This window comes from Gordonia ajococcus, assembly GCF_012974285.1.
Classification (GTDB): Bacteria; Actinomycetota; Actinomycetes; order Mycobacteriales; family Mycobacteriaceae; genus Gordonia; species Gordonia amicalis.
On the sequence record NZ_CP052884.1, the window covers coordinates 1,033,478 to 1,148,820 of the forward strand.

At 67.7% G+C, this 115,343-nt stretch carries 87 protein-coding genes, 4 tRNA genes, 4 pseudogenes and 1 riboswitch (2 of these 96 running past the window's edge); of the genes and pseudogenes, 58 read left to right on the plus strand and 37 right to left on the minus strand.

The features are described 5' to 3' along the window. Window positions 1–699: the 3' portion of a sialate O-acetylesterase gene (locus GAA2_RS04785; protein WP_006435257.1), read on the plus strand. The gene continues 198 nt to the left of window position 1, outside the view; the window shows 699 of its 897 coding nt (coding positions 199–897); the start codon falls outside the window, past its left edge; the stop codon is at window positions 697–699. Between the two features lie 86 nt (window positions 700–785). Here the strand turns inward: GAA2_RS04785 and GAA2_RS04790 are convergent, their stop codons facing one another. Genes GAA2_RS04790 through GAA2_RS04800 form a run of 3 tightly spaced genes read right to left on the minus strand, consistent with a single transcriptional unit; the run spans window position 786 to window position 4,290 of the window. Beyond that, window positions 786–2,312 (minus strand): sugar transferase, encoded by a 1,527-nt coding sequence (locus GAA2_RS04790; RefSeq protein ID WP_006435258.1) that lies wholly within the window; start codon window positions 2,310–2,312, stop codon window positions 786–788. After that, window positions 2,309–3,298: a GDP-mannose 4,6-dehydratase gene (locus GAA2_RS04795; protein WP_159405531.1), complete on the minus strand. Its 990-nt coding sequence runs from the start codon at window positions 3,296–3,298 to the stop codon at window positions 2,309–2,311. The genes GAA2_RS04790 and GAA2_RS04795 overlap by 4 nt, the downstream gene beginning before the upstream one ends. After that, window positions 3,295–4,290, minus strand: a complete 996-nt coding sequence (locus GAA2_RS04800) for a GDP-mannose 4,6-dehydratase (RefSeq protein WP_006435260.1) — start codon at window positions 4,288–4,290, stop codon at window positions 3,295–3,297. The genes GAA2_RS04795 and GAA2_RS04800 overlap by 4 nt, the downstream gene beginning before the upstream one ends. 221 nt (window positions 4,291–4,511) lie before the next feature. On the opposite strand from GAA2_RS04800, the gene GAA2_RS04805 reads away from it, so the two are divergent. The 6 genes from GAA2_RS04805 to GAA2_RS04830 all read left to right on the plus strand — a co-directional run bounded on the left by GAA2_RS04805 (window position 4,512) and on the right by GAA2_RS04830 (window position 11,080). Beyond that, window positions 4,512–5,579: a cellulase family glycosylhydrolase gene (locus GAA2_RS04805; protein WP_024498663.1), complete on the plus strand. Its 1,068-nt coding sequence runs from the start codon at window positions 4,512–4,514 to the stop codon at window positions 5,577–5,579. A 178-nt stretch (window positions 5,580–5,757) separates the two neighbouring features. Further along, complete coding sequence (locus GAA2_RS04810) at window positions 5,758–6,903, plus strand: glycosyltransferase (protein ID WP_210737933.1); 1,146 nt, start codon at window positions 5,758–5,760, stop codon at window positions 6,901–6,903. An 8-nt stretch (window positions 6,904–6,911) separates the two neighbouring features. Then, a complete protein-coding gene (locus GAA2_RS04815; RefSeq protein WP_024498662.1) occupies window positions 6,912–7,538 on the plus strand; it encodes an acyltransferase in 627 nt (208 codons plus the stop codon). Further along, window positions 7,538–8,713: a glycosyltransferase gene (locus tag GAA2_RS04820; protein WP_006435264.1), complete on the plus strand. Its 1,176-nt coding sequence runs from the start codon at window positions 7,538–7,540 to the stop codon at window positions 8,711–8,713. Before GAA2_RS04815 ends, GAA2_RS04820 begins: the two co-directional genes overlap by 1 nt. Next, the gene (locus tag GAA2_RS04825) at window positions 8,701–9,921 is read left to right on the plus strand and encodes a lipopolysaccharide biosynthesis protein (protein ID WP_006435265.1); all 1,221 of its coding nucleotides are present in this window, start codon (window positions 8,701–8,703) and stop codon (window positions 9,919–9,921) included. Before GAA2_RS04820 ends, GAA2_RS04825 begins: the two co-directional genes overlap by 13 nt. A gap of 13 nt (window positions 9,922–9,934) precedes the next feature. Next, complete coding sequence (locus GAA2_RS04830; RefSeq protein WP_006435266.1) at window positions 9,935–11,080, plus strand: glycosyltransferase; 1,146 nt, start codon at window positions 9,935–9,937, stop codon at window positions 11,078–11,080. Window positions 11,081–11,233: 153 nt separating this feature from the next. Here GAA2_RS04830 and GAA2_RS04835 read toward each other — a convergent pair whose 3' ends face one another. Then, window positions 11,234–11,620 (minus strand): hypothetical protein, encoded by a 387-nt coding sequence (locus GAA2_RS04835; RefSeq protein ID WP_159405530.1) that lies wholly within the window; start codon window positions 11,618–11,620, stop codon window positions 11,234–11,236. A 188-nt stretch (window positions 11,621–11,808) separates the two neighbouring features. Here GAA2_RS04835 and GAA2_RS04840 point away from each other — a divergent pair, with 188 nt between their 5' ends. From GAA2_RS04840 to GAA2_RS04850, 3 genes are read left to right on the plus strand one after another with little or no spacing between them, the layout of a single operon-like run. Continuing rightward, window positions 11,809–26,751, plus strand: a complete 14,943-nt coding sequence (locus tag GAA2_RS04840) for a non-ribosomal peptide synthetase (protein WP_159405529.1) — start codon at window positions 11,809–11,811, stop codon at window positions 26,749–26,751. Next, the gene (locus GAA2_RS04845; protein WP_006435268.1) at window positions 26,745–27,356 is read left to right on the plus strand and encodes a low molecular weight protein-tyrosine-phosphatase; all 612 of its coding nucleotides are present in this window, start codon (window positions 26,745–26,747) and stop codon (window positions 27,354–27,356) included. Before GAA2_RS04840 ends, GAA2_RS04845 begins: the two co-directional genes overlap by 7 nt. Then, window positions 27,353–29,116 (plus strand): DUF4012 domain-containing protein, encoded by a 1,764-nt coding sequence (locus tag GAA2_RS04850; protein WP_159405528.1) that lies wholly within the window; start codon window positions 27,353–27,355, stop codon window positions 29,114–29,116. The genes GAA2_RS04845 and GAA2_RS04850 overlap by 4 nt, the downstream gene beginning before the upstream one ends. Before the next feature lie 22 nt (window positions 29,117–29,138). Here the strand turns inward: GAA2_RS04850 and GAA2_RS04855 are convergent, their stop codons facing one another. Next, on the minus strand, window positions 29,139–30,107 hold the full coding sequence (locus GAA2_RS04855) for a 1,4-dihydroxy-2-naphthoyl-CoA synthase (RefSeq protein WP_006435270.1): 969 nt from the start codon (window positions 30,105–30,107) through the stop codon (window positions 29,139–29,141). Between the two features lie 161 nt (window positions 30,108–30,268). On the opposite strand from GAA2_RS04855, the gene GAA2_RS04860 reads away from it, so the two are divergent. Beyond that, window positions 30,269–30,520, plus strand: coding sequence for a hypothetical protein (locus GAA2_RS04860; protein WP_191834762.1), 252 nt, complete (start codon window positions 30,269–30,271; stop codon window positions 30,518–30,520). A 25-nt stretch (window positions 30,521–30,545) separates the two neighbouring features. Further along, entirely contained in the window at window positions 30,546–31,220 is a 675-nt protein-coding gene (locus tag GAA2_RS04865) for a PaaI family thioesterase (protein WP_159405527.1), read from the plus strand. A 35-nt stretch (window positions 31,221–31,255) separates the two neighbouring features. Here the strand turns inward: GAA2_RS04865 and GAA2_RS04870 are convergent, their stop codons facing one another. Then, a complete protein-coding gene (locus GAA2_RS04870; protein ID WP_159405526.1) occupies window positions 31,256–33,361 on the minus strand; it encodes an Rv1355c family protein in 2,106 nt (701 codons plus the stop codon). Window positions 33,362–33,533: 172 nt separating this feature from the next. On the opposite strand from GAA2_RS04870, the gene GAA2_RS04875 reads away from it, so the two are divergent. Further along, window positions 33,534–34,295, plus strand: coding sequence for a hypothetical protein (locus tag GAA2_RS04875; RefSeq protein WP_159405525.1), 762 nt, complete (start codon window positions 33,534–33,536; stop codon window positions 34,293–34,295). Here the strand turns inward: GAA2_RS04875 and GAA2_RS04880 are convergent. Beyond that, on the minus strand, window positions 34,241–35,377 hold the full coding sequence (locus tag GAA2_RS04880) for a sensor domain-containing diguanylate cyclase (protein WP_232513064.1): 1,137 nt from the start codon (window positions 35,375–35,377) through the stop codon (window positions 34,241–34,243). The genes GAA2_RS04875 and GAA2_RS04880 overlap by 55 nt on opposite strands. A gap of 515 nt (window positions 35,378–35,892) precedes the next feature. Here GAA2_RS04880 and GAA2_RS04885 point away from each other — a divergent pair. Further along, on the plus strand, window positions 35,893–37,077 hold the full coding sequence (locus GAA2_RS04885; RefSeq protein ID WP_024499796.1) for an EAL domain-containing protein: 1,185 nt from the start codon (window positions 35,893–35,895) through the stop codon (window positions 37,075–37,077). 110 nt (window positions 37,078–37,187) lie between these two features. Here the strand turns inward: GAA2_RS04885 and GAA2_RS04890 are convergent, their stop codons facing one another. The 4 genes from GAA2_RS04890 to GAA2_RS04905 form a co-directional block, all read right to left on the minus strand. Beyond that, a complete protein-coding gene (locus GAA2_RS04890) occupies window positions 37,188–37,634 on the minus strand; it encodes an Hsp20/alpha crystallin family protein (RefSeq protein WP_006435278.1) in 447 nt (148 codons plus the stop codon). Between the two features lie 158 nt (window positions 37,635–37,792). Beyond that, window positions 37,793–39,100: a saccharopine dehydrogenase family protein gene (locus GAA2_RS04895; protein ID WP_024499797.1), complete on the minus strand. Its 1,308-nt coding sequence runs from the start codon at window positions 39,098–39,100 to the stop codon at window positions 37,793–37,795. A gap of 44 nt (window positions 39,101–39,144) precedes the next feature. Then, a complete protein-coding gene (locus GAA2_RS04900; RefSeq protein ID WP_159405524.1) occupies window positions 39,145–40,224 on the minus strand; it encodes an AbrB family transcriptional regulator in 1,080 nt (359 codons plus the stop codon). 54 nt (window positions 40,225–40,278) lie between these two features. Further along, window positions 40,279–40,896 carry a class I SAM-dependent methyltransferase gene (locus GAA2_RS04905; protein WP_159405523.1) on the minus strand — a complete coding sequence of 206 codons (618 nt, stop codon included), beginning with the start codon at window positions 40,894–40,896 and terminating at the stop codon, window positions 40,279–40,281. 61 nt (window positions 40,897–40,957) lie between these two features. On the opposite strand from GAA2_RS04905, the gene menD reads away from it, so the two are divergent. Both menD and GAA2_RS04915 read left to right on the plus strand, forming a co-directional pair. Further along, the gene (gene menD, locus GAA2_RS04910) at window positions 40,958–42,634 is read left to right on the plus strand and encodes a 2-succinyl-5-enolpyruvyl-6-hydroxy-3-cyclohexene-1-carboxylic-acid synthase (RefSeq protein ID WP_006435282.1); all 1,677 of its coding nucleotides are present in this window, start codon (window positions 40,958–40,960) and stop codon (window positions 42,632–42,634) included. A 52-nt stretch (window positions 42,635–42,686) separates the two neighbouring features. Beyond that, a complete protein-coding gene (locus tag GAA2_RS04915) occupies window positions 42,687–43,292 on the plus strand; it encodes a hypothetical protein (protein WP_006435283.1) in 606 nt (201 codons plus the stop codon). On the opposite strand, the gene GAA2_RS04920 is transcribed toward GAA2_RS04915, so the two are convergent. After that, window positions 43,279–43,896 carry a Type 1 glutamine amidotransferase-like domain-containing protein gene (locus GAA2_RS04920; protein WP_006435284.1) on the minus strand — a complete coding sequence of 206 codons (618 nt, stop codon included), beginning with the start codon at window positions 43,894–43,896 and terminating at the stop codon, window positions 43,279–43,281. The two genes, GAA2_RS04915 and GAA2_RS04920, sit on opposite strands and share 14 nt — an antisense overlap. A gap of 113 nt (window positions 43,897–44,009) precedes the next feature. Here GAA2_RS04920 and GAA2_RS04925 point away from each other — a divergent pair, with 113 nt between their 5' ends. The 3 genes from GAA2_RS04925 (at window position 44,010) to GAA2_RS04935 (ending at window position 48,052) form a co-directional block, all read left to right on the plus strand. Further along, complete coding sequence (locus GAA2_RS04925; protein WP_024499799.1) at window positions 44,010–45,164, plus strand: glycosyltransferase family 4 protein; 1,155 nt, start codon at window positions 44,010–44,012, stop codon at window positions 45,162–45,164. 81 nt (window positions 45,165–45,245) lie between these two features. Further along, the gene (locus tag GAA2_RS04930) at window positions 45,246–45,953 is read left to right on the plus strand and encodes a demethylmenaquinone methyltransferase (protein WP_006435288.1); all 708 of its coding nucleotides are present in this window, start codon (window positions 45,246–45,248) and stop codon (window positions 45,951–45,953) included. A gap of 479 nt (window positions 45,954–46,432) precedes the next feature. After that, window positions 46,433–48,052, plus strand: a complete 1,620-nt coding sequence (locus tag GAA2_RS04935; RefSeq protein ID WP_006435289.1) for an HNH endonuclease signature motif containing protein — start codon at window positions 46,433–46,435, stop codon at window positions 48,050–48,052. A 44-nt stretch (window positions 48,053–48,096) separates the two neighbouring features. Here GAA2_RS04935 and GAA2_RS04940 read toward each other — a convergent pair. Together GAA2_RS04940 and GAA2_RS04945 are read right to left on the minus strand one after the other, a co-directional pair. After that, window positions 48,097–49,130, minus strand: a pseudogene (locus tag GAA2_RS04940) (oxygenase MpaB family protein). Between the two features lie 239 nt (window positions 49,131–49,369). Then, a complete protein-coding gene (locus GAA2_RS04945) occupies window positions 49,370–50,644 on the minus strand; it encodes a geranylgeranyl reductase family protein (RefSeq protein ID WP_006435291.1) in 1,275 nt (424 codons plus the stop codon). 119 nt (window positions 50,645–50,763) lie between these two features. Between GAA2_RS04945 and GAA2_RS04950 the strand changes: the two genes are divergently transcribed. Further along, entirely contained in the window at window positions 50,764–51,780 is a 1,017-nt protein-coding gene (locus GAA2_RS04950; RefSeq protein WP_191834763.1) for a polyprenyl synthetase family protein, read from the plus strand. Window positions 51,781–51,917: 137 nt separating this feature from the next. On the opposite strand, the gene htpX is transcribed toward GAA2_RS04950, so the two are convergent. Then, window positions 51,918–52,775 carry a zinc metalloprotease HtpX gene (htpX, locus tag GAA2_RS04955; protein WP_006435293.1) on the minus strand — a complete coding sequence of 286 codons (858 nt, stop codon included), beginning with the start codon at window positions 52,773–52,775 and terminating at the stop codon, window positions 51,918–51,920. Between the two features lie 200 nt (window positions 52,776–52,975). Next, window positions 52,976–53,467: a YajQ family cyclic di-GMP-binding protein gene (locus GAA2_RS04960; protein WP_006435294.1), complete on the minus strand. Its 492-nt coding sequence runs from the start codon at window positions 53,465–53,467 to the stop codon at window positions 52,976–52,978. A gap of 150 nt (window positions 53,468–53,617) precedes the next feature. Here GAA2_RS04960 and GAA2_RS04965 point away from each other — a divergent pair. The 14 genes from GAA2_RS04965 to GAA2_RS05030 all read left to right on the plus strand — a co-directional run bounded on the left by GAA2_RS04965 (window position 53,618) and on the right by GAA2_RS05030 (window position 63,132). Continuing rightward, window positions 53,618–53,698 (plus strand) — tRNA-Tyr (locus tag GAA2_RS04965). 118 nt (window positions 53,699–53,816) lie between these two features. Next, window positions 53,817–53,889 (plus strand) — tRNA-Thr (locus tag GAA2_RS04970). 21 nt (window positions 53,890–53,910) lie between these two features. Next, window positions 53,911–53,984: transfer RNA gene (locus GAA2_RS04975), tRNA-Met, on the plus strand. A 93-nt stretch (window positions 53,985–54,077) separates the two neighbouring features. Further along, window positions 54,078–54,245 (plus strand): 50S ribosomal protein L33, encoded by a 168-nt coding sequence (gene rpmG / locus GAA2_RS04980; protein ID WP_003929651.1) that lies wholly within the window; start codon window positions 54,078–54,080, stop codon window positions 54,243–54,245. Between the two features lie 237 nt (window positions 54,246–54,482). Then, window positions 54,483–55,580, plus strand: a complete 1,098-nt coding sequence (locus GAA2_RS04985; protein ID WP_006435295.1) for a fused (3R)-hydroxyacyl-ACP dehydratase subunits HadA/HadB — start codon at window positions 54,483–54,485, stop codon at window positions 55,578–55,580. A gap of 467 nt (window positions 55,581–56,047) precedes the next feature. After that, window positions 56,048–56,120 (plus strand) — tRNA-Trp (locus GAA2_RS04990). Window positions 56,121–56,159: 39 nt separating this feature from the next. Further along, window positions 56,160–56,642 carry a preprotein translocase subunit SecE gene (secE, locus tag GAA2_RS04995; RefSeq protein WP_006435296.1) on the plus strand — a complete coding sequence of 161 codons (483 nt, stop codon included), beginning with the start codon at window positions 56,160–56,162 and terminating at the stop codon, window positions 56,640–56,642. Between the two features lie 67 nt (window positions 56,643–56,709). Continuing rightward, window positions 56,710–57,543 carry a transcription termination/antitermination protein NusG gene (gene nusG / locus GAA2_RS05000; RefSeq protein ID WP_006435297.1) on the plus strand — a complete coding sequence of 278 codons (834 nt, stop codon included), beginning with the start codon at window positions 56,710–56,712 and terminating at the stop codon, window positions 57,541–57,543. Between the two features lie 145 nt (window positions 57,544–57,688). Next, window positions 57,689–58,123, plus strand: a complete 435-nt coding sequence (rplK, locus tag GAA2_RS05005) for a 50S ribosomal protein L11 (protein WP_006435298.1) — start codon at window positions 57,689–57,691, stop codon at window positions 58,121–58,123. 145 nt (window positions 58,124–58,268) lie between these two features. Beyond that, entirely contained in the window at window positions 58,269–58,985 is a 717-nt protein-coding gene (gene rplA, locus GAA2_RS05010) for a 50S ribosomal protein L1 (protein ID WP_006358216.1), read from the plus strand. 110 nt (window positions 58,986–59,095) lie between these two features. Next, a complete protein-coding gene (locus GAA2_RS05015; RefSeq protein ID WP_024499801.1) occupies window positions 59,096–59,995 on the plus strand; it encodes an ABC transporter substrate-binding protein in 900 nt (299 codons plus the stop codon). A 1-nt stretch (window position 59,996) separates the two neighbouring features. After that, window positions 59,997–61,019: a FecCD family ABC transporter permease gene (locus tag GAA2_RS05020; RefSeq protein WP_024499802.1), complete on the plus strand. Its 1,023-nt coding sequence runs from the start codon at window positions 59,997–59,999 to the stop codon at window positions 61,017–61,019. Then, a complete protein-coding gene (locus GAA2_RS05025; RefSeq protein ID WP_006435301.1) occupies window positions 61,016–61,804 on the plus strand; it encodes an ABC transporter ATP-binding protein in 789 nt (262 codons plus the stop codon). Before GAA2_RS05020 ends, GAA2_RS05025 begins: the two co-directional genes overlap by 4 nt. Further along, window positions 61,801–63,132, plus strand: coding sequence for a bifunctional adenosylcobinamide kinase/adenosylcobinamide-phosphate guanylyltransferase (locus tag GAA2_RS05030; protein ID WP_006435302.1), 1,332 nt, complete (start codon window positions 61,801–61,803; stop codon window positions 63,130–63,132). The genes GAA2_RS05025 and GAA2_RS05030 overlap by 4 nt, the downstream gene beginning before the upstream one ends. Window positions 63,133–63,172: 40 nt before the next feature. On the opposite strand, the pseudogene GAA2_RS05035 reads toward GAA2_RS05030, so the two are convergent. The 3 genes and pseudogenes from GAA2_RS05035 to GAA2_RS05045 all read right to left on the minus strand — a co-directional run bounded on the left by GAA2_RS05035 (window position 63,173) and on the right by GAA2_RS05045 (window position 66,120). Continuing rightward, window positions 63,173–64,247 (minus strand): annotated as a pseudogene (locus tag GAA2_RS05035) (ABC transporter substrate-binding protein). Further along, complete coding sequence (locus GAA2_RS05040; protein ID WP_024499803.1) at window positions 64,244–65,068, minus strand: ABC transporter ATP-binding protein; 825 nt, start codon at window positions 65,066–65,068, stop codon at window positions 64,244–64,246. Before GAA2_RS05040 ends, GAA2_RS05035 begins: the two are co-directional and overlap by 4 nt. Beyond that, entirely contained in the window at window positions 65,068–66,120 is a 1,053-nt protein-coding gene (locus tag GAA2_RS05045; RefSeq protein ID WP_024499804.1) for a FecCD family ABC transporter permease, read from the minus strand. The genes GAA2_RS05040 and GAA2_RS05045 overlap by 1 nt, the downstream gene beginning before the upstream one ends. 71 nt (window positions 66,121–66,191) lie before the next feature. After that, window positions 66,192–66,374, minus strand: a riboswitch (cobalamin riboswitch). A gap of 121 nt (window positions 66,375–66,495) precedes the next feature. Between GAA2_RS05045 and GAA2_RS05050 the strand changes: the two genes are divergently transcribed. From GAA2_RS05050 to GAA2_RS05065, 4 genes are all read left to right on the plus strand, one after another. Further along, a complete protein-coding gene (locus GAA2_RS05050) occupies window positions 66,496–67,449 on the plus strand; it encodes an L-lactate dehydrogenase (RefSeq protein ID WP_006435308.1) in 954 nt (317 codons plus the stop codon). A 137-nt stretch (window positions 67,450–67,586) separates the two neighbouring features. Continuing rightward, window positions 67,587–67,859 (plus strand): excalibur calcium-binding domain-containing protein, encoded by a 273-nt coding sequence (locus tag GAA2_RS05055; protein ID WP_006435309.1) that lies wholly within the window; start codon window positions 67,587–67,589, stop codon window positions 67,857–67,859. Between the two features lie 161 nt (window positions 67,860–68,020). Beyond that, the gene (locus GAA2_RS05060) at window positions 68,021–68,851 is read left to right on the plus strand and encodes a DUF2786 domain-containing protein (RefSeq protein WP_006435310.1); all 831 of its coding nucleotides are present in this window, start codon (window positions 68,021–68,023) and stop codon (window positions 68,849–68,851) included. 237 nt (window positions 68,852–69,088) lie between these two features. After that, window positions 69,089–69,913, plus strand: coding sequence for a LysR family transcriptional regulator (locus GAA2_RS05065; RefSeq protein WP_374978477.1), 825 nt, complete (start codon window positions 69,089–69,091; stop codon window positions 69,911–69,913). Window positions 69,914–69,977: 64 nt separating this feature from the next. On the opposite strand, the gene GAA2_RS05070 is transcribed toward GAA2_RS05065, so the two are convergent. From GAA2_RS05070 to GAA2_RS05095, 6 genes are all read right to left on the minus strand, one after another. Then, the gene (locus GAA2_RS05070; protein WP_006435312.1) at window positions 69,978–70,892 is read right to left on the minus strand and encodes a carbohydrate ABC transporter permease; all 915 of its coding nucleotides are present in this window, start codon (window positions 70,890–70,892) and stop codon (window positions 69,978–69,980) included. Then, on the minus strand, window positions 70,879–71,847 hold the full coding sequence (locus tag GAA2_RS05075) for a carbohydrate ABC transporter permease (RefSeq protein WP_006435313.1): 969 nt from the start codon (window positions 71,845–71,847) through the stop codon (window positions 70,879–70,881). The genes GAA2_RS05070 and GAA2_RS05075 overlap by 14 nt, the downstream gene beginning before the upstream one ends. 3 nt (window positions 71,848–71,850) lie before the next feature. Then, entirely contained in the window at window positions 71,851–72,705 is an 855-nt protein-coding gene (locus GAA2_RS05080; protein WP_006435314.1) for a metallophosphoesterase, read from the minus strand. After that, a complete protein-coding gene (locus GAA2_RS05085; RefSeq protein WP_191834764.1) occupies window positions 72,702–74,084 on the minus strand; it encodes an ABC transporter substrate-binding protein in 1,383 nt (460 codons plus the stop codon). Before GAA2_RS05085 ends, GAA2_RS05080 begins: the two co-directional genes overlap by 4 nt. Then, window positions 74,081–75,211 carry an ABC transporter ATP-binding protein gene (locus GAA2_RS05090; RefSeq protein ID WP_006435316.1) on the minus strand — a complete coding sequence of 377 codons (1,131 nt, stop codon included), beginning with the start codon at window positions 75,209–75,211 and terminating at the stop codon, window positions 74,081–74,083. Before GAA2_RS05090 ends, GAA2_RS05085 begins: the two co-directional genes overlap by 4 nt. A 179-nt stretch (window positions 75,212–75,390) precedes the next feature. Further along, window positions 75,391–76,290 (minus strand): YhjD/YihY/BrkB family envelope integrity protein, encoded by a 900-nt coding sequence (locus GAA2_RS05095; protein WP_006435317.1) that lies wholly within the window; start codon window positions 76,288–76,290, stop codon window positions 75,391–75,393. Window positions 76,291–76,338: 48 nt separating this feature from the next. Between GAA2_RS05095 and GAA2_RS05100 the strand changes: the two genes are divergently transcribed. Further along, a complete protein-coding gene (locus tag GAA2_RS05100; protein ID WP_006435318.1) occupies window positions 76,339–76,857 on the plus strand; it encodes a TIGR04338 family metallohydrolase in 519 nt (172 codons plus the stop codon). Between the two features lie 6 nt (window positions 76,858–76,863). Here GAA2_RS05100 and GAA2_RS05105 read toward each other — a convergent pair whose 3' ends face one another. The 3 genes from GAA2_RS05105 to GAA2_RS05115 form a co-directional block, all read right to left on the minus strand. Beyond that, window positions 76,864–78,153, minus strand: a complete 1,290-nt coding sequence (locus GAA2_RS05105; protein WP_006435319.1) for an oxygenase MpaB family protein — start codon at window positions 78,151–78,153, stop codon at window positions 76,864–76,866. A 127-nt stretch (window positions 78,154–78,280) separates the two neighbouring features. Beyond that, window positions 78,281–80,338 carry a CocE/NonD family hydrolase gene (locus GAA2_RS05110; RefSeq protein WP_006435320.1) on the minus strand — a complete coding sequence of 686 codons (2,058 nt, stop codon included), beginning with the start codon at window positions 80,336–80,338 and terminating at the stop codon, window positions 78,281–78,283. A gap of 221 nt (window positions 80,339–80,559) precedes the next feature. After that, the gene (locus GAA2_RS05115; protein WP_024499807.1) at window positions 80,560–81,735 is read right to left on the minus strand and encodes a glycoside hydrolase family 76 protein; all 1,176 of its coding nucleotides are present in this window, start codon (window positions 81,733–81,735) and stop codon (window positions 80,560–80,562) included. A 265-nt stretch (window positions 81,736–82,000) separates the two neighbouring features. On the opposite strand from GAA2_RS05115, the gene rplJ reads away from it, so the two are divergent. After that, the gene (rplJ, locus tag GAA2_RS05120; RefSeq protein WP_006435322.1) at window positions 82,001–82,525 is read left to right on the plus strand and encodes a 50S ribosomal protein L10; all 525 of its coding nucleotides are present in this window, start codon (window positions 82,001–82,003) and stop codon (window positions 82,523–82,525) included. A gap of 80 nt (window positions 82,526–82,605) precedes the next feature. Beyond that, the gene (rplL, locus tag GAA2_RS05125) at window positions 82,606–82,995 is read left to right on the plus strand and encodes a 50S ribosomal protein L7/L12 (protein WP_005199657.1); all 390 of its coding nucleotides are present in this window, start codon (window positions 82,606–82,608) and stop codon (window positions 82,993–82,995) included. Window positions 82,996–83,174: 179 nt separating this feature from the next. On the opposite strand, the gene GAA2_RS05130 is transcribed toward rplL, so the two are convergent. Beyond that, a complete protein-coding gene (locus GAA2_RS05130) occupies window positions 83,175–84,116 on the minus strand; it encodes a type IV toxin-antitoxin system AbiEi family antitoxin domain-containing protein (RefSeq protein ID WP_006435323.1) in 942 nt (313 codons plus the stop codon). 299 nt (window positions 84,117–84,415) lie between these two features. On the opposite strand from GAA2_RS05130, the gene GAA2_RS05135 reads away from it, so the two are divergent. The 13 genes from GAA2_RS05135 (at window position 84,416) to GAA2_RS05195 (ending at window position 104,195) form a co-directional block, all read left to right on the plus strand. Beyond that, a complete protein-coding gene (locus tag GAA2_RS05135) occupies window positions 84,416–85,645 on the plus strand; it encodes an ABC transporter ATP-binding protein (RefSeq protein WP_005199659.1) in 1,230 nt (409 codons plus the stop codon). Beyond that, window positions 85,642–86,448 carry an MlaE family ABC transporter permease gene (locus GAA2_RS05140; RefSeq protein ID WP_005199661.1) on the plus strand — a complete coding sequence of 269 codons (807 nt, stop codon included), beginning with the start codon at window positions 85,642–85,644 and terminating at the stop codon, window positions 86,446–86,448. The genes GAA2_RS05135 and GAA2_RS05140 overlap by 4 nt, the downstream gene beginning before the upstream one ends. A 56-nt stretch (window positions 86,449–86,504) precedes the next feature. After that, window positions 86,505–87,332, plus strand: coding sequence for an MlaE family ABC transporter permease (locus tag GAA2_RS05145; RefSeq protein ID WP_081598192.1), 828 nt, complete (start codon window positions 86,505–86,507; stop codon window positions 87,330–87,332). Window positions 87,333–87,334: 2 nt separating this feature from the next. Further along, window positions 87,335–88,672, plus strand: coding sequence for an MCE family protein (locus GAA2_RS05150; RefSeq protein ID WP_005199664.1), 1,338 nt, complete (start codon window positions 87,335–87,337; stop codon window positions 88,670–88,672). Next, window positions 88,669–89,751, plus strand: a complete 1,083-nt coding sequence (locus GAA2_RS05155; protein WP_005199666.1) for an MCE family protein — start codon at window positions 88,669–88,671, stop codon at window positions 89,749–89,751. Before GAA2_RS05150 ends, GAA2_RS05155 begins: the two co-directional genes overlap by 4 nt. Window positions 89,752–89,756: 5 nt before the next feature. Next, the gene (locus GAA2_RS05160) at window positions 89,757–90,848 is read left to right on the plus strand and encodes an MCE family protein (protein ID WP_039880842.1); all 1,092 of its coding nucleotides are present in this window, start codon (window positions 89,757–89,759) and stop codon (window positions 90,846–90,848) included. Then, a complete protein-coding gene (locus tag GAA2_RS05165; protein WP_005199668.1) occupies window positions 90,848–92,197 on the plus strand; it encodes an MCE family protein in 1,350 nt (449 codons plus the stop codon). Before GAA2_RS05160 ends, GAA2_RS05165 begins: the two co-directional genes overlap by 1 nt. Next, entirely contained in the window at window positions 92,197–93,501 is a 1,305-nt protein-coding gene (locus tag GAA2_RS05170; RefSeq protein WP_024499809.1) for an MCE family protein, read from the plus strand. Before GAA2_RS05165 ends, GAA2_RS05170 begins: the two co-directional genes overlap by 1 nt. After that, window positions 93,498–94,739, plus strand: a complete 1,242-nt coding sequence (locus GAA2_RS05175; protein ID WP_005199670.1) for an MCE family protein — start codon at window positions 93,498–93,500, stop codon at window positions 94,737–94,739. The genes GAA2_RS05170 and GAA2_RS05175 overlap by 4 nt, the downstream gene beginning before the upstream one ends. A gap of 94 nt (window positions 94,740–94,833) precedes the next feature. Continuing rightward, window positions 94,834–95,478 carry a hypothetical protein gene (locus GAA2_RS05180; RefSeq protein ID WP_210735179.1) on the plus strand — a complete coding sequence of 215 codons (645 nt, stop codon included), beginning with the start codon at window positions 94,834–94,836 and terminating at the stop codon, window positions 95,476–95,478. Further along, a complete protein-coding gene (locus GAA2_RS05185; protein WP_005199672.1) occupies window positions 95,478–96,317 on the plus strand; it encodes a hypothetical protein in 840 nt (279 codons plus the stop codon). The genes GAA2_RS05180 and GAA2_RS05185 overlap by 1 nt, the downstream gene beginning before the upstream one ends. 346 nt (window positions 96,318–96,663) lie before the next feature. Continuing rightward, window positions 96,664–100,152 (plus strand): DNA-directed RNA polymerase subunit beta, encoded by a 3,489-nt coding sequence (locus tag GAA2_RS05190; RefSeq protein ID WP_024499811.1) that lies wholly within the window; start codon window positions 96,664–96,666, stop codon window positions 100,150–100,152. A gap of 86 nt (window positions 100,153–100,238) precedes the next feature. After that, the gene (locus tag GAA2_RS05195; RefSeq protein WP_024499812.1) at window positions 100,239–104,195 is read left to right on the plus strand and encodes a DNA-directed RNA polymerase subunit beta'; all 3,957 of its coding nucleotides are present in this window, start codon (window positions 100,239–100,241) and stop codon (window positions 104,193–104,195) included. Between the two features lie 65 nt (window positions 104,196–104,260). On the opposite strand, the gene GAA2_RS05200 is transcribed toward GAA2_RS05195, so the two are convergent. The 6 genes and pseudogenes from GAA2_RS05200 to GAA2_RS05225 all read right to left on the minus strand — a co-directional run bounded on the left by GAA2_RS05200 (window position 104,261) and on the right by GAA2_RS05225 (window position 109,500). Continuing rightward, entirely contained in the window at window positions 104,261–105,259 is a 999-nt protein-coding gene (locus GAA2_RS05200) for an alpha/beta hydrolase (protein WP_024499813.1), read from the minus strand. A 51-nt stretch (window positions 105,260–105,310) separates the two neighbouring features. Continuing rightward, entirely contained in the window at window positions 105,311–106,552 is a 1,242-nt protein-coding gene (gene glsA, locus GAA2_RS05205) for a glutaminase A (protein WP_024499814.1), read from the minus strand. 36 nt (window positions 106,553–106,588) lie between these two features. Further along, a pseudogene (locus GAA2_RS05210) lies at window positions 106,589–106,958 on the minus strand (VOC family protein). A gap of 150 nt (window positions 106,959–107,108) precedes the next feature. Then, a pseudogene (locus tag GAA2_RS05215) lies at window positions 107,109–107,989 on the minus strand (endonuclease domain-containing protein). A 141-nt stretch (window positions 107,990–108,130) separates the two neighbouring features. Further along, a complete protein-coding gene (locus GAA2_RS05220) occupies window positions 108,131–109,069 on the minus strand; it encodes a helix-turn-helix domain-containing protein (RefSeq protein ID WP_159405515.1) in 939 nt (312 codons plus the stop codon). A 104-nt stretch (window positions 109,070–109,173) separates the two neighbouring features. After that, window positions 109,174–109,500: a hypothetical protein gene (locus GAA2_RS05225; RefSeq protein ID WP_024499816.1), complete on the minus strand. Its 327-nt coding sequence runs from the start codon at window positions 109,498–109,500 to the stop codon at window positions 109,174–109,176. A gap of 470 nt (window positions 109,501–109,970) precedes the next feature. Here GAA2_RS05225 and GAA2_RS05230 point away from each other — a divergent pair, with 470 nt between their 5' ends. Continuing rightward, complete coding sequence (locus tag GAA2_RS05230) at window positions 109,971–110,267, plus strand: hypothetical protein (protein ID WP_024499817.1); 297 nt, start codon at window positions 109,971–109,973, stop codon at window positions 110,265–110,267. Window positions 110,268–110,283: 16 nt separating this feature from the next. Here the strand turns inward: GAA2_RS05230 and GAA2_RS05235 are convergent, their stop codons facing one another. Together GAA2_RS05235 and GAA2_RS05240 are read right to left on the minus strand one after the other, a co-directional pair. Further along, window positions 110,284–110,823, minus strand: coding sequence for an RNA polymerase sigma factor (locus GAA2_RS05235; RefSeq protein WP_024499818.1), 540 nt, complete (start codon window positions 110,821–110,823; stop codon window positions 110,284–110,286). Between the two features lie 73 nt (window positions 110,824–110,896). Beyond that, entirely contained in the window at window positions 110,897–111,280 is a 384-nt protein-coding gene (locus GAA2_RS05240; RefSeq protein WP_024499819.1) for a hypothetical protein, read from the minus strand. Between the two features lie 211 nt (window positions 111,281–111,491). Between GAA2_RS05240 and GAA2_RS05245 the strand changes: the two genes are divergently transcribed. The 3 genes in view from GAA2_RS05245 to GAA2_RS05255 are tightly spaced (at most 55 nt apart) and all read left to right on the plus strand, a layout consistent with a single transcriptional unit that may run on beyond the window. Continuing rightward, entirely contained in the window at window positions 111,492–112,874 is a 1,383-nt protein-coding gene (locus GAA2_RS05245; protein ID WP_248664703.1) for a GTPase, read from the plus strand. Window positions 112,875–112,905: 31 nt separating this feature from the next. Beyond that, window positions 112,906–114,741, plus strand: a complete 1,836-nt coding sequence (locus GAA2_RS05250; RefSeq protein ID WP_191834766.1) for a dynamin family protein — start codon at window positions 112,906–112,908, stop codon at window positions 114,739–114,741. 55 nt (window positions 114,742–114,796) lie between these two features. Then, window positions 114,797–115,343, plus strand: partial view of an Hsp70 family protein gene (locus GAA2_RS05255; RefSeq protein WP_182155247.1) — the 5' end (the start) only. It continues 1,256 nt past the right edge of the window; only the first 547 of its 1,803 coding nucleotides appear in the window; it begins with the start codon at window positions 114,797–114,799; the stop codon falls past the right edge of the window.

Below are 115,343 nucleotides of genomic sequence, written 5' to 3' on the forward strand. Positions count from 1 at the left end.
ATGGCCGGGGTCGATGCGCTTCCCACCCAGCCGGATCGTCGGGTCCACCAGTGGCCGGGATGCGGCCGGCGGCGCGGGCGGATACTGCAGGCCGAGGACCCGCTGCTCCACGAGATCCCCGGTGCCGGGGCCGGATTCGCGACGACGTTCGGTTCCCTGCTGGCCGACCACACCGGTGAGGCAGTGCTGCTGGTCCCGTCGGCTCGCGGCGACACGTCGTTCCATCAGAAGAACGGGTACAGCTGGGACCCGGCGAACCGGTCCGTGCGCGTCAATCTGTACGACCTCGCCGTCCGGCAGATCGGCAACGCTCTCACCGCCGCGGGCGCCGGTTCACGACTCGCGGCGATCCTCTGGCATCAGGGCGAGAGCGATGTCCCGCTGACGCCACCCGACGTCTATCAGGACCGGCTCGACACGTTGATCCGCGGTCTCCGTGACCATTTCGGGGTGGTGCCGTTCATCCTCGGCCAGATGGTGCCCGAGGAGATCGCCACGGGACATCCGCGGTACCCGGGTATCGCGGATGTCCACGCGACCACACCCGACCGGCACGCGGCATGTGCCCACGTACCGGGGCCGGAGGGCATGCACAACCCGGGGGAGACCATCCATTACAGCGCTGCCGGACAGCGCGAGCTGGGACGCGCGATGTTCGAGGCCTATCGGGATCTTGCCGGCCCTTCCCGCAACGAGTGATCGCCACTTCGGTCTCCGAATCGCGGGGTGGAGAACGCAATTCCGGGCCGAAGTGGCGACCGTTCCGGGCGGCGGGTGCCCGGGGCTCAGTACGCTCCGTCCTTCGCGACGACTGCTCGTGCGGTGCGCCACAAGATGGTCAGGTCCTGCATGATGGTCCAGTTCTCCACATAGGAGAGGTCCAGCCGGACCGACTCCTCCCACGACAGGTCCGAGCGCCCGGACACCTGCCACAGTCCCGTCATCCCGGGTTTGACGAGCATCCGCCGTGCGACGCGACCGTCGTACTTCGCGACCTCGTCGGGCAACGGCGGACGCGGACCCACGAGGCTCATCTGGCCCGTGAGAACGTTGAACAACTGGGGGAGTTCGTCGAGGCTGAAGGCGCGGATCACCCTGCCGACCCGGGTGACCCGCGGATCGTCGCGGACCTTGAACAGCAGGCCCGCGCCGTCGTCACGGTCGCCGAGCCGGTCCCTCATGCGGTCGGCGCCGGCGATCATGGACCGGAACTTCCACATGCGGAAGTTCCTGTTGCCCAGCCCGACCCGGTCGGCCCGATAGAAGACCGGGAAGCCGGAGTCGACGACCACCGCGACCGCAACCGCCAGGAACACGGGTGCCAGTGCCAGCAGGAGAACCGCTGCGCCACAGCGATCGAGAGCGGCCTTGCGGAACCGAGTGGCCGATTCGTAACGCGGGTGATCGATGTGCAGCAGTGGCAGCCCGGCGACCGGACGCACCATCATCCGGGGACCGGTCACATCCGTGACACCTGGTGCGACCACCATGTCGACGTCGAGTCCGTGCAGATTCCACGACAGGTCCTGCATCGCCTGATGCCCCAGGGCGTCAGCCGAGGTGACCGCAACGGTGGTCGCCCCCGACGCCCCGACGGCGGCGAGGACGTCGTCGAAATCTCCGAGGACCGGGATCGCCACCCCGTCGACGTCGATGTCGGTGTCCGTACCACGATGCCCGGGCGGTAGGCACGCGCCGACGACCTGGTATCCCAGTGGGGCGGCGGCCGCCAGTCGCCGGACGGTCGGCCGCACCGACTCCACACCGCCGACCATCAGTACCGACTCACGGTGCCGCCCGGAGACCCGTGCCCGTGCGAGGAGACGGCGGAAGATGTTCCGGCTCAGCAACAGTCCGATGGTTCCCATCGGCAGGGCCAGCGCCAGGTAACCGCGGGCGATGTTCAGTCCGCCCAGGAGATCGACGATCGCCAGTCCGCCGAACACCGCGAAGCATGCGGTGACGACGCGGCTGTACTCCTGCGGACCGGATCCCAGGATCCGGCGGTCGTAGGTCTGGAAGGCGGCGATCGCGACCATCCAGACGGCGACCAGGACCGCGGACACCAGGATCGACGGGAGGTGGACCGCCGCGGCCGAGTGGAGGGCACCGCTGGGACCGAACCGGAGTCGTTGCGCCAGTGCCACCGACGCGACCACCACGACCAGATCGGTGTACCGGAGGGCTCTCGTGTACCTCGGGACCCAGGACCGTGAGCGGAACTGCCGGCGACGCACCGACATCAGGCGTCGGGCTCCGCCGGGGAATCCGGAACCGGGATCTCCCGGGACCGTGTCGCGGGCCGAGGTCATGCGATTGCCGCTCGCCGGGGTTGGTCCGCGCCGAGGAGGGCGAGGTCGTGCCGGACCATGGCCTCGACCACCTCGGTGAATCCGGTCCTGGGCCGCCAGCCGAACTCATCGCGGATCCTGCGTGGATCGCCCACCAGATCGACGCCGTCCGCCGGCCGGACGAACGACGGATCGGTCGTCACGAGGTGTTCCCACTCCGGAATCCCGGCCACCTCGAAGGCGGTGGCGACGAACTCACCGACACTGTGGGATTCGCCGGTCGCCACCACGTAGTCGTCGTTGGCCCGGTTCACGGCGAGGGTGATCATCGCGGACACATGATCGCCCGCCCACCCCCAGTCCCGGCGTGCATCGAGGTTGCCCAGGACGAGTGGTTCGGTGCTGCCGACCGCGATCGCCGCGACTCCGGCGGTGATCTTCCGGGTCACGAAACGAGTGGAACGCAGCGGGGACTCGTGTGGATAGAGGATGGCGTTGGCGACCTGCAATCCCTTCGACCTCGCCACCCCGGCCATGGTGTGGCCGTACGCTTTCGCCGCCCCGTAGGGAGACGCCGGCGCGATCGGCGTGGTCTCGTCCTGGGGCGTGATCGTGGATCCCGCGAAGATCTCGGCGCTGGAGGCGTTGACGACATGGACACGGTGTCCGAGGTCGGTGAGTGCGGACGCCGCCTCGAGGATCGCGACGGTCGACATCGCGGTCACCCGGGCGGTCGTCAGCGGATCGTGCCAGCTCTCCGACACCGAGGACACGGCGCCGAGGTGGAAGATGTGGTCGGGTGCGTGGTCGGTGATCACGCGGCGCGTCGATTCCGGGTCGGCGAGGTCGACCGGACTCATTACCACATTGCCACCGGACGAGCGACCCACCGCTCGGCCCGGTCGTACGACGGCGACGACATCCCAACCCAGCGTGACCAATTCCTCGATCAGCAGGTGCCCGTCCTGCCCGTTCGCGCCGGTGACAAGGGCACGTGGCGGGGTCATGCGACCTTGCCGGCCAGCTTCTTCGACTCGGTGTCGAGATCGGCCTCGACCATCATCGTGATCAGCTCGGCGAAACCGACCTCGGGCTTCCAGCCGAGGAGCTCACGTGCCTTGGTGCTGTCGCCGATGAGGAGATCGACCTCGGCGGGACGGAAGAAGCGGGGATCGATGCGGACCAGATGATCCCACCGGTCGATGCCCACGACCCCGAACGCGACGTCGAGCAACTCCCGGATGGAATGGGTCTCGCCGGTCGAGATGACGTAGTCGTCGGCGATGTCCTGCTGGAGCATCAACCACATCGCGCGGACGTAGTCACCGGCGAATCCCCAGTCGCGCTGCGCATCGAGGTTCCCGAGGGCGATGGAGTCGTCGATGCCGAGGGCGATGCGGGCGACCGCCTGGGTGACCTTGCGGGTGACGAACTCGGGGCCGCGACGCGGCGACTCGTGGTTGAACAGGATTCCGGAACTTGCGTGCATCCCGTAGGACTCGCGGTAGTTGATCGTCATGTAGTGGCCGAAGACCTTGCTCACGCCGTAGGGCGAGCGCGGCCACAGCAGCGTGGACTCGCGCTGGGGGACCTCCTGCACCTTCCCGAACATCTCGGAGCTGGACGCCTGGTAGTAGCGGATGTCCTTGCCCGTCGTATCCTGATGGAGCCGAACCGCTTCCAGCATGTTCAGTACGCCCGTACCGGTCACATCGCTCGTGAGTCGGGCGTTCTGCCACGAGTAGGCGACGAAGGAGACCGCGCCGAGGTTGTACACCTCATCCGGATTCGCGTAGGTCATGGCCCGCATCAGGCTGGACAGATCGAGCAGATTGCCGCTCACGATGTCGACGTACGGATGTGATTCGGCGAGGCGGGCTGCCTTCGGATTGTTCTGTCCCCGAACGAGTCCCACGACCCGATAACCCTTCGCATGCAGGAGTTCGGCGAGGTAGAGGCCGTCCTGCCCGGTGATACCGGTGATCAACGCAGATTTCATCGACAATTTCTCCCAGCGCGAGGTGAACGACATCGATGTCGTGTCACCGACTTTCGAACACGCACTGATTCCCCGACCAGAGCATGTAAAACCTGCGAACACAGCCGGTTCGGAATCCGCCACCCATATGGGTCCCCGAACTTGGCGGTACTCTCTGCGCCATGACAATACGATCATCCGGGCAATTCCGCCTTTCGAGAACCCACTTCCTCTCCGCCTTTGTGGTGAGCATCTCTCTGGTGCTCGGACTCGTCATCGGCGGGAGCGTGTCGGGTTCGGCGAAAGCGGCTCCCGACACCTCGAGCTGGTTCGGTTCCGGGAGTGCGGCCGGCCCCACCGATGCGGCGGTGCCCGTCACCACGGCCGGATTCGGCTTCGCCGGCGGCGCGGGTCTGCTGTGGCTTAACGATTCCGACCTCGGTCGTGAGCTGGACGCGGTCAAGCGGACCAAGGCGACCTGGCTGCGTGTGACGATCGACTGGAATGCGATCGAGACGACCAGGAACTCCTACAACTGGTCCACCCCCGACCGGATCATCAACGCCGCACGGGCCCGCGGTCTCAAGGTCCTGGCCAATGTGGTGTCGTCGCCGCCGTGGTCGCGTCCGGTGGGGTCCTTCTTCACCGCCCCGCCCACCGAGAACGCCGATCTGGCCGCCTTCCTGAAGAAGTTCATCGCCCGCTACGGCAGCAAGGTCACCAACTACCAGATTTGGAACGAGCCGAACCTGCCCATCTTCTTCGGGTGGACCGTCGACGCCGCGCGATACACCTCCCTGTTGAAGGCCGCCTACAGCGCCATCAAGTCGACGCAGTGGGGCTCCACCGTCATCGCCGCAGGTCTGGCCCGTTCCGGCGGCTGGAACTCGCCGCCGAACTTCGTCACGGCCATGTACAACGCCGGTGCCAAGGGCAGCTTCGACGCCCTTGCGATGCACCCGTACGTGTTCCCCGGCGGCCTGTACGCCAATCCGGAGAACGCCGTCACCGACGTCCCGGCGGTACGCAACCTGATGATCGCGCGCGGCGACGGTGCGAAGAAGATCTGGTTCACCGAGCTCGGCGCTCCGACCGGCACCGCAGCCGACGCCGTCTCGGAATGGGAACAGGCGAAGCAGATCACGGACGTCATGAGCTTCGCCGTCTCCGCCGGATTCGTGGGCCCCACATTCATCTACAGCATCCGTGACAACGGGCCCGACCCGGCTGATCGTGAACAGAACTTCGGTGCCGTCTACAAACACGACTGGACCCCGAAATACGCTGCAGGCGTGCTGGGAGCGGCCTGACCCGCCGCCTGAAGGAGGCACGATCTCGCGCCCGCTCCGCGTTGGCAAGCTCACATACACCGAGCACGCCGCCCGGAGTGGGCGTTTCCACATTACGATTCTTCTCGAGCGGGCATCGGGGTCCGCACGAGTGCGTGCACTCGTAATCAGTCGGGGGAGAAGTGGTTCTGTGGTGCACATGATGGATGCTGGGATCGTCGTGGACAAAGTGCCGAGAGTGGCCATCGCTCACGACTATCTGACTCAGCGGGGCGGGGCGGAACGGGTCGTGTTGTCCCTCAGCAGGGCATTTCCGGATGCCCCGATCTACACGCTGTTGTACGAGCCGGATCAGACCTACGACGAGTTCCGCGGCAAGACGATCATCACCTCACCCGTGAATCGTGTTGCGGCACTGCGGACCGATCACCGCTCCGCGCTGCCCGTGTTGCCGTTCGCCGCGTCGCGGATGCGGATCGACGCCGACGTCGTGGTGGTGAGTTCGAGCGGCTGGGCGCACGGCTTCGACACCACCGGCTACCGGCTCGTCTACTGCTATTCGCCTGCTCGCTGGCTTTACCAGACCGATGTCTACCTCGGCGAATCATCCAGTGCGATCAAGAGACTCGCGATCAGGATGCTCGGCCCCGCACTCCGTCGCTGGGACCGCGCCGCCGCACTGGGCTGTGACCGCTATCTGGCGATATCGAGTGCGGTCCGCGACCGCATCGCGGCGACGTACGGTCTCGATTCCACGGTGGTCTCGGCTCCGGTGATCCCGCCCCCGGCACCGTCCGGGACGGCAGATGCGCCCGCGGGTGTACCGGTACGCCCGTACCACCTGTGTATCTCACGCCTGTTGGCGTACAAGAACGTCGACGCGGTGATCGATGCCTTCCGGGGTACCGACGAGCACCTGGTGGTCGTGGGCCGCGGACCCGAGGCGGACCGCCTGCGCGCGACCGCGCCCGACAACGTGACGATGCTGTGCGACCTGACCGACGCCGAGATGGGGTGGCTGTACGAGCACTGCACCGCCGTGATCGCCGCCAGCTACGAGGACTACGGTCTCACGCCACTCGAGGGCGGTATGCGGGGCAAACCCTGCGCCGTACTGCGCTGGGGCGGCTTCCTCGACACCATCGCGGAGGGCGTGAACGGCGTGTTCTTCGACGCACCCGACCCGATGAGCATCCGGGCCGCCGTCGCCGAGATCGCCACGCGCGACTGGGATGCCGAACAGATCAAGGCACACGTCGCCCATTTCGGCGAGGAGACATTCATCAAGGAGATCAGGAACCTCGTGTCCGAGGCCGTGGTCACGAGGGGAGCGGAGCGCACGTGAGTACCGAGATGACGACACCGCCGGCGGCCGGACCCGCCGGTCCGACCGTCCCGCAGCGCGCGGATTTCCATCCGCGGTACACCTTCACCGAGATCTCGACGATCGCGAAGGCCAGGAACCGGGTCGGAATCCTGCTGTACAACACCATCGTCACCCACCTCCCGTCGCACACCATCCGGCAGGCGTTCCTTCGTGCGTTCGGCGCGAAGATCGGCAAGGACACGTCGATCCTGCGCGGGTGCCAGGTCTTCGACATCGACCAGATCCGCATCGGGGAGGCCTGCTCCATCGGTTTCCGCGTGCTGTTCGACGCGCGGTCGGGCATCTGCATCGGCGACAACGTGGTGATCGCCAGCGACACCCAGATCATCGCCGGTAAACACGACCCGGCGAGTCCGGAGTTCGCGGCCGTCCTCGAACCGGTCCACATCGGCGACTACGCCTGGATCGCCAGCCGCGCCACCATCGTCAGCGGGGTCAGCATCGGCCGAGGCGCCGTGGTCGCCGCCTGCGCGCTCGTCAGCAAGGACGTCGCCGACCTCGACATCGTCGGCGGTGTTCCGGCCACGACGATCTCCCGGCGGCCCGAGTCGGCGTTGCGGTACCGGCCCAAGTACCGGCCGCTCTTCTACTGATGACGGGGCAGTCGACGCCGGGGACGATCGGGCAACCCGGGACGTCCGGGCTGGACGGGCTGGACGGGGCCCGCGTCATCTATGTCGCCGCCGAGCGGAGCGCGGGCGGGGTCGGGGCGTACTCCGAGGTGTTCGCGGACATGCTGCGGCGGCGGCTCACCGACTTCCACGAGGTCCGGCACCCGCGGCCGGGTACCGACACGGTCACCGACCTGCGCGCGCGACGCCGCGAGATCATCGAACTCATCGACGCCGCAGATGGTCGTCCGGTCGTCGTGCACGGTGAGTTCTCCGGCGGATCGGTCGAATCCTTCTGGCCGACTGCCGGACTCGAACGGATTCGACGCGGCGTCCTGGTCAGTGCGACCGTGCACGATCCGCCTGGTCTCGTGTGGTGGCCGGGACGTGTCGCGTTCCTCGAGCGGCGCAGATTCCTCAACCACGCAGTACATTTCCCGCTCCGGCCGCTATCGCGTGCGATCGAGCGGAGAGTGGTCGGAGCCCGGACACTGTTCGCGATGAGCCACGCCGGGGCGCGGTCGTTGCTGCGCGCCTACCCGGACACCACGGTGCGGCATGCACACATGCCCGTCTGGAGCCGCGGTGAGGTCGTTGCCGCACCGGATCGCCCGAAAGCGGTCGGACTGTTCGGGTTGGTCTATCGCGGAAAGGGTTTCGAGCATGTCGAACGGCTTCGGGGTGTCCTTCCCGACGACATCGCGATCCGGATCGCCGGCCGCGGCACCGAAGCCCTACCCGGCCTCGACGGGGTCGAGATCCTCGGCGGGGTCGACGACGCGGATCTTCCCGCGTACTTCTCCTCCGTCCGAGCGCTCGTCGTGCCCTACGGCACGCGGAGCCTCTACGGTGAGGCGTTCCCCGGATCGAGCGTCGTCTCCGACGCGATCGCACACCTCACTCCGGTCGTGTGTACCGGCCACGGTGCGCTCGGCGAGCTCCGGACCGAGGGAGGTGTCCTCGTCGTCGAGGAGGGCGGACGGACGCACGAGGAAACAGTGGACGCGTTGGCCTCGGCCGCGGCGGAACTCGTCACGTCGCGAGATCGGCTGTCCGCGATGGGGGAGGCGCTGAAGGAGATGCGCGAGGTGCGTGAACCCGACGAGGTCGTCAGAACCTACCTCGACACCTGGGCGAGGGCGTTGTGCCGGGCCTGAGCGGCGCCGCCGAGACCGGTGTGGCCGGCACCGATGAGGCGGCGTCGGCGGTCGACAGCCGACGCCACGTCGTCAAGGCGCTCGCGGCCGCCGGCTGGACCTACGGCGGACGAGCGGCCGGTCTCGGCTGGACCGTCGCTCTCACCTTCCACCTCGGCATCGGCGCCTACGGGCAGTACGCGATGGCCTTCGCACTCGGTGCGATCATCGCGGCCCCACTGGACAATCCGTTCGCGGTGCGTGCCATCCGCGAGGCGGAGGATGCCTTCGCAGCCGAGCGCGTGACCCGGGTCCTGTTGGGGCTCGGTCTGATGGTGGTGGGCGCGCTGTGTCTCGGCGCACCGTATCTGGTGTGGTTCGCACTGTCCGTCGCCGGCGGCGAGATCGTGTTCAATGCGGTCAAGAGCCGCGCACTCCGCGACGGCCACCCCGATCGGGTGATGCGATTCGACACCACACGGCAGTTCGTCAGCATCGCACTCGCGATCGGCTATCTGCAGTTCGCGCCGTCGGCCGACCTCGAGACGGCGAGTTTCTGTTATCTCGCACCGTATGTCGTCATCGCCCTCCATGCCGCGACGTTTGCGCCGCGTACCAGACCGGGGGTCCCCGGCTCGGCGCGCCTCATCGCGATCCTGTTCGGTGAGCATCTCGCGAATGCGCTCTACATGCAGGGCGACATCCTGTTGCTGGGGGCGGTGACGGATTCCGATGTCGCTGGATACTTCGCTATCGCCGCCACGGTCGGATGGGCGGCGGGCCAGGTCGGGATGTCGCTTGCCGGGACCTATCACGAGCAGCTGCGTGCGGCCGATGGCGCGGTGGCGGCGGGGCCGCCGGTGAAGCACGTCGTGATCATGGCGGCGGCGACATCGGCGCTCGTGATGGTGTCCGGGTTCGTGATGCTGGCAACCCCGTACTCACATGAGCTCGCCTGGGCGCTGGTGGTGATCTCGCTGTTCGTCGGGTTGCGCGTGATGAACAACGTGCTGACGACGGTGCTCTACGTGCAGCGTCGTGACGTCGTGCGCAGCGCCGCGGCCGCCGTCCTGGTCCCGGTGAAGCTCGGATCGGTCTGCGCGCTGGCGGTTTTCGGTGCGGTCGGGGCGGCGATCGCATCGGTGGTGACCGACGCGATCCTGTTCGCGATCTATGTTCGGTCGGTGCGGCCCGCGAGGCTCGTCACCCGAGAAGAGGAAACCGCATGACAGGGGTGATCGCATGACGACTGTGACCTTCATGATGGCCAAGGACATCGAACACGACCACGGCGGCGACGTCGCGCTGGCCAGGGTGATCTTCGACATCGCGGCAGAGTCGTTCGACCTGCGTGCGGTGTGTCTGTCCAACCATCTCACCACCGGTGACGCTCCGCGGATCTCGGCCGACGGCAGGGTGATCCGGGTGCCGAAGCCGCCCGTACTGCTCCCGGCGCTCATCGGCAGCAGTCTGCGGACCCGGCGCAGTGTCTGCCACGTCCGTTTCGACACCGACGACCTTGTCCGGACCGTCGACGATCTCGACAGCGACGTCTTCCTCGCCGAGCATTCGTACATGGCCGAGTCCTATCTGCGCTCGACACAGGTCGGTCGCAGCGAGCTGGTGATCAACACGGTCAACTCCGAATCACTGGTGTGGCGACTCACGCGCGGACTCCCGGGAACGGTGGAGGCGAGGCGCATCCTGTCCGATGAGCTCCGGGTGGCCCGCGCTGCGTCGGCGATCGGCACCTACGACCTCGAGGAAGCACAGTTCTACCGGAAGCGCGGGTGCCCGAGTGCTCGCTGGATCGATCTCACCCTGCCGCCCGCGACCCGCGCGGGTGGCGGCCTCGAGATCCCGCGGCTCGTGTACATGGGTACCCGGGACTGGCCACCGAATCAGGAAGGCTTCTTGGAGATCCTGCGACTGTGGCCGCGCATCTCGGACGGTATCCCGGATGCCGAGCTGTGCATCGTCGGCGCTCCCAAGCCGGGCGCGACACCACCGCCGTTGCCCGAGGGCGTCCGGGACGTCGGATTCGTGGAGGACCTCGACGCTTTCCTGGGTACCTGTCGCGCCCTCGTCGCACCCATCAGGACCGGCGGCGGTGTCCGGGTGAAACTGCTCGACGCCGCCAGCCGTGGATTGCCCGTCGTGGGCACCACCGCCGCGATCGGGTCACTCGAACCGGTTTTCGGGCTGACCGCCTACGACGATCCCGACGAATTCGTCGAACGTGCGCGTGCATTCCTCCTGGACGTCGATCTGGCGAGAAAAGAGGGCACACGGATTTTCGAGGCGAATGCCGAACGCTGGGAGCAGCGCATTCCGCACCAGGCTGTGGAAGCGCTGCTGAGTCGAGGACCGGTTCCGGTCGACCATTGACGAGCCGGGCCATGCGATGTCGTCTGCGCGGACCACGGGCATCTGCCCGATATTCGCAACACTTCGCGGTTCATACGAGAACGTGAATTGCGCAAAATGACGAAATCCATTTCGATCTTTTCGGTGATTGTCGACCGGGGAATTCGGCGGTATTCATGCGGTGGCCGATTCGATGTGGGTGCCCCCGAGTTGTGAGGCGTCAAGCCGTCCCATAGGCTCTTGGGTATCCGCGCGGCGCAGAACGGCATTCGTCCAGGACACACCGGTGTGACCGTTGTCATTCTGGTGGTCGTGAGCTCGGACGATGCCACCGGAGAACGAAATCGGCGAAGACGTCTCGGGGTCGGGCGGTTGCTGGAGAAGACGGTGCCGACGGAACCCGGAGAGCCGGTGTGGTTGACAGCAGTCGGACGTGACGAGGACGGCGCATGGTGAGTGGTGAGGCAGGGCGTTGAACTTCACCGTGTTGAATTTCGGCATGTTGAATCCGTTGGCGATGAATTGTGTCGCGACGCCGCTGTTTCCCGGAATCACGCCCATTCGCTCCACGTCTTTCTCGCGATTCGGTTACCCCTTCGAGGGGTCCGGATTTGCTGATTTGTTTTCGCGCATTCGTCGAGACGGGATCTCGGTGATGGCGCCGCTTCGCAGGCCGGGGGGATCAGACGGTCGGCACGCCCCATGAGGTCCGGGTCCCACGGACCTGGTGAGCGCCGGACGGGCCGACCATGAACGCCCCGACCCCGCCGCCGGTGACTCCGACTGTCGGAATCGCGCGACGATTCCGGCTCAGTGCTGCACAACGAGCGCTGTGGTTCGCCCAACAGACGGCCATGGACGTGCCGATCAACGTCGCGCAGTACGTGGAGATCGACGGACCCATCGACATCGACCTCTTCCTGCGCGTCACCGGGGACGTGGTGCGTCGCGCCCAGTTCCTCCAGGTGAGGTTCGAGGACACCGACGACGGGCTGGTGGGTGTGTACGACCCGTCGTTGCACTACTGGGCCGACGTGATCGATCTCCGGGACCGTCCCGACCCGCGTGCCGCCGCCGAGGCGATCATGCGCGAGGACTGTGCGCGACCACTGGACCCTCGGGTGGATCGCACGGCCCGCGGCTGCCTGTTCCGGCTCGCCGAGCAGAAGTTCATCGTGTACAACCGCGGTCACCACCTGCTCACGGACGGCATGGGCGGCAAGGACCGCATGGTCGAGGCCATCGCCGCCTACCATGCCGCGGTCACCGGCGGCACACCTCCGCCCGCCAAACCGGTGGACCTCGATCTGCCCGCGCGTGCCGACGACGAGTACCGCGCATCGCGTCGCTTCGACACCGACCGCGCGTACTGGCGTCAGTCCATGGCCGGAGTGGGGATCCCCGCGACGCTCGCGCATCGACGCGGCCGGCCCGAGGCACTCTCGCGACGAGTCGCGGCGCCGCTGGACACGGAGACGATGGATCTTCTCCGCCGCGCTGCCGAGGCGAACTCGACGATCCTGCCGAATGTCATCGTCGGCGCGTTCTCGGCCTACCTGTGCCGGGCCGCCGCCGAGGGCGACGAGGTGATCTTCCAGTTCCCGGTCGCCGCCCGCACCATCGCGGCGCTCCGGTCGACACCGCTGCCGGTGGCCAACATCGTTCCCCTGCGGACCGGGGTCGCGGGGCATGGATCGGTCGCCGAAGCGTTGTCCGGCAGCCAGGCGGCGCTCCTCGGTGCACTGCGGCATCAGCGTTATCGTGGCGAGGACATCTGGGCCGACGTCGCCGCCGACGAGACCAGCGGCAGGGTCCGGCGGGCCGCGGCGCAGGAGCGGTCGGGCCCGATGCTCAACCTGATGCTCTTCCAGCGCGAATTCCCCTGTGGGGAGGCGCACGGCACCTTTCACATCCTCACCGTCGGCCCCGCCGAGGACCTGGCCGTCAACATCGTCCCGGTCGCCGGTGAGGACCGGGACTCGGTGCTCATGATCGGCGTCGAGGCCAACCCCAACCGCTACGACGAGGCCGAGGTGGCCGAGCATCATCGGCAGTTCGTCGCCATGCTGCGCACCTTCGCCGACGCCCTGCTGCAGGCACCGGACACCCGCATCGACGATCTCCCGCTGGCGAATCCGGTGACGGTGGTCCGCGGCGCGATCCCCGAACCCGGGCCGGCGACCGTCCCGGAGGCGCTCGCGAGCGCGGCCGCGCGTCACGCGCATTCGCCGGTGTTCGACGAGCCGCGTACCCGTCCACTCACCTTCGGGCAATTGCACGTGCGCGCAACGGATCTCGCTGACCGCCTCCGAACCGTCGGCGTGGTTCCGGGATCCACGGTGGCCCTTGCGCTGCCGCCGGGCGTCGACCGGCTGACCGCGTGGTGGGCGATCGGGGTGAGCGGTGCCGCGGTCCTCCTGCTCGATCCGCTCGCCCCGCGGGCGGCCGTCGCGTCGTTGCCGGAGGCCACTCGTCCCGAGGTCGTCATCGCCGCGCGGTCCGAGGATGCCCCGGCATCCGAGTCCGCTCCGCGCGTGCTGACCCTCGCCGAACTCGGTGGGCTCGAGGCTTCCGGGGCGGCGGCCCGCAGGCCCGCACCGAATGACATCGCCGCATATCTCGCGATCACCGGAGCGACTTCTGAGCTCACCACCCTCGCCGTGCCCCAACGTGCGCTGGCCGCCCTGATCGCGACCGGCGTGTTCGACGCCGCCGCAACCGATCTCGAACACGGCCGGCTGTTCTTCGGCGCCCCCTCGGCGTCGTCGGCGGCCCATCTCGAGATCATCGCGGCAGCCGCGCACGGTCTGCGGCTCGTCGTGCCCGGCGCGGACGCCGTGCCCGCCACGCACGTGATCGCGACACCGGGAGATGTTCCGCGCCTGAGCGTGCAGGGACCGGTGACCTCGCTCGTGGTGGTGGGGGAGGACATCGCACCGGCCGCCCTGGTGCGCCTGGCCTTCGGCCGCGAGGTATCGGCACCGTACTGTCCGCGCGGTGCATTCGGCCCGGTGACGGTCAACCGCCGGATCGCCCGGGACGCCGCCGTCGACCACCGTTTGCCCAGCGGGACACCGCGTCCCGGTGCCGGACTCGCCGTCTTGGACCCGTCGCTGCGTCCGGTTCCGGCCGGGGTGACGGGTGATGTCTACGTGACCGGCCCGCAGGTGGCCACGGTCATCGCCGGAGATCCGGTGCACACCGCATGCACCTTCGTGGCGTGCCCGTGGGAGCGGGGAGCACGAATGCTCCACACCGGCGACCGCGGCCACTTCGATCCGGGCACAGGCTCGTTGGTGATCGACCATCACGAATATGACGTGGTGACCCTCGACGGGGTGCGCATCGACCTCGCCGCGCTCGACCGGGCGGCCGGGCAGGTCGCCGGCGTCGGGTACGCGGTCTCGGTGGTGGCGGCGGGCGGCCTCGATGTGGGCGTCGTGTGCGATTCCGACGAGGTCGACCGGCAACGCGTTCGGGCCGCGGTCCGGCGACGCGTCGACGACGAGGTGCCGGCCTCGACCCGGCCCCGTCGTGTGGTCGTCCTCGACGAGTTGCCGACCGACGTGACCGGAAACCTCGACCGGCGTGCGGCAGCCGAATCGATCGCGGCCGCACCCGAGGCGCAGACGGCGTATCGTCCGCCGTCGACGGCCACCGAGGTGGCGGTGGCCGAAGCGGTGACCGAGGTACTCGGCGTACCGCGTCCGTCGATGGACGACGAGCTCGTCCGATTGGGCGCCACCTCACTGGGATTCATGCAGCTCGCCACCCACCTCGGCAGCACCCTGCGCGTGGTGGTCAACATGCGCGACCTCGCCTCGGTGACGACACTTGCCGAGCTCGCCGCGGTCATCGAGGCCGCTGTCCCGAGGCGGACGACGTCCACCGACGGCGTCGTCGCCTATCGGCCGACCCGAGCCCAGCAGGAGATCTGGCTGCTCAACCGCGCCGACCCTCATGCGACCGTGTACCACCTGCCTGTGCGGCTCACGCTCGCCGAACAGATCTCCGCCGACGCCGTACGGATGGCGCTGATCGACGTGGCCACCCGGCACGAAGCCCTACGGACCGTGTACCCGGAGGTCGACGGGGAGCCCGTCGCGCAGGTTCGCGACCAGGACGAATCGGCTGCTGCCGCACCGGTCACCAGCGCGACCCTGGACGCCTCCGGCGTCGACCACGCGGTCTCGGCGCCGTTCGACCTGCGGACCGAGGTTCCCTGGCGAGCGGTGCTCGACGAGACCGGCGACGCCGTCGAACTGGTTCTCGTCGCCCACCACATCGCCGTCGACGAGTGGTCGCTGCACATCGTGCTGGAGGATTTCGCCCACGCGGTGCGTGCGCGTGCCGCCGGCGCAGGACCCGTCTGGGAGACCGAGGCCGTCTCGTTCAGTGCGGTCCTGGATGCGCGAGCCGCCGGCTCGACGACCGCGTCAACGCCTGCGGCGGAGGTCTTCTGGACCCGATTCCGGCGGGATGCACCGGATCGGCTCGCCTTGCCCGAACCCGCGGCGAGCACTGCGGCGGGGTCCGGACTCACCGCCGGACCGGCGGTCCACACGTGTCGGCGGATCGGGCGCGCGGTCACCGATGCCGCCGCCGCGCAAGCGCGAGAGTGCGGCACCACCGTCAACACGCTTCTGTGCGTGGCCCTCTCGGCAACCCTCGGTGAGTTCACCGACTCCGACGACGTCGTGATGTCGATGCCGGTGTCCGGGCGGTTCACCAGCGAGGAACTCCGCCCGGTCGGCATGTTCGTCGAGACGGTGCCGGTACGGGTGACCGGTGCCCGCGAGACCTCGGTCGCCGATGCGCTCGCGGTCGTCGGGGGAGACCTCGGCACCGCCGTCGCGCTGGCCGACGCCGCGCCGACCGGACTGTCCGACGTCATCTTCGCGTATCACGCGACCGCACCCGATCTCGTCGCATCGGCGGTGTTCACCGACGGTGCGACGCTGCGTACCCGCGACGCCCGAACCGCGTTGGAGTTCACCCTGATCGACGACGGGGACGGGCTGTCCGTCACCCTGACGATCGCCGAGAACCGCGTGGACGTACCGGTGGCCGCGCGACTGCTCGACAGGTTCGTGGAGGCCGTCGCGGCCCTGGCCGCCGCGGCGCCGGATCAGACCGTCGCCGAGTGTCTGTCGCCGGGCCCGGTCACCGAGCCGGGCAGCAGCCGGACCGCCGGCGTCGCTCCCGTCGGTGTCGATCCCATTCGGGCGCTCCTGCGCCACGCCGTCACACACCCCGAGGCGACCGCGGTCATCGTCGGCGACGAGACGCTCGACTACCGCGGTCTCGTCGACCGGGCTCGTGCCCTCGCGACGCGCCTCGTGTCGTTCGGGGTGCGGCCCGGCGATCGCGTGGCCCTGCTCATGGATCGTCGCGCCGACACCGTGGTGGCGATCGTCGCGACCCTGCTGGCCGACGCGGTCTACGTCCCGATCGACCCCGATCACCCGCAGGCGCGGATCGACCTGATCCTGGCCGGGACCGCCCCGGCCGCGGTCATCGACAGCCGCCTCGAGGTGACGGAAGGTCTGGGTCGTCAACGCGCGCAGCCGATGCCGGGTGCCGCCTATGTCATCCACACCTCCGGCTCCACCGGCCTGCCGAAAGCCGTGGTGGTGACCCGGCAGAACGTGGCCGCACTCCTGGGGGCAGGACTCGATCTCGTCGAGGCCTCCTCACGGGACGTCTGGGCCTGGGTGCACTCCTACGCGTTCGACTTCTCGGTCTGGGAGATCCTCGGTGCGCTTGCCTCCGGCGGCAGCGTCGTCGTGGTGGACCGTGCGACCGTGCGGGATCCCCGAGCTCTCGCCGAGACGATCGTACGGCACGGGATCACCATCCTCTCGCAGACCCCGACCGCGTTCAGCGGAATCGTCGACCTGGCAACAACTCCCGCCCCGCCGGAACTGCCGTCACTGCGGGCCGTGGTCTTCGGTGGCGAGACCCTCGCACCGAAGACGTTGCGCGCGTGGGCCGCCGAACATCCCGGTACCCGACTGGTCAACATGTACGGCATCACCGAGACGACCGTCGTCCTCACCGCCACCGACGTCGACCTCGACGACGAGCGCAGCATCATCGGCACGCCGTTCGACGGCGTCGGATGGATGGTTCTCGATCGGCGCCTGCGACCGGTGCCGACCGGCGCGGCCGGCGAGCTGTATCTCGTCGGCGAGCAGGTCGCGCTCGGCTACCTCAACGCTCTCGGCCTGACCGCGACACGGTTCGTCGCGGATCCGTCGGGGACCGGCCGGCGGATGTACCGGACCGGCGACCGGGTCCGTGAGGTGGCGCCGGGCCGACTCGCCTACCTCGGCCGCAACGACGACCAGGTCCAGATCCGTGGCCACCGTGTGGAACTCGGCGAGATCGTCTCCACCCTCCGTGGGATCCCCGGCATCGGCGATGCGCGCGTCCTGGTACGACCGGGCCGTCGCGCAGGCGACGAACAGTTGCTGGCGTTCGTGACCGAGGACGGCCTCGCCGACTTCGACGTCCTCGACGACCTCGACGAGGCGTCGATCCTGGCCGGCTGCGCCACCCGATTGCCGGGGCACGCCGTGCCGTCCCGGGTCGCGATCGTCGACGGTTGGCCGATGACCAGCACCGGGAAGATCGACCGAGACAAGCTCTTCGCGGTGATCAGCGACACCGCTCCGCCGGTCGGACGGGCACTCGGCCCGATCGAGGAGACGGTGGCGTCGGCGATCCGCGCGGTCGTCGGGGAGGACGTGGGTCACCTCGGCGCCGACACGAACTTCTTCGCCGCGGGCGGTACGTCGCTCTCGGCGGCACGCCTGGCCGCCACGCTCGCCGGGATGGGGTACCGCGTCGAGGTGGCCGACATCTTCGAGTACCCCACCGTCGCGGAACTCGCTGCCCGGCTCGCCACACCGGGGACGTCGACCGCCCCGCCGCGGTTGTCCCTGTTGTCGGACGACCGCGAGATTCCTGGAGACCTCCCGCTCACGCCCGAGCAGATGGACGTGTGGTTGCGGTGGCGGACCGAACCGGAGTTCACCGGCTACCTCCTGCCACTGGCGTTGCCGATCGACGCGACACCCGGGGACCTACGTCGTGCACTGGCCGCGATCGTGACCCGGCACGACGCACTGTGCACCGGATTCCCGATGCGCGGCGGGGTCCCGGTGCAACATCGGTGGGACGACGCCGATGTCCTCGATCACCTCGAACGGCAACTCGGTCCCGATGCCCCGGAAGTGTCGGCGTGGGACGCCTCGGTGTCGGAGCCGTCGGTGTCGGACATCTCCGGGCCGGACATCTCCGGTCCGGATGCGACCACCGTCCTCGCGTCGATGGCCACGCCCATCGACCTCGCCTCCGCGCTTCCCTGGCGGGTCCGGATCGTCCGGATCGACGGGGCCACCTGGCTTCTCGGCGTGATCCACCACATCGCCGCCGATGGTGAGTCCTTCGCGATCCTCGCCGGCGAACTCGACACCGCACTCGCCGGTGCGACGCTGCCGACGAGCGGAACGGACTATCGGCGGTACTCGGTCTGGCGGGACGAGACGCTCGAGTCGAGGCGGGCAGAGCTCACCGCGTTCTGGCGGGACGCGTTCGCCCGGCCGGTGGAACAGCTCCGGCTCCCCGAGGTGAACCTGCAGGCGGAAACCGTTGCGCCGGCGGCGGAGACGATCGTGCACCGCGCGCACGCGCATCTCGACGCGACCGTCACCGCGTCGCTCGAGGCGCTGACCGTCGCCCGGGCGTCGACCCCGTTCATCGCGGCCCACACGGCACTCGCCGCGGTACTGGCCAGGCAGTCGGGCGCACGGATGGTGACCATCGGCACCGCCCTGTCGGGTCGTCTGGACCCGGGTCTTGTCGGTGTGCCGGGGCTGTTCGCCCGCGCGGTGCCGCTGCACACGCCGATCGACCCGGAACTCACCTTCGTCGAACTCCTGTCGCGGGTGACGACGGTGGATCTCGGTGCCTTCGCCCATGCCGATCTGCCGCTCACCGAGATCTCCGAGATCGCCGACCCCGGTCGTGCCGGCGCCGGAACCCCGTTGTTCGAGGTGTCGTTCGGCGCGGTGCCGGACGCGATCGTGGAGTGGGTGGAGGCCGAGTTCCCGACCGGGTCGGCCGACAGTGCCGCCGCCGGGGTTCTGGGGATCCCGCTCTTCGGCATCGACGTCTCGATGTACCGGCACGGCGGTGCCCTGCACCTGACGATGTCCTGCACCGATTCGGTCGCGACCGCGGGCCGACTGGAGGCCCTGTGCGAGCTGGTCGTCGAGACGTTGCGACGCGGCGTGCTCGCGCCCGACGAGCCGGTCGTGTCGCTGATGAGCGCGGACGGTGAGGACGCGACGCGCCCGGAGTTCGAGCCGGAGGCCTTCGACGCGCTGCTCACGTCGTACGGTTCCGCGTCCCCGTCCGACATCGCGATCGTCGACTCGCGACATCGCATACCGGGATTCGGGGCCGAGATCACCGAGGCCGACTTCGACCGGCTGTCCACACATCTGGCGCGGCTACTGGTCGAACAGGGGGTCGGCGCGGGCGACGTGGTCGTCGAACTGCTCCCGAGATCGGCGTTCGGCATGGTCGCGACTGCCGCGATCGCCCGCGCGGGAGCGGCTTTCGTCAACATCGACCCCGCCGACCCGGTCGAGCGTCGGAACCTGATCCTCGGTCGGTGCCGTCCGTCGGTGGTGCTCACCCTCTCCGGGATCGACACGGCCGGGATCGGCACCGCGGTCGTCGCGCTCGACGACCTGTTCGCCGAGCTGCCCGCGGTGGTGCCACCCTTCGCCGACACGGAACGTATGCGGGCGGTGACACCGGACGACGTCGCCTACGTGACCTTCACCTCCGGAACGACGGGTGTGCCGAAAGGCGTCGCCGTCACCCATCGCGGTCTGGCCGGGTGGGCTCGTGACACCGTCTCACGGCTGCGTCTGAGCGCTGCTGACCGTGTGATGCACACGTACGCAACGGGTTTCGATGCACACCTGATGGGCGTCCTGCCGCCGCGGATCGCCGGTGCGACGGTGGTCATGTGCCCGCCCGATGTCATCGCGGCGGACGAACTCGCCGACCTGGTCCAGGACGCCGGTGTGACCGTCCTGCTCACCACCCCGTCGGTGCTGGCGACCCTGCGCCCCGGCGACCTACCGCACGTCCGGCACGTCGCGGTCGGCGGTGAACCGCTCGGGGCCGGTCTGATCCGTGAGTGGACCCGCGGCCGCACCCTCAGCAACGAATACGGGCCGACCGAGGCGACGGTCGCGGTGAGCAGTGCGCGGTACACCGACCCCGTCCTCGGCGCCGTGCACATCGGACGGCCACTCGACGGCGTGACCATGCACGTCCTCGACCCCATGCTGCGTCCGGTTCCGGACCACACCGTCGGAGAGCTCTACCTCTCCGGGAACTGCCTGGCACGTGGGTATCTCGACGATCCGCGGACGACCGCGGCCGCTTTCGTCGCCGGTCGGTCCGGCACGCGCATGTACCGGACCGGAGATCTGGTCCATCGCCGCGGCGACGGGACCTTCGTGATCCACGGCCGCACCGACGACCAGGTCAAGATCCGTGGAGTCCGTCTCGAACCCGCAGAGATCGATGCGGCCCTGTCCCGGCTGCCCGGTGTCGCGACCTCGGTGACCGCGGCCCGCGCCACCGCGGCCGGCGAGAAAGTCCTGGTCTCCTGGGTCGTCGGCGAGCCCGATGCCGTCCTGCGCACCGACGACCTCGCATCTCGGCTCGCGCATGTGTTGCCGCGCACCATGATTCCCGGTTCTTTCATCGAGGTCGAGGAATTGCCGATCGGCCGCAACGGTAAGATCGACGTCGCATCGCTGCCCGCACCGGACTTCGGTGCCGCCGGTGCGGTCACCGCTCGCCGCGCATTGTCGGGGGAGACCGAACTGCTCATCGCATCGGTCTGGGCGGAGGTCCTCGACCGTCCCGCCGACAGCTTCGACGCGGACTCGGATTTCTTCGCCGACGGCGGCACCTCGCTGTCGGCGACACAGGTCACCTCGAGGCTGTCCACCTCCGCCGGCGTCGATGTCGCCGCACGCCTGCTGTTCGAGACGCGGACCATCGGCGAGTTGGCCCGCAGCGTCGACGCCCTGGCCTCACAGTCGTCCGACACCGTCGCCGCACTGTTGCCGACGCCGGCGCGGCTTCCCGTACCCGATCCCTTGCCGCTGGCTTATCCGCAGCGCCGCATGTGGATTCACCACCACTTCGATCCGACCTCGACCGCCTACCACGTACCGGTGGTGATGCGGATCCGTGGTCGTGTCGACGTCGCCCGGCTGCGCAAGGCCGTCGACGAGGTCGTGGGCGCTCACGCGGTGCTCCGCACCGTCTACCCGGACTCGCCGACCGGACCGGTGCAGCGCCAGATCGAACACCGCAGCCCGGTGCTGGCGCACCGCCTCGTCGAGGTCGGTGACGATGACATCGGCACCGTGCTTCGCCAGCAGGTGACGGAATACCTGCGTGCGCCATTCGATCTCGAGAACGAACCCGGATTCCGTGCGACGGTCTTCGAGGCGGACACGTCCGAGGACACCACGGCCGACGCCCCCGAGCTGTACCTCGCGGCCGTCCTCCACCACATCGCCATCGACGGCTGGTCGATCCGCGTGCTGCTCGCCGATCTGATGCGGGCATACGAGGGTGAGCGACTGGCGGTGGCCGCCTACGAGGCCTTCACCTACGCCGACTTCGCCCAGTGGCAGATGGCGCGACTCGGTGACCCGTCCGATCGGGAGAGCCTCTACGCGCGTCAGATCAGCTACTGGACAGCGACTCTCGCCGACGTTCCGGAACCGCTACGGTTACCCGGCCACCGCGAGCACGATGCCACAGCCGGCACCGGTCGGATCACCGCGTCGGTGCCGGCACTCGCGATCCATCAGACCGCGAGGACGTTGTCGGCCACGGTCTTCCAGGTCGCGCACGCAGCTCTCTCGGCGACCCTCGGTCAGCTGACCGGCCACTGGGACATGGTGATCGGTGTCCCGGTCCACGGACGATCGGCCCCCGAATGGGAGCCGGTGGTCGGCATGTTCGTCAACACCGTCGCGCTCCGCACCCGACTCCGGCCGGACACACCGGTCCGAGACGCCGTCGAGCAGGTCCGCGACGTCGCGCTGGCCGCGCTGGCGCACAGCGACGTCCCCTATGAGGACGTCGTGCGGGCGGTCCGGCCCGCGGCCCGGAACGGCGACGATCCGCTGATCTCCGTGCTGCTCGTCAGCCAGGACGTCGTCCCCGAGGCGTCCGGTGAGATCGCCCTGGGCGGCGCGGTGGCCTCCCTCATCACCGAGGCCACCGCCACGGTCGATGCGAAGTACGACATCGAGGTGGTCCTCGCGGAGAGCGACGGCGAACTACAGGTCACGCTGGTGCATTCCGGGCAGATCCCGGACGGTGTGGCACACGCGTTGCTCGACGAGTACACGGCGGTGTTGCGCGGTGTGGGCGAGGTCGGGAAACCGTTCCCGCTCGTCGCGGTGACTGCCGGGCCCGACGGGGTCGCGGTGGCCGCACCCGACCACGGAATCGCCGAATCCGGCGACCGCACAGTCGAACTCGATGACCCCGCGCCCGGTACCGCCGATCTCGTCTCGCGAGTCGGAACGATCATGGCCGAGCTGCTCGAGGTCCCGGAGGGCTCGGTCGCGGAGTCTGCCGACTTCTTCGCTCTCGGCGGTACCTCGCTGTCGGCCACCAGGGTGACCTCCGCGCTGGGGCGCCACCTCGGCATCCGCGTGCCCACCCGTCTGCTGTTCGAGCATCCGACACCCGCCGCGCTCGCCGCCGCGGTGTCCGCGCTGGCCGACGCCGATCCGAACCACCCCGTCGATGCGGCCGAGGAGACCTTCGACCCCGCGGACGCGCTGTCGGAGGAGATCCCGTTGGCGCCGACGCAGCGCCGTATGTGGGTCGGGGCCCAGATGCTCGGGCAGGTCCCGATCTACTCGGTACCGGTCGTGGTCGGGATCCCGGCCGGGGTGACGAGCGCGGCCGTCACCGCTGCACTGGACGCACTCGTCGACCGGCACACGGCACTGCGGACCCGCTACCTGGCCACGCCCGACGGGCCGCGGCAGCGGGTCGTCGACGGATGGCGGCCGCTGGTACGGCATCTGAATGCCTCCGCGCTCACCGGCACCGCCATCGCCGACGAGTTCTCCGAACCCTTCGATCTCGCCGGGGATCCGCCGGTGCGGGTGTGGCTGCTGTCGGAGCGCAGCGTCGGAGACGCCGAAACCCCCAGCGTCGGGGACGCACCGCTCGCGGTGGTGCTCGTCGCCCACCACATCGCGATGGACGGCGAATCCGCGGCCATCGTCGAACGCGAACTCACCGCGCTTCTGACCGGGGAGGCCCTCGACCGGCAGCCGGCGGGCTTCGACGTTCTCGCGCGCCGGATGGTCGCCGAGGAACGGAACTCACGCGCCGAACTGATGCATTACTGGCGGGAGGCCCTCGACGGATACAGCGGGGAACTCGACCTCGCCGAGCATCGTCCGTCCACCCGCGACCTGCGCACCTCGGTGATCGAGTTCGCGGTCGACGACGCGCTCGCCCAATCCATCTCGTCGACGGCCCGCCGCGCACAGGCGAGTGACTTCCATCTCCTGCACGCCGCGACCGCGCTCGCGCTCGCGGCCCAGACCGGTGTCGACGACATCGCGGTGGCGACACCGGCCTCCATGCGCCGTGACGGGGACAGCGCCGGAACGGTGGGCATGCTGATCTCGACGGTTGTCCTCCGGACGCGGCTGACCGCCGGGATGACGGTCGGCGGGTTCATCGAAACCGTTCGCGACGCCGACCTCGCCGCGCTGGACCATGCGGCCATCGCCTTCGACGACGTCGTCGCACTCGTCGATCCACCGCGCGTTCCCGGGCGCCACCCCCTCGTGCAGGTGGCCTTCTCGGTGGTCGAGGCCACCGGCGTCGGCCCGGGCCCCGCCGGTTTGCCGTCGGCGCCCGGTGCGGATGCGCCGCCGGATCCCCGTGCGGATGCGCCACGCACCGCGATGGATTCGCACAGCGAGTTCGACGTGCACATCGTCGCCGTCCGTTCCGGCAACAGCTGGCGACTGCAACTTCATCACGCACGGGATCTCTTCGACGACAGCGTGATCCGCGGGCTCGGCGAGCGACTGATGGCCGCCGTCGCGGCGGTGACCGGCGACCCGGCGCGTCGTCTCGCCGCGATCGAACCCCTCACCGCGGCGGAACGCGAATTCGTCAGCCGCCGTGCACGTGTCCCCGCGCCCACCGGGACCGAACCACTGCTCGCCGACCTGTTCGCCGAAGCGGTTGCGTCGCACGGTGATCGTCCGGCGATCGCCGACGGCACGCGCACCCTCACCCATCTCGAGTTCGACGCGTGGGTGTCGGAGACGGCGCGTGCCCTCCGCGCACGCGGCCTCGGGGCGGGCGACGCGGTCGCGGTGGTCGTCCCGCGCTCCATCGAATCGGTGGTCGCCATCTGGGCGGTGAGCCGCATCGGCGGGGTCTGCGTCCCCGTCGACGTCACCTATCCCGCGGCCCGGATCGACCACGTGGTCGCCGGGGCACACGCGACGGCCATCGGTCGCGGTGACATCCCCGAACAACCGACGGGACCGGTTGCCTCGGAACCGATCACACGCGTCTCGCCGGACTCGCTGGCCTACGTCATCACGACGTCGGGCACCACCGGCACGCCGAATGTCGTCGGCGTCACCCATCGGGGCGTGCATCGCGTGGCCGCGCTCGGAGACGTGCAGTCCGGCGACCGGGTGGGGATGGCGATCAGCCCGGGCTTCGACGCGACGTTCCACGACATGCTGCTGCCGCTGGCCTCGGGCGCGACGCTCGTGGTCGTTCCCCCCGAGGTCGTCGGTGGACGCGAACTCGCCGAGTTCCTCGACCGCACCCGGGTCAGCGTGTTCACCGCGACGCCGTCGGTGATGCGGACGATGCGACCGGAATCGATCACGGCGCTGCGGCTGGTCTACATCGGCGGCGAGGCGCTGCCGGCCGACCTCGCGGCGGCCTGGTCGGAGCGGGCGCAGGTTCTGAACATCTACGGCCCGACCGAGACGACGGTGACGGTGTCCACCAGTGCCTACCGTCCGGGCGAGCCGGTGCGGCTGGGGCACCCGCGCCCCGGGATCGGCGCCGAGGTCCTCGACACCCGGCTTCGACACGTGCCGCCCGGCGTGGTCGGCGAGCTCTACGTGAGCGGAACCGGGGTCGCCCGTGGTTATCTCGGGGATCGAGCGCTGACCGCCGCGACCTTCGTCGCCGGGAACGACGGGCGTCGCCGCTACCGGACCGGCGACCTCGTGCGGTGGGATCGCGAGACCGGCGAACTGATCTACGTCGGTCGCGCCGACCGCCAGATGAAGATCCGCGGCCAGCGCGTCGAGCCCGCCGAGATCGACGCCGTCCTGGTGGGAGCCGGGGCCCGGCGCTCCGTCACAGTGCTGCGGCCCGGTCCGGCCGGTCCCGCCCTGGTGTCCTATGTGGTCTCGTCGGTGCCCGCCGACCGGCTCGCCGACACCTGCCGCGCGCTCCTGCCGCGGCACATGGTGCCCAGCCGGATCGTCGAGATGGCCGAGCTGCCCCTGAGTGGTGCGGGCAAGCTCGATCAGCGGCGTCTGCCCGAGCCGGTGTGGTCGGAATCGACCCGGGAGCCCGAGACGCCCACGGAGTCGACGGTCCGCGACGCGTTCCGGGCGGTGCTGGACGAGCACGGCGTCGGCATGGACGACGACTTCTTCGGGATGGGTGGCAATTCCCTCGCCCTTGTGCAGCTGCGCGACGAACTGACCCGCCGCACCGGGATCACCGTCGACGTCGCGGACCTGTTCACGCACCGCACGCCGGCCGAGGTCGCCCGCGTCGTCGGCGCCGTCTCCTCGGGCGGGGGCACCGGGGTCGACCAGCGCGTGGTGCCGCTCTCGCGGGTGGGAGCCCCCGCGCCCGACGCCCCCGACCCCGCTGCCCCGGGGTCCCACGGCCCGCTCGTGTGGTGTGTGCACACCGCCACGGGGATCGTCGAACCGTTCCGCGCCTTCGGCGCATCGCTGGACTCGGCCGTGGCGTACGGCCTGCAACTGCCCGAACTGGTCGTCGCCGCCCGTGCCATGCCCGCGACCCTGCCGGAGATCGCGGCCCTGCACGTCGCCGCCGTCCGGAGCCGTCAGCCGGCCGGCCCGTACCACCTGGTCGGCTGGTCACTGGGAGGGGTCATCGCACACGAGATGGCCCGTCAGCTGGTGGCGGCCGGGGAGCAGGTCGCCGTCCTGATGGTCCTCGACTCCCGGACCCCCGACGACCTGCAGGGCGTCACCGACGACGAGCTGCTCGGCGCGGACCACCCACTCCGCGCCGTGGCCGAACGACACGACCCGCAGGCAGTTCGGCGGTTCGAGGACCGGTCACGCACGCTGGCGGCCGCGCTGCGGTCCTACGAATTGGGTCCGGTGCCCGTCGGTAAGGTCATCTACGTTGCCGCCGAGGACAATCCGGACATCCAGAGCTGGGGACGGGCGGTCCGGCACGATGCCGGGACCGCGGTGCCGGAGGTGGACGTGATGCCCGCCGGTGTGACACATGCGCAACTGGGCGATCCCGACGTGATGCGTCGGCTGGCCAGGAGAATCGAGGAGGAATGGTGACCGGATCCGACCGGGACGCGACGTCGACGGGGCTGTCGATCCTGTTCGTCTGCACGGGCAACATCTGCCGCTCGCCGATCGGCGAACGCGTGCTGACCGGTCTGGCCGACCGCATGCGGGCCGCCGGCACGGAACTCGCCGTGACCGCGAGCAGTGCCGGCACCGGCGCACTCAACGGTCAGCCGATCCACCCGCATTCGGCCGCGGTTCTCACCGAACACGGTTACGACGCCTCGGGTTTCGAGTCCCGATACCTGCGTCCGCCGATGCTGGTGCAGGCCGACCTCGTGTTGTGCATGAGCCGCGACCACCGCGCCGCGGCCCAGCAGATGGCGCCCGCGCGCTGGAAGCGGGTGTTCACCCTCACCGAGTTCGCCGCGCTGTCGGAGACCGGCACCCCGGACGAGAACGGCACACTCGCAGCAATCATGGCGGGACGGGGGCGCGTCGATCCCAACTCCTCGCTCCTCGACATCGTCGACCCGATGGGCCGTCCGCGTGAGGACTTCGATCGTGTCTTCGCCGAGATCGAGCCGAAGGTCGAGACCGTCGCCGGATGGCTGGCGGCACAACAGGTCACCGAGACGACAGGGGAGAGCCGATGATCCGCCGCATCGCCGGAAACCGGGCGGTCCAGATCGTCGCCGTGATCGTGGTGCTCGCCGGCGCGCTCGTCGCCTGGCTCGCGTACTCGGCGCTGAAGGTCAAGGGCGATCTGGAGTCGGTCCGGACCGACGCCTCGAAGGCCCGGACCCTGATGCTCGACGGCGATCAGGCCGGAGCCGCGCAGGCCGCCGCGGCTGCTGCCGACAGTGCGCAGGCCGCGTCCGATCGGTCCCACGGCATCATCTGGTCCGCGGTGGCCGCGATCCCGGGGATCGGGTCTCCCCTCGAGTCGGTGCAACAGATGAGCGACGCCGTCGAGGCGCTCTCCGCCGACGTCCTCCTCCCGGCCGCGGACCTCGCCGGCGTGCTGAACCCGGATCGGCTCCGGACGGGGAACACCGTCAACCTGAAGCTGCTGCGGGAGGCACAGCCGGAACTCAGCAAGGTCGCCGCCCGCTCGACCGAGGTGGCCGGCGAGGTGGCGGCGATCGACCCGAGCTGGCTCGGCGTGGTCGCCGACGCGAGAACCCAACTCGCCGAACAGGTCGACGCAGCCGAGTCCACCCTGGTCGCCACCGACATCGCCGCGAAGCTCATCCCGCCGATGCTGGGTTCGTCGGGGCCGCGCAACTACTTCCTGGCCTTCCAGACGCCGTCGGAAGCCCGCGGAACCGGCGGCCTGGTCGGCGGTTTCGGCCTGCTCAACGCGACCGGGGGGCGCGTGACGGTTCCGGAGCTGGGGGCCAACTCGGAGTTCCGCGACCCGGCGACGCCGAAGATCAACCTGGGGCCGGAGTACGACTCGGTCTATTCGTATTACAAGCCCTACACCGACTTCCGCAACGGAAACCTCAGCGCGCACTTCCCCGACGCCGCGAAGATCTGGCTGGCCAACTGGCGCGCCCAGACCGGCCAGCAGCTCGACGGCGCCATCGCACTCGACCCGATCGCGCTGAAATACGTGCTCGAGGTCGTCGGAGCGGTGACACTGCCCGGTGGGGAGAAGATCACCGCCGACAACGTCGTGCCCATCACGCTGTCGACCTCGTATCAGCGGTTCGCCGATGACAACGAGGCGCGAAAGGCGTACCTACAGTCCATCTCCGAGGCCGTCGTCAAGAAGCTGATCACCTCGGGCGGCAGCACGCGCGGCCTGCTCGAGGCGCTCGGACGCGGCGTCCACGAACGCCGGATCATGGTCTACAGCACCACGCCCGCCGAACAGGAGATCCTCGAGACGACCAAACTCGGTCACCAGATCTCCGACACCGACGCGCCGTACCTGCAGGTGGCCATCGGCAATGCGTCGGGCAGCAAGCTCGACTACTACCTGCGTCGCGAGATCGACTACACCTCAGGCGATTGCAGCGGGGACACCCGAGAGAGCACGATCACCGTCACCCTGACCAACACCCTCGACCAGACCGGGCTCACCGACTACGTCGCCGGTGGCCTCGGCACGGAACTGGCGGTGCAGAAGGGCACCAACCTCGCCAACGTGGAGTTCCTCGCCACCAAGGGCGCGGTCCTCAAGGAGATGACTCTCGGCGACGCCGGTGCCTTCTACGTCGAACAGACCCTGCACGGCCGGCCGTACTACTCGACCCGGGTCGGCGTGGCACCGGGACAGAGCACCACGATCACGTTGAAGATCGACGAGCCGACCTCCGCGGCGGGCGAGGCCGTCGTCCCGGTTCAGCCGCTGGTCGACGACCCGACCGTCACGGTCGACGTGCCCGCGTGCGGGTCGCGGAAGTGACCGTGCCCGCGTGCGGGTCGCCTCAGTAGTAGTACGGGAAGTCGTCCCAGCGGGGATCGCGCTTCTCCAGGAACGCGTCCCGGCCTTCCACGGCCTCGTCGGTCATGTAGGCCAGGCGCGTCGCCTCACCGGCGAACACCTGCTGTCCCATGAGCCCGTCATCGGTGAGGTTGAACGCGAACTTCAGCATGCGCTGAGCGGTGGGTGACTTGCCGTTGATTTTGCGGGCCCACTCGATGGCGGTGTTCTCCAGCTCGGTGTGCGGCGCGACGCGGTTGACCGCGCCCATCCGGTGCATGGTCTCCGCATCGTAGGCCTCGCCGAGGAAGAAGATCTCCCGGGCGAACTTCTGGCCGACCTGCTTGGCGAGGTAGGCGCTGCCGTATCCGGCGTCGAAGGAGCCCACGTCGGCGTCGGTCTGCTTGAACCGGGCGTGTTCGGCGGAGGCGAGGGTCAGGTCGCACACCACGTGCAGCGAGTGGCCGCCGCCCGCCGCCCACCCGTTGACCACTGCGATGACCACCTTCGGCATGGTCCGGATGAGCCGCTGGACCTCGAGGATGTGGAGCCGTCCGCCCTCGGCCTTCACCCGCGCCTCGTCGACCGAGCCGGCGCCGGCGCCCACGACGTCGGTGTCGTGGCTGGTGGCGTACTGGTAGCCCGAACGGCCGCGGATGCGCTGGTCGCCGCCGCTGCAGAAAGCCCAGCCGCCGTCCTTGGGGCTCGGGCCGTTGCCGGTCAGCAGGATCGTGCCGATGTCGGGCGAGCGGCGCGCGTGGTCGAGTACCCGGTAGAGCTCGTCGACGGTGTGCGGGCGGAAGGCATTGCGGACCTCCGGCCGGTCGAAAGCCACTCGCACGATGCCGTTCTCGCGGCCCTCACCGACATGCCGGTGGTAGGTGATGTCGGTGAGGTCGGTGAATCCGGGCACCTCGGCCCACTGGGCCGGATCGAACGGCTGGTCGGTGGTCTGGGTGTCGTCGGCGCTCATGCGCTCAGACTAGTGACCGCGGACGGCCGTGGTCGCGGCGGTCCGGAGGAGCCGGAACCCGGTGGAGTGGAACAAATGTCCTGTTGAGTACCGCTTGGTCGCGGACCATATATGATGCGAATTTTCAGTAAATTACCAGTTCGGGGTGCTTTGCTTTACCTATGAACACGTGGGGGTGGATTCTCGTCGTCGTGGCCGTGTGGTGCGCAGTGGCCGCGGTCGTCGCCGTCATCGTGGGGCGGGCGGTGAAGATGCGGGACGAAAAAGAGCGTGGGCCACGCGGCGTCCCCGACTTCGTTCCCGGCCAGGCACGGGACCTGGCCCGACACGGGACGTGCGTCGATCTGGATGCGCACCGTCGTTTCGATCGGCACCGTCCGGACCCCGGCGGGGAGCACCGGTCCGGCCACTGAACCGGTCTTCGTATACGGTTGACCGGTGAGTGAAGTCAACGACCATGCCGTAGAGACCGTTAACGACCATGCCGTAGAGACCGTCGAGGAAGACCCGCACGAGGGCGGGTTCCGCGCCCACATCGACGTCAGCACCGATCGTGGCGGTTCACGGTACGGCGAGTTCAGCGAACAGGTACGCCTGCTGATGGACAATGCGCGCTACGCCTGCCCCGACGACGAACTGGTCGACGACCTCATCGAGCACCTCACCGCCGTCAACGAGCGCCTCGCGAAGGTCCGCATCGACGAATGGCATTCGCCGGCCGGCACCCGGATCGACCTGCCGTCCCGCGGCAACATCACCCTCCCGCCCTACGAGGTCGTCGAGGTCACCGAGACCGGCGTGATCGCCGACCTCGTCTTCCGCGACTTCCACCTCGGCGGCAACAACGCCGCGCACGGCGGGCACATCGCCGTCGCCTTCGACGACATCGGCGGCTTCGCCTCGGCCGTCGCCGTGCAGCACATCAGCCGCACCGCCTACCTGAACGTGCAGTACCGCTCGATCACCCCGCTGAACACGACCCTGCGCGTACACGCCTGGGCGGAGCGGGTCGAGGGCCGCAAGGTCTTCCTCAAGGGCACCATGCACGACGGTGACCGCCTGTGCGCCGAGATGGACGCGCTGTTCATCAAGCTCAATCCCGGCCAGGCCTAGACGGTCGGCCGGCCTGGCCGGTCAGGCGCGGCTGATCAGACCTCGAGGCGCCGGCTGCGTACCGCCGGCGAATCCGATCGGGACACCCGCAAGGCGATGGTGACGGCCTCGTCGTCGGCGACCGGACACAACTCGTCCATCTCGCGACGCAGGCCCGCGAGAAGGTCGCCGTGGTTGTCCGACAGCGTGTGCGCCGTCGCGTCGTCGAGGGCGTACAGGAAGGCCGGCGTCATGGGGTGCACGGTATAGCCGAGTTGCTCGGCGGCCACCCACAGCTGTTCGACGACGAGCCCGGCTCGCATGTAGTCCGCCCGGGTACGCCCGCTCTGGACCAGGAGCAGGATTCCCGACGCCGAGGCGACCCGCGCCGCGGCGTCCGCCCCCAGCGCCGCGCCGCCGCCCCACTCGTCGAGCAGGGACATCACGTCGCCCCGCCGGAGCACGTCGAGCATCCCGGCCATCGCCGGCGGCAGATCGAGAGACGCGATGTCGATCCCGGCACCGGCCGCGGGGTCGGCGGTGAGTTCGGCGAACATCTCGCGGTGCAGCGCGGGGGTCAGGAAGCGCGCCCGGTCGGAGCGATCCGAGATCGTCGCGAAGGTCGCGATCCGCGTGCGGTCGGACAGGGGCACGAGTCGGGTGGTCTCGGTGTCGGCCACAGCGGTGAGTCGGAGCAGGTCCTCGTCGCCGAGCGGTGAGCCGTCGCCGGGTCCACGCCGGGTGCTCCGCGCGAGCAGCGCCTGAAGGTCGCTTTCGTACTCGGGCGCGTGCACTCCCGCACCGAGGCCTTTGAGCCGGACACGTCCGAGAACCGTCTGGTCGTCCTCGACGATCTCGATGTCGTCGAGCACACCGCGACTGGCCGCGGCGACACGGGCGTTGTGCAGGGCGGCACCGACCGCGACCGCGGAGGCGCGGTGCTCGACGTCGAGCGTCGAGGTGCGGTCCCGGTCGAGGGCGATGGTCACGGTGTCGTCGTCGACGCTGATCCGCCACGGCTGCTGGTTGCCCGCCGACGGGGCTCGCGCCGCGGCGTGCGTGATGAGATCGAGGTCGGACATCTCGTCGACCGGGATCTCGTTGTGCGCGAGCGATTCGGCGGTACCTGCGTCCGTGCCGCCGGCACCGTCGAGGGGATCGCTGAGGCCGTCGAGCCAGGTGTCGCGGTCGAAGCGCACGCGCCCGGACGGCAGCGGACGGCCCTGGACGAGGCGGCGGACCGCGGCGGCGACGGTCGCACCGCCGAGCAGCACGTCGCCGGCCAGTTGCGGCCAGGCCGTGACCGTGTGCCCGAGTTCGATCGCCGACGCCGCCATCGGCGCGGTGACCCTCGCCGGTTCGAGGACCTTGACGGCCAGGGGGGTGAGATGTGCCCGGTCCAGACCCACCAGGTCCTCGATGCGGAGATCCCCGGCCAGACCATGGAACAGCGGGCGCTCCGGTTCGAGATCGAATCGCTCCACGTCGAGGGTTCCGCCGTCACTCGTCTCCATCAGCACCGGAATACCCAGTTCGCGGCAACGATGCCGTACCAGCACCTTTACGTCGAATGAATCACATTCTTCGACGACGAGGTCGAGGCCGTCGAGGAATTCGTCGATGTTCTCGTTGGTTATGCCCTCTGTGAACACCGAAGTCGTCAGGTACGGGTCGATTTCGGAAATACGTCGGGAAGCCACGATGGCCTTATTTGTATCGATATCCAGCAATGTTGCCGGAATTCGATTCATATTCGTCAATTCGAGGTCGTCGAAATCCGCCAGACGTAATTCGCCGGCCAGTCCCTCGAGGGCCAGGGTGAGGGCGATGGCGTGGCCGACGCTCAATCCGACGATCCCGATGCGCAGCTTGGCGGCGGCGTCGAGATCGGCCGCGGTCAGCTTATGCCTGTTACGGTCCAGCCGCAGCCGACGATAAGAGATCGGACCGGGGATCTTCACCAGCGATTTGCGCCACGGAAAGTACGCGAATCGACATTCTTCATCCCGGACCGAGGGGTCGACCGGAGGCAGGATCTCGTCGAGTGCACGTCGGGTCTGGGTGGTCATGTCTGTCACGTCGATCGCGTCGTCGTCCAGGAGAGAAACGGGGACTTCGGACTCCGAGTAGACGTTGGCCGCAGTGGCCGGCGTGTAGTGCATACCTCATGGTGGCTTACCCGACTCGGCGTCGCCAACCGGGGCTATATGTGCGGATTTTGGACGAGAAGAACGGTTCTGCACCAGCATAAAATTGCCGCTGTGGCAACATAACACGCGGGGTCGGGGGAGATCTCGCAACGAATTCCTTATTTATGGAAGGCGCAATACTGCGATGAAAACGATGAAAACCGCCAGTGAAGTGGTACAGACCGGCATGCTTCGGGCCACCGCCCCGGAGGCCGGTACGGAGTACACGGTGATCGCGGCCAGTCCGCGACGGGAGCGGCTCCTGTGGGACAAGTACCTCGCCGGGGCCGCCGCGTCGTACGACCGGCACGGCTGTGCGGCCGCACTCGATTACGACGAGGTCTCCTCAGGTGCGGGAACGGCCCTGTTCTTCGCCGTGCTCGACGAGTCCGATCAGGTCCGCGGCGGCCTGCGCGTCCAGCCGCGGTTCAGCGCGGCGGCGCAGTCGCACGCGCTCGTCGAGTGGGCCGGACAGCCCGGTCAGGTGCAGTTGGTGAACGCCATCGAAGAGCGGCTTGCGGGCGGGATCGTCGAGGTCAAGACGGCCTGGGTGGATGAGCGATCACCCATCGCCAGGTCTGTGGCCGGGCAGCTGTCACGGTTGGGGCTGGTCATCATGGAGATGTCGGGCACCGATCACATGATGGCCACTGCGGCCGATCACGTGCTGCGGCGCTGGCAGTCGGGCGGCGGCCGCGTCGACGAGTCGGTGCCGCCGACGCCGTTCCCCGACGAGCGCTACCGGACCCGACTCATGTGGTGGGATCGGGCCCGCCTCCAGGAACACACCACCGAGGAGACCTGGCGCCGGATGCGGATGGAAGCCGATATCCTGCAGTCGCCGCGACATGCTCAGCGTCTCCCGGGCCGGGTGTCCATCTCCAGCAAGTCGGCCGGACGCTGGTAGAAGACCTCGTACAGGCTTGCCGCCGGCGGCGATGCCGGTGGGTCCTCGGCGGCGTGGGCGCTCAGCGTGCCGTCGTTCCACACGACCGGATCGATCGTGTCGATGACGGTGGTGTCCCGGCCGCTCTCCTTGGCCCGGTACACGCATTCGTCGGCGCGGCCCAGCAGGTTCCCGATCACGTCGTCGGTGGAGCCGGCATCGCCGTTGCGCGAGGACACCAGCGGTGCACAGACGCCCCCGACACTGACCGTCACCGGAGCCGTGGCGGCCACCGCGGCCCGGAGACGTTCGGCGCAGAGCCACAGCTCGTTCTCGTCGTGGACCACGTGGAACAGCAGGAACTCCTCGCCGCCGTAGCGGCACACCTCGGAACCGACAGGGGCGTGTTCGCGGATGGCGGCGGACGCGGACAGTAGGACGCCGTCGCCGGCGAGGTGCCCGTACTCGTCGTTGATCCGTTTGAAGTGGTCGACGTCGAGAAGCAGGATGCCGATCCGTCCGGTGGACGAGCGTGCGGCGGACAACAGTTGCGACGCGCGGATGAGGAATCCGCGGCGGTTGAGCAGTCCGGTCAGGGGATCGATCCCGCAGAGACGGGTCTGTTGGTCGAGTACGGCCTCCATCGACTTGCGGAGGGCCACCACGAGGAACACGGGCACCACGATGATCCCGAACATGGACCCGAAGCTGATCAGGAACGCCGGCCCCGACGTCGTGGTGACGCCGAGGACGACCACCGCGCAGAGGGTCGCGATCGCCAGATGCGACAGGATGAGCCGGGTCGACGCGGTGATCGCGCCGATGGCGGGAATGGCCGCGACGATCGCGAGCACGAGGGCCGAGGAGCGGGGGTCGGCGAGGATCAAGGATGTGCCACCGATGCCGACGATGCCGAGGCCGCCCAGGACCGCGAACTCCGGATCGGTCAGCCGGCGACGGAGCATCGTGACGGTGAACACCAGCGCGATGAACGACCAGATGACCATCAGGATGATCATCTTTCCGGGCTTCAGGGTGTCGGGTGCGAGGACGCTGATGATGGGCAGCGGGAGCACGCCACCGGTACTGATCAGCGTTGCCATGGACCGCGCATCGTAGCGGCGCATCATGTTTCTGATCAAGGCCATACGCCGGGACCGCTTTCCGTCGTTTCGGCCGAGCGAGCGACCACGGGTTCTCCGAACTCGGTGATTTACGGGATCAAAATCATAACCCGAACTAACGAATCCTGAGTGGCGTTGCACACAGGACTGGCTCCCACCTTAGCAGCCGTTTTCTAGCCTTTCTAATTGTTTGCGGGGTGTGATCAAAAGAGAATGCGGCCCGCGGCACCCCCGAATCCGATGGAGGTCAATCGACAACGAGAGTCGCCGGATACAGAAGGCGCAGATTTCCACCGTCACGACACGGATCATGCGCTGCATCGACGATTGCCGTGGCGCCACTTCCTCTGAGTCCGCGGATCATATCCGATGTATTGCACCGGTTTCGGGTCGGGGTTGTCCTGTACAGGACGAGCCGGTCTGCGGTTAAAATCCTGCCGAGGAACGTGGCGTTCGGGCCGCGGCGGGGGGATCGGACGACAGTAGATGATGCAGTGTTGAGTCGCGGCGCAACGGTGATCGCCGTCGAGGTCGACCCTTACCACCGTGCCGTCGTCGCCTACGGGCACGGCGCCGTCGTGTCCATCGCCGAATCGTTCGTCGCCCAGGTCCTGATGCCGATCAGTCCACGTGCGCGGTTCGAACGCAGGTCGGATCTGCAGTGGCTGATAACTCTCTCGGCCACCGATGGCGGCCATGACGCGCTCATCGACGCGGCACGGCGCAAACTCGGTGCGCACACCGTCAGCGACGGAGATCGCAGCGGATTCCTCGACGTCTGCATGGGCGTCGCCGTCGGCGCCGACCTCGACGGGGTCTCGGACGAGGCCGATCTGGTGCGTCACGCCGACGCCGCCCTGTGCGTCGCCCTCACCCGCCGGGTGCATGTCGAGTTCGCGCACCCGAGTATGGTGCGGCAGATCAGCGCGGAGGTCGACCTCACGGCATGGCTCACCCGGTCCGTCGAGCGGGACTTCTCGGTCTTCTACCAACCGATCGTCGCAATGCCCGACCGTCGGGTGGTCGGCTATGAGTCGCTACTGCGTTGGCACACCGAATCCGGAGTGCTTGCCCCAGATGCGTTTCTCGCGGTGGCCGAAGGCATCTCGCTGCTCGCGCCGATCGGCCGGCATGCCATCGGGGAAGCCATCCGGGATCTCGCCGCGGACATCTCCCGGATGACCGGTGACGAGGGTTTCGTCTCGCTCAACCTGTCCTGCCAGCAGCTGTCCGACGACGGCCTCGTCGCCTACATCGACGGTCTGATCCGCGACTACCGCGTCGATCCGGCCCGGGTCTGGATCGAGGTCCGCGAGGATCAGGTGATCCGCCTCGAGACCTCGGCGGCCCGGACCGTCAACGCGCTGCACGACCTCGGGTGCACCATCTGCGTCGACGACCTCGGCGCCGGCTTCTCCGCCCTTCGTTATGTGCGGGACCTGCCGGTCGACGTCCTGAAGGTCGATCGCACGCTGATCGACCAGCTGGTCCACAGTCATTCCGATCGTGCTGTGGTGCGGGCGATCTCGGAGATGGCGGCGGCCACCGGTCTGCGGATGGTGGCGGAGGGCATCGAGAGCGACGACGTGCTGGAGGTCCTCACCGAGTTCGGCTTCGACTACGCGCAGGGCTTCTTCTTCGGCCGTCCGGAACCGCTGTCCACGTGGACCGGCCGATAGTCCGGTAACGGACCGCCGGTGACACACCCGGACGGCCGGTGCGCCGTTGTCCGGCGAACCGACCGTCCGGTGCGATCTCCCCGATGATGCTCGGGGACATGGGTTTCGGGTTAGGTGACAGTTCCGGTCTCGATGGCCTGCGGACTGTTGTGGCTCTCCACCTCGATGCGACGCGGCTTGGCCTTCTCGGCCACCGGGATGGTCACGGTGAGCACGCCGTTGTCGTAGCGCGCGGAGATGCCGGCACTGTCGATGGAGTCACCGAGGGTGACCTGGCGGCGGTAGGTGCCGGAGAACCGTTCGCTGGCCAGCCACTGGACACCCTCGTCGGACGGGGCACTTCGCTGCGCGGACAACGTGAGTACGCCGTTGTCGACACTCACGTCGATCGAGCCAGGGTCCGCGCCCGGCAGGTCGGCGACGAGCATGTAGTGGTCGTCGACCTTGTAGAGGTCCAAGGGCATGAACTTGGGTGTACGCGCGGTTCCGGCCGCCGAACCGGTCAGCATGCCCCGGGCCCAGGCATCCATGTCGGAGAAGGGATCGAAACGCAGCACAGCAGTTCACCTCCTGTCTCACAAGGCTGCTCGCCACTCGGCAGGCGAGCAGCTCAACGCTGTACTGACACCGAAGATAGCACCGGTTCGCGCACTCGTCTAGCACTCTCGGGTAGAGAGTGCCAGACGATGTGCGAACCGGTGCTCGAGCGGCCGGTTCAGCCGAGTTCGGTTGCCTCGATGGTGAATCCGGCGTCGCGCAGGCGGTCGATGAGTGCATCGCCCATCGCTGCCGCGGTCGTGAGAACCCCGGTGCGGGACGGTAGCCGATCGCGGTCGAGCGCCAGCGCCAGGGCGCTCTCGGCGAGCATCACCGCGGTCGCCTTGTATCCCGGGTCGCCCTGGGCGCGCATCTGCGATCGGTAGCGACGGCCGGTGGTCGTCCGCGTGAACGTCTCGACCACGAAATATCCACTGTTGCGGGACTTCTCGCTGGGGCCGTCGCCCGGCTTGGGCAGGACGCGGTCGAGGAGGCGGCGGGTGGGGCCGAAGCTCATCGCCCCCATGAAGACGCCGGTGCCGACCGCGACCGCGCCGGCCGCCAGCGTCGACACGGCCGGGACGCCGCCGACGTTCATCGTCTCCGCGTAATGGAAGTTCGTGCCGTAGGCGTTGTCCAGCAGCGCATTCGAACGACGAACGATCCGGGTGTTGTGTGCCGCCATGAAGAACGGGGCGAGGGTGCCGCGCAGCGAGGGGTCGACCTTCTTGGCGCTGATGATCGACAGGTCGCTCGGTTCGTCGGACATGCTGACCCGCGGGACCTCGCCGGGACCGCCGGACAGGGCCTGCGGGTTGAGCATCAGGCGCCGGGCCTGCGAGTTCCTGGCCTCGTCGGCGATGACCCGCATCGAGTCGATGGTGCCGCCGGACAGGCCGCCGCGCATCGACTTCACCACCAGGGTGGTGTCGGTCATCTCGCCCGCCCCGTCCTCGGCGACCTTCTTGTAGAGCGCGTAGGTGGTGAGGTCGGACGGGACGGAGTCGAATCCGCAGGAGTGGACGATGCGTGCACCCGAGGCGACGGCGGTGTCGTGCGCCTTGTCGATGGAGTAGCGGACGAAGGGGACCTCGCCGGTGAGGTCGACGTAGTCGGTCCCGGCGGTCGCGGCCGCGACCACGAGTGCCTCGCCGTATTTCAGGTAGGGGCCGACCGTGGTGCAGATGACCTGCGTGCGGGCCACCATCGCATCGAGCGCGGCCGGCGAGTTGGAGTCGGCGACGATCAGGGGCCAGTCGTGCGCCCGGAGCGGCAGTCGTTCGCGCACCTTGGCGAGCTTGGACTCGTTGCGGCCGGCGAGCGCGACCTTGGTGCCGATCGGAGCGTGGTCGGCGAGATACCGGGCGGTGATCTCGCCGACGAAGCCGGTGGCGCCGTAGACGACGACGTCGAACTCGCGGCCGTGCGAACCGGCGGCGGGCCGGTTCTCGTTGCTGGATGTCTCGGTGGTGGATTCCCCGCTCATCTCTCTGACCTTACGTGGGACGCGGGTCACATGTGACCGGGGAGTCAGATCCTTGTTCCGCCGCCGCGCCGGGACGCGGCCCGTGCCGCGAACGGCGCCACGAAGAGCATGAGGAGCACCCGCAGGATCTGGGCCGCGACGACGAAGGCCACGTTGCCGCCCGCGCCGGTGGCCGCTGCCAGGACGGCGTAGATGCCGCCGGGGGTGGTCGCGAGATAGCAGTCGAACATGGACTCCCCGGTCCATGCCGACAGTGCAACGCCGAGCAGCGCGCAACCGACACCGATGGCCAGGATGAGGACGAGCGCATAGGGCAGAACGCGTCCGATCTCTCGAAGACGCTCCATGGTGAAGCCGAGTCCCGCCTGCCAGCCGATCAGCGCGTAGGCCACGGTGAGCAGGATCGGAGAGACCGCGGCGTCGCCGGCGATACCGGTGAGCTCGGCGGCCGCCGAGAACGCGAGCGGACCGAGCAGCCCGGCGGCCGGGAGGTGCAGTAGTCGTCCGACGGGGATGCCGACTCCCAGGCACACCCCGAGCAGCAACAGACCCCACGCCTGATCGGTCCACGACGCCGGGAGGATCTCCACGGCGCCTTCGCCTGCTCCGAAGACGAGGGACGCGACGAGCGGGATGGTGACGGTGACGAGCGCGACCCGTAGGTACTGGATGACCGCGACCATCCGTTCGTCGCCGCCGAACTCGCGGGTGAGGGCGACCAGCCCGGAGGCGCCGCCCGCCACGAGCGCGAGCGAACCGGTGAGCGGGTCGACGTCGCGATGCAGTCCGAGCAGAGCACCGCAGACGATCGAGATGGCCAGGGTTGCGACGCCGATCACCAGCACCGGGAACCACGACGAGCCGAGTCCGCTCACCGTCTCTGGATCGGCCACCGTGCCGATGTAGACGCCGAGCACGCCCTGCGACGACACGAACGCCCAGCGTGGCACGATCGGGGCGTCGGGATCGTCCGTGGAGGTGCGGCGTCGCGGCGCCCGCCCGGCGATGGCCAGCAGGCCGGCGACGACGAGACCGGCGAACAGGGCCGCCGCGTCGACGTCGAAGATGTCGAGGATCAGCGTCGCGGCCGCGGTCAGAACGGCCAGCAGTGTCCAGCGACGCATTGGAACCACAGTAGGGCAGCACCCCGGCGGGCGCCGCGCGAGGGCGAGGCGGGGTCAGGCAGGTACTGCGGTGCCCAGGCTCAGGGCCCCATGCGGTTTCGGGACTCCCGGTTGATAGAAGGAGTCGACGTTGCCGAGCGTGAAGCCCGCCGCCGTCAGTTCGTCTCGTACGTCACGGGTCAGGTGACAGCCGCCGACGAGGCGCTTCTGGATCGGCTCGAGGCGGTGCTGCCAGCGGCGCACCTTCTCGTCGGGCGCGAGACCGTGTTCGAGGAAGCCGAGGGTGCCGCCCGGACGCAGGACGCGGCGGATCTCGGTGAGGGCTGCGCGCAGGTCGGGGATCGTGCACAGCGTGAACGTCGACAACGCGGCGTCGAAGGAGTCGTCGTCGAACGGCAGTACCTGGCCGTCGAGCCCGGAGCGCTCGATGGGCACGGACGACCCCGCGACCCGGTCGGCGGCCATCCGCCAGCCGACATCGGAGGGTTCGACCGCAGCGACCTCGGTGATCGTGTCGGGATAGAGGCCGACATTGAGACCCGAGCCGAAGCCGACTTCGAGCGTCCGCCCGCTCAGCGGGGCGCAGGCGCGTTGCCGCAGTGGTGTCAGGGCGGTCATCCCGCATGCCAGGTGAACCAGATGCGGGACGACGCGGTCGTCATATAACCCCACGCGACCAGGGTAACGCCGCTCCCGGCGCATCGCCCGGAGTTCGAGTCCCTAGGCTTGAGGAATGAATCGACCGGGTCCGAATCCATCGACGCTGCAGGCGCGGGTCATCGTCGACGAGTTGATCCGGGGTGGCGTGCGGGAAGCCGTGCTGTGCCCGGGGTCCCGGAACGCGCCGCTGGCCTTCGCGCTGCACGCCGCCGACGTCGCGGGCCGGCTGCGGCTGCACGTCCGCATCGACGAACGATCGGCGGGTTACCTGGCACTGGGACTGGCGGTGTCGTCGAAGGAGCCGGTGCCGATCGTCATGACGAGCGGCACCGCCGTGGCGAACATGGGGCCGGCGGTCTTCGAGGCCAACTACGCCCGCGTGCCGCTCGTGGTGATCAGCGCCAATCGGCCCTATGAGCTGCTCGGATCGGGCGCCAACCAGACCGTCGAGCAGTTCGGCATCTTCGGCACCCAGGTGCGTGCCGCGATCAGCCTCGGCCTCGCCGAGCAGGACCTGGACACCAACAGCCAGTGGCGGTCGGCCGTCGGACGCGTGCTCGCCGCCGCGCGCGGTGCACGTACCGGAAACGCCGGCCCGGTCCAGTTCGACATCCCGCTGCGTGAGCCCCTCGTGCCCGATCCGGACGAGGTCGGTGACGATGACCTGGGCTCGTTCGCCGGACGACCCGGCGGACTGCCCTGGACGCAGGCGCCGGTCGGCAAGCTCGACGTCCCGCTGTCCATCGACCTGTCGCTGGACACCGTGGTGGTGTCCGGTCACGGTTCCGGTGAACATCCCGCGCTCGCCGGTGTGCCGACGGTCGCCGAACCGACCGCCCCGCATCCGGCGACCCCGCTGCATCCCCTCGCCCTCGACTCGGTGCGTCCCCGCCAGGCGATCATCTGCGGTCGTCCGACCCTGCACCGCGGGGTCTCCCGGCTGCTCGCCGACCCCGAGGTCCGGGTCTACGCGCTGACCACCGGCCCGCGGTGGCCCGACGTCTCGGGCAACGTCTATGCGACCGGTACCCGCATCGAGGTGGCCGGTGAACCACGGGAGGACTGGCTCAAGGAGTGCGCCGCGGTGCAGGAGCGGGTGGTCGGGGCGGTCGCCGCGGAACTCGACGAACCGGGTCCGACCACCGGCCTCCACGTCGCCCGTGCCGTCAGCGACGCGATGGCGCCGGGCGACCAACTCGTCGTCGGCGCGTCGAATCCGATCCGCGACATCGCGCTGGCCGGGCGGGTCGCCGAGGGCGTGCGCGTCCTGTCCAACCGTGGCGTCGCCGGCATCGACGGGACCAACTCGACGGCCATCGGCGCCGCACTGGCCCTCGACCACGAACGTCCCGGGGCTCGCACCATCGCCCTCATGGGTGACCTCACCTTCGTCCACGACGCCACCGGTCTGGTCATCGGGCCGGGGGAGCCGCGGCCCGACTCGCTGCGGATCGTCGTCGCGAACGACGACGGCGGTGGGATCTTCGGTCTGCTCGAGCAAGGCGACCCGCGCTACAACACCGGGCAGTACGCCGGCGCCTACGAGCGTGTCTTCGGAACCCCGCATCACACCGACATCGCGTCGATGTGCGCGGGATTCCGCATCCCACACCGGCGGGTCGGCGTCGACGAACTGCGCGCCGTACTGGCCGAGGAACCGGCGGCGGGCGGAATAGAGGTGATCGAGGTCGCCACCGATCGCGATCGGCTGCGATCGGTGCACGCGGCGATCGCCGCCCGGCTGCGGTAGTCCCGCGACGGCGGTCCCGTCGCGACCGACGCCGCCGGTTACCCTGAACGGCATGAATCCGGTGATCCAGCGGCGCGTGCAGCTCGGGCTGCTCGTCGTCGGTCTGACCATCACCGCGATGGCGCTGTCGCTGATCGCCGGCTGTTTCAAGAACGACTCGGCGATCGAGGCCAGCAAGGCCACCGTGATGGCCGAGGTGGTCTCGGTGGACGCACTGCACGCCGCCGTCGACTTCCAAACCCCCGACGGCTCGTTCCACAGTCCGCGCTTCGGTCTGCTGTATCCCACCGAGCTCAGCGAGGGACAGCGCATCAGCGTCGAATATGCCGCGTACAACCCGGATCTCGCGCGACCGACCGGGCGTACCGCGATGCTCTCGATCATCCCGGGGCTGTCGGTGGCCGTCGTCGGGTGGCTGGTCGTCGGCCTGCTGATGGTCGGGGTTGCGGAGTTCAGCCGACGCCTGGCTCGCCGGAATGCGGAGAAGTCCGGCGGTGACGATTCGGCCGGTGCCGATTCGGGCAGTGACGATTCGGCCGATGCCGACCTGGTCGGCGAGAACGCGGACTCGGCGGCTGCCGCCGAGGACCCGGTTGTCGACGTTGTCGAGGACCCCGGTCCGGGCGCGACCGACGCGGAGTCCCTCAGCCCGCGATGACCGTGGTGGTTCCTCCGGAGACCACGAGTGCCTCGTCGTCGCGCAGGAAGTGCAGCGGATGGTCGGCGAACTCCTGACGCGTCCGGTCGATCGGTCCGCGCCCTCCGACGGTTCCCTCCGCATGCGGTACGACCGTGACGTCGATCAGTTCCAGGCCGGTGGTCGAGGCCAGGGGGGCCGCCTCGGCCGGGTTGTCGAGTAGCGCGAGCGGCGCGATGTCGGGACCGGTGACGGCCGCGCCGGCACTGACCCCGATGTAGGGCAGACCGAGCCGGACCGCTGCGACGAGAGGACGGTCGGCCCCGGCGTGGCGGAGAGCACCCAGGAGATGGAAGACATTGCCGCCCGCGACGAACACCGCGTCGACCTCGCCGAGCGCGCGGGTGAACGTGGCCGCCGGGATGAGTTCCGGATCGATGTCGACGACCTCGAATCCCTGCTCGCGCAGGGAACCGCGGTCGAGGTCGAGCCAGGCCTGGTCGGGATAGATCGACGACGCGGTCGGGATGAAGCCGATGCGCGCACCGGTGCCGACGCGCGGCACGAGGAAGTCGTGCACCGGGGTCAGCCATCGGCTCAGCAGGAGTAGGTCGGTGTCGGGCACACGTCCACTGTGCATCACGCCCGGGATTCGGGTCGTCGGGTGTTCACCGGGTGTTGCGGGACGTGTCACGCACTGCGTCACTGCCCGTCAGGTCGACGGGTCAGGGTCGGGGCATGCGCGTCGCGATCGTCGCCGAGAGCTTCCTCCCGCAGATGAACGGGGTGGTCAACTCCGTCCTGCGGGTCGTCGAGCATCTGGAATCCACCGGCCACGAGGTGGTCGTCATCGCCCCGGACACACCGCGGAGATGTTCTTCTGCGCCGCGGATCGTGGGGCGGCGGACCGCGGTGCACCTGGTGCCGTCGGTGCGGGTTCCGCGGGTGACGTCGCTGCCGGTCGGGGTTCCGATGCCGCTGCTGTACCGGGTGCTGCGCGACTTCGGGCCCGACGTCGTGCACCTGGCCTCCCCGTTCGTGGTGGGCGCGGCGGGCGCGGTCGCCGCGCGCGCGCTGGGCGTGCCGGTGGTCGCGGTCTTCCAGACCGATGTGGCCGGGTTCGCGGCGTCGTACCGGCTGGGTGCGGTGGAGAAGGCGGCCTGGCGATACACCCGCCTGTTGCACGAGATGTGCGATCTGACGCTGGCGCCGTCGAGCGAGACGATGACCGCCCTCGCCGTGCGCGGCGTGCCGCGGCTCCGGAAGTGGGGGCGCGGCGTCGACCTCGACCTGTTCGCGCCGGACCGTCGGGACGAGGCTCTGCGCGCGCAGTGGCGGCAGGACCGCGACCACGCGCTGGTGTGCGGATTCGTGGGTCGGCTGGCGCCGGAGAAGCATGTCGAACGGTTGGCCGGGCTGTCCGGGGACCCGCGGGTGCGGTTGGTGATCGTCGGCGACGGTCCCGAACGCGCTCGCCTCGAACGCTTGATGCCGGATGCGGTGTTCACCGGCGAGCTCCGCGGCGACGCGCTGGCCCGGGCGTACGCCTCGTTCGACGTCTTCGTGCACGCGGGCGAACACGAGACGTTCTGTCAGACGATCCAGGAGGCGATGGCCAGCGGCCTGCCGGTCATCGCCCCCGCTGCCGGCGGACCGTGCGATCTGGTGACGCCGTTCCGCACCGGGTACCTGCTCGAGGTCGCGCGATTCGAGGCCGCCCTGCCGGCAATCGTCGACTCGCTGCACGACGATGCGGTGCGGGCCGCGTTCGGTCGGGCGGCACTCCAGGCGGTGCGGTCACGGACCTGGCCGTCTGTGTGCGCCGAGCTGGTGGGGCACTACCGGTCGGTGACCGGGGCGGGTGCCGCGGCCGAGTTCGACCGGCCCGCCTGATCGCCGGGACACCGGTCGCGGTGGCGGCGTGCGGCGTACCTCACGCTCGTCGTGGCGCCGGCGCGCGGTAGCGTGAGCGGCATGGCATCGACGGGCGCGAACCCACCTCAGCGAGCAAGTCTGGAGAAGGATCCGGCCGAGGTCGCGGCCATGTTCGACGGCGTCGCCCGACGCTACGACATCACCAACACGGTGCTGTCCTTCGGGCAGGATCGCGGGTGGCGCAAGAAGACACGCAAGGCGCTCGACCTGCGTCCGGGTGACATCGTGCTCGACCTCGCGGCCGGGACCGCGGTGTCGACGGTCGAACTGGCGTCGTCGGGTGCCCACTGTGTGGCCGCCGACTTCTCACTCGGCATGCTCAAGGCCGGCGCCCACCGCGACGTGCCCAAGGTCGCGGCCGACGCGCTCTCGCTCCCGTTCGCCGACGACTCCTTCGACGCGGCCACCATCTCCTTCGGGCTGCGCAACGTCAACGATGTCCCGACTGCGCTCGCCGAGCTGCGTCGTGTGCTGAAACCCGGTGGGCGACTGGTGGTCTGCGAGTTCTCCACGCCGACGTTCAAGCCGTTCCGCACCGTGTACATGGAGTACCTGATGAAGGCGCTGCCGGCGGTGGCGACGAAGGTGTCGAGCAGCCCGGACGCGTATGTCTACCTGGCCGAATCGATCCGGGCCTGGCCCGACCAGTTCGCGCTGGGCGACCTGATCCGCGACGCCGGCTTCGACCAGGTGCGCTGGCAGAACATGACCGGCGGGATCGCGGCGATCCACTCCGCCCGGGCCTGACGTCCCCGACGCCACTTCGAAAACGACGTCGCATGCGACCTCGATCCGGTCCGGCGACGTCAGCTGGCGTCGCAGATCCCGAATCGGTGTCGCATGCGACTTCGGTTGTGGGGCAACGAGGTAGGAGTGCGTGCAGTCCGATCGGTGGGTAGCGAGCTGGCGAGGAACCCTTCGCTACCGTGGTAGCGAGCTTGCGTGCGGTCTTTCTGTTCCTTGAGTAGCGAGCTTGCGAGCAACTCTCCGCTCTCTGAGGCGAGTTTGCGAGGAACCTTCCGCTCCTTGGGTAGCGAGTTTGCGAGCGGTCTTTCTGTTCCTTGAGTAGCGAGCTTGCGAGCGTATCGAAAGGCCCCTCTACCAGACACCACCGACAAGTCCGGAAATGAATCTGATCCTCGATACTCGTTGCGAGGCAGCCGAATTGCGCCTACAGTCGAGTTATCGAACACGTATTCGAGTCGACGTCTCCAGGGGGTGACCACATGACCGATCACGCACTGCGCGATGACACCACCACACCGCCACCCTCGGGTCCCGCCGTGTTGGTCGGCCAGATCCACACCCTCATCGATCAGCTGCAGACAGTGAACCTGACCGGGTGTTCGGATGCCGAACTGGTCGATGTCGCGGTAGAGACCGAACGGGCGATCGCGCGACTGACTTTCGCCGGCGATCGTCAGATCGTGGAAGCCACCGAACGTGATCTGCCGCGCAAGACCGGGCATCGCAGCATCATCCAGTTCATGACCCACCGCCTGCGGATGGCCAATCCCGGTAAACGTCTCGAACAAACCCGGGCCACCGCATCGTTTCCTGATCTGACCACCGGTGAACCCCTCGCACCCGCACATCCGGCGCTGGCCGAGGCGTTCGCCGCCGGGCGAGTCGGGTCCGCGCACGTGCACGCGGTGCTCGACGTGCTCGACCAGATTCCGCACGCCGTCGCCCATGATGTGCAGGTCGCGGCCGAACAGCAGATGGCCGAGATCGCGGTCGAGCACACCCCGGCCGACATCACCCACCTCGGCGCCCGACTCCTGGGCCATCTCGACCCGGACGGCACCCTCGCCGATGATGCGGATCGGCAACGTCGCCGCAACTTCTGGCTCAACCGGCAACGTGCCGACGGGACCGCGAAACTCAACGGCACCCTCACCCCCGAGTTGGTGGCGCGGTTGGAGATGATGCTGGCCGTGTGGGCGAAACCCGGCATGAACAACCCGCATGATGCTGAATCCCCGTGCGGGTCGATCGAGGACGCCGACCCCGACCAGCTGGCAGCCGCGGCCGAGCGTGATGACCGCAGCCCGGCGCAGTTGAACCATGACGCGTTCAACGCGCTACTCAAAGCAGTGTTCGACGACGGCATGCTCGGCACCAGTCACCGCGGACTGCCGGAGCAGTTGATCGTCAAAGCTGACCTCAATGATCTGATCCGTGAAGCCGGGGTGGCGACGACGGCGACCGGCACGTTGATCCCGATCCCGGATCTGATCAAGCTGGCCGCTGATGCGCAACCGTGGTTGGCGGTGTTCGAAGATGCCACCGCGGTCCCGTTGTACTTCGGACAAGGCAAACGATTGGCCACTCGCGAACAACGCCTGGTGTCCTTCGCCCGGCCCGACGGCGAATCGTGCTCCACTCCCGATTGCCGCGTACCCGCCGCCCACGTGGAAATGCATCACGCCCAAATCGATTGGGGTGACGGCGGATTCACTGACATCACCAACCTCACTCCCGCCTGCACCCGACACCACCACATGGTCGGTAACCAACCCGGCCAATACACCACCCGCATGGTCCGCGAAGGACCCGATGAAGGCCGCTGTACCTGGCAGCTGAACGTCGAACCCGGTGCCCCTCCGAATCCGGAGCGGATCAATCGGCGACCTGATCTACCGCGCCGGTTCGCCGAACATTTGAAACAGGTACGCGAGGAGATCCACGGACCCGACCCGGCGTCCGGCGATGAAACACGCCTCGAGATCCGCGAAGTCATCGGCCACCAATCCGAGGCGCCCGTAAACCGGGGTCTGTCTCTCAAGGACCTGTCGCCCATCGAACTGCGATGCGCCGCACTCCTCGGACTCAACAAGATCTGAACCCCTCCAGCGCGGTGACTCTCCGAGCTCGGAGAACCGCAGGGTCAGGAGCCGGTGGCCTGCCGCGCGTCCTCGGCGATCAGGTCGTGCGGGACCGGGCAGCCGGTAGGCGCGGACTGTGCTGCGCCGGAACCCTTCTCGGGATTCGACGCGCCGGGGACGGGGCAACCGGCCCCGAAGGGGCCGAGTTCCTCGAGGCGATAACCGTTGGGGTAGCTGCGGATCTGCTTCGTCTGACGGCCGAACAGCGGCTCGGTCCGCGGCGGGAAGAACAGCCGGATCGCGAGACCGCGGGCCTTCAGTCCACCACGCACCAGAATACGTTCGACGAGGGTCGGCTTCGGGTACTTGAACGCGTTGAGCAGGCGATCGTCCATGAGCGCGAACGACATCCGGCGTACGACCGCGCGGGAGAGCAGCTTGTAGGGCATGAAGGTGCCGAGCAGGTCGAGGGTCGAGTCCGCGACGGCCAGGGCGTCGGGGCTGAACGCGAAGTTGGCCGTCTCGTAGTCCTCGTAGAACTGCTTGAAGCCCTCGTAGGTCTCCGGGATGTCCTTGATGCCCATCAGCTGACCGAGCCGGCGATAGTAGTTCGTGAGGCCCCGGATCTCGTGGCTGGTGAGCTTGCGCCACTCGTAGGCGTTGACCCACTCCACCGGGCACACCACGAAGGTCGCCAGCACGTAGAGGAAGTCGCCGTTGGAGATGTCGTACATGCCGTGCATCTGGTTGATGCGCCGGATGCCGGCGCGTCCCAGTGGACTGTCGCGCCGTGCTCGATCGGGGCGTCGAGAAGGAGGACCGTGTCGTCGTAGCGCTTCTGCGTCGACTCGGTGAACTGGCTCGTCTTGTACAGCAGGTCGCCGATCGACGGCACCGCGTAGGTGCGGAACAGGGCGAAGCTCAGCGCCTGGGTGATTCCCCAGGGGAACTCCTGGGTGCCGAGTGCCCGTGCGATCGACGTCGGGTCGTTGTCGGCGTCCATCCGATCGATGTCGCCACGCAGGTGATAGCGCTGCGTCACCCGGTTCTGGACGGCGTGCTTGGCGCGGGTGGCGAGAGTGGATGCAGTGGGCATCGTGCATCTCCTGGGTCGGCGGTGGTCTCGATTGTTGCATGTGTGTGGCCGAGGCCACACAGGTTGGAACATTACCGCCTCTATGTCTCATTGGGTGTGCCGGGGTGGTGAGACGTCGCAATTTTTCCCGCGTGCACGTTTCGGTCCGGTCGGCGACCGCTTCCCGGCCGCTGACCGGATTCGATCGGCGGCTGGGAAACGACGCCGCGGGACTGCGCCCGCCGGCCGCGTATCGAGGTTCAGGCGAACGGCGGCCGCGGATCGATGCGGCTGGAGATGCGACCGACGGTCCGCCAGGCGCGGGCGACGAGGTCGGCGTCCTCGTCGGTGATCAGATTGCCCATGACGCGGACGACCAGTGACATCAGCTGCGGTGAGCGGATGCCCGGACGGCCGAGCGTGGGCACCGTCTGCGGCATCGTCAGGAGTCCGGCGAGGCGTCGGGCGGCGGAGAACGCCAGCCCGTAGTGGCCGACGAGGATGTCGCGCCAGCGGTCGGTGTAGTCGTCGGCACCGAGGAGTTCGACGGCCAGCCGGGCGGTTTCCATCGCGTAGTCGATGCCCTCGCCGTTGAGCGGGTTGACGCAGGCGGCGGCGTCGCCGATCAGCATCCAGTTGCGGCCCGCGACCCCGGTCACCGCGCCACCCATCGGCAGCAGGGCCGAGGCGATACGGACCGGCGGTCCGCCCAGTGCCCATTCGTCCTGCACCATGGCGGCGTAGTGCTCGAGGATCGGTCGAAGTGCCATGTGCGCCGGTCGTTTCGAGGTCGCGAGCGCGCCCACTCCGACGTTGACCAGTCCGCCGCCCGCGGCGCCCAGGGGGAACACCCATCCGTAGCCGGGGAGGAGTTCGCCCTCGGGGCCGCGCAGCTCCAGATGCGAACCCATCCAATGGGAGTCGGCACGTGCCGATGGCGCGTACGCGCGCGCCGCGACGCCGTAGGCCGTGTCCCGATGCCATTCGCGGCCAAGGGCTTTGCCCAATCCCGACCGCACGCCGTCGGCGACGATGAGGTCACCCACCCGCACGGTGTGGGTGTCGCCGCCGGCGGAGAACGTCACCGCGCCGACCCGGTCGCCGTCCATCGTCACGTCGATTGCCTTGGCGCCCTCCACCATTCGGACGCCGGTGCGCACCGCGTGGGCACGGATCGCGTCGTCGAACTCGGTGCGGGCGACCGCGCTGCCGTAGGCGGGGAAGCGTCCCGAGGGCCAGCGGACCTGCTGACGCGCGCCCCACCCGTTGAGGAGCAGGCCGTCGATGCGCGGCCGGTCGGCCACCAGAGAGCCGAGGCCCAGGGCGTCGAGCTCGGCGACGGCGCGCGGGGTGAGTCCGTCGCCGCACGTCTTGTCGCGCGGGAACACCGCGGCGTCGACCAGGACGACGTCGCGTCCGGCCGCGGCGGCATGCGCGGCGGCCGCCGACCCGCCCGGTCCCGCGCCGACCACCAACACGTCCGCGTGGTCGGGGAAGGGGGCAGCGTCCTGGGGCGTCGTCTTCTCAGGGCTCACCCGAACAGTATGTCCGTAGCCCCGACCGGATAGGCTCGGCAGGCAGGTGGGGCGACGAGGACACTCGGGCATCCGCCACCACGAATTTGCCGGATCAGACGAGATGGGGCGGCCTAGCTGTGAAGTCCACATTCGCCGGGTTGGACCTGGTATCGGATGAGTTCGCCGAAACGGTGCGCTCCTCGTTGCAGAAGGTCGAGGACCTGCTGCTGAGCGAGCTCTCGTCCGGGGACGACGTCATGACGGAGGCGGCGACCCACCTGGCCAAGGCCGGTGGCAAGCGGTTCCGGCCGATGTTCGCCATTCTCGCCTCGCAGTTCGGGCCGCGTCCCGACTCGCAGGACGTCATCACGTCGGCGACCGTCGTCGAGATGATTCACCTCGCGACGCTGTACCACGACGACGTCATGGACGAGGCCTCGATGCGCCGCGGCGCCCCGAGCGCCAACGCCCGCTGGACGAACTCCATCGCGATTCTCTCCGGCGACTTCCTGTTCGCCCGCGCCTCCCGCCTGGTGTCGACGCTGGGCCCCGAGGCCGTGCGCATCATCGCCGAGACCTTCGCCGAACTCGTCACCGGCCAGATGCGGGAGACCGTCGGGGTCAAACCCGGCGCCGACCCCATCGACCACTACCTGCAGGTGGTGTGGGAGAAGACGGGTTCGCTGATCGCCGCCGCCGCACGCTTCGGCGCGATGGCCTCCGGGGCGACCGCGGACGACATCGAGCGGCTGTCCCGGATCGGCGACATCGTCGGCGTGGCCTTCCAGGTCTCCGACGACATCATCGACATCAGTTCGGTCTCGGTCGAGTCGGGGAAGACCCCGGGCACCGACCTGCGCGAGGGTGTCCACACCCTGCCCGTCCTCTACGCGCTCACCGGCGACGACGCCACGTCGGCGCGGCTGCGTGAACTGCTCGTCGGTGCCGCGGGCGGATCACGCCCGCTCACCGACGACGCCGAGGTCGCCGAGGCACTCGAGTTGCTCGGCTCGTCGGCCGGTATGGCCGCCGCGCGGGCCAAGCTGCAGAGCTTCGCCGACGAGGCCCACACCATGCTCGCGGAGCTGCCGGAGACGCCGGCACACAAGGCGTTGTCGTCGTTGGTGGACTACACCGTCGAGCGGGTCGGGTAGGGGCTTCGACGCGGTGCCTCGCTGCGCTCGGTACCGGCTCAGCCGGCAGGGGGCTCAACTGGCAGGTGGGCTCAGCCGGCAGTTCCTGCTGGCCGAGTAGCGACGACCGAGCGAAGCGAGGACGCCGCGTATCGAGGTCACTGCCCGTTGCGGGCCATCTCCTGCAGACGCCGGATGCGTTCGGCGGTCGGCGGATGGGTGGAGAACATCTTCGCCATGCGGTCGCCGGCGCGGAACGGGCTCTCGATCATCATGTGTGACTGCGCGGCGATGTCGGGCTGCGGCGGCAGCGGGGCGGCCTGGACCCCGCCGGAGATCTTCGCCAGCGCGGAGGCGAGAGCCAGCGGGTCGCCGGTCAGTTCGGCGCCTGATTCATCGGCCTGGAACTCGCGTGAACGTGACACCGCCATCTTCACCAGGGTGGCCGAGATCGGTCCCAGGAAGGCGATGAGGAGCATCGCGAGCGGATTGGGCCCGCTGTCGCGGCCGCCGAAAGCACCCATGAACATCGCGAAGTTGGCCAGGCCGCTGATGACGGCGGCCATCGCGCCCGCGATCGAGCTGATCAGGATGTCGCGGTTGTAGACGTGCGACAGCTCGTGACCGAGCACGGCACGCAGCTCGCGCTCGTCGAGCAGCTGCAGGATGCCCGTCGTGCAGCACACGGCGGCGTTCTTGGGGTTGCGGCCCGTCGCGAAGGCGTTGGGGTTCTCGGTGGGCGAGATGTAGAGCGCAGGCATCGGCTGGTGGGCCGAGGTCGCCAGCTCACGCACGATGCGATAGATGACGGGCGCCTGCAGCTCGGTGACGGGCTGGGCGTGCATCGCCTTCAGCGCCATCTTGGCGCTGTTGAAGTACACGTAGGCGTTCATGCCCACGGCGAGGACAACCGAGCCCCAGAGGATCAGGGGGCTCTGGAACAGCGCACCGATTCCGACGATGATCGCCGACATCACACCCAACAGGGCTGCGGTCTTCAATCCGTTGAAATGCATCGCGGGTCCTCGTCTGTCGCGCGCCGACCGGTGGATGAAAGGCGCCTCGTTCATTCAAACGACGCAACGTCCGTTTGGGTTTCCGGCGGACCCGGTGCGATCTTGCACACACATCGCAAGCGGCCGGGCGTCGTGGGCTCGGTGGGGTGAACGGCGACATCCCCGCCCGGCACGGATGGCGGGCGGGGACGTCGTCGAGGTCAGCGGTAGTTGACGAACTGCAGGGCGATGCCGAAATCCTCGCCCTTGAGCAGCGCGATCACGGCCTGCAGGTCGTCGCGCTTCTTGCTGGAGACGCGCAGCTCGTCGCCCTGGATTTGAGCCTTGACGCCTTTCGGGCCCTCGTCACGGATCTTCTTGGAGATCTTCTTCGCGTGCTCGGAGTCGATGCCCTGGACCAGCTTTCCGCTGATCTTGAAGGTCTTGCCCGATCCGACGACCTCGCCGGCGTCGAACGCCTTCAGCGAGATGTCACGGCGGATCAGCTTCTCCTTGAACACCTCGAGACCGGCCTGCGCGCGCTCTTCGGCGTCGGAGGTGATCACGATCGTCTCCTCGCCGGACCACTCGATACCGGTGTTGGTACCGCGGAAGTCGTAGCGCTGCGACAGCTCCTTGGCAGCCTGGTTGAGGGCGTTGTCGACTTCCTGGCGGTCGACCTTGCTCACCACGTCGAACGATGAATCAGCCATGTCCGACAGGTTATGCCATTGCCGCCGCGGGATCGGTGACAGCCCGCAGATACCCGTCCCTGACCAGCCGGTTTGCATGCGGACGTATGGTTCGTTGTATTCTTCACCGCGTTGTTCGAACGACCGTCACGGCGGCCGTGGGAGCAGCACGGCAGGTTGCCCGAGCGGCCAAAGGGAGCGGATTGTAAATCCGTCGCGCAAGCTACATAGGTTCGAATCCTATACCTGCCACGGCGTGGTCGATGTTCACGAAAACTGCCCGACAGACGGTCTCTGACCAGCGATTTGTCTAGCACGGACGTGAGTGTGTAACCTCGTTAAGGCTCTCGGACAGAAATGCCCGGGGCACGCCCCCTTAGCTCAGTCGGCAGAGCGTTTCCATGGTAAGGAAAAGGTCGACGGTTCGATTCCGTCAGGGGGCTCGCTGGACGAGAAGTCCGCGGGGCGGTGTAGCTCAGCTGGTTAGAGCGCACGACTCATAATCGTGAGGTCGAGGGATCGAGTCCCTCCACCGCTACACATCGGGTCCGACCGGAACCGAGCGCAAGGGTCGCCAGCCCTGAGGGAACTGCCGAACCCGACCACGTACCACCCGAAAGAAGGCAATCAAGTGGCCTCCTCAACAGATGTTCGCCCCAAGATCACCTTGGCCTGCGAGGTGTGCAAGCACCGTAACTACATCACCAAGAAGAACCGCCGCAACGATCCCGATCGCCTCGAGATCAAGAAGTTCTGCCCGAACTGCGGCAAGCATCAGGCGCACAAGGAATCGCGCTAGACAACGCCTGTCGGCGATTCCGGTACAAGAACCAGCACACGGGCTGCCTCTGCGAAGAGGCGGCTCGTTTTGCTTGTTACCGGGTAGGGGGTCGCCCGGTCACGAGGTGCTTCGCACAACTAAATAGACTCAATCGAGACAACACGCGCAGCGCGGCGCGGGTGGGTCGTCGACAAGCGGCCCACGTAGTCCGGTCCGGGCCCTCCCGGATCGGTCATGCGAAGGGAGTAGTAGTCAATGTCAGACGCGAGTGGAACAGACCTCCAGGAGCGGATAGCCGAGTCGAGGAACGGCGGCGCCAAGCTCACCCCCGAGGAGATCGCCGCGCACACCCAGTCGCTTGTCGGCTTCCACTACACCGTCGACGACTACTACGAGATCGGCCGCGAAGAGGTGCGTAAGCACGCCATGGCTGTGCAGGACGCGCACCCGACCCACTGGAGTGAGAAGGGTGCCCGCGAATTCGGGCACGAGACCCTGATCGCCGCGCCCACATACGTCTCGGTCCTCGGCATCATCGCGCAGCGCAAGCTGTTCGAGGACGTGATCACCGGCTACGACATGTGGCAGATCATGCAGACCGATCAGCGCCTCGTCTACCACCAGCCGATGAAGGTCGGGGACCGCCTGATCTGCGACGTCTCGCTCGAGTCGTTCCGTCACGTCAGCAGCCCCGAGATGATCGACCTGATGGTCACCAAGAACGTCATCTGGAACCAGCACGACGAGCCGGTCATGACCACCTGGACGTCGCTGGCCGCTCGTCCCGGCATGGACGTCGATCCCGAGCTCGAGGCCTCGCTCGACCACGTGATGATGAAGATCGACGCGATCGGGGAACCCGGGCACACCGTCGAGCCCAAGGCCGGTCGGTATGACCTGCCCGACCCGACCCAGTCGCCCGGCGCCTACGCCGCGGTGAACTTCGACACTCTCTCCGTCGGGCAGGAACTCACGCCCAAGCGGTACTTCCTCACGCGCGGCAACCTGTCCAACTACGCCGGTGTCGCCGGCGACCCGAACCCGATCCACTTCTCCGACCATGTGATCAACGCGGCCGGGATGGACGACGTCGTCGCCCACGGCATGCAGACGATGGGCCTCGGTGCCAGCTTCGTCTCCGAGTTCATCGGTGATCCGGCCGCCTTCTGCGAGTACAACGTGCGTTTCACCAGTCCGGTGTACGTCCCGGCCGACGACAGCGCCGCCGTCGACTTCACCGGCAAGGTCAAGTCCCTGGACCCGGAGACCCGGCGCGGCACGATCGCGATCACCGCGAAACAGGGCGACCGCCGGATCTTCGGCCGCGCCACGGTGGTCGTTCAGTTCAACTGACGCTTCCCGACACCGACGGGGCCGACCGAACCGCGTTCGCATGCGACATGGTTCAGGCGGTGCGACGTGGATCGAGTCGTGCATCCGGGTCGATGTCGCGTGCGACTTCGTGTCCTCGGTTCAGGGCGTCTGGGTGTCGATCCGGCGCAGCCGGCCCGGCTTTCGACACCCCGGGACGTGAGCGTCTTTGCAGGTCGCGGCGCGATGTCAGCCATGTCGGTGGTGGTGTCTCGGGGGCTCGCCGGGTGTCGCGGGGCCCGCGGCGTGTACGGTCGTCGAGGGAGCAGATGGAGCGCGTTTTGGGTCCACAGCCCCGGTGATCTACACTGAAGTGTCTGATTGATTCAGGCTTGCGCGCTACCCATAGGGTGGCGCGTTGGTTTTGTCGGCGATGAATCGCAGGCGCCGGTCGCGAGACCGGGATTCGATCGGATGGCAGCGGAACCACCTCGGTGGGGAAGTCGCAAAGGGGCGTAGCTCAATTGGCAGAGCAGCGGTCTCCAAAACCGCAGGTTGCAGGTTCAAGTCCTGTCGCCCCTGCCCTGGTGAAGGGCACACGTTGACGAGAGGACCGCGAAGTTGAGCAAGCGAGACCGGGCTGCCCGCGCCAAAGAAGCCGCCGAGGGTTCTGCGGCCGATTCGGCAGCGGCTGAGCTCGACGGTCGCGACGAGGCAACTGGCGGTGCAGCGGCCGACGAGACGTCGACCGGCGCCGCCAAGGAGCTGCGTCCGTCCGGCAAGCGCTCGGCTCGTGGACGTCGCTCGTCGACCGGTGTATCCGGAACCGACGGAGACGCCGACTCCGACACGGGGTCGTCGGTAGCCGTCAAGGAACGCAAGAAGAAGAAAAAGGCGTCTGCTGAGGACAGTCGGAATCCGTTCGTTCGGATCTGGTTGTTCCTCACGCAGGTCGTCGCCGAGCTGAAGAAGGTCATCTGGCCGACGCGGCGCGAGATGATCACGTACACGATCGTCGTGCTCGTGTTCGTCATCGTGATGACCGCGTTCATCTCCGGCCTCGACCTGGCCTTTGCCAAGGGCGTCCTCTGGTTGTTCGGCTGACCCACGCGGTGGGTGGCCGGGCGAGCGGGAGCCGACCGGAGATGAACCATAAGGAGCGTGGGCTGCAGTGAGCACCCCGGAGAACGAACTCGCATCGACCGACGCCGTCGACGTGGCTGACACCGACGTCGACGCGGCCGTGACCGACGAGGTCGACGAGGCTGCAGTCGACGAGGCCGGTGACACCGACGTCGAGGCGGCCGCCGAGGGCGACGACGCTCCCGCGACCGACGTCGCCTCTGAGGACGCGTCCGCCGAAGAAGCGCCTGAAGAAGAGGTCGATCCGGTCGAGGAGCTGCGCAAGCAACTGCGCCGCGCGCCCGGCGACTGGTACGTGATCCACAGCTACGCCGGCTACGAGAACAAGGTCAAGGCCAACCTCGAGACCCGCGTGCAGAACCTCGACGTCGGTGACTACATCTTCCAGGTCGAGGTCCCGACCGAAGAGGTCACCGAGATCAAGAACGGTCAGCCCAAGAAAGTCAACCGCAAGGTGCTTCCGGGCTACATCCTCGTTCGCATGGAACTCAACGACGAGTCGTGGGGCGCCGTTCGCAACACCCCGGGTGTCACCGGTTTCGTCGGGATGACCAGCAAGCCATCGCCGCTGTCTCTCAACGAGGTGCTGCAGTTCCTCATGCCGCGTGTGGAGGCCAAGAAGCCCGCCGCCAAGGGTGGGGCCGCCGAGGGCGTCGAAGCCGCAGCTGCCGCCGCGTCGAACGTCATCGAGGTCGACTTCGAGGTCGGCGAATCGGTCACCGTCATGGACGGCCCGTTCGCGACGCTGCCCGCGTCGATCAGCGAGGTCAACGCCGAGCAGCGCAAGGTCAAGGTGCTCGTGTCGATCTTCGGTCGCGAGACACCGGTCGAGCTCGGGTTCAATCAGGTCGAGAAGATCTGACCCTTCGAGGCTCGCTTCGCTCGCACCTCAGGGAGCGGGGAAAGCAGCTTCGCTCGCACCTCAGGGAGCGGGGAGCAGGTTAAACACAAGACTTCTACGTCTCCAGCGGGCGTGGATTCGCAAGGAAACAAGCAAGGAACAGAAGATGCCTCCCAAGAAGAAGAAGCTCGCCGGGATCATCAAGCTCCAGATCCAGGCAGGCCAGGCCAACCCGGCCCCGCCCGTGGGTCCGGCGCTCGGTCAGCACGGCGTGAACATCATGGAGTTCTGCAAGGCCTACAACGCGGCGACCGAGTCGCAGCGCGGCAACGTCATCCCGGTGGAGATCTTCGTGTACGAAGATCGCTCCTTCGACTTCAAGTTGAAGACCCCGCCGGCTGCGAAGCTGCTCCTGAAGGCCGCAGGTCTCCAGAAGGGCTCCGGCGAGCCCCACACCAACAAGGTCGGCAAGGTGAGCATGGACCAGGTCCGTGAGATCGCCAAGACCAAGTCCGAGGACCTGAACGCCAACGACATCGACCAGGCCGCGAAGATCATCGCCGGTACTGCTCGGTCCATGGGCATCACGGTCGAGGGCTGATCTCGATACGTCCTCGGCTAGCGCCTCGGACTACTCGATCAGCAGGACCGGCAGGTCCGCTGATCAGCAAACAGAACCCCGTGGGAGGGCCGGCTCGGCCCGCACCACACACCCCGCCGTTTCAGTGCGGAGAAGGAACAGAGCAATGAGCAAGAAGAGCAAGGCCTACGCGGCCGCGGCCGAGAAGGTCGACAAGTCCAAGCTGTACAGCCCGCTGGAGGCTGTGGAGCTGGCCAAGGAAACCTCGTCGAAGAACACCGACGCGACCGTCGAGGTCGCGATCCGGCTGGGCGTCGACCCCCGTAAGGCAGACCAGATGGTTCGAGGCACCGTCAACCTGCCGCACGGCACGGGTAAGACCGCCCGCGTGATCGTGTTCGCCGCCGGCGACAAGGCCGCCGAGGCCACCGCCGCCGGTGCCGACGAGGTCGGCGCCGAGGACCTGATCGAGCGCATCCAGGGTGGTTGGCTGGACTTCGACGCCGCGATCGCCACCCCGGATCAGATGGCCAAGGTCGGCCGCATCGCGCGTGTCCTCGGACCGCGTGGCCTGATGCCGAACCCGAAGACGGGCACCGTGACCACCGACGTCACCAAGGCCGTCAACGACATCAAGGGCGGCAAGATCAACTTCCGCGTCGACAAGGCAGCCAACCTGCACTTCGTCATCGGCAAGGCCTCGTTCGACCCGGCCAAGCTGGCCGAGAACTACGGCGCCGCGTACGACGAGATCATGCGTGCGAAGCCGTCGGCAGCCAAGGGCCGCTACATCAAGAAGGTCACCGTCTCCACCACCACGGGTCCGGGCATCCCGGTCGACCCGCAGGTGAGCCGCAACTTCGCCGAAGCGCCGCAGGCCTGATCCGGTAGTAGGCGCTCTCGCGTAGACAGAGACCACGAGGGGTCCGGCAAATCACTGCCGGGCCCCTCGTGTTCTGTCTCCCCGTTCTTTTCCTCGGAGGTCATTGGCTCGTGGTGAGAATCCCTGCCGGAACCCGTCGTCGTGGTGGTGCGGTGACCGCCGCGCTGCTGACGATGTTGCTTGTGTTCGTCGGCTGTGGTGCCGACGATGGCCGGAACGACGTCGCGGTGGGGTCGGGGACGCCGTCGAAGATCGTGTCGCTCAGTCCGACGACCACCGAGATGCTGTTCGCCGTCGGTGCGGGTGATCAGGTGGTCGCCGTCGACGACCAGTCCGACTATCCCGCCGAGGCCCCGCGTACCACACTGTCCGGGTACACCCCGAACCTCGAGGCGATCCTCGCCTACGACCCCGATCTCGTCGTCCTGACCGACGACAACAACGACATCATCGCCGGTCTGGACCGGGTGGGCGTCGAGGTGCTGCGGCTCCCCGCGGCGAAGAACCTCGACGAGACGTACGCACAGATCCAGCAGATCGGCGAGGCCACCGGCCACGCCGAGAAGGCCGATCAGCTCGTCGCGTCGATGCGAGACGAGATCGAGCGGACCGTCCGGACCGTCCCGCTGCGCGAGGTGCCGCTGACCTACTTCCACGAGCTCGACGACACGTATTACACCGTCACCGACGACACCTACCTCGGCCAGATCTACGGGCTTCTCGGCCTGCGGTCGATCGCATCCGGGCAGAACGGCTATCCGCAGCTGTCGACCGAGTACATCCTGGAGAGCGATCCCGAGATCATCTTCCTGGCGGATTCCCAGTGCTGCGCGGTCACACCGGAGAAGGTCGCCGCGCGTGCCGGCTGGAGCGACCTGCGTGCCGTCGTGAACGGGCAGGTCCACGTCCTCGACGAGGACATCGCGAGCCGATGGGGTCCGCGCGTCGTCGACCTGGTCCGGGACGTTGCCCAGATCGTTTCCGGCGTCGACGGACAACCCTCGAACTGAGATGGTGAGCCGTCGGGTCGGGGTCATCTGCGGGGCCGTCGCGGTGCTGCTGGGCGCATGTCTGCTCGCAGTCCTCGTCGGCCCGGCCGGACTGACACCGAAGGGCGTTCTGCTCGACCTTCTCGACCGCCTCCCGCTCGTCGACGTCGAGTCCGGGCTCACCCGGCGTCAGCAGACGATCCTCTGGGAGGTGCGGATGCCGCGGGTGGCACTGGGCGCGCTGGTCGGTGCGATGCTCGCCGTCGCCGGTGCCGCCTATCAGGGCGTCTTCCGCAATCCGCTCGCCGACCCGTATCTCCTCGGCGTGTCCAGCGGCGCCGGGCTGGGCGCGACCGTCGCGATCGTCCTCGGCGGCGCGGCCGGCACGATCGGCCTGCCGCCCGCGGCGTTCGTCGGCGGCATCGTGGCCGTCGCAGCGACGTATGCGCTGGGCCGCACCGTCGGCGGTGGCCGCACCGAGGTGGTCATCATCCTCGCCGGCGTCGCGGTCGCGGCCTTCGCGAACGCCATCCAGACCTTCCTCATGCAGCAGCACGACGACACGCTGCGGCAGGTCTACAACTGGATGCTCGGGCGCCTGGCCACCGACGGCTGGTCCGAGGTCATCACCGTACTGCCGTACGTCGTCGCGTGTGTCGCCGTCATCGTGCTGTTCGGGCGCACACTCGACGTCATGGCGGTCGGCGACATCGAGGCGTCGAGTCTGGGGATCAGACCCGAACGGGCGCGACTGCTGCTCGTCTGCGTGGCGACCCTGGGGACCGCGGCCGTGGTGTCGGTGAGCGGGTTGATCGGGTTCGTGGGCATCGTGATCCCGCATGCGGTCCGGCTTCTCGTCGGACCCGGACATCGACTACTGCTGCCGCTGTCGTTGCTGGTGGGCGCGGCGTTCCTGGTGCTCGCGGACGTGGTCGCTCGGACGGCCATGTCGCCGTCCGAGCTGCCGATCGGTGTGGTCACCGCGGCCATCGGCGCGCCGTTCTTCCTCGTCGTCCTCCGGCGCAGCGGTCGGAGTCCGCAATGACCGCCTCGATCACCTGCCGTGGTGTCTGCGCATCCCGTGGGGGAGTGGAGGTCCTGCACGACGTGGACCTCGAGATCGGCTCGGGCGCCTGGGTTTCCCTGGTCGGCCCCAACGGTTCGGGCAAGACGACGCTGCTCCACGCACTCGCCGGTCTGGTGGCCTCGACCGGACGGATCGACGTCGCGGGCGTCGACCCCGGTCGCGCCCGTCGCCGCGAGACAGCCCGCGCCGTGGCGTTGATGCCGCAGCGGCCGATCGTGCCGGAGGGCACGTCGGTGCGCGAGCTCATCGGTCTGGGCCGCACCCCGCACATCGCCCGGTTCAGTGGTGAAACCCGTTCGGACCGTGAGGTGGTCGACGACGTCATCGAGTGCCTCGACCTCCAGGAGTTCGCGAACCGGTCCGCGTCCGCGCTGTCGGGTGGTGAGCTGCAGCGGGTCGTGCTCGCGCGGGCGCTGGCCCAGCAACCGCGTGTGCTGCTCCTCGACGAACCGACCAGCGCCCTCGACATCGGCCATCAGCAGCAGGTCCTCGACCTCGTCGACTCCATGCGGCGGGCCAGCGAGCTGACCGTCATCGCCGCGATGCACGACCTGACGTCCGCGGCTCAGTACGGGCAACGACTCATGCTCCTCGACCGGGGACGCATCGTCGCCGACGGTCCGCCCGCCGAGGTGCTCACCGCCGAACGCCTGCGGGATGTCTACGCCGCGAAGGTGGAGGTGCTCGACCGTCGTGACGGCCCGGCCGTGCTGCCGGTTCGGGATTCGGGAACATCGCGATGAAGGTCACGCTAATGGGCACGGGCGCCGCCGACGGTTGGCCGAATGCGTTCTGCCACTGCGTCTCCTGTGATGATGCGCGCCGTCTCCGCGACTTCCGTGCCCAGACCGCGGCACTCGTCGACGACGTGCTGATGCTCGACTTCGGGCCGGACGCGCCCGGCGCGGCGGTCCGCCACGGATGTTCGCTCGCCGGGGTGCGACATGTCCTGGTCACTCATGCACATGCCGATCACCTTGCGCCGCAATCATTGTTGTTCCGGTCATGGGTCGAGCGCTCCGGCGATCTGGAGGTCATCGGGCCGGCTGATGCCCTCGACTCCTGTCGAGCGTGGGTGGGTCCCGGCGACCCGGTGCGGTTCACTCCCGTCGTCGCCGGTGATCAGGTGCGGGTCGGGGAGTATGACGTGCGAGTGCTTCCCGCACGCCACAAGGTCTTTCGCGACGGTGATGCGGTCCTCTACGACGTCACCGGCCCCGACGGCACGCGGTTGCTCTGGGCGAGTGACACCGGCGTCTGGCCGGGTGAGTGGTTCGGGGCGGTCGCGGGCGTCGCATTCGACGCGGTCTTCCTCGAGGAGACCTTCGGCGATCGCGAGGACCTCTCCGACGGTCATCTGGGGTTGACCGGTTTCGCGACGATGGTCGAGGCCATGCGGAAGGTCGGTGCCGTCGTCGACTCCACCGACGTCGTGGCAGTTCACCTGGGACACCACAATCCGCCGGTCGGCACGCTGCGCGAGCGGCTTCGAGGTCTGGGTGCGCGCGCGGGACGAGACGGGGAGGTGCTCGACATGGGTGGACCGGTGCGGCGTCGGGTCTTCGTCACCGGCGGAGCGAGGTCGGGGAAGTCTCGGTACGCCGAAGGCCTGCTGGCCGGCGTCGACGACGTCGTCTATGTCGCTGCGGGCGGTCCGCGCACCGGCGATCCCGAATGGGAGCGCCGTGTCGAAAGCCACCGCCGGCGCCGGCCGGCGTCGTGGACGACGGTCGAGGACACCGACGTCGCCGGTGTCCTGCGGTCGGCGGCTCAGCCGGTCCTCGTCGACTGCCTCGGTACCTGGCTGACCGCCCGGATCGATCACCACAATGCCTGGGAGAAGGGCGATCTGGACACCATGCGAGCCGATGTCGACGATCTCCTGGACGCTTGGCGGACCTGTGCGGTCCCGGTCGTCGCGGTCAGCAACGAGGTCGGCAGCGGTGTCGTCCCGGCCACCGCGTCGGGCCGGTTGTTCCGCGACGAGCTCGGCCGTCTGAACGCCGGAATCGCCGACCTCGCCGACGAGGTGGTTCTCATGGTCGCCGGGCAGCCGGTCACCATCCGCTGAACCGCCCGCAGCATCGCCACTTCCGGGATGGGGTGACGGCTCAGTTCAGCCAGTCGTTGCCGCCGAGACCCAGCTGCCGGACGTCGAGGGTGGGGGTGATCCCCGACGCGGGGACGAGATCATGTGCCTCGAGGACCGACCGCAAGGTCTCGGCCGCGTCGATGTTGAGCGGACTCGACACCCACATCGCATAGGGAAGGTTCACAAAGCGGTTCTCGCGCACGGCCTTCAGGTTGCGGCCGGCCGGATTCGTGCGCAGCGCCTCGATCTTCGGCTCGACGGACTGGCCGGGATAGTCGACGAAGACGATCAGATCGGGGTCGGCCGTGGTGATCCGCTCCCAGCTGACCGCGGTCCAGGTGTCCTGGACGTCCTCGGTGGCGTTCCGCGCGCCCGCGGCGTCGATGATGCCCTGCGGTCCGCCGAAAGCGCCCGACGAGAAGATGGTGTCGGAGACGCTGTCGAAGACGAAGACCGTCGGCTTCTCCGTCGGTTGCGGTGCGCTGCGGAGGCTTTCGAGGCGGTCGGCGATCTCGTCGGCCGCCTTCGCCCCTTGCTCGGGATTGCCGGTGATGGTGCCGATGTTGCGCAGGTCGGTGTCGAGCGCGACCCATGGATCCATCGTGCCCCGCGGTGCCTGACCGTCGGCCTGACGGCATGCCTCCGAGAGCTGGTACACGTCGATGCCGTGCGAGGCCAGGATCTCCGGGGTGATCCCGCGGGACTCACTCATGCCGTAGTTGTATCCGGCGTACAGGACCTCAGGTTTGGCCCCCGACGATGTTCTCGAGCGTGGGCGGTTCGGTGGCTACCTCGTCGAGCGTGTCGACCTGCGGGCCGTATTCGAGTCGGAGAACGTCCTTGTCGCGCGCGAGCGCGCTGACGGCGACCATCTTGTCGCGTGCGCCGGCCGCCAGCGCGATCGCGATCATCCCGCCGTCGTTGGCGAACAGCCGATCGAGAGGCTGGTCGAAAGTGACCTCGGCGCCGCAGTTGGTGACGGTCACGGTGTCGGATGCGGTGGCGTCGGACTCGGTGCCGCAGCCTGCGGCCACCCCTAGGAGAACGGTTACGGCGGCGAGTGTGGGTGCGACTCGGGTGATGGTGCGGTTCATCGGTTTTCCTTGCTGGTGTGGGCCTGCTGCGCAGTGATGGGAGAGTTCAACAGGAGATGCGGGAGACCGGTCTCGGGGTGCGACACGACGGTGCCGGACACATCGAAGACCGAGGTAAGCAGATCGGGTGTCAACACCTCGACCGGCGGGCCGTGCGCGGTGATGCCGCCGTCGAAAACGACAGCGACGGAGTCGAAATGGCGGAGGACGAGGTCCAGGTCGTGCATGGCGGCGATGACCGTGGCGTCGAGGTCGTCGAGGATCTGCATCAACCGCAGCCGCCAGGCCGCGTCGAGATGGTTCGTCGGCTCGTCGAGAACGACGATCGGCGTCTGCTGGGCGATCGCGCGGGCGAGCACGACTCGATGCCGTTCGCCGCCCGACAGATGCATACACGACCGGCGTTCCCAACCGCCCAGTCCCACCTGCTCCAAAGCGGACCGGATGATCTCGTGGTCGTCGGAATTGCCTGTGGACCAGGCAGACCGGTACGGCGTGCGTCCGAGGCCGACCGCTTCGGCGACCGTGAGTTCGGACGACGGATGTTCATCCTGACCGACGACCGCGATCGACAGCGCACGACGCCGCGCGGGAAGACGATCGAGATCGTCGCCGGCCAACCGGATACGCCCGGTCGCCGGTCTCTCGAGACCGCACAGGGTCCGGAGCAACGTGCTCTTCCCCGCCCCGTTCGGGCCGACGATGGCGAGGCGGGTTCCGGCCGGGACGTCGAGGTCCACCTCGCGCAGGATCGTGCGGCCCCCACGACGACAGCTGACGGCGCTCGCGCACAGGGTCATCGAACGTGTGCCGGAGCTCATCAGGACCCGCCGCCGAACACGTACTGGCGTCGTCCCATCAAGAACAGGAAGATGGGTGCGCCGATCAGTCCGGTCACGATGCCCAGCGGCATCTCGCGTGGTGAGGCCGCCACTCGTGAGATGACATCGACCCACACGAGGAACAGGGCACCGCCGCAGACCGCGACGGGGATCATCGCCCGGTGCGTCGCGCCGACCAGCAGGCGAGCGGCGTGGGGGACGATCAATCCCACGAATCCGATTCCGCCCGCGACCGCGACCAGGACTCCGACGAGAATGCCCTGGACCGCGAACAACGCGTTCCGCATGGCACGCACGGGAACCCCGAGGGACGTCGCGGTGGCCGTGCCGGCCGCGTAGGCGTCGAGCCAGGAGTGGATCGCCAGCATCGCGAACACCGTGAGGGCGACGACGACGCCGGCGATCTGGACTTTCGCCCAGGTCGCGCCGGCGACGCTGCCCAGCATCCAGAACATCACGTTGTCGGCGGCATGCGGGTCCGCGGACGTGAACACCAGCAACGAGGACAGCGCCATGAACGCCGACGACAGCACCACCCCGGAGAGGATCAGGCGCAAGGCGGTCAGTCCGCCCTGCGCCCGGGCCACCGCGTACACGGTGACCGACGCCACGAGTGCGCCGACCAGGGCGCCGCCGGACAACGCCCAGACGCCGAGGGCGGCAAACGAACCGAGCGTGATGACGGCCGTGGCGCCGACCGCGGCTCCGGCGGACACGCCCAGAAGGTACGGCTCGGCGAGCGGATTGCGGACAAGGGCCTGCATGACTGCACCGGCGAGGGCCAGACCGGCGCCGACGATCGCCGCGAGAACCGAACGCGGCAAACGTAGATCCCAGACGATGACGGAGTGCGCGGCGTCGAGCTCGTCACCCCGGAGACGCCCGGCGACGGTACGCCAGACATCACCGATGGGTATGGTCTCGGCGCCGAAAGCGGTGGCGACAGTAATGCTCACCAGGGTGAGAACGAGAAGGATCAGGGCAAGAGGCATCGACGGAAGTCGCCCTACCGACGTGTCGGTGGCGATCATCGTCGTGCCGTCAGGAGGACGGGGCACGGGTGGTACTGCCTTCGGTCTGGGCATCTGTGCGCGAGATACCGGGTGGACTCGACGAGAACGGCAGGTATTCGGACTCGGGTTCGTCCGAACCCGACGCCTTCCCGGGTTGCCCCAGTGGCTTGATGTCGGGTCCGTCCCCCATACCGCTGCGCGCCAGTCCTGGATTCGCACCAGGTTCCCTGGCACCCGCTTGTGCAGGTGCGACCGATCTCTCCGGTGAGGTTAGCAATACGGACACCGAGGCCCCACCGTCGCGTAGCCGGGCGAGTGTTGCCCGGAGGTCGTAGGCTGGGGCCGGCAGAGCAACGACCACACGCGAATCGAACCGAGGCGGACGGTGATCCGATGGACGGACGGCCCACGAAACTGGCCATCATCGGCGCGGGCGCGGTGGGCACCGCGATCGCCTACTCAGCACTGATCCGGGGGGTCGCGCGGACCGTCGCCCTGCTGGACATCAAGGCGACGAAGGTCACCGCGGAAGTGCTCGACCTGTCGCACGGTCTCGAGTTCGTGCCCCGTGCCGACATCATCGGCTCCGACGACGTGTCGGTGTGCGCCGGCGCCGACGTCGTCGTGTTCACGGCCGGCGCCAAGCAGAAGCCGGGTCAGTCGCGTCTCGAATTGGCCGAGGCGACAATAGGTTTGACACGATCGATTCTGCCCGGTGTGCTCGAGGTCGCGCCGAATGCGATCTACCTCATGGTGACCAACCCGGTCGACGTCGTCACCTACGCCGCCCAGCGGGTCACCGGCCTGCCGTCGAATCGGCTGTTCGGTTCCGGAACCGTTCTCGACTCGTCGCGCTTGCGGTTCCTCATCGCGCAGCACTGCGGTGTGGCGGTCCAGAGTGTGCATTCCTATATCGTCGGCGAACACGGCGACAGCGAGATCCCGCTGTGGTCTTCGGCGACGATCGGCGGGGTGCCGCTGACATCCTGGAAGGCCTTGCCCGGCCGACCGGCCATGGACTCCGTTGCCCGCGAACGCATTCGGTCTGAGGTCGTGCACGCCGCCTACGCGATCATCGAAGGCAAGGGTGCGACCAACTACGCCATCGGCCTCGCCGCCACCCGGATCGTCGAAGCTGTGCTCGGCGACGAACACCGGGTGCTGCCCGTCTCGACGGTCGCCTCCGGGTTCCCCGGGCTCGAGGACGTATGTCTGTCCCTGCCGACGGTCGTCGACCGCGGTGGTGCGCAGACGCGACTCGAGGTGCCGCTGTCGCCGGACGAGGAGGCGGGTCTGCTCGCATCGGCCGAGACCCTGCGCGGGATGCAGGCGCGATTCGGGTTGTAGCGCGCTCCTTCGGTCCCGTGACGACCTTGCATGGCGCACTGTCCATCGGCCGGACCAATCCCGCGACACAACGCGGATACCGACGACGCTGCCGGGTTAGCTTTGCCTGGTCACATCGGTCTAGGGAGAGTTCGACGATGAGTGCTTCGCGAAAGATGGTTCTGGGGTTCGTCGCTGCGGCGTCGATGGCAGTCGCGCCGCTGATGGTCGCGGCACCCGCGTCGGCCGCGACCGACTACGCCAACTGCACGGCACTCAACGCCGACTACCCGCACGGCGTCGGCGAGCCCGGTGCCGTCGATTCGACCTCCAGCACCCCGGTCACGAACTTCACCGTCGACCAGGCCCTCTACGACGCCAACGACGAGAGCGATCGCGACAAGGACGGCATCGCCTGCGAGAAGCAGTGACCGCGATTCCACTCCGGTGACGTGTTCACCCCGCGTCGTGTTCGGCGAGACCCGCGCGACATCGCCCGCTGGTTGTCCGCGGGCGGAGCTCCCGACCCTGGCCTTTCCGGCCCGTCGGCGGCCCGATGGAACCGATCGGGCCGCTGGATAGTCTGAAATACATGCGCGACGACAAGCTGCTCACCCGGATCTCCGCCCTCCTGCGACAGGCGGAGAACACCGACAACGAGCACGAAGCCGAGACGTTCATGCAGGCCGCACAGCGTCTGGCCACGGCGTCGTCGATCGATCTCGCCGTGGCCCGCGCGCACGATCCGGCCGCCCGCAAGAAGGCCACCCCCATCTCGCGGCAGATCAAGATCGGCGAGCCGGGCAAGCGCGGCCTGCGCACCTACGTGCAACTGTTCGTGGCCATCACCGCGGCCAACGACGTGACCGTCGACGTCGCGAGCAACTCGACCTTCGTCCTCGCCTACGGCTACGAGGCCGACATCGACGCCTGCGAGGCGCTCTACACGTCGCTGATCATCCAGATGGTCGCCGCCAGCGACGCCTACCTGAGGTCGGGGGCGTACAAGGGCGAGACATTCGCGCGGGTCGTCACGAAGGGCAGCGGATGGCGTGCCCGCCGGGTGATCGAGGAGAAACCGCTGTCGCCCATCACGGCGCGACTCAACTTCCAATCGGCCTTCGCCGAACGCATCGGCAAGCGGCTCACCGAGGCGCGCGACGCCGCCCGCGAAGAAGCCCTCGCCGCCGAGCGGAGGTCCGGTGAGCCCGAACGTTCGACGGCGCTGGCGTTGCTCAACAAGGAACTCGAGGTCACCGACTTCTACAAGACCGAGTCCACCGCACGCGGCACGTGGCGACCGTCGAGTGCATCGGCCGGCTACTCCGAGGCCGCACGGAAGGCGGGCGACCGCGCGGGGCGTCGGGCCAAGATCGGTGCCGACCGCGAATTCGGCGGTGCCCGAGGGGCTCTGGAGGCCTGACGGCGCTCGACCCCTCGCCGATCGAGGGTGCTGCGGCCAGGGATCCGTCCGACAGGTGGGCTTCGCCCGGAGTTCACCGCACGTTAGTCGGTGTCGATAGCGTGATCACCTGACCGCATCACGGCTTGACCAAGGGGGAATCCGTGGAATTCAGGCACCTGGTTTCGTTCCTCGCGATTAGCCGAGGAACTCCACTTCGGCCGGGCCGCTGCCCGTCTCCACCTCACCCAGCCGTCATTGAGCGCCCAGCTCCAGAAACTGGAACGGTCGTTGGGCGTGCAGCTCGTGCAGCGCACCTCGCACGAGGTCAAACTCACCTCGGCCGGTGAGGCCTTCGAGTCCCACGCCCGGCTCATCGTCCTGCAGATGGAGAAAGCGGCCACCAGCGCCAAGTCCACCGCCGAGGGGCTGTCCGGGTCGCTGAACGTCGGATACAACCTGCCGGCCGGACACCACGTCCTGCCGACGGTGATGACGCGGATGAGCAAGGACTATCCGGACATCTCGATCTCGCTGTGGGAGAAGCGGACCGGACCGCAACTGGCGGCACTGTCGGACGGCACGCTCGACGTCGCCCTGGCGTACGGGCGTCCGCACACCCGACAGTTCCGGTCGCGTCGGTTGCTCGCCGACATCCCCATCGTGGCGATCGTCGGCCGCGGCCATCGGTGGGCCGGGCGGTCCGGGGTGCGCTTCGCCGAACTCGCCGCCGAGCAGTGTTTGCTGTTCCAGCGCGAACAGACCCCCGCGATGTACGACTCGATCGTGAGGGCAGCGGCCGAGGCGGGTATCGAGATAACCCTCGCCGGCACAGCGGACGATCCGGGCGCGGCTGCCTACATGGTGGCGGCCAAACCGTTGGTCGGTTTCGCGTCGCTGCCGCGTGCGGTGGCCGTGGGACGGGGTGTCCCGGGGCCGGGACCCGTCGCGGTGAAGCTGTTCGACCCGATCCCGGTCATCGACCTGTACGCCGTGTGGCGTGCCGACGACACCAGCCCGGTGGTCGCTCGCTTTCTCGACTGCCTGGGCGACGAGGCCGACTCCCGGCGTCTGGTCGGCTGACGCGGGCGACTCGCGTGCTCGTCGGGATGACGCGAATGCGGGCACCTCGAGCAAGACCCGACGCCTACTTCAGTCCGGAGCGCACGAACGCGTTGACGACGTGGCGTTGCATGAGCAGGTACAGGACGAACACCGGGAGGCAGGTCATCCCGGCAAGGGCCATCATCGCGCCCCAGTTGGTGCCCTCGGCCGTCATGAAACTCCGCAGGCCGATCTGCACGACCGAACCCGCCCGCTGCAGGATCATCGCGAGCCAGAAGTACTCATTCCACGCATTGATGAACAGGAGGATTCCGAGCGCCGCCAGCGCCGGCCGCAGGTTGGGCACGACCACGGTCCACAGGATCGACCACGACCCCCGGCCGTCCAACTCGGCGGCCGTCACCAGCTCCTTGGGGAAGGACTCCAGGTGCTGGCGCAGCATGAGCACGGCGAGAGCCGAGCACATCGTCGGCATCACCACGCCGGCCAGCGTGTTGAGCAGACCGAGCTGCTGAAGCAGAACGTAGTTCGGCAGCATCGTGACCTGGAAGGGCACCAGCCAGGTGCCGACGAAACCGAGGTAGAGCAGTCCCTTGAAACGGAATTCGAAGACGGCGAATCCGTAGGCCGCGAGCAACGCGACGAGTAGTTGCGCGACCATCGAGCCGGTGGCGACCGCGCAGGTGTTGAGCAGCAGACGGACTACATCGGTCTGCGCCCCCGCGTCGGCGAAGTTCTGGAATGACAGCGGCCACGGCAGCGGGGCCAGCGAGTACTGGTCCTCGGGTCGTCGCAGCGCGGTCGCGACCATCCAGTAGATCGGGAACCCGCAGGCCACCGCGATGGTGGCGAGGACGAGGTGACCGCGTATCCGTGCACCGCGGGTGACGCCGCGGGCGCGTGACTCGCGGGCGGGAACCGCACCCACCGCTGTCGCGGCGTCACGCGTGGTGGCGGCGCCGGTCAGGTCGTGGGTCCGCAGGTCACTTGTCGTCATGGAAGGTCACCCGTTCCGATAGGCGGACCAGCCCGGCGGCGAGCAGTCCGAACAGGACGAAGACGACGATGCCCATCGCCGCACTCATGCCGGCATCGAAGGTCTGGAAGCCGTACTCCCACAACAGGTAGTACACGTTGGTGGTGGCACCGGACGGACCACCCTGGGTGAGGGTGTCGATCAGTGGGAAGGTCCACTGCGCGCTCAGGAGCACGGTGAGCAGCGCCAGGAGCACGAGGGACGGAGAGAGCAGCGGCAGCGTTATCCACCGGTCGATCTGCGCGTTCGTGGCACCGTCCACGCGGGCGGCCTCGTGGTAGTCGGGGTTGATGCCGGCGATGCCGGCCGTGACGACCAGGACGGCGAAGCCGACGACATGCCACCCGGTGATCACGATGATCGCGAGCTGCGCCGTCCGGGTGTCGTTGATCCAGTTGACCTCGAGACCGAGGACGCGATTGATGGCACCGTCCTCCGGTTCGGCCAGCCACCGCCAGGCCGCCGCCGATGCCACGGGCGCGACGAGGAACGGTGCAAAGATGACGCTCTGGTAGATCACCCGCATCCGGCCGGTGACGCTGCGGCTCGCAAACGCGATCACGACCGGGGCCAGTACCGCGAAGGGCAACAGTCCCACGATGACCTCCACTGTGTGCCAAAGGGATTCACCGACCTCGGGGAGTTCGGTGAGCCGCCGGTAGTTGTCCCCGCCGACCCCGACCATCGGGTTGTCCGGCAGCAGGTTCCACGAGTGGAACGACAGCTGCACGGCCTGCGCCAGTGGCCGGTACGTCCAGATCACCAGCAACGCGACCGCCGGGGCGAGATACATGTACGGTGTCGCGCGGCGGAGGATGCGCCCACGCGATGGTCGTCGTACCCGGGTGGGCGCGGCAGCGGGCACATCCCGGGGCGTCGTACCGGACGGAGAGGGGTTGCCGAGAGGAATCAGCACGGGTCAGTCCTGACGTGCCGGCTCACGCAGTGCCGCCAGCGTCTGTGATTCGTCGGCGTCGTACACCGTCTCGGTCGGGGTGGCCTCGACCGCGGTCGCGACGACGGTGCCGTCCACGACGTCGATGCGACTGAAGCCGTATCCGATGTGCCCCCGATGCCGCCCCACCGGGGCGAGGGTGTCGAGACGGTAGGCGAGTGCCGGCCCGACCCACACCGGGATCCCCGCCAGTGAACCGCCTCCGGTGAGATGCGAGTGCCCGCAGACGATCATCCGCACATCGGATCCGGCAAGGGCCTCTGCCAGCCGGTCGGCCTCGCGCAGGCGCAGCAGGTCGATCGGCGCGATCGCCGATCGCAACGGCGGATGGTGAAGCGCCAGCACCGTGGTGCCCGACGGTGCGGGCGTTGCCACCTCGTCGCGCAACCAGGCCAGCTGCTCGGGTTCAAGCCATCCGTCATGCCGGCGCGGACGGGTGCTGTCCAAGGTGATCACCCGGGTTCCGCGCAATAGATGCACGGTGTCGTGCGGCGCATCGGGATCACCCGGCTGGTCGAACAATCCGATCCGGAATGCTTCTCGTGCATCGTGATTGCCCATCGCGTAGATCACCTGTGCGCCGATCGACCCGGCCGCGGGCTCGACGAGGTCGCGCAACCTGCGGTAGGCCCGGACGTCCCCGTTGTCGGTGAGATCACCCGACAACAGCAGCGCATCCACGCGCCTGCCGGAGGCGACGATCCGCTCGAGCACCTCGCCGAGGTTGCGGGCGCTGTCCACGACGCCCCGCAGCAACTGTCCCGGGGGCACGATGTGGGTGTCGGTCAGCTGCAAGATGGTGCAGTCCGTCGTACTCATCGAGCCGGCATCAATCGGGTCGACTGGCGCTGCGCCTCGCTCAGCGCGGCCTGTGGGTCGGCACCCTGGTAGACGACCTTCTCGACGGCTGTCATCAGGTTGCTCTGGATCTGCTTGTAGCTGTTGCCCGGCATCGACCGCCAGGGTTCGAGTCGTTGCAGCTGATCCAGATTCGGATCGATCAGCCCGCGGTTCTCGCGTGCCCATTCGCTCAGGTGAGCCGGGTCGTCGACGAGGCCGGTACGGAGCGGCAGGTATCCGATGCCCTTGGCGATCGTCGTGAACGCGTCGTTGCCGGTCAGATAGCGGATCAGCTCCCACGCCGCCCGCTGCTTGGCTGGGTCCTTGGCGAAGATGTACAGTGCCACACCGGAATTGGTGGGTACCGTGGGATGTTGGCCGAAGGCCGGCATCGGTGCCGCGCGTAGTTCCCACTTGTCTTTCGCGCCCCCGAGGAACGTCGCCTGCATGGAACTGCTCTCCAGGATCATGCCCATGTCGCCACGCGTGAATGCCTCGTAACCCTGCTTCTGCGTGAATGCCGGTGTGCCACCGGACTTCACGAGCTGCTGGGCCATCGTGGTGACCGCGATCGCGGCGGGGTCGGCGAATGACAAGGTGGTGCGGTCCGGGGAGATGACCTGTCCGCCGGCGGAACGGATCAGGCTCTGATAGCCCCAGTCGGTGGCCGATTTGGTCAGGCAGTCGATGTAGACGCCGCCCTTGCCGGTCCGGGCGGCGATCGCACGGGCTGCTCCGGCGACCTCGTCCCACGTGGCGGGAGGCTTGTCGGGGTCGAGGCCGGCGCGGCGGAACAGGTCGGCGTTGTAATAGAACACCGGGGTCGACATCACGAACGGAATTCCGAAGGTGACGCCGTCGGACACACCGAGCGTTCGCACGCTCGACGCGTAGGGGTGGCGCTCGGAGAAGTGCGCTTCGACGGCGTCGGTGCCGAACAGTGCCGAGAGTGGCTGGGCGCCGAGCTGGTCGACGACGAAACCGAAATCGCCGAAGCCCAGCTGTGCGACGTCGGGGGCCGAGCCGGCCACCGACTGGTTCTGCACGCTCGAGATGGCGTCGCGGGCGGGGTTGGGGCTGTTGCCCTGCGGTTTCTGGGCCTTGACGGTGATGTTGGGGTGTTTCTTGCTGAAATCGGCGATCAGTGTGTTGAAGGTGTCGGTCCATGCACCGGCCAGACCGTAGTTGTAGCTCTCGAAGACGATCGTGACCTTCTGGGCCGGATCGAGTTCGGGCACCGCGACGGCGGTTCCCTCCCCGGCGGTCGAACCCATGCTGCAGGCGGACAGTACGACGGCGGTGGTGGTGAGTGCGGCGACGATCGCCACTGCTCTGCGACGCAGGGACCTGCGACTCATGATGCTGCTCCTTGTCGGATGAGGGTGTTCTCGCGGGTGGTGGAGGTGTCCGGCTTCCACTGCAGACGCCGGCCGCTGGACCGGTCGAAGAGATGGATGTCGCCGGCAGCGACGGACAGGCGGATGTGGTCGCCCGCGCGCGCCGTCGGGCGTCGGACGCGGGCCTGCAATGTCGTGGTGTGGGCGCGCAGGTGCAGGACCTCGTCACTGCCGACGTTCTCGACGGTGAGGACCTCCGCGGCGATCTGGCCGCGCGGGTCGAGCACCATCCGTTCCGGCCGGATTCCGGCGGTGACCTCGTGCGGGGCATATCCGCCGGCCGGCGTGGGCAGGTCGATCGGTAGGTGAATCCCGGGTGCGCGCACCACCATCCGGTCGTTCTCGGAGGCCACCACGGCGTCGAACAGGCACATCGGCGGGGCGCCGAGGAACGCGGCCACGAAGGTCGACGCGGGTTGGTCGTACAGCTCGTCGGGCGCGCCGACCTGCTCGACGTGGCCCGAGTCGAGCAACACGATGCGCGTCGCCATCGACATGGCCTCGATCTGGTCATGGGTGACGTACAGGAACGTGGCGCCGATGCGATCGTGCAGGTCGACGAGTTCGGTCCTGGTGGCCGAACGCAGCCGGGCATCGAGATTCGACAGCGGTTCGTCCATCAGATAAGCGCCCGGTTCCTGCACCATCGCACGGGCGAGGGCCACGCGCTGGCGTTGTCCGCCCGACAGGGCTGCCGGGCGGCGTGCGAGCAGTTCCGTGAGTGCGAGCGACGACGCCACCCGCTCGACCCGTCCGGTGATCTCAGCGCGCCGGACAGACCGGGCCCGCAGCGGGAACGCGACGTTCTTGGCGACAGTGAGATGCGGATACAGGGCGTAGCTCTGGAACACCATCGCGAGACGCCGGTCTCGGGGCGGCAGATCGGTGACGTCGTGGCCGTCGATCCGGATCTCACCCGCGGTCGGCTCGGCGAGACCGGCGATCATCCGCAGGAGCGTGGACTTGCCGCATCCGCTGGGGCCGAGGAAGACGATGAACTCGCCGTCGGCGACGTCGAGGTCTATCGAGTTCAGCGCTCGTGTGGACCCGTAATCCTTGGTGAGTCCGGAAAGCTCGATCCGGCTCACGACGAGATCGCCTCCGGCAGCGACCGATCCGGGCGGTCATCTGGATGGTGTCGTGCGGTTCCTGCGGTCATGGTGTCCCCTCCGGTTCACGATCTGCGCAGACACAGTGTCGGGCGCGGACGGTGACGAGGGGGGATGGATAGGCAGCGCCTATCGTGCGAGAGCGGGCGGCCCGGAGCTCACACCGGCGGGCGGTACCAGGAGGCGGTCGGCACGGTGAACGGTGTAGGCGTTCCCGCCCACCGCTGAACCCGGCGTCCCACGCGGCCCTCGTCGGTGACCACGGCATGCACGACGATGGCGGTCACGACCAGGATCGCGGCGAAGACGAACAGCCAGCCGATCGCGACGAAGACGATGCCGAGCGTGCCGAAGTAGCGGATGGTGCTCGACGCCAGCGTGGGCAGCGCGACGCGGCTCCCGGCCAGCAGCACCGTGATCAGCAGGCCCGTGCCCACGCCGTTGAGCACCAGGAGGCGGAGCGGGACCTGGGTGGAGACCAGCAGTCGCGGGATCACGGTGAACGTGGCGGACCAGATCATGACCGTCACCACGAAGATCAGCACGATGCCGAGCAGCCCGCTGCCCCCGAGATAGATGCCGAAGAGCGATTCGGCCCGCAATCCCGTCGACAATCCTTGCGCGGTCACGGCGGCCGGGATGAGGAACAACACGACCACCCAACGCCAGAACGCTCGCCATGGCAGTTTGGTGACACCCCAGATCGAGACATACATTCGGCCGAGTGCACGTGACAGGGAGGTGGCGCCGGCGATGGTCATCAGTGCGCCGATGACCCCGAAGGTGGCGAAGGACTGCGGGTCGTCGACCGACGTGTGGTCGAGGCGGCTCACCGGGATGCCGAGTTCGGTCAGCGCGTCGTCGACGACGTCCGTGCCCGGCAGGGTGAGCACCAGGATGACGATGGGCAGGATCGAGGTGAACGCCTGCGCGGCGAGGGTCATCGCCCGGTCGGTCACGTCACCGCGGGCGATGTCGGTGAGGATGCGCAGGCTGAGCGTCGCACCAGGGAGTCGGAGCACGCGTTCGGCGAACGCGCGCACGTCGGGACGGCGCATGAAGACTCCCATCGGGTACAGCGGACCCTCATCATCATTGGTGATGCCGTGAGCCCCCGTGACACCGGGCGTGCCCGGTACTACGACGCCGAGCGACTCGTGTTCCGGCTTTTCGACACCGCGTCGTCGTCGCGCACCGTGCAGCTGGCCGGGACCGAACTCACCTTGCCGGCCGAGGCCCGGTTCGCCTCGATCGAGGCGGTGCGTGACTACGTGCGGCGGGTCTTGGAGCTGCCGAGCGTACGATCGCGGTTCCCGCGCGCCGCCGAGCCCGTGTCGGTACGCGAGCGCCGAGGTCAGAGCTCGGCGCACTACGCCCGGTCGACGACGGTGTCCGGAAACGAACTCGTGCGCGCCGAGATCGCGATCCCGTCGTCGGCCGAGGGGCGGTGGGCATTACGGGAGCTGGTCGTTCTGCACGAACTCGCCCATCATCTCGACGACTCCAGGGGCCCGGGACACGGACGAGGCTTCGTGCTCACCTTCATCGAACTCGTGGGTATGGTCCTCGGGCCCGAGGCGGCGTTCGTCTTCCGCGTCGTCCTCGCCGACTCGGGGATCGGCTGATCGGGTTCAGTGGCCGGTGATCGCCTTGGCCGAATGGCCGATCGTCGCATCGCCCCCGGCCATGATCCGCATGAACTCGCGCTGTTCGGCCATCCCACGCTCCGCGGCCCGTTCCCGTCCTCCCGGTCGCTGGGCGGCGATCGAACGGATGATGTTGACGGGGAACCGGATCGCCGGATACCACGGCAGGACGAACGGCAGTCCCAGGGTGTGCATCGCACCTCGTCCGAGGAACGCGCTGGTGATCGAGAGATGTTGCGAGCGCGCGATCTTGCGCCGCAGACCCGCGAACCGGCGATAGTCCCACTGGAGTGGGTCGTCGGCCATCGGAACCGAGAGCTGCCTGGTCGTCTCATCCGGGGTCGAGAGGACGTACGAGGTTTGGTGGAGCACACGGATCGCGTCGCGAAAATCCCTGGGCAGGAACTCGTCCTGGACGCCGAGAAGCCAACCGGTGTACCGCGTGAGGTGTGCGACGGCGTCGTACTCGCCGGGCCGATTGACGAGTCCCATCATCACCGCTCCGAGGCTGGGCGAGACGAGCGCCCCGATCAGCGTCGCGGCCATGTCGGTCTGGTTGATGGGAAGTCCCCAGGCGTCGGAATCCCAGTCCGGGAGGGCGGCGACGTGGCGTCGGACGAATGCATGGATCAGCCGGACGTGCAGCGTCGATCGATAGCCGACTCCCTGTGGCAGCAAACCGTTCTCGGTGATGACGTCGGTGGCCCACTGGGTGGTCTCGGCGAAGCGCTTGTTCGAACCCTTCTCCAATGCGCCGGTGCGCAACAGGGTCTGGTTGAAGCCGGAGAACTGGTAGCCGCCCAGCAACGCGACGTCACGTGCGACGTACAGGCCGTCGGCGCCGCCGCTGCGCATGATCCGGGCACCCTCTTCGATCAGGTCCCGGTCGACCCAGTCCGGGGTCTTCTCGTAGACCTCGAAGAACTCGCGGAGCGGAGCCGGGGCGTCGGTCACCGAAGCGATGCCGTTCTCCAGCGCCTGCTCGAACAGCGGACGCGCCTGCGTCATCCCGGCCGTGTGCATCCACTCGACCAGGCGATCGGCCGGTTCGTCGCCGACGGTGAGGAGCTCGCCGATGTGGCGGAAGAGTTCTCGGTCGGGTTTACGCAGGCCCAGCAGAAGGCCGACGGCCCACAGGCCGGTCGGGATCTTGCACGGACCCGATGGGTGTCGCGTCGGGATCGTCGTCGCGGTGGGGAGCGGTGCAGGGGGGATCGGCGCGGCGGGGCCCGGGGGCGCCTGCGGTGCGGTGGAGGCGACCCGTGAGGTGGTCATCGGACGTGCACTCCGATCGGAGACGTTTCGAACAGGGCTGTCATCGAAACGTAGGTCTCCGGCGCCGCAGAGTCAATGGGACGGATGAAAATATTCGTCCCAAATGGCTGGTCGCAGGATCGGGATGTCAGACGGTGGCGGCGTCCTCCAGGTCGGAACGCAACCCCTCACCGGCGAGCAACGTGAGGTAACTCGGATGCGCGGGGTCGAGGACCAGGCGCTGCTTGCGGCCGCGTGCCTTGATCAGGTCGGGCACGACGGTGAGGTAGCGCGGCAGGCTGGCCGCGTAGACGTCTACGCGCAGACGGTGGCCGGGTTGCAGTACCGCGTCGGTGGGGACGAGGTCGACATCGATGCGGACCGGTTCGTCGGCCGGGACCGGCAGTTTGTGCTTGTGGGACAGGTAGTGGTGCGCCGACAGCAGGCTGCCGTCGGTGGTGTACGTCGACTTGCTGCGGTCCAGGGCGCGATTCGACGCCGACAGTGCGCCGTTGGTGAGTACGGTCGACGTGCCGTCGGGCGCAACGTCGTTCACGGTCACCGCCCAGATCGCCTCGTGCGCGGTGGTCGCGACGTTGAGTCGCAGGTTCATCGCACCGCTGACCGGGGTCGCCTCGAGAACCGGTGCCGTCGTGAACGACAGCGCACCCCGCTCCTGGAAACGAGCGTCCTTGGCGTAGTCGGCGCCGAGGACCATCGTTGCGCCGGCAGTCACCTGGGTCATGTCGCGCGACCGCAGTCCGCGGGTGTCGGGACGGATGTGCAGCGATGAGACACCTTGTGCGGGAGTCGAACCCAGCGTTCCGTCATGAACGGCGTGATCGGCGGTGGACGAGGTGTCCGGCGTCAGGTAGAGCCGGGTCGGCGCCACGCCGGGCCGCGGGAAGTTCTGTCCGGCCGTCCACGCGCCGCCCTGCTGCAGCATGGTGACCGGACCGTAGAACTCCACTCCGTTGCGGTGCCCCTTGAGCCAACGGTCGAACCAGGCGCGTTCGAGGACGTCGAGTCGCGGCGGCGCGAACTTGCCGCCGTAGCCCGAGCCGACGTCGAGGTGATAGCCGTCGCCGACGATCATCTGCTTGCGGCCCGGTTCCATCTTCAGTCGTTCGTAGACACCGGTGGCGCTGCGACCGAACAGGTCGTGCCATGCGCCGACCGTGAACGTGGGGGCCTCGATGCGGTCGACGATCGGGTCGCGTTCGTCGAAATACGGGTCGTCGAAGATGCGTGGGTCGCGCGCGGTGAGGAAACCCCAGAGCAGCGAGGGGATATCGGTGGCCGGCGACTTCACCCGGTCGATGGCCCACCGCAGAGCGTGGCCGCTGACGATGTCACGAACGATGTTGGCGGGGTTGGGAACCCACTTGAGCATGTTGACCGCCGACAACCACACCGGGATGAACGCCGACGGCATCCCGCCGGTGATGTAGATGTCACGCACGATGTCGTCGCAGCCCTCGACCGCGAAGACCGCCTTCAGCTGTGGCGGTCGCTTGTCCGCGGCCTGCAGCGAGTTGATCGCCGAATAGGACCAGCCGGCCAGGCCGACGGTTCCGTCACACCATTCCTGCTCGGCGACCCAGTCGATGATCTCCAGCGAGTCCTGCTGCTCACGCGGGCCGAGGATCTGCCACTTGCCGTGGCTGGCTCCGGTACCGCGTACGTCGACGACGACCTGTACGTAGCCGCTGCGCACCAGGTTGCGGTTGATGCCGAAGACGTCGAAGACCCCGCCGGACAGCGTCTGGGTGAGTGTCGTGAGGCCCTCGAGTGCGGTGCCGCTGGCGTCGATCGACGCCGACGCCGTGTGCAGGGCTTTGCCGAGCACAGGAGCGTGCAGTGCCTGATCGACGAAGTCGATGGCGGCCCGGTTGTACGGGTTGATGTTGATGATCGCGGGGTAGGGCGTGAGAACCGTCTGACCGAACCGGTTGGCCGGGCGGATCACCGTGGCACGCAGGACGGCACCGTCGCTCATGGTGATCGAGACGTCACGATCGATGACGACGCGCGGGTACAGCTGCTTGCCGTCGACCTGTTCACGCCAGCGGATGGCGTCGGCGCCACCCGTGGGGTCGCCGAGGGGGAGGGTGCCGAAGTGGGGCGCTTCGGTGATGCGCCGCGAGGGAAGTGGCGAGGGAACCGGGCGCGCGCGTCGTTCCGCGGGATCCAGCTGATACGTCATGGTGCATCACCCTGCCTGGGGTGGGGTGCCACACCGTGTGTGCTGCTGGTCGAGATGGCCGGGTGGACACCGACGCCCCGTCGTGTCGGTCGTGGGCGCCAGGCGGATCCGACTGCTTGGGATCCGGTGTGTTCCAGGTCACCTCACACGTTCGCTGAAGAATAGCTCAGCTTCGGTATCGGATGGCTAACCGGGTGGCGTCGGTTTGACCATCGGGGGATCTACGAACGATCACGTTCGGGCAGCGACAGGTCGATCGCGGCGGCGGCCTCGAGGACCATCCAGGCCGACAGCTGCACCGACAGGTCACGTTCGGGGACCTCCGACGGCGTCACGGCACCCGCGACGAACTGGGCTTTCTTGCCGGAAGCCGTTGGTACGACGGCCCTGCGGCGCCAGTCGCTGGGGAAGACCACGTGCCCGCGGATCTCCGTGCGATTGGCCCAGGCCGCGTCGGCGCTCGAGGTCACGATCCGGGCTGCCCGGGCGCGCAGTTCATCCGATCCGCCGACCTCGGGCAGATCGGTGGCGACGAGCGCCAGATAGCGGGCGAGCACCCCGTGGAACAGGCCGCCGTCGCCGCCTCCGCCGCCGTTGATCACCCCGTCGGTGCACGAGTGCTTCTCGACGGCCCCGAGAAGCCGGGCCAGACGGTCCAGGTGACGCTGTTCACCGGTCTCGCGGAAGACCTCGAGTTCGGCGCCGAGTACGACGCCCTGGCAGTAGGTGTACGTGCCGGTCTCGGCCTTCAGCGAACCGTCGGGCTGCTTCTTCAGGCCGTCGATGACCAGGTGGGTCTTCGGGTCGATGAGGTTGGCGTCCATCCAGTCGCACATCGCGACGGCGCGTTCGACGTGGCCGGTGCGGGCGACCAGGATCGCGGCGGGGCCGTTTGCGGGGGCGTTGAAGAACTGATCGGTGGTGCGCCACGGGATTCCGCCGCCGTCCTCGGGGACCCAGGCGTCGAGCATCCGTCGGGTCAGGGTCTCCAGGCCCCGCCGGTGGTCGAGGTCGAGGTGGCGGTCGGCTCGTTCGATCGCCAGGCCGAGCCAGGCCATGTCGTCGTAGTAGTTGTTGGTCCACCGCCCGAGGTTGCGGACCTTGATCCCGCGCAGTACCCGGTTGGCGTCGTCGGCGATGTGCGGATCGAAGGAGCGGTCACCCTCGACACGGTGGATCGCGGCGTCGACGAGAAGGTCGACGAGATGCGCATGCCACCAGTAGTGCCAGGATCCGAGGTGCGCCGCGACGAATCCGATCGGCCAGGCGACGGCCGCCGTGCGCGTCGCCGGCAACCCGAACGCGCGCTGCAGGTGGCGTGCCGCGATGGCGTCCATGGCGGCCTGCGCGCGCTCATTGGGGTCGTGCACCTCGGTCGATTTGGATTGTTGCCCCACGACCACGTAACCTAATCGTCGATGTGATGCACACCCGTGCGTCGTATCGGTTCAACCAGAGACCGTTGGTCGTCGGGAACTCCCGAACGAAGGCGCGACGAAGTCGCCGGCCCACGCAGGATGAACGAGGAATGTTGTCCCACACATTACGTGTGTGCGTCTTCACCCCCGTGCCTGCGCGCCGGGGCGTTTGTCATTTCCGCCTCCACGGCCCGTCGCTCAGTTGAACCCGACCAACTCAAGTGACGAGGAGAGGAGGCGAAGTATGGCCAAGTCCGAAAAGGTCGCCGCTGTTGCGGAGATCGCAGAGCAGTTCAAGGGCTCCACGGCGACGGTTATCACGGAATACCGTGGTCTGTCCGTCACCCAGATCTCCCAGCTGCGACGTTCCCTCGGTGAGGGTGCAACCTACTCCGTCGCCAAGAACACCCTGGTGAAGCGTGCCGCTGCTGAAGCGGGCGTGGAAGGGCTCGACGAGCTGTTCACCGGTCCGACCGCGATTGCCTTCATCGAAGGTGAGCCGGTTGTGGCCGCGAAGGCGATCAAGACGTTCGCCAAGGACAACAAGGCTCTGGTCATCAAGGGCGGGTACATGGACGGCCGCGCGCTGTCCATTGCCGAGATCGAGCAGATCGCCGACCTTGAGACCCGTGAGGTCTTGCTGGCCAAGCTCGCCGGTGCCATGAAGGGCAACTTGGCTAAGGCAGCCGGCCTGTTCAACCAGCCGGCATCGCAGGTCGCGCGTCTCGCAGCGGCCCTGCAGGAGAAGAAGAACGAAGCCGGCGAATAACTCGCCGCACCAAGCCGATCCCCGAACCGTACGGGGATGCACACCAACCCCGTACGGGGACTTACAGGAAGGACGCCACCATGGCGAAGCTCACCGCTGACGAGCTCATCGATCAGTTCAAGGAACTGACCCTGCTGGAGCTCAGCGATTTCGTGAAGAAGTTCGAAGAGGTCTTCGAGGTCACCGCGGCCGCTCCGGTCGCCGTTGCCGCTGCCGGTGCACCGGCTGCCGGTGGCGCCGAGGCTGCTGCCGAGCAGGACGAGTTCGACGTCATCCTCGAGGGTGCCGGCGACAAGAAGATCCAGGTCATCAAGGTCGTCCGCGAGGTCGTCTCGGGTCTGGGCCTGAAGGAAGCCAAGGACCTCGTCGAGGGTGCTCCGAAGGCTCTCCTGGAGAAGGTCGACAAGGACGCCGCCGAGGCTGCCAAGGCCAAGCTCGAAGAGGCCGGCGCCAAGGTCTCCGTCAAGTAAGCGGAGCGCACTTGCGCATCGAGGCCGTCAAGTAAGACTCTTCTTACGCGACTCACGAGCCCGGGACAGCATTGCTGTCCCGGGCTCGTTGCTGTGTTGGCCTGACTCCCAGACTTCATTTCGACGTTGCGACCTCGATCGAAGTCGCAACGTCGAAATGAAGTCTGGGAGTCGAGCGCTCAGGCGGCAGTGAGCCCCAACTTCATGAGCCAGGGTCTGAGGAGGCCGACCAGCTCTTCGCGTTCGAGTTCGGCCCACGTCCAGCGGACCACCATGATGCCCATGGCCCGGAGGGCATCCTCGCGCCGCTTCTCGCGGATCAATGCCTCGCGCGGGGTTTCTCCGGGGCGCAGACCGTATTTCTGCATCCCGTCGAACTCACCGACGAGCCGACCCTCCCAGTCGAAGTCCGCCCGCGCCTCGCCCTGTGATGTCTGGAACGTGTGCTGGAGACGGGGAAGAGGGAGCCCGGCTGCAATCATCTGGGCGCGGCTCCACGACTCCCCGACGCCCTCTGAGGACGCGTCGGCGAGCGAAAGGGCTCGTCGTGCGGTGCTGGTCCCGGGTCGCCGTAGACGCGCGTCGAGGATGGCCGTCATGACGGATGAATCGGCCTTCATCGCCAGTGCTCGGTCGAAGGCCACCAGTGCTTGCGCGAAGTTGCCGTTCGTGGCGATGTCGACCGCAGTGCGCTCGAGCGTGGTCACCTCGATCCCGTCGACCATCTTGATGTCGCCGGATGTCAGCGGGCCGTTGTGTACGTGCCGATGGCCGCGGACGAAACCGCCCGCGGTGGACTTCTTGGTGAGATGGACAGCCTCGCGGTCGGGGTGGAGTAGTTCGAGCCCGAGGACGGCTGCCGCCGAATCATGGCTCAGCGTCGCCTTGCCGCGATCACGTGCCGAGGTCGCCACTGCGATGGACTGCAGCCGATGGATCGCGGTGGAATCGGCAGCGTCGGGATCGGCCTCCAAGTAGACCCCGGGGGCCAACCGGATCAAGTCCCCGCTGTCCACCGCCGCCGCGACGGTGTCGTCGCTGATGCCGACCCGCAGCGTCGATTCGCGCCGTATGAGTCCGTATCGATCGGTCGGGAACCATGTCATGGGGATTGGACGCACGACGCGTCATCTCCGTTCAATGCGTCCCCGAAACGGACACTCCCGGAGTGACCTGGGACTCTGCGTCGGGCGTCACAACGGGGTCGGTGTCCGACTTTCCTCACCACTTAACATCAGCTAATGTCATCGACGCGGCGTGGTTACCTGCCGGTAGCTTCCGCCGCTGCCAACGCTGAGGGTGCCGGTCGCTCTGTGAGCGGTCGCTGGTCGGTTACAGTGACCCCAACCACAAATGCCACCGGTTGGTGTGCGGTCACACCGTGGCCGCCTTCGGGGGCAGCGATCGTCTGGAGGAAGTTGTGGGTGTTGAGGTCAGTGTCGAGGGGCTCACGAAGTCGTTTGGTTCGCAGAATATTTGGCGTGATGTCACGCTGACCCTCCCGGAGGGTGAGGTGTCTGCGCTGCTCGGTCCGTCGGGTACCGGTAAGTCGGTGTTCTTGAAGACGTTGATCGGGTTGCTGCATCCCGAGCAGGGGTCGGTGATCGTCGATGGCACCGATATCACGCAGTGTTCGGCCAAAGAGCTCTATGAGATCCGCAAGCTGTTCGGTGTGCTGTTCCAGGATGGTGCCCTGTTCGGTTCGATGTCGTTGTTCGACAACATCGCGTTCCCGCTTCGTGAGCACACGAAGAAGAAGGAGAACGAGGTCCGCGACATCGTGATGGAGAAGATCGATCTGGTCGGTCTGACCGGTGCCGAGGACAAGCTTCCCGGTGAGATCTCCGGTGGTATGCGCAAGCGTGCCGGTCTGGCGCGCGCGTTGGTGCTCGATCCGCAGATCATTTTGTGTGACGAGCCGGATTCGGGTCTGGATCCGGTGCGTACCGCCTACATCAGCCAGTTGTTGATCGACATCAACGCCCAGATCGATGCGACGATCCTGATCGTGACGCACAACATCAACATCGCGCGCACGATCCCGGACAACATCGGCATGTTGTTCCGGAAGGAGCTGGTGATGTTCGGTCCGCGTGAGCAGTTGCTGACCTCGGAGCAGCCGGTGGTCAAGCAGTTCCTCTCCGGTGACCGGTTCGGTCCGATCGGTATGTCGGAGGAGAAGGACGAGGCCGTCCAGAAGCAGGAAGAGGCCATGCAGGCCGCGGGTATCTCCGGTGGTGGTACCAAGGAGGACTTCACCGAGATCATCCCGCAGGTCCAGCCCAATCCGGGTATGCCCGAACGCAAGGCGGTCGCCCGTCACCGTGAGCGCGTGCATGCGATGCTGCCCGGCCTGCCGCAGAACGCGCAGGAGGCCATCCGTCGCAGCCAGGAGCAGGAAGACCAGATCCGCGAGGAGAGCCGCGCCCACGCCGAGGATGTGGCGAACGGACGCCACAGCGGGGACAACGAGTGGACGAGCGCTTCCTCGGGGAACCTGGCCGTCGCCGACGCCAAGACCGACGTGATCGACTACGGCGGCAGCGATGCGCCGACAGAGCAGTGGCAGACGCCCGGTGGCGGCGACGCACTGACCAAGCCCAGTCATCGTGCTTCAGACGCAAACGAAGGGCGGACGATCCAGGGATGACCAATGCCACCACGCGTGGCGTCGACCGAATCGCGCAGGCCGGAACGGGCGCCCTAGCCCAGACCGGCAATATCGTTCAGCTCTTCGTCGATGTTGCACGCCAGACCTTTGTGCGCCCGTTTCAGTGGCGGGAGTTCATCCAGCAGGCGTGGTTCATCGCCAGTGTGACGATCCTGCCCACCGCCCTGATCGCGATTCCGTTCGGCGCGATCGTCTCCTTGCAGACGGGTTCGCTGATCAAACAACTCGGCGCCGAGTCGTACACCGGTGCGGCCAGCGTGTTGGTGGTCATCCAGCAGGGGTCACCACTCGTGACCTCGCTCCTCATCGCGGGTGCGGCCGGGTCGGCGGTTGCCGCCGACCTCGGTTCGCGCACCATCCGCGAGGAGATCGACGCGATGGAAGTGTTGGGCATCAACCCCATCCAGCGACTCGTGGTCCCGCGTGTGCTGGCCATGGTCCTGGTCGCGATACTGCTCAACGGTCTGGTCGCCGTCATCGGCATCGGTGGTGGTTACTTCTTCAACGTGGTGATGCAGGGCGGCACCCCGGGCGCCTACCTGGCGTCGTTCGGTGCCCTCGCCCAGCTGCCCGACCTCTGGGTGTCGACGCTGAAGGCCGCGGTCTTCGGTGTCCTCGCCGGCGTCGTCGCCGCCTACAAGGGCCTCAATCCCAAGGGCGGCCCGAAGGGTGTGGGTGACGCCGTCAACCAGAGCGTCGTCATCACATTCCTTCTGCTGTTTCTCGCCAATCTGATCATCACTGCGGTCTACCTGCAGATCGTCCCACCGAAGGGGAGCTAGTCGTGACCGATGGTGGCGGCGGCGTGACGATCGCCAAGAGCAGGCCCGAGTACTACATGTACGAGGCCCGCAAACAGCTGGGCAGACCACTCAAGGTGCTCGACGGCGCCGGTGAGCAGATGTCGTTCTACGGCCGCACGCTCGCGTGGATGCCGAAGACGCTGGTGCACTACACCCGTGAGGTCCTGCGCCTACTCGCCGAAGTTGCCTTCGGCTCGGGCGGACTCGCGGTGATCGGCGGCACCATCGGCGTGATGGTGCTGATGTCGGGCTTCACCGGCGTCGTCGTCGGCCTTCAGGGTTATGCGGCACTCGACCAGATCGGGTCGCAGGCACTGACCGGCTTCCTGTCGGCCTATGTCAACACCCGTGAGGTGGCGCCTCTGGTGGCGGGCCTCGCCCTGTCCGCGACCGTCGGCTGTGGCTTCACCGCCCAGCTCGGCGCCATGCGCATCTCGGAGGAGATCGACGCCCTCGAGACGATGGCCGTGCCGTCGATCCCGTTCCTCGTGTCGACGCGCGTGATCGCCGGGTTCATCGCGGTCATCCCGCTGTACGTGCTCGGTCTGCTGTCGGCGTACCTGGCGTCTCGGGTGGTCACGACGGTCTTCAATGGACAGTCAGGCGGTTCCTACGACCACTACTTCAACCTGTTCCTGCCGCCGGCCGACGTGCTCTGGTCGTTCGGCAAGGTGCTGGTCTTCGCCTTCGTGATCATCCTGGTGCACTGCTACTACGGCTACTACGCATCGGGTGGACCCGCAGGTGTGGGCGTGGCCGTCGGTCACGCGGTCCGCTCGGCACTGGTCCTCATCGCGATCCTCGACTTCTTCCTGGGACTCGCGATCTGGGGCACCACGACGACGGTCAGAGTGGGAGGTTAGCGGTGTCGGTCCTGCGTAGAAGGCTGCTCGGCCTGGTCTTCTTTCTCGTGGTCGCACTGTTCCTCACCGCGACCATCACCAAGTTCAACAAGACGTTCCAGGACTTCACCGACGTCACCCTGATGACCGACTCCACCGGCAACGCGCTGCCCGCGAACGCCGACGTGAAGGCGCGCGGCATGGTCGTCGGCGAGGTCCGTGAGGTGAAGCCGGCGCCCGACGGGTCGGTCGAGGTCATCCTCGGCCTCGACCCGAACAAGGCGAAGGAACTGTCGGACAAGACCACCGCGCGGATCCTGCCGAAGACGCTCTTCGGCGAGCGGTACGTGGCGCTGCAGGTCCCCGAGGACAACACCGGACCGACGCTGACCAACGGCGCGACCATCGAGACCGATCGCAGCGGCAACGCACTCGAGGTCCAGGAGTTGTTCGACAAGCTGCTTCCGGTCCTCGACGCCATCCCGCCGCAGGATCTCAACGCCACGCTGACCGCGCTGTCGAAGGCGTTGTCGGGCCGCGGTGAGCAGCTCGGCACGACGCTCGAAGAGCTCGACCAGATCTTCGTCGAGGTCAACAAGAACCTGCCCGACCTCGAGGGCACCCTCGAGGGCCTGGCGACCTTCTCGCAGACCTACTCGCAGGCGCTGCCCGACGTCGTCGACGCGCTGGACTCGTTCCGGACGACGTCGAACACCATCGTCGAACGGCAGGCAGATCTGCGGACGCTCATCGCGACCCTCGGTGTGGCATCCGACGACCTCACCGGCTGGCTGCGCCAGAACCGCACCGACCTGATCGACCTCGCTGTCGACTCGGAAGAGTTGCTCGTCGGACTCGCGAAGCAGTCGCCGACCTTCGTCTGCACGTTCCGCAACTTCGTGGGTCTGATCCCCGAGTCACGCAGAATCGTGGGCGAGGGCACCAAGAACCCGGGTGTGCGGGTGAACCTGCAGTTCATCAATCCTCGTGGCCGCTATCTACCGAACCAGGACGAACCCCGCTTCATGGATCTCGACCCACCCGCCGTCTGCTACGAGCCCCCCACCGACGGTCGCCCGTTCCCGCAGTATCCGGGTGGCAGTCTCGCCGACGGCAGCTACCAGCCGCCGTCACGCAACGCCGGTCCGCGCAACGTTCAGAAGCTGCCGCAGCCGCAGTTCAGCGGCGTGCCTGCCGGTACCGCATCGGTCCGGTCCAACCCGTTCGACGATCCGGACTACCGCAAGCAGCTGCAGGTCATCTACGGCGCCACGAGCGGCCGTTCGCCGGAGTCGGTGCCGACCTGGGTGACCATGATCGCCGGCGGTTCCCTCCAGGGAGCGCAGGTCGAGATCAAATGAGGTCGATAATCGCGCCCCTGGTCAAGCTGATCATCTTCGCGGTCGTCACCGTCGTGACGACCAGCCTGCTCGCGATCACCATCGCGAACGCCGGCGGCGGCGGAGACGCGAAGTTCAAGGCCGTCTTCGACGACGCCACCCTGCTGAACTCCGGCGACGACGTCCGCATCGCCGGCGTGCGAGTGGGACAGGTGGAGAAAGTCGAGGTCTACGACCGCAACCGGGCGATGGTCTCGTTCAACCTCGACCGCGACCGGTTGCCCGACGGGACCCAGCTCTACATCCGCTATCGCAACCTCACCGGCCTGCGGTATCTGGCGCTCGAACGCGGCGCCGGCGACCCGGCCCGGACCGTGTCGCAGGGTCACACGTTCGGGTTGGACGAGGACGACGACTCCACCCACCCGCCGGTCAACCTCACCGAGTTGTTCAACGGGTTCCGGCCGCTGTTCCAACAGCTGTCGGCCGACGACGTCAACAAGCTGACCTCCGAGATCATCGCGGTCTTCGACGGTCAGGGCGGCTCGATCACGCGGCTGGTCAGCGACACCGCGGACCTGACGAACGCGATCGCCGACAAGGACAAGGTGATCGGTGAGCTGATCGGCAACCTCACCAAGGTCCTCGACACGGTCAACCGCAACGACGAGCAGTTCACCAGCCTCCTCGACAACACCGAGAAGTTGGTGACCGGGCTTGCCGCGCAACGCGGTTCGGTAGGATCGGCGATCAGTTCCGTGTCGAATCTGACCTCGGTGACCGCGAACATCCTCGGTGCGACGCGCCCGTCGATCCAGGGCGACATCGCCGGACTGAAGTCGCTGTCCGACGAGATCAACAAGCGCAACGAGGACATCGAGGAGACGCTGACCAACCTCCCGGTCAAGCTGCGCAAGGTCGGCCGGGCCGCGACCTTCGGTTCCTGGTTCCAGTTCTATCTGTGCGGTATCGACGTCGTCGCCGGCAACGGCAAGTCGACGCTGCTGACACAGCCGCTGGTGCCGCTGCCCGACATCAATCACGTGCTCTACACCAGTGCGGCCACCCGTTGCTGGGCTGACGAGAAGCCAGGGGGGTGACCACGATGGCAGACGAGAACAACCGCGCCGACGACAACGGCGACGACGACGCCGCGAAGCAGCCGGCGCAGCACCCGCATCGCCGCTTCGGCGGACGACGCAGCCCGGTCAGCATCGGCGCCATCGGTGTCCTGATCCTCCTGATGCTCGGACTCAGTGCCTTCTACCTGACCGAGGTTCCGCTGCTGGGCGCCGGCGCCCGCTACACCGCGCAGTTCACCGAGGCCGCCGGACTCAGGGCGGGTAATGAGGTGCGCGTGGCAGGCGTCAAGGTCGGCGAGGTCGAGAGCGTGAAGCTCAACGGCGACCGCGTCGACGTCAGCTTCAAGGTGGAGAACACCTGGATCGGCGACCAGACACAGGCATCGATCCAGATCAAGACGATCCTGGGGCAGAAGTACCTGGGACTGAACCCGCGTGGCAGTGAACCGGCCGACCCCGACGTTCCGCTCACCGACACGGTCTCGCCCTACGACGTCATCGAGGCGTTCTCGGGTGCGGCGCAGCAGATCGAGGACTTCGACAACGATCAGCTGGCCGAGTCGATGCGCGTGCTGTCGGATGCCTTCTCCGGTACGGCCGGCAACACCGGACCCGCGCTCGACGGTCTCGCGCGGTTGTCCAACACGATCGCCAGCCGCGACCAGGAGGTGCAGAAGCTCCTCGCCGCGACCAAGGACACCTCGAAGCTCCTGGCCGATCGCAACGAGGAGTTCGTGCGCCTGATCGGCGGCGCGGGCCAGCTGCTCGACGAGTTGAACAACCGGCAGCAGTCCATCTCCGCTCTGCTGGCCAGCACGACGAGCCTCGGCGACTCGCTTACCGGCATCGTGCGCGACAACGAGGAGCAGATCGGCCCGGCGCTCGACGCGCTGAAGGGCGTGAACGAGCTGCTGCAGCGTCAGAACCAGAACATCCGCGACACGATCAAGAACATGGCGCCGTTCTACCGCCTGTACGCCAACGTCCTCGGCAACGGCCGTTGGTTCGATCAGGTCGTGGTGAACCTACTGCCGCCGGCGCTGCCGCAGCAGAACACCACACGGCCGCCGAACAAGATGGCGATGGAAAACAACGGCGGAACGGGGGCAGGCTGATGACCGCACCAGACCTGACACAGATCTCCGGCCCCGGCCGCTGGTTCACCCCGCGGCACATCGTCGCGCTCATCCTCGGGCTGATTCTCGCGCTCGTCGTCGCGGGCGCCCTGTGGTGGGTGTTCTCCGCGATCGGGACCACCAAGATCACCGCGACGTTCAAACGTTCGGTCGGCATCTATTCCGGTTCCGACGTCCGCATCCTCGGCGTGGCCGTGGGCAAGGTCGATTCGGTGACGCCGCAGGGTGAGACGGTGAAGGTGACCATGACGGTCGACCGCGGCATCACGCTGCCCGAGAACGTCCGTGCCGTGCAGATGATCCCATCGGTCGTCGCCGACCGTTTCGTGCAACTGACCCCGGCCTACTCGGGAGGCCCGAAGGCCGGTCGCGACATCACCCTGAACGAGGACCAGACCATGGTCCCGGTCGAGGTCGACGAGCTCTACGCCAGCGTCAAGGAACTGTCGGACGCCCTCGGGCCCGACGGCGCGAACAAGACCGACGGCACCGGACGCCAGGGCGCGGTGAGTGAACTCGTCGCGACGGGCGCCGAGAACCTCGCCGGCAACGGCGAGAAGCTCGGAAAGGCCATCGAGAACCTGTCGAAGGCCTCCACGACGCTGAGCGATTCGCGGAACAACCTCTTCGACACCGTCAAGGGCCTCAACACCTTCGTCGGCGCGCTGCGCGAGAACGACGCCCAGGTGCGGCAGTTCAACACCCAGATGGCGTCGTTCAACAGGTTCCTCGCGGGTGAGCGCGAACAACTCGCAGCCGCGCTGAACAAGTTGTCGATCGCGCTCGGGGATGTGGCCGGCTTCCTGGCCGACAACCGTGAGCAGATCGGGGAGACGGTCAAGGACCTGCAGCCGACCACGCAAGCGCTGCTCGATGAGAAGAACAACCTCAAAGAGGTCCTGACGGTCCTGCCGGTGGCCATGAACAACCTGATCAACGCCTACGACGCGGAGTCGGGAACGCTGGCCCTGCGTCTGACGATCCCGGAGCTGCAGGACCTGATCGGCGCGCAGTGCCGCCTGCTCGATCTGGGCGCGCTGATGCCGGGCAACCCGCAGTTCACGCAGTTCAGCAACACTCTGCGCCCGCTGATCAACCAATGTGAGGCCATCGGCAAGCAGATCACCGACGGGGTGCTCGAGCCGGTGTTACCGGTGCTGCCCTTCGGCATCATGAGCAACAACAAGCTGCAGAAGGCACCGGTTCCGGGCACGGTTCCGGGCAACCCCGACCCGCAGATCAACACGCCTGCACCGTCGGCGACGAAGACCCCGTCGACGAAGCCGTCACCGAGCTCGAGTGCCCCGCGACCCCGGGGAGGCAACTGATGAACCGACGCTCCGTGCGGACCACCCTGGCCGGCGCCGCGCTCTCGCTGACCGTGATGGTGTCGGGCTGTATGTCCGGCGGCATCCAGTCGATCCCGCTGCCCGGCGGCGTCGACACCGGGAGCAGCCCGCGCACATACAAGATCCAGTTCGACGACGTGCTCGACCTGGTGCCGCAGTCGATGGTCAAACGCGACGGCATCCCCGTCGGGCGCGTCACCAAGGTCGAGGTGCCGAACGACGCCTGGTTCGCGCAGGTCACCGTCGAGGTCCAGAACGACGTCGACCTGTCCGACGAGGCGCAGGCCAGCGTCCAACAGACCTCGCTTCTCGGTGAGAAGTTCGTGTCGCTGAGCGATCCGGACAACAGCGCGAACGCGCCGCGGCAGAATCCCGCCGAGCCGATCCCGGTGGACCGCACGCGTACCGCGACCGACATCGAGCAGGTTCTCGGAGCCCTGGCGTTGCTGCTGACCGGCGGTGGCATCAACCAGCTGCAGCCGATCGTCTCGGAGCTGAACAAGACGCTCGGCGGCCGTACCGACGAGGTGCGCAGCCTGATCGATCAGACGGAGAAACTCATCGCGGGGCTCAATCGTCAGCGCGACGACATCGTCGCCGCGATCGACGGTCTCGCGGATCTGTCCGCACGGACCGAGAAGCAGACCGCACAGATCGACCGCATCCTCAAGCAGCTCCCCGAGGGCATCGAGGTGCTCGAGGAACAGCGACCGCAGTTCGTCGACCTGCTGACCAAGCTCGATCAGCTCGGTCAGGTCGGTACCGATGTGCTGGGCAAGTCCCGCACGGCGCTGATCAACGATCTCAAGGCGCTGCGGCCGATCCTGAGCGAGCTGACCAAGGCCGCACCGGACCTGATCACCGCGGCGCCGCTGATGCTGACGCTCCCGTTCCCGGACTGGGTCCTCCCGGGCTTCCACGGTGACTCGGCCAATCTGTTCATGACGCTGGACCTGCGCATCCTCAACCAGCTCGAGGCCCTCGGCGTCGGGCAGGGGACACCGAAGTACTCGCCGCCGGCCCGCGTGAAGGTGCCGGTCAATCCGCGCAACCCGTACTACAACGGCAACGGGCCGCGGTACGGCTGGCCGACGATCACGCTGCTCCCGCCGGCCCCGAACTCACGGCCGGGACCCAACACCCCACCGTCGGGTGGCACCTACCCGGCCTCGGCGCCCGTACCGGCGGCGCCCGGCCAGGGGGTTCTCGACGGCCCGCTCGCGGCCATGGGTCTGGCCCCCAAGTCCCAGGCCCCTGAGTCACCGACAGGAGCAGGACGATGATCGGCAAGCTCGTCAAGATCCAGCTGATCGCCTTCGTCATCGTCGGCCTCGTCGCACTGGCCTACGTCGGCGCGAAGTACGCACGGCTGGACAAGCTGGTCGGCGTCGGCATGTACACCGTCACCGCCGAGCTGCCCGCCTCCGGCGGCATCTTCACCAACGCCGAGGTCACCTACCTGGGTGTGCCGGTCGGCCGGGTCGGTGCGCTCGACCTCACCCAGGAGGGTGTCGACGTCAAGCTCGAGCTCGACTCGGGCGGACCGAAGATCCCGGCGTCGGCGGTGGCCGTGGTGGCATCGCGTTCGGCGATCGGTGAGCAGTACGTCGACCTGCAGCCGACCTCGGCGTCGGGGCCCTATCTCGAGAACGGCTCGACCATCCGGGAATCGCGGTTGCCCGAGCCGCTCGAGGACGTGGTCAAGTCCGCGGTCGACTTCACCTCGTCGATCCCGGTCGACGACCTGCACACCGTCATCACCGAACTGGGTAACGCATTCAACGGCCAGGGGGAGAACCTCACCCGGCTCGTCGATTCCCTCGGCAAGCTCTCGCGGGCCGGCGTCGACAACCTGAGCGAGGTGGTCGGGCTGATCCAGGATTCGAACGTCGTCCTGGCGACACAGGCCGACCAGTCCGACGCAATCCTCAGCTGGTCGCGCAACCTCGACCTGATCACCGCGACCCTGGCGTCGTCGGATCCGGATCTGCGCCGGCTGCTGACCACCGGCACCTTGTCGGCGACGCAGATCTCCGAGTTGATCCAGAAGAACGGCAACGACATCTCCAAGGTGGTGAAGGATCTCGCCGAGGTGGCGCGCACGATCGAGCCGGTCACCTACACGACGTCGATGACGTTCGCGATGCTGTCGGCACTGTCTGCGGGCAGTCACTCGCCGGCTCCCGGTGACGGTCAGATCCACTTCGGTATCGTCCTGGAGACCAACAACCCGGCCTCGTGTACCCGCGGTTACGAGGGGACCCAGGAGATCATCGCGGAGATGAAGCGCAAGAACCCGAACTTCGACGTCCACTACGACGAGTTCCCGTTCAACACCGAGGCCCGATGCAAGGTGCCGTTCGGGAACCCGACGGGTGTGCGCGGCGCCGACCGTGCGCAGTACGCCAACCCGGCGTACCCGCAGCCGTGGGACAACACGCCGAAGAAGGACCCGGACAAGCTGAACCTCAACCCGCTCGCCATGCAGCTCAGTGCGCTGCTCGGCGTGCGGCCCAAGTAACGACGCGCGGCCTGCCGAGCCCGACGCCCCGCCCAGCGCGGGCCGATCGGGACTTAGGCTGTGCTCAGGAGCGATCTATACAGTGTCTTCTGCTATGACTGGCACCTCGACAATCACCGGCCCCGAGACCCCGGATTCCTCGGGTTCGACGACGACCCGCGTGGGACTACTCGCGCTGTCCGTGGTCGCGGTGATCGCGGCACTCGTGTGCGTGGCGGTCTTCGGTGTCCAGGCCATGGGTGCGTACGCCACCAAGGACGCGCGCGACGAGGCGACCCAGGCAGCCGAGCAGGCCGTCCTGAACATCACCACGATCGACCCGGCGAACATCGACGACTTCCGTCAGCGCGCGGAGGGTTCGCTTACCGGCAAGGCCAAGCAAGAGGTCCTCGGCGACGCGACGGACGGCGATGAGAAGGCCGGCGACGAGAAGGCCGGCGAGACCGGCAACGTCCTCGACGTGCTCGCCGAGGCGGGGGAGAACACCGCGAAGCTCAGTGCGCGGCTGCTGCGCAGTGCGCCGAGCGAGGTCGACGACGAGGGTGGCAAGGCGAAGGTCCTCGTCTACGTCCTCACGACTCTCCAGCGCGCCGGGGAGCCGAACGTCGACCAGACGCGCGGCTTCCAGGTCAGCATGACCCGTGAGGGAGACACCTGGAAGGCCGAGAACGTCGCCGGTCTCGAGGGCATCGAGTACGCCGACGCCGGCCAGGCGCCCGCGACGGGAGGCGGAAACTGATGGCACCGACCCCGAACCAGCCCCCGCGCAAGCGACGTCCGACGCCGAAGGTCGCCGGACACACCCGTGCCGCGCGTTCGGACGCCGACGAGCTGGCCACCGAATCCGGTGTGTCCCTGTCGAAGTCCGACGACGCGGAAGTCTCCGTGCCCGCTGAGGAGCGAGGAGCGGAGACGCCGGGCCTCGAAGGGGCCGAACCCACCCCGCCCACGACCAGGACCCGCCCGGTGTCGCGGGTTTCGACCCTGCGTCCCAGCGGAACGCAGACAGGCGCGGACGGTCCGTCGTCGACCGGTTCTGGGCCGTCTCGGCCGGCCCCCGAGCGGGGACCGGCGAAGAAGCGCAATCCGCTGCTGTTGACCGCGATGCTGGCCGGGGTGGCCGTGCTGCTCGGCGTCGCCGCGGTGATCCTGGCCTTCCGGCCGGGTCTCGGGGAGAACCGGGCGTTCGTCGATCAGAGCGCCACCACCGAGCTCATCGGCCAGTCGCAGGAGCAGATCTGCGCGGTGTGGGGACACGAGCACACCGACCTCGACGGCTGGGCGAAACGCGCCCAGAACGCGCTCACCGGAGATGCGCGCAAGGAATTCGACGAGTCGCTGAAGACCCAGCGCGACCTGATCACCCAGACCAAGTCGGGAGCCGAATGCCGGGTCGACGCGGTCGGCGTCACCAACCTGTCCGGCGCAGGCGACGGCGCGCGTGCGACGGTCATCGCGAACCTCATCATCAGCGAGACACAGAACAGCATCGCCACCAACAGTCTCGCCCCGCGTGTCCAGTTCGCGATGGTCAAGGAGGGGGATACGTGGCGGATCCAGGGCGTCGAGCCCTTCTGATCGCCGCGTGAGCGCCAGGTGGACGGGTGACTCGCGGGACAAGTTGGCGAAATTGGCGCGTACCGCTTGACGTTTGGGCGTTGTCGGGCCAGGCTGTGACCAGCGGTCGACGTGCAGGCAGCCACCCGTGCGAAATCGCTTCTTGACGGGCTTGACAAAGTACGTCTATTTTCTGCTACAGTTGGACGTTGCGCTGGCTGCCTCCTGTCCATCTACCGATCCTTCTACGGCCACTCTTAGCTGTGTGTGCTGCGGTGATCGCCGATCTCAGGGTGTCACCAGCGAACGGCCCATCAAGCCACCGCACATCTAGGTTGTGAATAACGTCGTGTTGGAAGGACGCATCTTGGCAGTCAACCGCCAGTCCACCTCAACAATCCCCGGCGCGCCGCATCGCGCGTCGTTTGCAAAGATCAGCGAGCCGCTGGAGGTTCCCGGCCTCCTCGACCTCCAACTCGATTCCTTCGAATGGCTCGTCGGGTCCCCGGAGTGGCGCGCCAAGGCGATCGCCCGCGGAGACGAGAACCCGACGGGCGGGCTGGAGGACATCCTCCACGAGCTGTCCCCGATCGAGGACTTCTCCGGGTCGATGTCCCTTTCGTTCTCCGAGCCGCACTTCGACGAGGTCAAGGCCTCTGTCGAGGAGTGCAAGGACAAGGACATGACCTACGCGGCGCCGCTGTTCGTCACCGCTGAGTTCATCAACAACAACACCGGTGAGATCAAGTCGCAGACCGTCTTCATGGGCGACTTCCCGATCATGACCGACAAGGGCAGCTTCATCATCAACGGCACCGAGCGTGTCGTGGTGAGCCAGCTGGTCCGCAGCCCCGGCGTCTACTTCGACGCCGCGATCGACAAGGCCACCGAGAAGACCCTGCACACCGTCAAGGTGATCCCGGGTCGCGGTGCGTGGCTGGAGTTCGACGTCGACAAGCGCGACACCGTGGGTGTGCGTATCGACCGCAAGCGCCGTCAGCCGGTCACCGTGCTGCTCAAGGCCCTCGGTTTCACCACCGAGGAGATCTCCGAGCGCTTCGGCTTCTCCGAGATCATGATGTCGACCCTGGAGAAGGACAACACCGCCAACCAGGACGAGGCGCTCCTCGAGGTCTACCGCAAGCTGCGTCCGGGTGAGCCGCCGACCAAGGAGTCCGCGGAGAACCTCCTGGAGAACCTGTTCTTCAAGGACAAGCGCTACGACCTCGCTCGCGTGGGCCGTTACAAGGTCAACAAGAAGCTGGGCCTGACGGCCAACCCGATGATCGGCGAGTCGACCCTGACCCGCGAGGACATCATCGCGACCGTCGAGTACCTGGTGCGTCTGCACGAGGCCGATCCGCACACGGTCACCTACATGACCGTGCCCGGTGGCGTCGAGGTGCCCGTCGAGGTCGACGACATCGACCACTTCGGCAACCGTCGTCTGCGTACCGTCGGCGAGCTGATCCAGAACCAGATCCGCGTGGGCCTCTCGCGTATGGAGCGTGTCGTGCGTGAGCGCATGACCACCCAGGACGTCGAGGCGATCACCCCGCAGACCCTGATCAACATCCGTCCCGTCGTGGCGGCGATCAAGGAGTTCTTCGGAACCAGCCAGCTGTCGCAGTTCATGGACCAGAACAACCCGCTGTCGGGTCTCACCCACAAGCGTCGTCTGTCGGCGCTCGGCCCGGGTGGTCTGAGCCGTGAGCGTGCCGGCCTCGAGGTGCGCGACGTCCACCCGTCGCACTACGGCCGTATGTGCCCGATCGAGACCCCTGAGGGTCCGAACATCGGTCTGATCGGTTCGCTCTCGGTGTACGCGCGGGTCAACCCGTTCGGCTTCATCGAGACCCCGTACCGCAAGGTCGTCGACGGTGTCGTCACCGACGAGATCGAGTACATGACCGCCGACGAGGAGGATCGCTTCCTCATCGGTCAGGCCAACACCAACTTCGACGGCAGCGGCCGTATCACCGACGAGCGTGTGCTGGTGCGCAAGAAGGGCTCCGAGGTGGAGTTCGTGGGCGCCACCGATGTCGAGTACCTCGACGTCTCGCCGCGTCAGATGGTGTCGGTCGCGACCGCGATGATCCCGTTCCTCGAGCACGACGACGCGAACCGCGCCCTGATGGGTGCGAACATGCAGCGTCAGGCCGTGCCGCTGGTGCGCAACGAGTCGCCGCTGGTCGGCACCGGCATGGAGCTCCGTGCCGCCGTCGACGCCGGTGACGTCATCGTGTCGTCCAAGACCGGTGTGGTGGAGGAGGTCTCGGCCGACTACATCACCGTCATGTCCGACGAGGGCACGCGTGACACCTACCGGATGCGCAAGTTCGCGCGTTCGAACCACGGCACCTGCGCCAACCAGCGTCCGATAGTGGACGAGGGCCAGCGCGTGGAGGCCGGTCAGGTCCTCGCCGACGGGCCGTGCACCGAGAACGGTGAGATGGCGCTCGGCAAGAACCTGCTCGTGGCGATCATGCCGTGGGAGGGTCACAACTACGAGGACGCGATCATCCTGAGCCAGCGTCTCGTCGAAGAGGACGTGCTCACCTCGATCCACATCGAGGAGCACGAGATCGACGCCCGCGACACCAAGCTCGGTGCCGAGGAGATCACCCGGGACATCCCGAACGTCTCCGACGAGGTCCTCGCCGACCTCGACGAGCGCGGCATCGTGCGCATCGGTGCGGAGGTCCGCGACGGCGACATCCTGGTCGGCAAGGTCACCCCGAAGGGCGAAACCGAGCTGACCCCGGAGGAGCGCCTGCTGCGTGCCATCTTCGGTGAGAAGGCCCGTGAGGTCCGCGACACCTCGCTGAAGGTGCCCCACGGCGAGACCGGCAAGGTCATCGGCGTGCGCGTGTTCAGCCGCGACGACGACGACGATCTCGCGCCCGGCGTCAACGAGCTGGTCCGCGTGTACGTCGCCCAGAAGCGCAAGATCCAGGACGGCGACAAGCTCGCCGGTCGCCACGGCAACAAGGGCGTCATCGGCAAGATCCTCCCGCAGGAGGACATGCCGTTCCTGCCCGACGGGACCCCGGTCGACATCATCCTGAACACCCACGGTGTGCCGCGTCGTATGAACATCGGCCAGATCCTGGAGACCCACCTCGGGTGGATCGCCAAGGCCGGCTGGAACATCAACGTGGCCGAGGGCGTGCCGGAGTGGGCGTCGAACCTCCCCGAGGACATGTACTCGGCGGAGCCCGACACCAACACCGCCACCCCGGTGTTCGACGGTGCGCGTGAGGAGGAGCTGACCGGACTGCTGTCCTCGACGCTCCCCAACCGCGACGGCGAGGTGATGGTCAACGGCGACGGCAAGGCGACGCTGTTCGACGGTCGCTCCGGCGAGCCGTTCCCGTACCCCGTGTCGGTCGGCTACATGTACATCATCAAGCTGCACCACCTGGTCGACGACAAGATCCACGCCCGTTCGACCGGTCCGTACTCGATGATCACCCAGCAGCCGCTCGGTGGTAAGGCGCAGTTCGGTGGTCAGCGCTTCGGTGAGATGGAGTGCTGGGCGATGCAGGCCTATGGTGCCGCCTACACCCTGCAGGAGCTGCTCACCATCAAGTCGGACGACGTGGTGGGCCGCGTGAAGGTCTACGAGGCGATCGTCAAGGGCGAGAACATCCCGGAGCCGGGTATCCCCGAGTCGTTCAAGGTGCTGCTGAAGGAACTTCAGTCGCTCTGCCTGAACGTCGAGGTCCTCAGCTCCGACGGTGCCGCCATCGAGATGCACGACACCGACGACGAGGACCTGGAGCGCGCTGCGGCCAACCTCGGAATCAACTTGTCGCGCAACGAGTCGGCCACGGTCGACGACCTCGCCAACTGATCCTCACCAACCCGGGCCGGCCGCCGGTTCGTTCGCCACGACCGGCGGCCCGACCCACTGACAACAGAGCTCTGGAAAGGTAACAAGTGCTCGACGTCAACTTTTTCGACGAACTCAAGATCGGCCTTGCGACGGCCGACGATATTCACAACTGGTCGTACGGTGAGGTCAAGAAGCCGGAGACGATCAACTACCGCACGCTGAAGCCCGAGAAGGACGGCCTGTTCTGCGAGAAGATCTTCGGACCGACTCGCGACTGGGAGTGCTACTGCGGCAAGTACAAGCGTGTCCGCTTCAAGGGCATCATCTGTGAGCGCTGCGGCGTCGAGGTGACCAAGGCCAAGGTGCGCCGTGAGCGCATGGGCCACATCGAGCTGGCCGCACCGGTCACGCACATCTGGTACTTCAAGGGTGTGCCGAGCCGCCTGGGCTACCTGCTCGACCTGGCGCCGAAGGATCTCGAGAAGATCATCTACTTCGCCGCCTACGTCATCACCGCGGTCGACGACGAACTCCGTCACAACGAGCTCTCCACGCTCGAAGCCGAGATGGAGGTCGAGAAGAAGGCCGTCGCCGATCAGCGCGACGCCGACCTGAACGAGCGCCAGCAGAAGCTCGAGCAGGATCTCGCCGAGCTCGAGGCCGAGGGCGCCAAGGCCGACGTGCGCCGCAAGGTGCGCGACGGCGCCGAGCGCGAGATGCGTCGTATGCGCGACTCCGCGCAGCGTGAGCTCGACGGTCTCGAAGAGATCTGGGACAAGTTCGTCAAGCTCTCACCGGGCGACCTCATCATCGACGAGAAGCTCTACCGCCAGCTCGAAGAGCGCTACGGCGAGTACTTCCAGGGTTCGATGGGTGCCGAGGCGATCAAGAAGCTCCTCGAGACCTTCGACATCGACGCCGAGGCCGAGTCCCTGCGCGAGACCATCCGCAGCGGCAAGGGCCAGAAGAAGCTTCGTGCTCTCAAGCGCCTCAAGGTCGTCGCCGCGTTCCAGCAGTCGGGCAACTCGCCGCTGGGCATGGTCCTCGACGCCGTGCCGGTGATCCCGCCGGAACTGCGTCCGATGGTTCAGCTCGACGGTGGCCGCTTCGCGACCTCCGACCTGAACGACCTGTACCGCCGCGTCATCAACCGCAACAACCGCCTCAAGCGTCTGATCGACCTCGGTGCTCCCGAGATCATCGTGAACAACGAGAAGCGGATGCTGCAGGAGTCGGTCGACGCCCTGTTCGACAACGGTCGTCGTGGCCGTCCGGTCACCGGACCGGGCAACCGCCCGCTGAAGTCGCTGAGCGATCTGCTCAAGGGCAAGCAGGGTCGTTTCCGTCAGAACCTGCTCGGCAAGCGCGTCGACTACTCGGGCCGTTCGGTCATCGTCGTCGGTCCTCAGCTCAAGCTGCACCAGTGTGGTCTGCCGAAGCTGATGGCTCTCGAGCTGTTCAAGCCGTTCGTGATGAAGCGTCTGGTCGACCTGAACCAGGCCCAGAACATCAAGTCGGCCAAGCGCATGGTCGAGCGTCAGCGCCCCGCGGTGTGGGACGTCCTCGAAGAGGTCATCTCCGAGCACCCGGTGCTGCTGAACCGTGCACCGACGCTGCACCGCCTCGGCATCCAGGCCTTCGAGCCGCAGCTGGTGGAGGGCAAGGCCATCCAGCTGCACCCGCTGGTGTGTGAGGCCTTCAACGCCGACTTCGACGGTGACCAGATGGCCGTGCACCTTCCGCTGAGCGCGGAGGCGCAGGCCGAGGCCCGCATCCTGATGCTGTCGTCGAACAACATCCTGTCGCCGGCATCGGGTCGCCCGCTCGCCATGCCGCGTCTGGACATGGTGACCGGTCTGTACTTCCTGACCTCCCTCAAGGAGGGCGCGGCAGGCGAGTACACCCCGGCAACCGCCGACGACGTCGAGCGCGGTGTCTACTCGAGCCCCGCCGAGGCCATCATGGCCGTCGACCGTGGACAGCTCACCGTTCAGTCGCGCATCAAGGTGCGCCTGACCGGGCAGCGTCCGCAGGCCGAGGTCGAGGCCGAGCTGTTCCCCGAGGGATGGCGTTTCGGTCAGCCGTGGACCACCATCACCACGCTGGGCCGCGTGCTCTTCAACGAGCTGCTGCCGATCGAGTACCCGTTCGTCGACGAGCAGATGCCGAAGAAGCGTCAGGCCGCGATCATCAACGATCTCGCCGAGCGCTACCCGATGATCGTGGTCGCCCAGACCGTCGACAAGCTCAAGGACGTCGGCTTCTACTGGGCCACCCGTTCGGGCGTCACCGTGTCGATGGCCGACGTGCTCGTGCCGCCGCAGAAGGCGGAGATCCTCGACCGTTACGAGGAGCGTGCCGACGGCTTGGAGCGCAAGTTCCAGCGCGGTGCCCTCACGCCGGATGAGCGTCGCGACGCACTGGTGGAGATCTGGAAGCAGGCCACCGAAGAAGTCGGTAAGGCCATGGAGGACTTCTACCCCGAGGACAACCCGATCATCATGATCCCGAAGTCGGGTGCCACCGGTAACCTGACGCAGGTTCGTAACCTGTCGGGCATGAAGGGTCTGGTGACGAACCCGAAGGGTGAGTTCATCCCGCGTCCGATCAAGTCCTCGTTCCGCGAGGGCCTGACCGTCGCCGAGTACTTCATCAACACGCACGGTGCCCGTAAGGGTCTGGCGGACACGGCTCTCCGTACCGCCGACTCGGGTTACCTGACCCGTCGTCTGGTCGACGTGTCGCAGGACGTCATCGTTCGCGAGACCGACTGTGGCACCGAGCGCGGCATCAACGTGCCGCTGGGTGAGAAGCAGCCCGACGGCTCGATCATCCGCGACGCGCACGTCGAGACCTCGGCCTACGCACGCACCCTGGCCGCCGATGCGGTCGACGCCGACGGCAACGTCATCGTCGAGCGCGGCCACGACCTCGGCGACCCCGCCATCGAGGCTCTCCTCGCTGCCGGCATCGCGCAGGTCAAGGTTCGTTCGGTCCTCACCTGTGCCACCGGCACCGGTGTGTGTGCGCACTGCTACGGCCGTTCGATGGCCACCGGCAAGCTCGTCGACATCGGTGAGGCCGTGGGTATCATCGCGGCCCAGTCGATCGGTGAGCCCGGTACCCAGCTGACGATGCGTACGTTCCACCAGGGTGGCGTCGGTGACGACATCACCGGTGGTCTGCCGCGTGTCCAGGAGCTCTTCGAGGCCCGCGTCCCCAAGGGCGTCGCGCCGATCGCGGAGGTCTCCGGCCGGGTGCGTCTCGAGGACGACGACCGCTTCTACAAGATCACGATCATCCCGGACGACGGTTCCGAAGAGGTCGTCATCGACAAGATCTCGAAGCGTCAGCGTCTGCGCGTGTTCAAGCACGAAGACGGTTCCGAGCGGCTCCTCGCCGACGGTGACCACGTCGAGGTCGGCCAGCAGCTCATGGAGGGCTCGGCCAACCCGCACGAGGTCCTGCGTGTCATGGGTCCCCGTCAGGTGCAGATCCACCTGGTCAACGAGGTCCAGGAGGTCTACCGCAGCCAGGGTGTGTCGATCCACGACAAGCACATCGAGACGATCGTTCGTCAGATGCTGCGTCGCGTGACGATCATCGACCACGGTGCGACCGAGTTCCTGCCCGGTTCGCTCGTCGAGCGTGCCGAGTTCGAGGCGGCCAACCGTCAGGTGGTCACCGAGGGTGGCGAGCCCGCCGCCGGACGTCCGGTGCTCATGGGTATCACCAAGGCCTCGCTCGCGACCGAGTCGTGGCTGTCGGCGGCGTCGTTCCAGGAGACCACGCGTGTCCTGACCGACGCGGCGATCAACAGCCGCAGCGACAAGCTGATCGGTCTCAAGGAGAACGTGATCATCGGTAAGCTGATCCCGGCCGGTACCGGTATCAACCGCTACCGCAACATCCAGGTTCAGCCGACCGAAGAGGCACGTGCCGCGGCCTACGCGGTGCCGTCGTACGACGACACCTACTACAGCCCGGACGGCACCTTCGGTGCTCCGGCCGGCGCTGCGGTGCCGCTGGACGACTACGGTTTCTCCAACGAATATCGGTAAGCCGTACTGAGCTGAAAAGCCCTCGCACTCGTTGAGTGCGAGGGCTTTTCGCTTGTCTTCGAGCCTCAGCGCACAGGGAGTGTGGTGACGGTGCGTGTCGCGAGCAACAGGTCGTAGTAATCGCCACCCGGATAGTAGGTCGCGGTCACCGAGCCGGTGACCATGTCCGACGACCATCCGGTGGCCAATGCGCGGATGACCCGACCGTTGCGGGGTCGCGGCGTGCCGACCTCTGACAGTTCGCCGATCAGGTCGGTGGAGTCGCCCTCGGCGTCGATGTGGATGCCGGTGACCAGCCGCGAGCCGAGAAACTCCTGCCGTGTCGTCCGCTCGAGGACGGCGACCCCGGACCCGAAGGAGTTGGACACCGACGGCTGCGATGCGATCACCCGGATGGGGAGCCGGTCAGCGCCGAGAGATGATGCGGCAGAAGCGAAGTGGCCACCGAAGAAGGAGTTGACGGGGTCGAACAGCATCAGCCCGGCCAGGCGCCGGAAGGCGACCGGGTCCGCGCGTCGGAGTGCGTCGGCTGCCACGACGACGAATTCGCCGCCGGCCGAGTGGCCCGCGAAGACCATCCGGTACGGCATCGTCACATCGGGACGGTGGGCGGCTTCCCGGGCTCGGATGAGGCTCGTCGCGAGCGGGCTGCCGGCTTCCCGGCCCGACCCGAAAACCCCGCCGATGGTCCGGGCGAACGCCGCATTGTCGGCGATGTTGAAGGCGACGGCGCACCCGCCGAGGTTGATCGAGTCCAGCGTCGGGCTCACCACGAGGAAACCGGCGTCGGCGTAGGCGCGAGCCACGGCGCCGAGATTGGCCGCGGTCCGGGAGAAGCCGTGCTGCAACCAGACGAGCGCCGTGGGCCGGCCGGGCGGGAAGTACCAGCGGGCGGCGACCCGGATGGGCTTGCCCGCACATTCGGTCGCGACGGAGGACGACGAAACGACCACCGGTGGGCGGGCGGCCGGTGCGGCCAGAACCGCCGATGGCGTCACACCGAAGAACATGGCGATCGCAGCGAGGGTCGCGACCCACGGCCGGCGGAATCTTCGTCTCGACATCCGCCCAGTCTAGGGTCGGGCGGATGCCGGGAACGGGGATCTCCGGGGAGTTCAGGCGCGGGGCTGGTTGGTGTCCCGGTCGTCGGTGTCCCGGTCGTCGGGGCCGGATTCCATGAGCTCGTTCGGGTCCTCGATGTGGACGTCGTGGTCGTCACCGAGGCGCCGGGCCACCTCGCGCAGCAGTTCCCGTGCGGCGTCGTCCATCACGCGGACATGGGTGAGGTCGAGGATGACCTCGTCGGTCGAAAATCCTTCGCACGCACGGCTTGCGATGATCTCCGCGCCTGCGAAGCGGACGTCGCCCTGGAGTTCGACGACGGTCGCACCGTCGCGTTCGTGTACCGACCGAAGCGCGGGCATTCCCGACGGTGCCACGTGCATCATGTGCAATTCCATGTCGCGGGAAAGTCTTTCGAAGACGGCGACGCCACGCACGCTGTTGCCCTGCTCGTCGAGCCGCGGCGACCACACCGCAACCCCGACCTGGCCCGGAAGCACTCCCAGGATCGCCCCGCTCACACCGCTTTTCGCGGGAATCCCGACCGTCGCCATCCAGCTGCCGCTACCGTCGTACATGCCGCAGGTGGCCATCACCGACAGCAGGTGCCGGGTGATCCAGCCGTCGAGGAGGCGTTCGTCGTCCGTGGTCGACAGTCCGCCGTTGGCGAGGACCGATCCCATGACGGCGAGATCGCGGCAGCTGACCTTGATCGCGCACTGTGCGGCGTAGCCGTCGACGACCTCGTCGGGTTCGTAGTCGAGCTTGCCCGCGGAACGCAGCAGATACGCCAGTGCGGTGTTGTGGTCGTCGGAGGCGAGTTCGGCGGAGTGAACCTCCCGGTCCACGGACAGTTCTCGCCCGGCGAGCGTGCCCATCAGGTCGACGATGCGGTCGACCCGTTCGGTGGCGCCGTCGCCGTCGAGCATCCCGTGAACGGCGATGGCACCGGCGTTGATGAGGGCGTTGCGGGGTCGTCCGGTCTCGGCTTCGAGCGAGATCTCGTTGAAGGCGTCGCCGGACGGTTCGGTGTCGACGCGGTCGAGGACGCCATCGAGCCCCCGGTCCCGCAGTGCGAGTGCGTAAGCGGGCAGTTTCGCGATCGACTGCATGGAGAACTCGTGGTCGGCGTCGCCGGCGGTGTAGACGGTTCCGTCGACGGTGGTCAGAGCGATCCCGAAGGACGACGGGTCCGCCCGCTCGAGTTCGCGGTTTCCGGACATGACGTCCCCGGCGTCGTCATCGCGGCAGTCGCGGAGAACCTCGTGGAGATAGTCGTCGATGGGGGATCGCATATCCCACCGTAGCCGCGACCCTCGGTGGTGCTGCGTTCAGTTGTCGCGATACGGCAGGTACTGCGCCGACCACTGATTCCCGTCGGGGTCGGTGAAGTACACGAAATGACCCCACGGCTGCACGTCGACGTCACTGGCGTCGACGCCGGCGGCGAGCAGCTGTTCGCGGGCGGCGTCGATGTCGGTGACGCAGATGATGATCGGGCCGGTGGACCCGGGCGCCTTGTCGGTCAGGCCCTTGCCGAAGGCGATCGAGCAGTTCGAACCGGGAGGGGTCATCTGGACGAAGGGATCTCCTCGCTCACGGTGTGGTCGTGATCGGGGTTGAATCCGATCGACTCGTAGAACGCCTTGTGCGGTCGACGTCCGTGACGGGCAGGGTGACGACTTCGAGTGTCCAGTTCATGCTTCCTCCTGATGTCCTGGGTCGTGCGGTCTGAGACAACCATCCCAGGAATCGAGGACGGTTTCGGTCCTCGTTTGTCGTGGTGTGTGAATCGGCCGGAAAATCGTCCATCTGAGCGCGATCCAAGGGCATATTGCCCCTCGGTGGCGCTCAGATGGACGCGGTTCCCCGACGGCGAGGGTCGTTGTCCCGCCTGATGCGGTGCCGGTCGCTTCGGGTGACGGCCCGAACATCCTCGAGTACCCCGTCCCAGTGGTAGAGAACGTCGTCGTAGGTCAACCGCATCGTCATCCATCGGTCGATCATCGTCATGCGGTCGCGGCGGCGATCGTTGCGAAAGGTCTCCACATCCGAGTGGTAGGCCCTGCCGTCGCATTCGATCAGCAGTGCTCCGACTCGGAGGTCCGCGTGTTCATGTGTGCCGATGCCGGGTTGGACCTCTACCTCGAAACCGGCCGCGATCAGGCGCAACCGGGCGATCGATTCGGTTCCGGATTGGGAGCGGGCATCGCACCGACCGAACATGGCCGTCACCGCCCTGGCCACGCGACCCATCTCGGCCTGGATGTCGGGGATGGTCAAGTCGGTCGAGTTGAGGACGGAGTCGACGGTCGCAACCCATTCCTCGGCAGTGAGACATCGTGCCGCGCAACCGAGTGCGATCGGGATCGAGTCGACCGCGGTGACCACCGGTAGTGGTTGGCCGTAGCCCTGACACCATCGGAAGGGTCCGCTGGGACGAGGTCTGCCCTTCATGTGCTTACTCAGAGGACATGGGTCTCGGTGTACCCGGGTGGAACCCAGATTTCGCTCGATCCGTGCGTCTGGTGAAAGCGCAGCGCGCCGACGCACGACAACGCGCCCCCCGCCGCCACCGCTGCGACCACTCGGGGGTCGGCGGTCGCTGACCGTACCCACCCGTGAGCCACCGGGATCAGGGTTCCCGACCGTCGAGCGCGCGTGATGTCGTCGGGCGACCAGTCCATCGCCGCCAGTTCCTTGAGCGTGTACACGCCAGAATCCGAGGTCATGACGACTTGGACGCATGCGGAGGTCGATCGGTTTCCGGAGTTGGGGAATTCGCGTCCATCTGGCGGTCCCGCAAGGGCAGATTGCCCTTCGAAGTGCCTCAGATGGACGAGTTTTCGCGCTGCTGGCTCGGCGGAACGGTCTCAGACCGACGAGAACCGCACCGCCGCCCGAACCTGGGCGGCGAGCGCACGACCGGCGCCGAGCGGCCAGCGGTGCATGACGTATTCGGCGGCCTGGTCGACGCTCAGCTGCCGGCTCGAGTTGCCGGCCCGCACCCAGAACTCGGGTAGCGCGTTGTTCTTCATGCCACGCAGGTACACCGGCCTCGGCGACGGAGTGCACTCCACCCGGCACACCAGGACGTCGGTCGGGCTCGCGGAGGCTTCGGCGTCGCCGGCGGGTCGCGCGACCTGCTCGAACGAGATGCCCACCTCCGCGGCGGTGCTCTGGCCCAGCGTGGCGGTCAGCAGGTCCCGCAGAAACAGTTCGAACCGGTCGGCGTCGGGATGGCGGAGCGTCGTGAAGTCGGCGTCGAGGCCCAGGGGAGTGCCGTCGTCGACTCCGATCAGCAGGTTCCCGCCGTCGGAGTTGAGGAATGCGGCCACCGTCTTCACGATCACCGTCTCCATCGCGACGTCCCGCTGCTTGGTGTGCAGGTTCACGCGGGCGGTCGACTTGAACTCGACCCGCTCGGATTCCCCGGATGCGAGCAGTTCGGCGACCGGGATGCCGGTCGGGACCTGCAGCCGTGCCGCGACCATCGCGTAGGCGCCGACCGCCACGATCGAACTCGCCAATCCCAGCACGATGGTGACGGGGTGCCACACGTTCATGCGATGGTCGATCGCCCCGGCGATGAACAATCCGACGGCCGTACCGAGGATCGACAGCACCATGCAGGTGGTGGTGTTCAGTCGTGCCCGGTGACGCAGCAGCCATTTCGCGACGGAACCGAAGAACCAGGCCACGATCAGCACCAGCACCAGCGCGGTGGCGGTCGCCCACACCGGAATGGCGAATTCCAGCGATCCGATGCTTCCGCGATCGTTTTCGGCCAGGGGGATCAGGTCAGCTCGCACACCGGACAGTATGACGAATCGGACATGGGTTCGGGCCACCCGGACGCACAGCGAAATCCCGGTCGCGTGCGACCGGGATTCGGCGTGCGAGTGGACTCGTCAGATCAGACCGCGTCGCCGCCGTCGACGCTGCCGAAGTCGCCTACCTCGACATTGCCCTCGTCGTCGACGGCGGTGTCGAAGGTGCCGTCGCCATCGGTGTCGGCGACCGCGAGGTCGGTGTAGCCGTCGCCGTCGGTGTCGGCCTCGATGACGTCGATCTCGCCGTCGGAGTCGGTGTCGTAGGCGACGGAGTCGGCGTGGCCGTCACCGTCGGTGTCGAGGACGGCGTCGGTGGTGCCGTCGCCGTCGACGTCGGCCAGTGCGGCGTCGATGGTGCCGTCGCCGTCGGTGTCGACGAGTACTGCGTCTTCGGGGATCTCGGTGCTCATGGTGTTTCCTTCCAGGGATGGTGTGGCTTGTGGTTTTTCGTGCTCTGGTTACTTGGAGATGGACCGGGCGGAGTTTGTTCCCTGGGAGGAGTCGACTTGTCGTCGATCATCCGATCAGATGACCCGGTGCCCGCCGGTGAACACGTCGATGATCGTAATTGCGCGGCGAGCGGTCCACGCATAATTCAAGTGGCTGAAACAACCGACAGCAGAGCGCGATTCGTTAGCATCGCGCACTTGGATCTGTCGCTCACGCGAAGGAATGTCCAGCCGAATGTAAACCGTCGTTGCAGTGGTCGTGCGACGGTGAGGTCATGCGGATACTCGGACGTCGTGTTCAGGTCGGGATCGCGGCCGCAGGTCTCGTTGCAGCGGTCACCGGGATTGCCGGGGCAGGTGTTGCGGCAGGCGTCTAACCCGCCAGGGGCCCTGCGGGATTCGCGCGCATACTCCAGGCGGCTCCCCACCCCGTGGCCGGCGAAGTCGTCCTCGGTCGTGCCGACAATGAGTACTCGGTCGGCTATGGCACCGCGCGGCCGGCGACGCTTTCACTCAATTCCCTGTGCGCGAACACCATCAGCGACATCACCTGGTCCACGTGGGGTGGCCCCGAGGCGAATGGCCGGGGAGTGCTGTGCGCACCGGCGGGGTCACCCGAAAGCGGTGGGCCTGTGACCCTCACCGCCACCGACCGCGGCACCTGCGCGGGGCGCATCGCCTACCGGCAACTGTGGATCGACGGCAAGCCCACCTGGAAGGTGTGCTGAACCGGGAAGAAGGCCCCTACCGCAGATCCGCGAGCAACTCAGCCAGGATCGACCGTGCCCGCGAGATCCGGCTGCGTACGGTCTGTAAACCGATGCCCTGGGCCTCGGCGATCTCCGAGTAGCTCAGCTCGCCGTAGACCCGCAGCACGAAAGTGGCGCGGTACGCGTCCGGGACCTGCGCCAACGCCTCCTGGATACGGTCGGAGACGACGACCTGCTGCGCGACGTCCACCGAACTCATCGGGTCGTGGTCGTCGATGTCGTCGGCGTCGGATCGTTTACGGATACGCGCGAGCGCCGCATTCGACCCGATCCGGTACAGCCACGTCGACACCTGTGCGTCGCCCCGGAAGCCGCCGATCGCGCGCCAGGCGGCGACCAATGCGTCCTGAAGGGCGTCCTCGGCGTCGTGCTGGTTGCCGGTGATGCGTAAACAGATGGCCCACAGCCGATCCCGGTGCTGCTCGACAAGCGCGGTGAAGGCCTGCTGGTCGCCGGCGCGCGCACGTTCGAGAAGGTCTGTGCCCGACTCGGATTCGTCGATCAACGTACACACCCGCTCATCGTGGGGCGCAGACCTGTGGATGGCCTGGGACGTTCGGGCAGTGCATGTCCAGAAGTCTCCATCCTCAGAAGTCGTCACCGAGGGATGAGTCGTCGAAAGTCGTATCCCCGAATGACTCGCCGCCGTCGTCGTCGTCGCCGAAGACGTCCGGGGTGTCGAAAGTGTCCTCGAAGTCCCCACCGGGACCGTCACCGAGATCGTCGCCGAATCCCGCGAGTTCGGTGTCGCCGGAGAGGGAATCGTCGGATTCCTCGGACAGTGGGTCCGGGCCGGGCACGGCGGTGAGGTCCTCGGACAGTTCGTGCGACGGGTCGAAGGCGGTCTCGACCGCCGAATCCCAGGTCGCGGCCGGTACGGCCAGCTCACTCGGCGGATCGCTCTCGCGCAGCCAGGAGTCGAAGTCGTCCCCGTCGAGGGGGTCGTCCCAACCGGTGTTGCTGTCGGTCATCGTCGTCGGCTCCTGCTCGGATCTGCGACGCGCACGACGCCGGCCCGGATACCGTCATCCGGTCGACTGTCAGGGCGTCGACGGTGGTGGAGAATTCTCGTCACGTGACTAGGAGTGTCGGCGACGCGGGAATGTTCCCGGCGGTGACGACACGGTGGACTATCACGAGGCAATGTCCGTGAACTGGAGGACCGATCGCGTGGAGCAACGCATGACCGTGCGGGGACGCGTGGAGCAGTTGCTCGACGAGGTCACCCCGCTCGCGCCCGACGCCACGGTGATCGGTTCCCTGCGTGCGCAGCTGGCGAACCCGCTCACGGTCGCGCTCGTGGGACGCGTCAGCGCCGGCAAGTCGACGCTGCTGAACGCGCTCGTCGGCGACCGCGTCGCGCCCACCGACCGCGCCGAGTGCACCAAGGTCGCCGCTCTCTACACCGAGGGCAACCCGCAGCGCGTCGAGGTCGTCGGCCTCGACGGCACCGTCACCGAGATCCCCGGAACCATGCGCGGCGATCTGGGCCGGCGTCCCGACGACATCGACCACGCGGTCGTCCACACCCCGTCACGCCTGCTCCGCGAACGGTTCCGGGTCATCGACACCCCGGGTCTGTCCGGGTTCACCGACACCGCCGAGATCGCCACCCGCCGGGTGTTCTCCGGGGAGAGCCGCCTCCCGCGACCCGACGTCATCCTGTTCCTGCTCGACGACGCCGCGGGCCCCAAGGCCGACGAGGTGGCGTTCCTCTCCGACGCCGGGGCGTCGGCGCAGAACACGATCCTGGTGATCTCGCACGCCGACCTCATCGCCGCCGACAACCCGATGCTCAAGGCCCAGGAGATCGCCCGACGGGTCTGGCGACGGTTCCCGGCGATCGCGGGTGCGGTGGTCGCGGTGTCGGGACTCATGGCCGAGGCCGGGGTCTGCGGGGTGACCGAACGTGAGACCGCGCAGATCTCCCGCCGAGGAGCCCTCGAATCGTGGGAGCTGCTCAGCATCCTCGACGGCGCGGCCCCGCCGCCACCGGGTCTCGACGTCGACCTGCTCGGCCGGCTGGAGGAACTGGTCGGAACGTACGCGATGGACGCCGGCGCCGACGTCGCCGGCCAGGGTGCGCGTGCGTATTGCGAATGGCTGCGCCGGGTCTCGGGTATCGACGAACTCCGCCTCGCGATCGGCCGGCGCTTCCTCGCGGTCGGCGACATCCTCAAGGCCCGCACGGTGCTGGCCGAACTGCGCGAGGCGGCGTACCGCAGCGCACGCCGCGACGCCTTCCTGGAGGCGATCGAGGAGGCCGAGACCGCTCCCGAGCTGCACCGGGTGCGCGAGGTCGCCGCGCTCGAGGCACTCGCCCGCTGGCAACCGGACAGCGAGCTGATCGGCGAGCTGAACCTGGTCGTCGCGAGTCGCGATGTGCGCGTGCTGTTGTCGCTGCCGCCAAATGCCGCACCGCCCCAGATCGCCGACGCCGCACGGGAACGCGCCACCGACTGCCGCACCCGCCGTGCCTTCGCCGCGACGTCGGCCGAACGAGAGGCGTTGCTGGTACTCGAACAGACCTATCAGCTGGTGCGCCGCGGACGGTGGACCCATTGAGCCGGCCGGCAGTGAGACGAGGAGTGGCCCGATGAGTCTGGAGAAGACACCCGCCAAGCCCGCCGCTCCCACCCCCGACGCCGTGCTGCGGACGGCGGTGGACATGCTGCGCAAACACGGCGAGGACGCCATCGCCGACCGTACTCTGCGCGTGAAGGACCGGCCCGCCCCGCAGGGGACCGTCGTGGTGATCGGCGAGGTCAGCCGGGGCAAGAGCTCGCTGGTCAACAGCCTCGTCGGCGTGAGCGGACTGGCGCCGGTCGACACCGAGATCACCACCTCGGTCTACGTCCGGTTCACCCCCGCGACCGAGGATCTGCCCGCCGGTTCGGCACTCGTCGAGTTTCCCGGTGCGGCACACCGCATCCCGGTCGCCGACCTCGCCTCCTGGGTCACCGTCGGCGGCCGGCACGCGGCGGGCGTCCCCGCCGAACGCCTCGCCCTCGACGCCGCGGTCGATTCCGTTCTCGTGCCGCCGGTCTCGGCCCGCGTGGCCGTCGACTCCGCGCTGCTGCCGGGCGTCACCATCGTCGACACCCCGGGCGTCGGGTCGCTGGTCCCCGAACACGTCGAGGCGGCGGTCAGCGCGGCCCGCGGCGCGTCGGTGCTCGTGATGGTGTGCGACGCCACCGCACCGCTGTCGGCCCCCGAACTCGCCTTCCTCGGAAGCGTCAGCGAGGAGGTCGCCTCGGTGGTCCTGGTGGTCACCAAGATCGACGTGGTGATGCGGCAGTGGCGCACCATCGTCGCCGAGAACCGAAAACTCATCGGCGCCAACGCACCTCGCTTCGCGCACATCCCGATCATCGGTATCTCCAACCGCATCGCCGAACAGGCGGCCGCCATCACCGACCCCGACCGCCGCGAACGCGCCTTCGCGGCGTCGGGCATCGGCGAGCTCGTCGACGCCCTCACACCGCTGGTGGCCGAGGGCGCCGCGTCGCCGGAACGCAATGCGCTGCAACTGACCTTCGCCGGACTCGACGACGTCCGCAAGCGCCTCGTCCTGGAGATGAAGGCCGCCACCGCGACCCCCGCCGAACGCGCCGACATCGAAGCCGAACGGGATCGCCTGCAGCGACTCAAGGATCGACGACGCGAGTGGCGCGCACGGCTCAACCAGGACATCACCGCCGCGTCGTTGCAGACCGACGACCTGATGCGCGACCGCTTCGACAAACTCCTCGGCCAGTGGTCGACGCGGATCGACAAGCTGCGCTTCTACGAGCCGCACCGCGCCGGACAGGAACTGATCGGGCAGATGACCGTCGACCTCGAGGCCGCCGCGCGCGAGGTGAGCGCGTTCTTCGTCGCCGCGATCGAGCGCATCGCCGACACCCTCTTCGCCGATGCCACCATCTCCGGTGAACTCGTCGACCGGATCTCCGGCAACGTCGCCGACCTCAAGCTGCGTGAGCAGGAGAAGATCTCGCCCTGGAAGAACATGGTCGACCCGGTGCTGCTGTCGATCGTCGCCGCCGGCGGCCCGCTGGCCATCATCCCGGTGGTCAACGTGGTGGCCGTGCCCGTGTGGGCGGGTGTGGTGGTCGGGTTCCGGGCGTCGAAGGTCGGTAAGGAAAACCACCGCAAGTGGCTGATCAAGGCGGTCAACGACATGAAGGCCGACGTGCGGTCTCAGCTGCAGTCGATCAAATCCGAGGCGAGCGCCGACCTGCAGATCGCTTACGACGAACTGCTCGAACGACTCCTGGCCGAGTCGACGAAGATCATCAACGACGCCGCGGTCGAGGCCAAGAAGTCGGCCGCCGAGCGGGAGAAGACGGCCGCCGATCTGCGCAACCAGATCGTGGCCGTCGACAACGTCCGCAAGTCGATCGCCCGAGTTCTCCGGGCGCCCACCGGATGAACGCCGGTTTCGTGTGCAACGATGTGCCCCGGGGCGGATGGCGGGAGGTGTTCAGGTGACACAGGAGAGCCGCAGGCGACTCTGTATCGACTTCGGTACCAGCAACACTGCGGCCGCATACCGCGTCGGGCTGGCCGAGCCGGTCATCGTGCCGCTGGGCCCGGGCGGCCCGGCCATGCCGTCGGCGGTCTTCGCCGGCGACGGCGGGATCGTGGTCGGACACGACGCCGCGCTGCGCCGGGTGCAGGCCCCGGACGCCTACGAGGACTCCCCGAAGTCGCGGATCGACGAGGGCGAGATCGAACTCGGCGACCGGTTCTGGCCGATCGAGGACCTCATCGGCGCCGTGCTGCGTCACGTACACCGGACCGCGCTGCGCCACAGTGGTCTCGCGGCTTTCGACTCGATCATCCTGACCCATCCCGACAAGTGGAGCGAACGACGCAAGGGTGTGCTCCGACGCGCCGCCGAGCGCGCCGGCATCTCCGCTGACCGTCTGCGTATCGCCTCCGAATCACTCGCTGCCGCTTGGTATTACGTCTACCGCGGCCATGACGTCACCGGCGACGAGCGCATGTGCGTCTTCGACTTCGGTGCCGGCA

Bases quoted from the DNA above. Each gene is read 5' to 3' on its own strand.
- GAA2_RS04915 (WP_006435283.1), top strand. From the start codon at position 42,687: ATGAATCCGGTGATCCAGCGGCGCGTGCAGCTCGGGCTGCTCGTCGTC.
- GAA2_RS05060 (WP_006435310.1), top strand. From the start codon at position 68,021: ATGCGCGACGACAAGCTGCTCACCCGGATCTCCGCCCTCCTGCGACAG.
- GAA2_RS05070 (WP_006435312.1), bottom strand. From the start codon at position 70,892: ATGACGACAAGTGACCTGCGGACCCACGACCTGACCGGCGCCGCCACC.
- GAA2_RS04935 (WP_006435289.1), top strand. From the start codon at position 46,433: ATGACCGATCACGCACTGCGCGATGACACCACCACACCGCCACCCTCG.
- GAA2_RS04795 (WP_159405531.1), bottom strand. From the start codon at position 3,298: ATGACCCCGCCACGTGCCCTTGTCACCGGCGCGAACGGGCAGGACGGG.
- glsA (WP_024499814.1), bottom strand. From the start codon at position 106,552: ATGCGATCCCCCATCGACGACTATCTCCACGAGGTTCTCCGCGACTGC.
- GAA2_RS05155 (WP_005199666.1), top strand. From the start codon at position 88,669: ATGAGGTCGATAATCGCGCCCCTGGTCAAGCTGATCATCTTCGCGGTC.
- GAA2_RS04880 (WP_232513064.1), bottom strand. From the start codon at position 35,377: ATGGCAACGCTGATCAGTACCGGTGGCGTGCTCCCGCTGCCCATCATC.
- GAA2_RS05240 (WP_024499819.1), bottom strand. From the start codon at position 111,280: ATGACCGACAGCAACACCGGTTGGGACGACCCCCTCGACGGGGACGAC.
- GAA2_RS04850 (WP_159405528.1), top strand. From the start codon at position 27,353: ATGATCCGCCGCATCGCCGGAAACCGGGCGGTCCAGATCGTCGCCGTG.
- GAA2_RS04930 (WP_006435288.1), top strand. From the start codon at position 45,246: ATGGCATCGACGGGCGCGAACCCACCTCAGCGAGCAAGTCTGGAGAAG.
- GAA2_RS04830 (WP_006435266.1), top strand. From the start codon at position 9,935: ATGACGACTGTGACCTTCATGATGGCCAAGGACATCGAACACGACCAC.
- GAA2_RS04820 (WP_006435264.1), top strand. From the start codon at position 7,538: ATGACGGGGCAGTCGACGCCGGGGACGATCGGGCAACCCGGGACGTCC.
- GAA2_RS05040 (WP_024499803.1), bottom strand. From the start codon at position 65,068: ATGAGCTCCGGCACACGTTCGATGACCCTGTGCGCGAGCGCCGTCAGC.
- GAA2_RS05045 (WP_024499804.1), bottom strand. From the start codon at position 66,120: ATGATCGCCACCGACACGTCGGTAGGGCGACTTCCGTCGATGCCTCTT.
- GAA2_RS04800 (WP_006435260.1), bottom strand. From the start codon at position 4,290: ATGAAATCTGCGTTGATCACCGGTATCACCGGGCAGGACGGCCTCTAC.
- GAA2_RS04860 (WP_191834762.1), top strand. From the start codon at position 30,269: ATGAACACGTGGGGGTGGATTCTCGTCGTCGTGGCCGTGTGGTGCGCA.
- GAA2_RS04925 (WP_024499799.1), top strand. From the start codon at position 44,010: ATGCGCGTCGCGATCGTCGCCGAGAGCTTCCTCCCGCAGATGAACGGG.
- GAA2_RS05140 (WP_005199661.1), top strand. From the start codon at position 85,642: ATGACCAATGCCACCACGCGTGGCGTCGACCGAATCGCGCAGGCCGGA.
- GAA2_RS04900 (WP_159405524.1), bottom strand. From the start codon at position 40,224: ATGCGTCGCTGGACACTGCTGGCCGTTCTGACCGCGGCCGCGACGCTG.
- GAA2_RS04985 (WP_006435295.1), top strand. From the start codon at position 54,483: ATGTCAGACGCGAGTGGAACAGACCTCCAGGAGCGGATAGCCGAGTCG.
- GAA2_RS05105 (WP_006435319.1), bottom strand. From the start codon at position 78,153: ATGACCACCTCACGGGTCGCCTCCACCGCACCGCAGGCGCCCCCGGGC.
- GAA2_RS05165 (WP_005199668.1), top strand. From the start codon at position 90,848: ATGACCGCACCAGACCTGACACAGATCTCCGGCCCCGGCCGCTGGTTC.
- GAA2_RS05185 (WP_005199672.1), top strand. From the start codon at position 95,478: ATGGCACCGACCCCGAACCAGCCCCCGCGCAAGCGACGTCCGACGCCG.
- rplL (WP_005199657.1), top strand. From the start codon at position 82,606: ATGGCGAAGCTCACCGCTGACGAGCTCATCGATCAGTTCAAGGAACTG.
- GAA2_RS05020 (WP_024499802.1), top strand. From the start codon at position 59,997: ATGGTGAGCCGTCGGGTCGGGGTCATCTGCGGGGCCGTCGCGGTGCTG.
- GAA2_RS05200 (WP_024499813.1), bottom strand. From the start codon at position 105,259: ATGTCGAGACGAAGATTCCGCCGGCCGTGGGTCGCGACCCTCGCTGCG.
- GAA2_RS04875 (WP_159405525.1), top strand. From the start codon at position 33,534: ATGAAAACGATGAAAACCGCCAGTGAAGTGGTACAGACCGGCATGCTT.
- GAA2_RS05025 (WP_006435301.1), top strand. From the start codon at position 61,016: ATGACCGCCTCGATCACCTGCCGTGGTGTCTGCGCATCCCGTGGGGGA.
- GAA2_RS04845 (WP_006435268.1), top strand. From the start codon at position 26,745: ATGGTGACCGGATCCGACCGGGACGCGACGTCGACGGGGCTGTCGATC.
- GAA2_RS05055 (WP_006435309.1), top strand. From the start codon at position 67,587: ATGAGTGCTTCGCGAAAGATGGTTCTGGGGTTCGTCGCTGCGGCGTCG.
- GAA2_RS05160 (WP_039880842.1), top strand. From the start codon at position 89,757: ATGGCAGACGAGAACAACCGCGCCGACGACAACGGCGACGACGACGCC.
- GAA2_RS04810 (WP_210737933.1), top strand. From the start codon at position 5,758: ATGATGGATGCTGGGATCGTCGTGGACAAAGTGCCGAGAGTGGCCATC.
- GAA2_RS05145 (WP_081598192.1), top strand. From the start codon at position 86,505: ATGTACGAGGCCCGCAAACAGCTGGGCAGACCACTCAAGGTGCTCGAC.
- GAA2_RS04855 (WP_006435270.1), bottom strand. From the start codon at position 30,107: ATGAGCGCCGACGACACCCAGACCACCGACCAGCCGTTCGATCCGGCC.
- rplK (WP_006435298.1), top strand. From the start codon at position 57,689: ATGCCTCCCAAGAAGAAGAAGCTCGCCGGGATCATCAAGCTCCAGATC.
- GAA2_RS04895 (WP_024499797.1), bottom strand. From the start codon at position 39,100: ATGAGCGGGGAATCCACCACCGAGACATCCAGCAACGAGAACCGGCCC.
- GAA2_RS05250 (WP_191834766.1), top strand. From the start codon at position 112,906: ATGAGTCTGGAGAAGACACCCGCCAAGCCCGCCGCTCCCACCCCCGAC.
- GAA2_RS05170 (WP_024499809.1), top strand. From the start codon at position 92,197: ATGAACCGACGCTCCGTGCGGACCACCCTGGCCGGCGCCGCGCTCTCG.
- htpX (WP_006435293.1), bottom strand. From the start codon at position 52,775: ATGCATTTCAACGGATTGAAGACCGCAGCCCTGTTGGGTGTGATGTCG.
- GAA2_RS05085 (WP_191834764.1), bottom strand. From the start codon at position 74,084: ATGAGTCGCAGGTCCCTGCGTCGCAGAGCAGTGGCGATCGTCGCCGCA.
- GAA2_RS04840 (WP_159405529.1), top strand. From the start codon at position 11,809: ATGAACGCCCCGACCCCGCCGCCGGTGACTCCGACTGTCGGAATCGCG.
- GAA2_RS04960 (WP_006435294.1), bottom strand. From the start codon at position 53,467: ATGGCTGATTCATCGTTCGACGTGGTGAGCAAGGTCGACCGCCAGGAA.
- GAA2_RS05180 (WP_210735179.1), top strand. From the start codon at position 94,834: ATGACTGGCACCTCGACAATCACCGGCCCCGAGACCCCGGATTCCTCG.
- GAA2_RS05175 (WP_005199670.1), top strand. From the start codon at position 93,498: ATGATCGGCAAGCTCGTCAAGATCCAGCTGATCGCCTTCGTCATCGTC.
- GAA2_RS04815 (WP_024498662.1), top strand. From the start codon at position 6,912: ATGACGACACCGCCGGCGGCCGGACCCGCCGGTCCGACCGTCCCGCAG.
- rplJ (WP_006435322.1), top strand. From the start codon at position 82,001: ATGGCCAAGTCCGAAAAGGTCGCCGCTGTTGCGGAGATCGCAGAGCAG.
- GAA2_RS05050 (WP_006435308.1), top strand. From the start codon at position 66,496: ATGGACGGACGGCCCACGAAACTGGCCATCATCGGCGCGGGCGCGGTG.
- menD (WP_006435282.1), top strand. From the start codon at position 40,958: ATGAATCGACCGGGTCCGAATCCATCGACGCTGCAGGCGCGGGTCATC.
- GAA2_RS05225 (WP_024499816.1), bottom strand. From the start codon at position 109,500: ATGAGCACCGAGATCCCCGAAGACGCAGTACTCGTCGACACCGACGGC.
- rplA (WP_006358216.1), top strand. From the start codon at position 58,269: ATGAGCAAGAAGAGCAAGGCCTACGCGGCCGCGGCCGAGAAGGTCGAC.
- GAA2_RS04835 (WP_159405530.1), bottom strand. From the start codon at position 11,620: ATGGGCGTGATTCCGGGAAACAGCGGCGTCGCGACACAATTCATCGCC.
- GAA2_RS05110 (WP_006435320.1), bottom strand. From the start codon at position 80,338: ATGACGTATCAGCTGGATCCCGCGGAACGACGCGCGCGCCCGGTTCCC.
- GAA2_RS04790 (WP_006435258.1), bottom strand. From the start codon at position 2,312: ATGACCTCGGCCCGCGACACGGTCCCGGGAGATCCCGGTTCCGGATTC.
- GAA2_RS05080 (WP_006435314.1), bottom strand. From the start codon at position 72,705: ATGAGTACGACGGACTGCACCATCTTGCAGCTGACCGACACCCACATC.
- GAA2_RS05030 (WP_006435302.1), top strand. From the start codon at position 61,801: ATGAAGGTCACGCTAATGGGCACGGGCGCCGCCGACGGTTGGCCGAAT.
- GAA2_RS05245 (WP_248664703.1), top strand. From the start codon at position 111,492: ATGACCGTGCGGGGACGCGTGGAGCAGTTGCTCGACGAGGTCACCCCG.
- GAA2_RS05095 (WP_006435317.1), bottom strand. From the start codon at position 76,290: ATGCGCCGTCCCGACGTGCGCGCGTTCGCCGAACGCGTGCTCCGACTC.
- GAA2_RS04870 (WP_159405526.1), bottom strand. From the start codon at position 33,361: ATGCACTACACGCCGGCCACTGCGGCCAACGTCTACTCGGAGTCCGAA.